Annotated in this window: 99 protein-coding genes, 2 tRNA genes and 1 pseudogene (1 of these 102 running past the window's edge); 54 read left to right on the plus strand and 48 right to left on the minus strand. The window is 33.1% G+C overall.

The features are described from left to right. The coding region (locus tag VDP25_RS07570; protein ID WP_334468409.1) for an OmpA family protein at positions 1-954 on the plus strand (954 nt) is incomplete at its 5' end. A 54-nt stretch (positions 955-1,008) separates the two neighbouring features. On the opposite strand, the gene VDP25_RS07575 is transcribed toward VDP25_RS07570, so the two are convergent. After that, positions 1,009-1,476 carry a CYTH domain-containing protein gene (locus VDP25_RS07575; protein WP_334468864.1) on the minus strand — a complete coding sequence of 156 codons (468 nt, stop codon included), beginning with the start codon at positions 1,474-1,476 and terminating at the stop codon, positions 1,009-1,011. A 53-nt stretch (positions 1,477-1,529) separates the two neighbouring features. On the opposite strand from VDP25_RS07575, the gene dinB reads away from it, so the two are divergent. Then, entirely contained in the window at positions 1,530-2,633 is a 1,104-nt protein-coding gene (gene dinB, locus VDP25_RS07580; RefSeq protein WP_334468411.1) for a DNA polymerase IV, read from the plus strand. Between the two features lie 143 nt (positions 2,634-2,776). Here dinB and pyk read toward each other — a convergent pair whose 3' ends face one another. The 5 genes from pyk to VDP25_RS07605 form a co-directional block, all read right to left on the minus strand. After that, complete coding sequence (gene pyk / locus VDP25_RS07585; protein WP_215926111.1) at positions 2,777-4,219, minus strand: pyruvate kinase; 1,443 nt, start codon at positions 4,217-4,219, stop codon at positions 2,777-2,779. A 1-nt stretch (position 4,220) separates the two neighbouring features. Further along, the gene (locus VDP25_RS07590) at positions 4,221-4,700 is read right to left on the minus strand and encodes an IPExxxVDY family protein (RefSeq protein WP_334468415.1); all 480 of its coding nucleotides are present in this window, start codon (positions 4,698-4,700) and stop codon (positions 4,221-4,223) included. A 132-nt stretch (positions 4,701-4,832) separates the two neighbouring features. Then, positions 4,833-5,573 carry a ribonuclease III gene (gene rnc, locus VDP25_RS07595; RefSeq protein WP_215926115.1) on the minus strand — a complete coding sequence of 247 codons (741 nt, stop codon included), beginning with the start codon at positions 5,571-5,573 and terminating at the stop codon, positions 4,833-4,835. A gap of 7 nt (positions 5,574-5,580) precedes the next feature. Then, entirely contained in the window at positions 5,581-6,831 is a 1,251-nt protein-coding gene (fabF, locus tag VDP25_RS07600; RefSeq protein ID WP_334468420.1) for a beta-ketoacyl-ACP synthase II, read from the minus strand. A gap of 13 nt (positions 6,832-6,844) precedes the next feature. Further along, positions 6,845-7,078, minus strand: coding sequence for an acyl carrier protein (locus tag VDP25_RS07605; RefSeq protein ID WP_013750595.1), 234 nt, complete (start codon positions 7,076-7,078; stop codon positions 6,845-6,847). A gap of 185 nt (positions 7,079-7,263) precedes the next feature. On the opposite strand from VDP25_RS07605, the gene purN reads away from it, so the two are divergent. The 4 genes from purN (at position 7,264) to VDP25_RS07625 (ending at position 11,540) form a co-directional block, all read left to right on the plus strand. Further along, on the plus strand, positions 7,264-7,830 hold the full coding sequence (gene purN, locus VDP25_RS07610; protein WP_334468431.1) for a phosphoribosylglycinamide formyltransferase: 567 nt from the start codon (positions 7,264-7,266) through the stop codon (positions 7,828-7,830). A gap of 93 nt (positions 7,831-7,923) precedes the next feature. Beyond that, positions 7,924-8,565 carry a ribonuclease H family protein gene (locus VDP25_RS07615; protein WP_334468432.1) on the plus strand — a complete coding sequence of 214 codons (642 nt, stop codon included), beginning with the start codon at positions 7,924-7,926 and terminating at the stop codon, positions 8,563-8,565. 80 nt (positions 8,566-8,645) lie between these two features. Beyond that, positions 8,646-9,572, plus strand: coding sequence for a PfkB family carbohydrate kinase (locus VDP25_RS07620; RefSeq protein ID WP_334468433.1), 927 nt, complete (start codon positions 8,646-8,648; stop codon positions 9,570-9,572). 69 nt (positions 9,573-9,641) lie between these two features. Next, positions 9,642-11,540 carry an amidophosphoribosyltransferase gene (locus tag VDP25_RS07625; RefSeq protein ID WP_215926125.1) on the plus strand — a complete coding sequence of 633 codons (1,899 nt, stop codon included), beginning with the start codon at positions 9,642-9,644 and terminating at the stop codon, positions 11,538-11,540. Positions 11,541-12,059: 519 nt separating this feature from the next. Here VDP25_RS07625 and VDP25_RS07630 read toward each other — a convergent pair. Further along, entirely contained in the window at positions 12,060-12,668 is a 609-nt protein-coding gene (locus VDP25_RS07630) for a superoxide dismutase (RefSeq protein ID WP_215926127.1), read from the minus strand. 115 nt (positions 12,669-12,783) lie between these two features. Between VDP25_RS07630 and VDP25_RS07635 the strand changes: the two genes are divergently transcribed. The 5 genes from VDP25_RS07635 (at position 12,784) to VDP25_RS07655 (ending at position 22,343) form a co-directional block, all read left to right on the plus strand. Next, on the plus strand, positions 12,784-15,915 hold the full coding sequence (locus VDP25_RS07635) for a UvrD-helicase domain-containing protein (protein ID WP_334468434.1): 3,132 nt from the start codon (positions 12,784-12,786) through the stop codon (positions 15,913-15,915). Positions 15,916-15,955: 40 nt separating this feature from the next. Then, positions 15,956-17,149: a glycine C-acetyltransferase gene (gene kbl, locus VDP25_RS07640; protein WP_215926131.1), complete on the plus strand. Its 1,194-nt coding sequence runs from the start codon at positions 15,956-15,958 to the stop codon at positions 17,147-17,149. A gap of 136 nt (positions 17,150-17,285) precedes the next feature. Next, positions 17,286-18,683, plus strand: coding sequence for an OmpA family protein (locus tag VDP25_RS07645; protein ID WP_215926133.1), 1,398 nt, complete (start codon positions 17,286-17,288; stop codon positions 18,681-18,683). A 61-nt stretch (positions 18,684-18,744) separates the two neighbouring features. After that, positions 18,745-21,504 (plus strand): PD-(D/E)XK nuclease family protein, encoded by a 2,760-nt coding sequence (locus tag VDP25_RS07650; protein WP_334468435.1) that lies wholly within the window; start codon positions 18,745-18,747, stop codon positions 21,502-21,504. Beyond that, positions 21,504-22,343: an alpha/beta hydrolase family protein gene (locus VDP25_RS07655; RefSeq protein ID WP_334468437.1), complete on the plus strand. Its 840-nt coding sequence runs from the start codon at positions 21,504-21,506 to the stop codon at positions 22,341-22,343. The genes VDP25_RS07650 and VDP25_RS07655 overlap by 1 nt, the downstream gene beginning before the upstream one ends. Before the next feature lie 29 nt (positions 22,344-22,372). Here VDP25_RS07655 and VDP25_RS07660 read toward each other — a convergent pair. Both VDP25_RS07660 and VDP25_RS07665 read right to left on the minus strand, forming a co-directional pair. Beyond that, positions 22,373-22,446 (minus strand) — tRNA-Ala (locus VDP25_RS07660). A gap of 13 nt (positions 22,447-22,459) precedes the next feature. Next, complete coding sequence (locus VDP25_RS07665) at positions 22,460-23,257, minus strand: universal stress protein (RefSeq protein WP_215926164.1); 798 nt, start codon at positions 23,255-23,257, stop codon at positions 22,460-22,462. A 46-nt stretch (positions 23,258-23,303) separates the two neighbouring features. Between VDP25_RS07665 and VDP25_RS07670 the strand changes: the two genes are divergently transcribed. Genes VDP25_RS07670 through VDP25_RS07680 form a run of 3 tightly spaced genes read left to right on the plus strand, consistent with a single transcriptional unit; the run spans position 23,304 to position 25,338 of the window. Continuing rightward, a complete protein-coding gene (locus VDP25_RS07670; RefSeq protein WP_334468440.1) occupies positions 23,304-23,804 on the plus strand; it encodes a GNAT family N-acetyltransferase in 501 nt (166 codons plus the stop codon). After that, positions 23,801-25,135: an MATE family efflux transporter gene (locus VDP25_RS07675; RefSeq protein ID WP_334468442.1), complete on the plus strand. Its 1,335-nt coding sequence runs from the start codon at positions 23,801-23,803 to the stop codon at positions 25,133-25,135. The genes VDP25_RS07670 and VDP25_RS07675 overlap by 4 nt, the downstream gene beginning before the upstream one ends. 26 nt (positions 25,136-25,161) lie before the next feature. Next, the gene (locus tag VDP25_RS07680) at positions 25,162-25,338 is read left to right on the plus strand and encodes a hypothetical protein (protein ID WP_175455539.1); all 177 of its coding nucleotides are present in this window, start codon (positions 25,162-25,164) and stop codon (positions 25,336-25,338) included. A 107-nt stretch (positions 25,339-25,445) separates the two neighbouring features. Here the strand turns inward: VDP25_RS07680 and VDP25_RS07685 are convergent, their stop codons facing one another. After that, a complete protein-coding gene (locus tag VDP25_RS07685; RefSeq protein ID WP_334468445.1) occupies positions 25,446-26,075 on the minus strand; it encodes a 2OG-Fe(II) oxygenase in 630 nt (209 codons plus the stop codon). Positions 26,076-26,200: 125 nt separating this feature from the next. Between VDP25_RS07685 and VDP25_RS07690 the strand changes: the two genes are divergently transcribed. Further along, positions 26,201-26,653 (plus strand): 6-pyruvoyl trahydropterin synthase family protein, encoded by a 453-nt coding sequence (locus VDP25_RS07690; RefSeq protein ID WP_334468446.1) that lies wholly within the window; start codon positions 26,201-26,203, stop codon positions 26,651-26,653. 10 nt (positions 26,654-26,663) lie between these two features. Next, positions 26,664-27,416 carry a UDP-2,3-diacylglucosamine diphosphatase gene (locus VDP25_RS07695; RefSeq protein WP_092466868.1) on the plus strand — a complete coding sequence of 251 codons (753 nt, stop codon included), beginning with the start codon at positions 26,664-26,666 and terminating at the stop codon, positions 27,414-27,416. Here VDP25_RS07695 and nrtS read toward each other — a convergent pair. The 6 genes from nrtS to VDP25_RS07725 form a co-directional block, all read right to left on the minus strand. Continuing rightward, complete coding sequence (gene nrtS, locus VDP25_RS07700) at positions 27,413-27,637, minus strand: nitrate/nitrite transporter NrtS (RefSeq protein ID WP_334468447.1); 225 nt, start codon at positions 27,635-27,637, stop codon at positions 27,413-27,415. The genes VDP25_RS07695 and nrtS overlap by 4 nt on opposite strands. Positions 27,638-27,703: 66 nt before the next feature. Beyond that, entirely contained in the window at positions 27,704-28,975 is a 1,272-nt protein-coding gene (locus VDP25_RS07705; protein WP_334468449.1) for an MFS transporter, read from the minus strand. Between the two features lie 130 nt (positions 28,976-29,105). Next, on the minus strand, positions 29,106-30,188 hold the full coding sequence (locus VDP25_RS07710) for a Fic family protein (protein ID WP_334468451.1): 1,083 nt from the start codon (positions 30,186-30,188) through the stop codon (positions 29,106-29,108). 9 nt (positions 30,189-30,197) lie between these two features. After that, positions 30,198-31,193 carry an OmpA family protein gene (locus tag VDP25_RS07715; protein WP_334468452.1) on the minus strand — a complete coding sequence of 332 codons (996 nt, stop codon included), beginning with the start codon at positions 31,191-31,193 and terminating at the stop codon, positions 30,198-30,200. 177 nt (positions 31,194-31,370) lie between these two features. After that, positions 31,371-33,062: a single-stranded-DNA-specific exonuclease RecJ gene (gene recJ / locus VDP25_RS07720; RefSeq protein ID WP_334468454.1), complete on the minus strand. Its 1,692-nt coding sequence runs from the start codon at positions 33,060-33,062 to the stop codon at positions 31,371-31,373. Positions 33,063-33,082: 20 nt separating this feature from the next. Beyond that, positions 33,083-33,511 carry an OsmC family protein gene (locus tag VDP25_RS07725; RefSeq protein WP_215926179.1) on the minus strand — a complete coding sequence of 143 codons (429 nt, stop codon included), beginning with the start codon at positions 33,509-33,511 and terminating at the stop codon, positions 33,083-33,085. Positions 33,512-33,575: 64 nt separating this feature from the next. Between VDP25_RS07725 and VDP25_RS07730 the strand changes: the two genes are divergently transcribed. Next, positions 33,576-34,178 (plus strand): carboxymuconolactone decarboxylase family protein, encoded by a 603-nt coding sequence (locus VDP25_RS07730; protein WP_334468457.1) that lies wholly within the window; start codon positions 33,576-33,578, stop codon positions 34,176-34,178. Positions 34,179-34,386: 208 nt separating this feature from the next. Next, on the plus strand, positions 34,387-34,563 hold the full coding sequence (locus VDP25_RS07735) for a hypothetical protein (protein WP_334468459.1): 177 nt from the start codon (positions 34,387-34,389) through the stop codon (positions 34,561-34,563). Here the strand turns inward: VDP25_RS07735 and VDP25_RS07740 are convergent. The 3 genes from VDP25_RS07740 to rsmI form a co-directional block, all read right to left on the minus strand. Continuing rightward, a complete protein-coding gene (locus VDP25_RS07740; protein WP_334468461.1) occupies positions 34,552-35,124 on the minus strand; it encodes a uracil-DNA glycosylase family protein in 573 nt (190 codons plus the stop codon). The two genes, VDP25_RS07735 and VDP25_RS07740, sit on opposite strands and share 12 nt — an antisense overlap. Positions 35,125-35,127: 3 nt before the next feature. Beyond that, the gene (locus tag VDP25_RS07745) at positions 35,128-36,489 is read right to left on the minus strand and encodes a dihydrolipoyl dehydrogenase family protein (RefSeq protein WP_334468463.1); all 1,362 of its coding nucleotides are present in this window, start codon (positions 36,487-36,489) and stop codon (positions 35,128-35,130) included. Between the two features lie 81 nt (positions 36,490-36,570). Continuing rightward, positions 36,571-37,242, minus strand: a complete 672-nt coding sequence (gene rsmI, locus VDP25_RS07750) for a 16S rRNA (cytidine(1402)-2'-O)-methyltransferase (RefSeq protein ID WP_215926188.1) — start codon at positions 37,240-37,242, stop codon at positions 36,571-36,573. Positions 37,243-37,414: 172 nt separating this feature from the next. On the opposite strand from rsmI, the gene VDP25_RS07755 reads away from it, so the two are divergent. Further along, entirely contained in the window at positions 37,415-40,810 is a 3,396-nt protein-coding gene (locus tag VDP25_RS07755; protein ID WP_334468466.1) for a DUF7933 domain-containing protein, read from the plus strand. Here the strand turns inward: VDP25_RS07755 and VDP25_RS07760 are convergent. Then, entirely contained in the window at positions 40,807-41,559 is a 753-nt protein-coding gene (locus tag VDP25_RS07760; RefSeq protein WP_334468468.1) for a hypothetical protein, read from the minus strand. The genes VDP25_RS07755 and VDP25_RS07760 overlap by 4 nt on opposite strands. Positions 41,560-41,651: 92 nt before the next feature. Between VDP25_RS07760 and VDP25_RS07765 the strand changes: the two genes are divergently transcribed. The 9 genes from VDP25_RS07765 (at position 41,652) to VDP25_RS07805 (ending at position 54,608) form a co-directional block, all read left to right on the plus strand. Then, a complete protein-coding gene (locus VDP25_RS07765) occupies positions 41,652-42,299 on the plus strand; it encodes a thymidine kinase (protein ID WP_215926194.1) in 648 nt (215 codons plus the stop codon). Next, the gene (gene alr / locus VDP25_RS07770) at positions 42,292-43,401 is read left to right on the plus strand and encodes an alanine racemase (protein ID WP_334468471.1); all 1,110 of its coding nucleotides are present in this window, start codon (positions 42,292-42,294) and stop codon (positions 43,399-43,401) included. The genes VDP25_RS07765 and alr overlap by 8 nt, the downstream gene beginning before the upstream one ends. An 82-nt stretch (positions 43,402-43,483) precedes the next feature. Then, positions 43,484-43,885 (plus strand): large conductance mechanosensitive channel protein MscL, encoded by a 402-nt coding sequence (gene mscL, locus VDP25_RS07775; protein WP_334468473.1) that lies wholly within the window; start codon positions 43,484-43,486, stop codon positions 43,883-43,885. Between the two features lie 286 nt (positions 43,886-44,171). After that, positions 44,172-45,161 carry an aspartate-semialdehyde dehydrogenase gene (locus tag VDP25_RS07780; protein WP_334468476.1) on the plus strand — a complete coding sequence of 330 codons (990 nt, stop codon included), beginning with the start codon at positions 44,172-44,174 and terminating at the stop codon, positions 45,159-45,161. A gap of 196 nt (positions 45,162-45,357) precedes the next feature. Then, positions 45,358-47,523, plus strand: a complete 2,166-nt coding sequence (locus tag VDP25_RS07785) for a prolyl oligopeptidase family serine peptidase (protein ID WP_215926202.1) — start codon at positions 45,358-45,360, stop codon at positions 47,521-47,523. A gap of 32 nt (positions 47,524-47,555) precedes the next feature. Further along, positions 47,556-49,625 carry an HAD family hydrolase gene (locus VDP25_RS07790; protein ID WP_334468478.1) on the plus strand — a complete coding sequence of 690 codons (2,070 nt, stop codon included), beginning with the start codon at positions 47,556-47,558 and terminating at the stop codon, positions 49,623-49,625. A 127-nt stretch (positions 49,626-49,752) separates the two neighbouring features. Then, positions 49,753-51,117 (plus strand): SO2930 family diheme c-type cytochrome, encoded by a 1,365-nt coding sequence (locus tag VDP25_RS07795; RefSeq protein ID WP_334468480.1) that lies wholly within the window; start codon positions 49,753-49,755, stop codon positions 51,115-51,117. Positions 51,118-51,127: 10 nt separating this feature from the next. Further along, entirely contained in the window at positions 51,128-53,605 is a 2,478-nt protein-coding gene (locus tag VDP25_RS07800) for an FG-GAP-like repeat-containing protein (protein ID WP_334468482.1), read from the plus strand. Positions 53,606-53,693: 88 nt separating this feature from the next. Next, positions 53,694-54,608, plus strand: a complete 915-nt coding sequence (locus VDP25_RS07805) for an ABC transporter ATP-binding protein (protein ID WP_334468484.1) — start codon at positions 53,694-53,696, stop codon at positions 54,606-54,608. A 36-nt stretch (positions 54,609-54,644) separates the two neighbouring features. On the opposite strand, the gene VDP25_RS07810 is transcribed toward VDP25_RS07805, so the two are convergent. The 10 genes from VDP25_RS07810 to pdxA all read right to left on the minus strand — a co-directional run bounded on the left by VDP25_RS07810 (position 54,645) and on the right by pdxA (position 64,770). Further along, the gene (locus VDP25_RS07810; RefSeq protein WP_334468486.1) at positions 54,645-55,094 is read right to left on the minus strand and encodes a 3-oxoacyl-ACP synthase; all 450 of its coding nucleotides are present in this window, start codon (positions 55,092-55,094) and stop codon (positions 54,645-54,647) included. Continuing rightward, complete coding sequence (gene mtgA, locus VDP25_RS07815; protein WP_334468488.1) at positions 55,091-55,771, minus strand: monofunctional biosynthetic peptidoglycan transglycosylase; 681 nt, start codon at positions 55,769-55,771, stop codon at positions 55,091-55,093. The genes VDP25_RS07810 and mtgA overlap by 4 nt, the downstream gene beginning before the upstream one ends. A gap of 3 nt (positions 55,772-55,774) precedes the next feature. Beyond that, positions 55,775-56,890 (minus strand): NAD(P)/FAD-dependent oxidoreductase, encoded by a 1,116-nt coding sequence (locus VDP25_RS07820; protein WP_334468490.1) that lies wholly within the window; start codon positions 56,888-56,890, stop codon positions 55,775-55,777. A gap of 52 nt (positions 56,891-56,942) precedes the next feature. Continuing rightward, positions 56,943-59,639, minus strand: a complete 2,697-nt coding sequence (locus tag VDP25_RS07825) for a zinc-dependent metalloprotease (RefSeq protein ID WP_334468492.1) — start codon at positions 59,637-59,639, stop codon at positions 56,943-56,945. A gap of 143 nt (positions 59,640-59,782) precedes the next feature. Then, on the minus strand, positions 59,783-61,135 hold the full coding sequence (gene accC / locus VDP25_RS07830; RefSeq protein ID WP_334468493.1) for an acetyl-CoA carboxylase biotin carboxylase subunit: 1,353 nt from the start codon (positions 61,133-61,135) through the stop codon (positions 59,783-59,785). A 75-nt stretch (positions 61,136-61,210) separates the two neighbouring features. After that, the gene (gene accB / locus VDP25_RS07835; protein WP_215926220.1) at positions 61,211-61,693 is read right to left on the minus strand and encodes an acetyl-CoA carboxylase biotin carboxyl carrier protein; all 483 of its coding nucleotides are present in this window, start codon (positions 61,691-61,693) and stop codon (positions 61,211-61,213) included. 32 nt (positions 61,694-61,725) lie between these two features. Further along, entirely contained in the window at positions 61,726-62,721 is a 996-nt protein-coding gene (locus tag VDP25_RS07840) for a beta-ketoacyl-ACP synthase III (protein ID WP_334468494.1), read from the minus strand. 177 nt (positions 62,722-62,898) lie between these two features. Further along, positions 62,899-63,102, minus strand: coding sequence for a 50S ribosomal protein L32 (gene rpmF, locus VDP25_RS07845; protein WP_215926224.1), 204 nt, complete (start codon positions 63,100-63,102; stop codon positions 62,899-62,901). Positions 63,103-63,110: 8 nt separating this feature from the next. Beyond that, positions 63,111-63,650, minus strand: a complete 540-nt coding sequence (locus VDP25_RS07850; RefSeq protein WP_215926226.1) for a YceD family protein — start codon at positions 63,648-63,650, stop codon at positions 63,111-63,113. A 79-nt stretch (positions 63,651-63,729) separates the two neighbouring features. Continuing rightward, on the minus strand, positions 63,730-64,770 hold the full coding sequence (pdxA, locus tag VDP25_RS07855; protein WP_334468498.1) for a 4-hydroxythreonine-4-phosphate dehydrogenase PdxA: 1,041 nt from the start codon (positions 64,768-64,770) through the stop codon (positions 63,730-63,732). Positions 64,771-64,821: 51 nt separating this feature from the next. On the opposite strand from pdxA, the gene VDP25_RS07860 reads away from it, so the two are divergent. Continuing rightward, on the plus strand, positions 64,822-65,412 hold the full coding sequence (locus VDP25_RS07860) for a riboflavin synthase (protein ID WP_334468500.1): 591 nt from the start codon (positions 64,822-64,824) through the stop codon (positions 65,410-65,412). Here VDP25_RS07860 and VDP25_RS07865 read toward each other — a convergent pair. From VDP25_RS07865 to VDP25_RS07880, 4 genes are all read right to left on the minus strand, one after another. Then, positions 65,409-65,612: a PID-CTERM protein-sorting domain-containing protein gene (locus tag VDP25_RS07865; RefSeq protein ID WP_334468503.1), complete on the minus strand. Its 204-nt coding sequence runs from the start codon at positions 65,610-65,612 to the stop codon at positions 65,409-65,411. The genes VDP25_RS07860 and VDP25_RS07865 overlap by 4 nt on opposite strands. A 253-nt stretch (positions 65,613-65,865) precedes the next feature. Next, positions 65,866-68,364, minus strand: coding sequence for a TonB-dependent receptor (locus tag VDP25_RS07870; RefSeq protein WP_334468505.1), 2,499 nt, complete (start codon positions 68,362-68,364; stop codon positions 65,866-65,868). Beyond that, the gene (locus VDP25_RS07875; RefSeq protein WP_282030136.1) at positions 68,351-69,256 is read right to left on the minus strand and encodes a FecR family protein; all 906 of its coding nucleotides are present in this window, start codon (positions 69,254-69,256) and stop codon (positions 68,351-68,353) included. Before VDP25_RS07875 ends, VDP25_RS07870 begins: the two co-directional genes overlap by 14 nt. A gap of 55 nt (positions 69,257-69,311) precedes the next feature. Continuing rightward, on the minus strand, positions 69,312-69,830 hold the full coding sequence (locus VDP25_RS07880; RefSeq protein ID WP_334468509.1) for an RNA polymerase sigma factor: 519 nt from the start codon (positions 69,828-69,830) through the stop codon (positions 69,312-69,314). A gap of 367 nt (positions 69,831-70,197) precedes the next feature. Here VDP25_RS07880 and VDP25_RS07885 point away from each other — a divergent pair, with 367 nt between their 5' ends. Continuing rightward, positions 70,198-71,295, plus strand: coding sequence for a hypothetical protein (locus VDP25_RS07885; protein WP_334468511.1), 1,098 nt, complete (start codon positions 70,198-70,200; stop codon positions 71,293-71,295). A gap of 105 nt (positions 71,296-71,400) precedes the next feature. Here the strand turns inward: VDP25_RS07885 and VDP25_RS07890 are convergent, their stop codons facing one another. After that, positions 71,401-72,258: an EcsC family protein gene (locus VDP25_RS07890; protein ID WP_334468513.1), complete on the minus strand. Its 858-nt coding sequence runs from the start codon at positions 72,256-72,258 to the stop codon at positions 71,401-71,403. A 156-nt stretch (positions 72,259-72,414) separates the two neighbouring features. On the opposite strand from VDP25_RS07890, the gene VDP25_RS07895 reads away from it, so the two are divergent. Then, complete coding sequence (locus VDP25_RS07895; RefSeq protein ID WP_215926242.1) at positions 72,415-73,185, plus strand: patatin-like phospholipase family protein; 771 nt, start codon at positions 72,415-72,417, stop codon at positions 73,183-73,185. Between the two features lie 144 nt (positions 73,186-73,329). Here VDP25_RS07895 and VDP25_RS07900 read toward each other — a convergent pair whose 3' ends face one another. The 4 genes from VDP25_RS07900 to VDP25_RS07915 form a co-directional block, all read right to left on the minus strand. Next, a complete protein-coding gene (locus VDP25_RS07900; RefSeq protein WP_334468516.1) occupies positions 73,330-74,226 on the minus strand; it encodes a 3-hydroxyacyl-CoA dehydrogenase in 897 nt (298 codons plus the stop codon). Positions 74,227-74,481: 255 nt separating this feature from the next. Continuing rightward, positions 74,482-75,228 carry a succinate dehydrogenase/fumarate reductase iron-sulfur subunit gene (locus VDP25_RS07905; RefSeq protein ID WP_334468518.1) on the minus strand — a complete coding sequence of 249 codons (747 nt, stop codon included), beginning with the start codon at positions 75,226-75,228 and terminating at the stop codon, positions 74,482-74,484. A 6-nt stretch (positions 75,229-75,234) separates the two neighbouring features. Beyond that, positions 75,235-77,157, minus strand: a complete 1,923-nt coding sequence (locus VDP25_RS07910; protein ID WP_334468520.1) for a fumarate reductase/succinate dehydrogenase flavoprotein subunit — start codon at positions 77,155-77,157, stop codon at positions 75,235-75,237. 3 nt (positions 77,158-77,160) lie between these two features. After that, positions 77,161-77,826 (minus strand): succinate dehydrogenase cytochrome b subunit, encoded by a 666-nt coding sequence (locus VDP25_RS07915; protein ID WP_334468522.1) that lies wholly within the window; start codon positions 77,824-77,826, stop codon positions 77,161-77,163. Between the two features lie 434 nt (positions 77,827-78,260). Between VDP25_RS07915 and VDP25_RS07920 the strand changes: the two are divergent. From VDP25_RS07920 to VDP25_RS07995, 16 genes and pseudogenes are all read left to right on the plus strand, one after another. Continuing rightward, positions 78,261-79,073 (plus strand): annotated as a pseudogene (locus VDP25_RS07920) (class II aldolase/adducin family protein); the annotation flags it as partial. 150 nt (positions 79,074-79,223) lie between these two features. Continuing rightward, positions 79,224-79,688: a T9SS type A sorting domain-containing protein gene (locus tag VDP25_RS07925; RefSeq protein WP_334468524.1), complete on the plus strand. Its 465-nt coding sequence runs from the start codon at positions 79,224-79,226 to the stop codon at positions 79,686-79,688. Between the two features lie 121 nt (positions 79,689-79,809). Beyond that, the gene (locus VDP25_RS07930; RefSeq protein ID WP_334468526.1) at positions 79,810-83,655 is read left to right on the plus strand and encodes a hybrid sensor histidine kinase/response regulator transcription factor; all 3,846 of its coding nucleotides are present in this window, start codon (positions 79,810-79,812) and stop codon (positions 83,653-83,655) included. Between the two features lie 373 nt (positions 83,656-84,028). After that, positions 84,029-85,585, plus strand: a complete 1,557-nt coding sequence (locus tag VDP25_RS07935; RefSeq protein WP_334468528.1) for a tail fiber domain-containing protein — start codon at positions 84,029-84,031, stop codon at positions 85,583-85,585. Between the two features lies 1 nt (position 85,586). After that, complete coding sequence (locus VDP25_RS07940; RefSeq protein ID WP_334468529.1) at positions 85,587-87,389, plus strand: tail fiber domain-containing protein; 1,803 nt, start codon at positions 85,587-85,589, stop codon at positions 87,387-87,389. A 6-nt stretch (positions 87,390-87,395) separates the two neighbouring features. Then, positions 87,396-88,964, plus strand: coding sequence for a T9SS type A sorting domain-containing protein (locus tag VDP25_RS07945; RefSeq protein ID WP_334468530.1), 1,569 nt, complete (start codon positions 87,396-87,398; stop codon positions 88,962-88,964). 39 nt (positions 88,965-89,003) lie between these two features. Beyond that, positions 89,004-91,070: a tail fiber domain-containing protein gene (locus tag VDP25_RS07950; protein ID WP_334468532.1), complete on the plus strand. Its 2,067-nt coding sequence runs from the start codon at positions 89,004-89,006 to the stop codon at positions 91,068-91,070. A gap of 5 nt (positions 91,071-91,075) precedes the next feature. Beyond that, the gene (locus VDP25_RS07955; protein WP_334468534.1) at positions 91,076-92,728 is read left to right on the plus strand and encodes a tail fiber domain-containing protein; all 1,653 of its coding nucleotides are present in this window, start codon (positions 91,076-91,078) and stop codon (positions 92,726-92,728) included. A 9-nt stretch (positions 92,729-92,737) separates the two neighbouring features. Further along, positions 92,738-93,151 (plus strand): hypothetical protein, encoded by a 414-nt coding sequence (locus VDP25_RS07960; protein ID WP_334468536.1) that lies wholly within the window; start codon positions 92,738-92,740, stop codon positions 93,149-93,151. 22 nt (positions 93,152-93,173) lie between these two features. Continuing rightward, entirely contained in the window at positions 93,174-93,710 is a 537-nt protein-coding gene (locus tag VDP25_RS07965; protein ID WP_334468538.1) for a dihydrofolate reductase family protein, read from the plus strand. Between the two features lie 182 nt (positions 93,711-93,892). Next, positions 93,893-94,786 carry a helix-turn-helix domain-containing protein gene (locus tag VDP25_RS07970; RefSeq protein ID WP_334468540.1) on the plus strand — a complete coding sequence of 298 codons (894 nt, stop codon included), beginning with the start codon at positions 93,893-93,895 and terminating at the stop codon, positions 94,784-94,786. 295 nt (positions 94,787-95,081) lie between these two features. Continuing rightward, positions 95,082-95,672 (plus strand): hypothetical protein, encoded by a 591-nt coding sequence (locus tag VDP25_RS07975; protein WP_334468542.1) that lies wholly within the window; start codon positions 95,082-95,084, stop codon positions 95,670-95,672. 56 nt (positions 95,673-95,728) lie between these two features. After that, positions 95,729-96,310 carry a hypothetical protein gene (locus tag VDP25_RS07980; RefSeq protein ID WP_334468544.1) on the plus strand — a complete coding sequence of 194 codons (582 nt, stop codon included), beginning with the start codon at positions 95,729-95,731 and terminating at the stop codon, positions 96,308-96,310. Between the two features lie 66 nt (positions 96,311-96,376). Next, the gene (locus VDP25_RS07985) at positions 96,377-97,000 is read left to right on the plus strand and encodes an SIMPL domain-containing protein (protein ID WP_334468546.1); all 624 of its coding nucleotides are present in this window, start codon (positions 96,377-96,379) and stop codon (positions 96,998-97,000) included. A gap of 50 nt (positions 97,001-97,050) precedes the next feature. Continuing rightward, positions 97,051-97,524: a hypothetical protein gene (locus VDP25_RS07990; RefSeq protein WP_334468548.1), complete on the plus strand. Its 474-nt coding sequence runs from the start codon at positions 97,051-97,053 to the stop codon at positions 97,522-97,524. A gap of 85 nt (positions 97,525-97,609) precedes the next feature. Next, positions 97,610-98,047 (plus strand): hypothetical protein, encoded by a 438-nt coding sequence (locus VDP25_RS07995; protein ID WP_334468550.1) that lies wholly within the window; start codon positions 97,610-97,612, stop codon positions 98,045-98,047. A 637-nt stretch (positions 98,048-98,684) separates the two neighbouring features. Here VDP25_RS07995 and VDP25_RS08000 read toward each other — a convergent pair. Together VDP25_RS08000 and mce are read right to left on the minus strand one after the other, a co-directional pair. Then, a tRNA-Ile gene (locus VDP25_RS08000) sits at positions 98,685-98,758 on the minus strand. Positions 98,759-98,839: 81 nt separating this feature from the next. Continuing rightward, a complete protein-coding gene (mce, locus tag VDP25_RS08005; protein WP_334468552.1) occupies positions 98,840-99,244 on the minus strand; it encodes a methylmalonyl-CoA epimerase in 405 nt (134 codons plus the stop codon). Positions 99,245-99,361: 117 nt separating this feature from the next. Between mce and rbfA the strand changes: the two genes are divergently transcribed. Together rbfA and VDP25_RS08015 are read left to right on the plus strand one after the other, a co-directional pair. Next, positions 99,362-99,760, plus strand: coding sequence for a 30S ribosome-binding factor RbfA (rbfA, locus tag VDP25_RS08010; RefSeq protein WP_215926308.1), 399 nt, complete (start codon positions 99,362-99,364; stop codon positions 99,758-99,760). Continuing rightward, positions 99,761-100,963 (plus strand): ABC transporter permease, encoded by a 1,203-nt coding sequence (locus tag VDP25_RS08015; RefSeq protein WP_334468557.1) that lies wholly within the window; start codon positions 99,761-99,763, stop codon positions 100,961-100,963. It abuts the gene before it with no gap. An 89-nt stretch (positions 100,964-101,052) separates the two neighbouring features. Here the strand turns inward: VDP25_RS08015 and dusB are convergent, their stop codons facing one another. Then, positions 101,053-102,045 carry a tRNA dihydrouridine synthase DusB gene (dusB, locus tag VDP25_RS08020; RefSeq protein WP_215927399.1) on the minus strand — a complete coding sequence of 331 codons (993 nt, stop codon included), beginning with the start codon at positions 102,043-102,045 and terminating at the stop codon, positions 101,053-101,055. A gap of 77 nt (positions 102,046-102,122) precedes the next feature. Between dusB and VDP25_RS08025 the strand changes: the two genes are divergently transcribed. Beyond that, a complete protein-coding gene (locus VDP25_RS08025) occupies positions 102,123-102,656 on the plus strand; it encodes a hypothetical protein (protein WP_334468559.1) in 534 nt (177 codons plus the stop codon). Between the two features lie 92 nt (positions 102,657-102,748). Here the strand turns inward: VDP25_RS08025 and VDP25_RS08030 are convergent, their stop codons facing one another. Then, entirely contained in the window at positions 102,749-103,432 is a 684-nt protein-coding gene (locus VDP25_RS08030; protein ID WP_215926314.1) for a hypothetical protein, read from the minus strand. Positions 103,433-103,609: 177 nt separating this feature from the next. Further along, positions 103,610-104,854: a M28 family peptidase gene (locus VDP25_RS08035; RefSeq protein WP_334468561.1), complete on the minus strand. Its 1,245-nt coding sequence runs from the start codon at positions 104,852-104,854 to the stop codon at positions 103,610-103,612. Between the two features lie 151 nt (positions 104,855-105,005). Between VDP25_RS08035 and VDP25_RS08040 the strand changes: the two genes are divergently transcribed. Then, positions 105,006-106,109, plus strand: a complete 1,104-nt coding sequence (locus tag VDP25_RS08040; RefSeq protein ID WP_215926318.1) for a TolB family protein — start codon at positions 105,006-105,008, stop codon at positions 106,107-106,109. Here the strand turns inward: VDP25_RS08040 and VDP25_RS08045 are convergent. Next, positions 106,106-108,532 (minus strand): outer membrane beta-barrel family protein, encoded by a 2,427-nt coding sequence (locus tag VDP25_RS08045; protein ID WP_334468564.1) that lies wholly within the window; start codon positions 108,530-108,532, stop codon positions 106,106-106,108. The two genes, VDP25_RS08040 and VDP25_RS08045, sit on opposite strands and share 4 nt — an antisense overlap. Before the next feature lie 308 nt (positions 108,533-108,840). Here VDP25_RS08045 and lepA point away from each other — a divergent pair, with 308 nt between their 5' ends. Next, positions 108,841-110,637: a translation elongation factor 4 gene (lepA, locus tag VDP25_RS08050; protein ID WP_215926322.1), complete on the plus strand. Its 1,797-nt coding sequence runs from the start codon at positions 108,841-108,843 to the stop codon at positions 110,635-110,637. 61 nt (positions 110,638-110,698) lie between these two features. Here lepA and VDP25_RS08055 read toward each other — a convergent pair whose 3' ends face one another. The 3 genes from VDP25_RS08055 to VDP25_RS08065 form a co-directional block, all read right to left on the minus strand. Beyond that, positions 110,699-110,953 carry a hypothetical protein gene (locus VDP25_RS08055; RefSeq protein ID WP_334468566.1) on the minus strand — a complete coding sequence of 85 codons (255 nt, stop codon included), beginning with the start codon at positions 110,951-110,953 and terminating at the stop codon, positions 110,699-110,701. A gap of 352 nt (positions 110,954-111,305) precedes the next feature. Continuing rightward, positions 111,306-113,156 carry a cation:proton antiporter gene (locus tag VDP25_RS08060; protein ID WP_334468568.1) on the minus strand — a complete coding sequence of 617 codons (1,851 nt, stop codon included), beginning with the start codon at positions 113,154-113,156 and terminating at the stop codon, positions 111,306-111,308. Between the two features lie 82 nt (positions 113,157-113,238). Further along, positions 113,239-113,559: a DUF202 domain-containing protein gene (locus VDP25_RS08065; protein ID WP_215927401.1), complete on the minus strand. Its 321-nt coding sequence runs from the start codon at positions 113,557-113,559 to the stop codon at positions 113,239-113,241. Positions 113,560-113,754: 195 nt separating this feature from the next. Here VDP25_RS08065 and VDP25_RS08070 point away from each other — a divergent pair, with 195 nt between their 5' ends. Then, a complete protein-coding gene (locus VDP25_RS08070; protein WP_334468572.1) occupies positions 113,755-114,615 on the plus strand; it encodes an MBL fold metallo-hydrolase in 861 nt (286 codons plus the stop codon). A gap of 100 nt (positions 114,616-114,715) precedes the next feature. Continuing rightward, positions 114,716-115,343, plus strand: partial view of a S8 family peptidase gene (locus VDP25_RS08075; RefSeq protein ID WP_334468574.1) — the start only. Its footprint extends 977 nt past the window's final position; 628 of the gene's 1,605 nt are visible here — the first part of the coding sequence; its start codon is at positions 114,716-114,718; its stop codon lies beyond the right edge, outside the window.

Raw genomic sequence — 115,343 nt, forward strand, 5'->3', positions numbered from 1 at the left:
GAACCTGAAAACTTAGGTCAAAAAATAAATACTGAAGGGCAAGAAATGTTTCCTTACATCAGTAGTAATAATACTCTATACTTTTCTTCTAATGGTCATTTAGGTCTTGGTGGATTAGACGTGTTTTACACTAAAGAAATTGATGGTAAACTAGCTCCTGCTCGTAATGTAGGTATTCCTATTAACAGTAACGCTGATGATTTTGCTTTCATTATTGATGAAGAAAACGGTGATGGTTTTGTTTCTTCAAACAGAGAAGGTGGAAAAGGAAGTGACGATATTTACGAATTCAAAAAATTACAACCACTTTGCGATGTATTAATAAGCGCTACCGTTTTAGATGACAAAACACGTGAGCCTATTAGTGGTGCTGCTGTTACATTGTATGATAGCGAAGGCAATAAAGTAGTTTCTAAAATGACAAACACTCAAGGTATTGCTGAGTTTATAGTAGAATGTGATGAGGATAGCGAATTAGAAGTTGTAATGGATGGTTTTGACAGTAAAAAAGTTCCTGTTAAAGGCACTAACGAAGAAGAAAATAACATCCAAATTTCTTTAGATCCTATTGAAAAATTAATTACACCTGTGAAAATTGATTTAGCACCTATTTTCTTTGAATTTGATAAGTCTAACATTACAGCTCAAGCTGCTTTTGAATTAGATAAATTAGTTCAGATTATGAAAAAATATCCTGAAATGGTTATTAGTGCAACATCACACACAGATGAAAGAGGTCCTGAAGCTTACAACACAGGCCTTTCTGATCGTAGAGCAAAAACAACAGTACAATACGTAATATCTAAAGGTATTGATGCCTCTCGTATTTCTGGTGTTGGTAAAGGTGAATCTGAACCTAAAATAGATTGTTCTGCGGGTTGTACTAAAGAACAACATGCCGAAAACAGACGTTCAGAGTTCCTTATTGTAAGTGGTGCTCCTGTAGCTGAATAAAAAAACAACTAATTATAAAAAAAGCCTACTCTGTAAAATGAATAGGCTTTTTTTTTACCAAGTCGTAAAAGGATTTTTACTCAACTGCGAATTATAATACTTTAGTTCACCTGTAACTTCTTTGCCCAACCATATTGGATATTCAATAACTTCATCTTCGGAATTTAATTCTACTTCAGCTATAATTAAACCTTTGTTAGCTCCAAAAAACTCGTCGATTTCAAAAATATGATTGCCAAGCCTTACTTCATAGCGTGTTTTCTCAATCATACCAGCTTCACATAATTCTAAAAGACTTTCAGCCTCAATTATAGAAATTTCTTTTTCCCATTCAAAACGAGATAAACCATTAGCCGTAGATTTCCCTTTAATGGTTAAATAACCCAATTCTTTTTTTAATCTTACACGTACAGTTCGCTCTTTGTGACTATTTAAAAAGCCTTGTTTAATGGCATAACTATTAAAGGCTTCTGACTTGAAAGCTTTAGAGTTTACTAAAAATTTTCTTTCTATTTCTATCATCATACATAATAACAATTACCTTTTAAAAGGCATTTAATGCCTAAATTTACACTATGCTTAACGATTTACCAATAAGAAAGATAATTCATGTAGACATGGATGCATTTTATGCCTCTGTAGCACAAATGGATAATCCTGAACTTAGAGGCAAACCTATTGCTGTTGGAGGTGGTGGAACACGCGGAGTGGTAAGTGCCGCTAGTTACGAAGCTCGAAAATTTGGAGTAAAGAGTGCCATGTCTGGACGCTTAGCTATAAAACTGTGTCCCGAATTAATTTTTGTAAAAACTGATTTTGCACGCTATACTGAAATATCTAAACGTATTCGTAAAATCTTTTTTGAATATACTGATTTAGTTGAACCCTTATCTTTAGATGAAGCATACTTAGATGTCACAGATAACAAAATAGGATTGCCTAGCGCTACTTTGTTGGCTCAGAATATAAGAGCAAGGATTTATGACGAAGTAGGCTTAACAGCTTCCGCAGGCATCTCTATTAATAAGTTTATCGCTAAGGTCGCTAGCGATTATAATAAACCTAATGGACAAAAAACAGTAAACCCAGAAGATGTTCTCAAATTTTTAGAAGACTTAGACATTCGAAAATTCTATGGTGTTGGAAAAGTGACTGCAGAAAAAATGTATCAAAAAGGCATTTTTACAGGAAAAGACTTGAAATCGAAGACACTTGAGTATTTAGATGAACATTTTGGAAAATCTGGCCGCTATTATTATGATGTCGTTAGAGGTATTCACTATAGTGAAGTAAAACCCAACCGCATAAGAAAATCTTTGGCTGCAGAACGCACATTTAGTGAAAATTTATCCTCTGAAATCTATATGTTTGAAAAATTAGAACATATTGCAGAAGAAGTCTCAAAACGACTATTAAAAAGTAAAGTTGCAGGAAAAACCATAACCTTAAAAATAAAATACAGCGATTTTTCACTACAAACACGAAGCAAAACCTTACCCTATTTTGTAAGTGAAAAAGCAATAATATTAGACACCGCTAAAGATTTATTATATCAGGATACCCTGAACAACTCCGTTAGACTTTTAGGTATTTCTTTATCTAATTTGAATACAGATGATAAAAAAATTAAAAAGGAAGAAGAAACGGCTGTTAGCGTGCAGTTAAAATTTGAATTTTAAATGAAGTCGTGAGAAGTTTTTTTGCAAATAATAACAACTCAGCTTTATTCTTTAATTTGCTTCAGCACCAAAATAATGATATAAAAAAATAGCGATTGAATTTAAAATTCAATCGCTATTTCTATAATAATTAAAGTCTGTTTTTAAAAACTACAACTTTCTATCTCAGTAACTCTTAGTGTATTTACCATACCTTTTTCTTGTATTGGCATTGCTGCTAAACTAATTAACATATCACCAACATCTAAATAACCTTTTTTACAAGCTATAGCATTTACATCTTCAATAGTTTCATCTGTACTTACAAATTTATCGTAATAAAATGCTGTAACTCCCCAAAGAAGGTTTAGCTGTGTTAATATACGCTTGTTTGAGGTAAACACTAAAATATGAGCAGAAGGTCTCCATGCCGAAATTTGAAATGCCGTATAACCACTATTTGTTAATGTAGAAATGGCTTTCGCATTAATTTCGTTTGCCATGTTTGCTGCATGATAGCAAATTGCTTTTGTAATATATCTTTTAGTACGAATATGAGGAGGAGATTGAGGCACTTCAATTAAAGGTGAATCTTCTACGCTACGTATAATATTTGCCATTTGACGAATAACTTGCACAGGATATTGCCCAACAGAAGTTTCTCCGGATAACATTACAGCATCTGCACCATCCATAACAGAATTGGCTACATCATTTACCTCTGCACGTGTCGGAGTTAAACTTGTAATCATGGTTTCCATCATTTGAGTTGCAATAATTACTGGAATTCTAGCGCGTTTAGCTCTAAGCACTAATTGTTTTTGAATTAATGGCACTTCTTCAGCAGGAATCTCAACTCCTAAATCACCACGAGCTACCATTAAACCATCACAATACGCGACAATTTTATCAATATTTTCTACTGCTTCTGGCTTTTCAATTTTAGCAATAATTGGAATTTTATGATCACTATGTTCAGAAATTAAACGTTCTAATTCCATTAAATCTTCTGCATGACGCACAAATGATAAAGCGATCCAATCTACTTTTTGCCCAATAGCAAAGATAGCATCTTCAATATCCTTCTCTGTTAACGCTGGTTGCGAAATATTGGTATTTGGAAGGTTTACTCCTTTCTTAGATTTTAAAGGTCCTCCTTGTATTACTCTTGCTTTAACTTCAGATTTTTTATCTGTAGAAACAACTTCAAAAATTAATTTTCCATCGTCTAATAAAATGCGTTCACCTGGTTTTGCATCTTGAGGAAACTTATCATAAGTCATGTAAACACGTTCCTTTGTTCCTTCAAAACGCTTTCCTGTTGCAAAAATGATTTCGTCTCCTTCATTGACTATTACTTCACCTTTCATGGTGCCAACACGCAATTTAGGACCTTGTAAATCTCCTAAAATTGAGGCATTGTAGCCAAACTCTTCGTTGAGCTCTCTAATCATTTTTATACGTTCCTCGACGTCTTTATAATCGGCGTGAGAAAAATTAATTCTAAATACATTACAGCCTTCATCCAACATTGCTTTTAATACTTCTTTTGTACTTGTTGCTGGACCTAATGTGGCTACTATTTTTGTTTTCTTGTTTGACATCAATTCAAAAAATTAAATGGTCTTTCGACTTTATTTTTAACGGATCTACCGCATAACTTGTTATAATTTGTGGAATAGCTTGTAATTTAAATAAGATCTCTTTTTCATCTACATTTTCTATTTCGTCTGAAATTTTTAGAAAAAAATCGACCTTTTTAAACTCCGAAATTAGATGAAATGTTTTAAGTACTTTTTCACTACCATTAAATAATGTTCCTGTACTACTTAAACCATCTTCTTCCTTTTTACAAGTATTAGAAATTAAATTCCAAAAGACGTATTCCTTTTCGTTATCCCATTCAAAAATACTGTATGAGGACTCTAAATACTTAAAGTCTATATCTTTATCCTTACGTTCTAACTTAAGCTCTAAATGCTTGTTGAGCAAATAAGCCAATCGATAATCTTCTAATCTACAATGAATAGCAATTAGTTTATATGAATCATCATAGAAATCATCTACCTGAAGTTTGTGTAAAGCCATACAATTATAACTTTGAACGGTAAATATAGTGTATTAAAAGATTTATTTTAATAAGAATAAGTTAAGATTAATCCAAAAAATCTACGAAAACGTTATCGTAGGATTAATTTAATTTAATAAAGAGGGTTTAATCTAGTGAAGTTTTGAAATTTGGTTTTGAAATGCAAAAAAAGCGCGTTTGGAAGCTTTTTCTTCTGCTTTCTTCTTTGATGTTGCTCTTGCTTTTGAAACTACTTTATCATTAATAATAAGCTTTACAGAAAAATGCTTTAATTCATCATTGCCTGTATCTTCATAAATTTCATAGTTAAATGTGTTTTTCTCTTTTTGGCACCACTCTATCAATAAACTTTTATAACTAATGACTTTACCTTCTAAAGACTCAATGTCTACATGTGGATTAATAACACGTTTATAAACGAATTTCTCACAAAAGCTATAACCTTTATCTAAATAAATGGCCCCAACTAAAGCTTCAAAAAGATTGCCGTGAATATTGTCACCAAAATTAGACTTAGGTATTTTACTTTCTACAAAATCTATAAGTCGTAATTCCTCTCCCAGTTTATTAAGGTGCTCTCTACTAACTACTTTAGAGCGCATTTTGGTGAGGTAGCCTTCATCGCCATGAGGTACTTTTTCAAATAAGTAGGCTGCAATTACAGAGCCAAGGATAGCATCACCTACAAACTCTAATCGTTCGTAGTTAATAGGGTTTCCTTGATCGTCCTTAATATTCATGGACCGATGGGTAAACGCTGTTAAATAAATTGATTTTGTTTTTGGCTTAAAGCCAATAATATCCTTGAGTTGTAAAAAAAAATTCCCGTTCTCGTGAGAGCGGGAATTTAATATGTTACGAATGAAGCTCATTCGGGATTTAATCTAATTTTTTGAATACTACACAAGCGTTGTGACCGCCAAATCCAAATGTATTACTCATCGCGACTTTAATGTCTCGTTTCTGAGCTTTATTGAGCGTTAAATTTAATTCTGGATCTATGTTTTCATCTACCGTTTCATGGTTAATTGTTGGTGGTACAATACCGTGCTCCATCGCTAATATAGAAGCAATAGCTTCAATAGCGCCAGCAGCACCCAACAAGTGACCTGTCATAGATTTTGTCGAATTAATATTTATGTTTTTTGCATGACTTCCAAATACTTCAGATATAGCTTTTAACTCGGCAACATCACCTAAAGGTGTTGATGTACCGTGTGTATTTATATGATCTACATCTTCAGGACTTAAACCTGCATTTTCTAAACAATTTTTCATTACCGCAACAACACCAATACCTTCTGGATGTGGGGCTGTCATATGATACGCATCTGAAGATAAACCTCCACCTACAACTTCTGCGTAGATTTTAGCTCCTCTTGCTTTAGCGTGTTCGTACTCTTCTAAAACAATAGCTCCTGCACCTTCACCTAATACAAAACCGTCTCGGTTAGCATCAAATGGTCTCGAAGCTGTTTGAGGATCATCGTTACGCGTACTCATGGCGTGCATAGCATTAAAACCTCCCATACCAGCAATTGTAACTGCTGCTTCACTTCCTCCTGTAATAATCACGTCACAAGACCCTAAACGAATAGTGTTTAAAGCATCGATCATTGAATTTGCAGAAGACGCACATGCAGATACAGTGGTATAATTAGGTCCCATGAAACCATACTTTATAGATATGTTTCCAGGTGCTATATCAGCAATCATTTTTGGTATGAAGAAAGGGTTAAATCGAGGTGTACCATCACCGGCAGCAAAGTTTAACACTTCTTCTTGAAATGTTTCTAATCCGCCGATACCAGCTCCCCAAATAACTCCAACTCTTAATTTGTTTAGGGCGTCTAAATCTAGTTTTGAGTCTGCAATTGCTTCATCTGAAGCCACCATTGCATACTGCGAAAACTTATCCATTCGCTTTGCTAACTTTCTATCAATAAAGTCAGTAACTTCAAAGTTTTTTATTTCACAAGCGAATTTTGTTTTGAACTTTTCAGGATCAAAATGTGTTACACGTGCGGCACCACTTTTACCACTAATAAGAGCTTCCCAATATTCATCCTTGGTGTTTCCTATTGGTGTAAGTGCACCTAAACCCGTTACTACGACTCGCTTTAATTCCATAAAAATTGAGTTATTATTTTGCTTCTTCTATATAAGAAACCGCTTGACCAACTGTTGCTATATTCTCAGCTTGATCGTCTGGTATTTGAATATCGAATTCTTTTTCGAATTCCATTATTAATTCTACAGTATCTAATGAATCCGCTCCTAAATCGTTTGTGAAGCTTGCTTCAGTTACAACTTCGTTTTCATCAACACCTAATTTATCTACGATAATCGCTTTTACTCGTGATGCAATGTCTGACATAATTTTTTAATTTTAAGTTTTAATTAGATGGCAAAAATAAAAAACTTTATTTGAATATTCATCTTTACCGATAAAATGTGTTTTTAATTTAGTAAAAATAAAGATAAAGTATTTAGTATTTACTCCTAATTGTTAATTATTATTCTTTTTTTTGTTTGAATAATAAAGAAGAAATATACCTGTAAATGAAACGTATTGTAATTTTTGCGTCCGGAAGTGGCTCTAATGCTGAAAATTTAATTAAGTTTTTTCACAACAGCGATACTGCGTCTGTTATTCAAGTACTAACTAACAATCCTCATGCCAAAGTGCTTGACCGTTGTAAAAAACTAAATGTTAGCGCCTTATCTTTTAACAGAATAGCATTTTCTAAATCTGAAGATGTCTTAAACATATTAGAAGTATCTCAACCAGACCTGATAGTGTTAGCTGGTTTTCTTTGGAAATTTCCTGATTTTATTTTAGAAAAATTTGAAAATAAAGTCATTAATATTCATCCTGCATTATTACCAAAGTATGGTGGAAAAGGCATGTACGGCATGCATGTGCATGACGCTGTTGTTAAAAATAAAGAAACAGAAACTGGCATTACCATTCACTATGTAAATGAAAATTATGATGAAGGAGCTATTATTTTTCAGGAAAAATGTAAGGTTTTACCTACCGACTCTGCCGAAGATGTTGCTAAAAAGATTCATTTGTTAGAAATGGAACATTTCCCAAAGGTGGTTGAGAAAATATTAAATAGATAGATGTCATACTGAGCTTGTCGAAGTATCTTTTCTAGATGCTTCATTTCATTTTAAAATGACATAAAAAGATTTCCGTTTTCACGGGAAGTAAACATGAGTAAAAAGAAAAAAAAATATTATACTGTTTGGAAAGGCCACAAAAAAGGAGTCTATAATACTTGGAATGCCTGTAAAGCTCAAATTAAAGACTACCAAGGTGCACAATACAAATCTTTTCCTACACTTGAAGAAGCCGAAAAAGCATTAGAAGGAGATTACTTTAATTATATAGGGAAAAATAAAACGTTTTCTAGTGGACTCACAGAAGCTGAGCTAAAAAAAATAGGACAACCCAATTACCATTCTATTTCTGTAGATGCAGCGTCAAGTGGAAATCCTGGGATTATGGAATATAGAGGAGTCGATACCAAGACAAAAAAACAGCTCTTTATTCAAGGCCCTTTTGAACAAGGCACTAATAATATTGGCGAATTTTTAGCCTTAGTTCATGGGTTAGCCTTTTTAAAAAAGCACAATAGCGACCGTATAATGTACACGGATTCTAGAACCGCTATGAGTTGGGTACGCAAAAAAACCTGTAATTCTAAACTTCCTCGTAATGCCAAGAACAAACCCGTTTACGACTTAGTAGATCGTGCTGTAGAATGGCTAAAGACTAATGAGTATTCTACAACTATTGTGAAATGGGAGACTAAGGCTTGGGGAGAAATTCCAGCAGATTTTGGAAGGAAATAAATCTATTTTGCATTGCGTTAATTGATGTTTCACAAGGAATTATTTTTACGTAAATTTGCACTTTAATTCAAACTTCTTTTATGAGTAAATTAGTAATTGTTGGCACTGTAGCCTTTGATGCCATTGAAACACCTTTTGGTAAAACCGATAAGATCCTAGGTGGTGCAGCAACATATATAGGTTTATCCGCTTCAAATTTCCATGTAGATTCTGCAGCAGTTTCTGTTGTTGGCGGCGATTTTCCTCAAGAATATTTAGATCTTTTAAAAAATAGAAATGTAAATATCGATGGTGTAGAAATTGTAAAAGACGGTAAAACGTTCTTTTGGAGTGGAAAATATCATAACGATATGAACTCTCGTGATACCTTAGCTACAGAGCTCAATGTATTGGAGCATTTTAATCCAATTGTTCCTGAAGATTATAAAGATTCAGAAGTTGTTATGCTAGGTAACTTACACCCTCTTGTACAGCAAGGTGTATTAGACCAAATGACTACAAAACCTAAACTAGCCATTCTAGACACTATGAATTTCTGGATGGACATCGCTTTAGATGATTTACTGTCTGTAATTAAAAACGTAGACGTTATTACTATTAATGATGAAGAAGCAAGACAATTAACAGGAGAATACTCTTTAGTCGTTGCAGCGAGAAAGATTCATGACATGGGACCAAAATATGTAGTGATTAAAAAAGGAGAACACGGAGCCTTATTGTTTCATAATGATAATGTATTCTATGCTCCTGCTTTACCTTTAGAAGAAGTCTTTGATCCAACAGGTGCTGGAGATACATTTGCTGGTGGTTTTGCTGGTTATTTAGCTAAAACAGGCGACTTCTCTTTTGAGAATATGAAAACAGCTGTCATCTACGGCTCAACGTTAGCTTCTTTCTGTGTTGAAAAATTTGGCACGGAGCGCATGCAAAATTTAACAGATAAAGAAATTTATAAACGTCTAGACCAATTTAAGAGTCTGACACAATTTGATATAGAATTAGCATAAACTAACGCGCTCATAAATTGAGCGCGTTTTTTATTTCACAAAAAAAATAAATAGCGGAAAAAATTAATCATGAGTGATGCGTTAAAACATGAGTGCGGAATTGCACTTATTAGACTTTTAAAACCATTAGAATATTATAAAGAAAAGTATGGCAGTGCTTTTTATGGTGTTAACAAAATGTATTTAATGATGGAAAAACAGCACAACCGTGGACAAGACGGAGCTGGTTTTGCAAGTATTAAATTAGACGTAAAACCAGGAGAACGCTACATTAGTCGTGTGCGATCTATTGCCCAACAACCCATACAGGATATTTTTGCTCAAATTAACGAACGTATTAACCACGAGCTTACAAGCCACCCGGAATATCAAGACGATGTTGATTTACAGAAAAAGCACATTCCGTACATAGGCGAGGTATTACTAGGCCATGTTAGATATGGTACATTTGGTAAAAACAGTGTAGAAAGTGTTCATCCATTTTTAAGACAAAACAACTGGATGCACAGAAACCTGATTGTCGCAGGAAACTTTAACATGACCAATGTTAATGAACTTTTCGATAATCTTATTGAAATTGGTCAGCATCCAAAAGAAAAAGCAGACACCATTACTGTAATGGAAAAGATTGGTCACTTTTTAGATGATGCTGTTTCAAAAATTTATAAAGATCTCAAAAAAGAAGGCTACAATAAAAATGAATGTTCTCCTTTAATCGCAGAACGTTTAAAAGTTGGAAAAATTTTAAAGCGTGCTGCCAAAAACTGGGATGGTGGTTATGCCATGGCTGGTTTATTAGGCCATGGAGATTCTTTTGTATTAAGAGATCCGTCCGGCATAAGACCAACTTACTACTATGAAGATGATGAAATTGTTGTCGTAGCATCAGAACGCCCTGTAATTCAAACCGTGTTTAACGTGCCTTTTGAAGCCGTAAAAGAATTAGAACCAGGACATGCTATTATTACCAAAAAATCTGGTGAAACAAAAATCAAAAAAATATTAGAACCTTTAGAACGCAAAGCTTGTTCTTTTGAACGTGTCTATTTTTCTCGTGGTAGTGATGCTGAAATATATCAAGAACGTAAAATGCTTGGGCGTTTATTAATGCCTAAAGTTCTTGAAGCTATTAATAACGACACCAAAAATAGCGTGTTTTCGTACATTCCTAATACAGCGGAAACCTCATTTTATGGCATGATTGAAACCGTTGAAGATCATCTCAACGAACAGAAAACAGCCTCTATATTAAATGGTAACGGTCAATTATCAGCAGAAAAGGTCACCGAAATCTTATCGGAACGCCCAAGAATTGAAAAAATAGCTATTAAAGACGTAAAACTAAGAACCTTTATTACTGAAGATAGTAGCAGAGATGATTTAGTAGCACACGTCTATGACGTTACTTATGGTGTTATAAAACCAACCGACAACTTAGTGATTATTGATGATAGTATTGTTAGAGGTACAACTCTAAAAAAGAGTATTATTAAAATGATGGACCGATTAAACCCTAAGAAAATTGTGGTGGTTTCTTCAGCGCCTCAAATTCGCTACATTGATTGTTATGGTATAGACATGGCCAACTTAGAAACTTTAATTGCTTTTAGAGCGGCTTTAGAATTATTAAAAGACACTAATCAATATCATATTGTAGAAGAGGTCTATCACAAATGTCTTAAGCAAGTAAACATTAAAGATAAAAATGTTGTCAACCATGTAAAAGAGATTTACGATAATTTTACAGACGAACAGATTTCTGATAAAATTTCAGAATTATTAAGTGATGAAAATGTTAATGCCGAAGTGAAAATTATTTTCCAACCTGTTGAAAATCTGCATAAAGCCTGTCCTAAAAATTTAGGTGATTGGTACTTTACTGGAGATTATCCTACACCAGGTGGAAACAGAGTTGTAAACAGAGCTTTTATTAACTTCTATGAAGGAAATAAAGAGCGCGCATACTAAACAACGACTCTAAACGACTTTTAATCCGATAAATTATGTATTTTATCTAGGAAAAATGCATTTCGTCGGATTCATGCATTCGCTTTAACAAATTAAATATACATTGGTATCACCATAACATAAGTAGGTTAAGTTCATGGTAGATTTGGGGCAAAAAAAGGTGAACTTCGTTCACCTTTTTTTATACACTTAATTTAAAGTGTTACTTTAAGTCAGATCTTCATTTAAGATACAAATTCATCTCTCAAACAAGTCCGAAACATAGTAGTTTCCACTCTTAGACTAATATATAGGTCGTTTGTCCAAAAAATTGATTAGAGAAACAATGTCCTCTTATATTTGACTCACCATAACATAAGTAGGTTAAGTTTATGGTAGATTTGGGGCAAAAAGGATGAACAACTGTTCATCCTTTTTCATGCCCAATTCCCAAACAAAAGAATCAAAAATTTAACCATAAAAAAATCCGAGTCTATATATAAAGACTCGGATTTTTTTTAATTTAAAATACTTTTAAGCTTATTTAGCTTCAGCATATCGTCTTTCAACTTCATTCCAATTAATTACGTTAAAGAATGCTTCAATATAATCTGGTCTTCTGTTTTGGTAATTTAAATAATAAGCATGTTCCCATACATCTAAACCTAAAATTGGTGTACCTCCACAACCAACTCCTGGCATTAATGGATTATCTTGATTTGGTGTAGAACAAACTTCAACTTTTCCACCTTCATGCACGCACAACCAAGCCCAACCAGAACCAAATTGTGTTGCCGCTGCCTTAGAAAATTCGTCTTTAAATACATCAAAAGAACCGTATTTTGCTTCAATAGCATCTTTTAATTCTCCAGATAATCGTCCTTTTCCTTCAGGATTCATAATGTCCCAAAATAATGAATGGTTATAAAACCCACCTCCATTATTTCTAACAGCTTTATTCTCTTTATCTAGATTGATAAGGATATTCTCAATAGTCTTTCCTTCTAAATCTGTTCCTTCAATTGCTGCATTTAATTTATTTGTGTAGCCTTGATGATGTTTAGTATGATGTATCTCCATAGTACGAGCATCAATATTTGGTTCTAAAGCATCATAAGCATATTTTAATTTCGGTAATTCGAAAGCCATAATATTATTGTTTTTAATTAGTTAATATTTTGTTTGCACTCAAATTTACAATTTTGTCTGAGATTTTTTCTTAATAAACTATTAAGATTCCCTATTTTGGTATAAAAATTATCTCTTGCAAAATTCAGCCTTCAAAATATATAATGCATCAGCTGGTAGTGGTAAAACATTTACACTAGCCAAAGCTTATCTCAAAATATTAATTCAATCTAAAAGTTACGATCAATTTAAATCTATTTTAGCTATTACATTTACTAACAAAGCGGTAGGTGAAATGAAAGAGCGAATTGTTGATATGCTAAAATCTTTTTCGTCGGAAGAAAGTCTAACAAAACCACATCCAATGTTTGAAGCTATTTGTGGAGAATTAGACATTAAGCCCGAAATTCTTCACAACAAATCTAAACACATTCTAAAACACATAATCCATAACTATGGTGCGTTTGACATTTCTACAATTGACGGCTTTACGCATAGAGTTATTAGAACTTTTGCGCACGATTTAAAATTGCCTGTAAATTTTGAAGTTGAACTAGACCAAGAACGCCTTTTAAATGAAGCTGTTGACAGTCTTATTTCTAAAGCTGGTAGTGACAAAACCTTAACCAAAGTCTTGGTCGATTTTGCAATAGAAAAAGCAGACGAAGACAAAAGTTGGGACATCAGTTTTGATTTTAATAAGATTTCAAAATTATTAGTTAACGAAAATGATCTTTTTGCCATTAATACTTTAAAAGAAAAGACACTTGATGATTTTAAAGTTTTAAAACAACAATTAGCCAAAGAAATTATTCTGCTTGAAGAAAAAATTGAAACTATAGCACTTAACGCTTTAACTCTAATTGAAGCATCTGGTTTACAATTTAATGACTTCAATAGAAGTTCGCTTCCAAAACATTTTGAAAAATTAGCTGCCAAGCAATTTTCGGTTGGCTTTGATTCTGCTTGGCAAAACGATTTAATTGAAGGCAATACACTTTACCCTAAACGTGTTTCTGATGATGTTGCATCAACTATTGAAAGTATTCAACCAAAATTATCGGAATATTTTGTGGCTTCAAAAACGTCAATTTTCAACATAAAGCTAAAAAAAGGATTTTACAGGAATGTCACTCCCCTTTCGGTTTTAAATGCCATTAAAAATGAATTAGACACTTTAAAGGCTGACCAAAACAAGATGTTGATTTCAGAATTCAATACCATTATTGCTAAAGAGATTAAAAACCAACCAACACCTTTTATCTACGAACGTTTGGGTGAAAAATTCAAACATTATTTTATAGATGAATTTCAAGACACCTCTAAAATGCAGTGGGAAAATTTAGTTCCCTTGCTAGAAAACGCTCTTTCTGCCGCCAATGGTTCGGCAATGCTCGTTGGAGATGCCAAACAAGCCATTTACAGATGGAGAGGTGGCGAAGCAGAACAGTTTATTAAACTTTATAATACTATTGACAATCCATTTCAGATTGAAGCCGAAGTATTACCATTAGACACCAATTACAGAAGCTCAAAAGCTGTTATTGAGTTTAATAATTCGTTTTTTGAATTTTTAAGTGAAACTACTTTTAGTGAAGCCGCTTATGCAGATCTTTACAAAAAGGCGAAACAAAATACACATAACAAATCTGAGGGTTATGTGAACCTTAATTTTTTAGACATTCAAAAGGAAGACGATATCCACGAGTTATATGCCAACGAGGTTTTAGAAACTATAAAAGCATGTCAAGCTAATGGATTTCCATTAGATGATATTTGTGTTTTGGTAAGAAAACGAAAAGAAGGAGTCGCTATTGCTAATTACCTCAATGAAAATGGGATTAAGATTACATCCTCGGAAACCTTGCTTTTAAAAAATTCGGATAAAGTTAATTTTATTAATTCGTTTTTAAAGTTACTTATTCAACCGAATAACGACAGTTTAAAAGTTGATGTCCTCTCCTATTTGGCAGCACAAAATCAAATTGAAGATACACATCTATTTTTTGTCTCTTATCTCAGAAAAAACATTGATGAGATGTTTTCAGAATTAAAACAGCTTAACATTTATATAGACAAAAACCAATGCCTTCAATTACCATTATACGAATTGGTAGAACATGTGGTTAGACTTTTTAATCTAAATGAAACCTCAGACGCATACCTTCAGTTTTATTTAGATGTTGTTTTAGAATTTACACAAAAGCAAAATGCAGATGTTGCTGCTTTTATCAATTATTTTGAAAAGAAAGCAGATAAATTAAGCGTGGTAACTCCTGAGCATATGAGTGCGGTTCAAATTATGACCATCCATAAATCAAAAGGCTTAGAATTCCCTGTGGTAATATTTCCTTATGCAGATCTAGATATTTATAGAGAAATAGAACCAAAAGTATGGTTTCCTGTTAAAGCAGAAGATTATAATGGTTACGAAACGCTATTACTTAATTACAATAAAGATGTTGAACATTTTGGAGACATCGGAAATCAAATTTACAACACACACCAATCGCAATTAGAATTAGACAACATTAATTTGCTTTACGTAGTTTTAACTAGAGCTGTAGAGCAATTATATATTATTTCTAAAAAAGACATCAATTCAAAAGGAGAGATAAACACAAATACTTATGCAGGGCTATTTATTAATTTTTTGCAGCACGAAAATAAATGGAACGAAAATCAATTAACCTACAGCTATGGATTACTAAAACCAAATGAAAACATTTCGGAAAAAACACTAACTTCTAATCCTTTAAAATTAATTTCAGTTCCAAAAGAAGAGCACAATTTAAAAATTGTCACCAAATCCGGATTACTTTGGGACACACAACAAGAAGCCGCCATTGAACGTGGTAACTTGGTACATTTAATTTTATCGAAAATAAAAACTGTTGAAGATGTCGATTTTGCTTTTAATGATTTATTAATTTCAGGAGAAATAACAACAGAACATAGCCATACATTAAAATCTCTAGTTTTAAACGTTATAAAACATCCTAAATTAGAAAGGTACTTTCACAATGATTTCACCATTTACAATGAACGTGATATTATTACAAGCACAGGTTTAATTCTACGTCCAGACCGCCTGAACATTAATTCAAAAAATGAAGCTATTCTTATAGATTACAAAACCGGAGAGGCCAAAGAGTCTTATGCAAATCAGCTTAACAATTATGAGGTTATTTTAAATGAGATGAATTTAACTGTAACCCATAAATTACTGGTTTATATAAATGACACAATTGAAGTTCTTGAAGTCTAATTTTTCCTAGTATCTTTGCTTAAACAACAAAATTTAAATTATGTACGGAGATATAAAAAACCATTTACAACAAGAAATAGAGTCTATAAAAGAAGCTGGTCTTTTTAAGGAAGAGCGTATCATTACGTCTCCCCAAGGTGCAGAAATAACGCTTAATACAGGACAGAAGGTATTAAATTTCTGTGCTAACAATTATTTAGGTTTATCATCACATCCAGATGTAATCCAAGCGGCAAAAGACACTATGGACACACATGGTTTTGGGATGTCTTCAGTACGTTTTATTTGTGGTACTCAAGATATTCATAAAGAATTAGAACAAAAAATTGCCGATTTCTACGGAACAGAAGACACGATATTATACGCTGCAGCCTTTGATGCTAATGGAGGCGTTTTTGAACCTTTACTAACAAAAGAAGATGCTATAATATCAGACTCTTTAAATCACGCTTCTATTATAGATGGTGTAAGATTGTGTAAAGCAGCTAGATATCGCTACCAAAATAATGATATGGCAGATTTAGAAACACAATTAATTTCAGCCAATGCTAATGGAGCACGCTTCAAAATTATTGTAACTGATGGTGTGTTTTCTATGGATGGCCTTGTTGCTCCTTTAGATAAAATATGTGATTTAGCAGACAAGTATGATGCTATGGTAATGATTGACGAATGTCACGCCACAGGGTTTATTGGAGAAACAGGAATTGGAACATTAGAAGAAAAGGGTGTTTTAGGCAGAATTGATATTATTACAGGAACTTTAGGAAAAGCACTTGGTGGAGCTATGGGTGGTTATACCACAGCAAAAAAGGAAATCGTTGAGTTATTACGTCAACGCTCAAGACCTTACTTGTTTTCAAATTCTCTAGCTCCAGCAATTGTTGGTGCTTCTATTAAAGTATTTGACATGCTTAAAAATGACACTACATTAAGAGATAAAGTAGATTGGAACACCAAATACTTCAAGAAAGGAATGAAGGAAGCTGGTTTTGATATTGTAGATGGTGATTCTGCAATTGTCCCAGTAATGTTATATGATGCTAAATTATCTCAAAATATGGCAAATATGTTATTAAAAGAAGGCATCTATGTTATTGGTTTCTTTTATCCTGTAGTCCCAAAAGATAAAGCTAGAATTAGGGTACAACTCTCTGCTGCACATGATAAGAATCAGCTAGATAAGGCCATTTCAGCTTTCATTAAAGTGGGGAAATCATTAAATGTTATCTGATATACTACAAATCTTAACACAAACACTCTATATTAGGGCGATATCCCAATAATTTTATATATTTGTCTTTGTTAATAAAGTTTAACAACTTACTTTTGCTAACAATTAACACTTAAAAATTAAAATTAATTAGAATATGAAAAATCTTAGCAGATTATTTTTTGTAGCAGTGCTTATCGCAAGTTTTAGCACTTCTAATGCTCAAGACAAGAACAATCCATGGGCTATTACAATTGGAGCTAACGCAGTTGACTTTTACCCTGTAGGAGAAGACACACCTCAAGGTGACTATTTTGACGAGTACTTTAATGCGAAAGATCACTGGAACATTCTTCCTTCGCTATCTACAGTCTCTGTATCTAGATACCTTAGTGATGGTTTTACTTTTACTGCTAAAGGTTCTATAAATAGAATTGACAAATTTGGTTCAAACTTCGATCCTATTACAGGAGAAGAGTCTACAAACAAAATTGACGATTTAACTTACTATGGTTTAGATGGTGCTGTATCTTACAGTTTTATGGATCTTGTACAGTCTAAAACAATCGACCCTTATTTAGGTGTTGGTGGTGGTTACACTTGGCTTGATGAAATCGGAGCTGGAACTTTAAACGGAACTTTAGGTTTAAAATACTGGTTCTCTGAAAACTTAGGCTTAGATGTTCAATCTACTTATAAGCATGCTTTTGAAGATTATTTACCTACACATTTCCAACATTCAGTTGGTCTTACTTTCAAGTTTGGTGGTACTGATACTGATGGTGATGGTATTTATGATCAAGATGATGCATGTCCTGAAGAAGCTGGATTAGAAATCTTTAACGGTTGTCCTGATTCTGATAATGATGGTATTCAAGATTCTAAAGATGATTGTCCTTACGATGCTGGTTTAGCTGAGTTTAACGGTTGTCCTGATACTGATGGTGACGGTGTAATGGATAAAGATGATAACTGTCCTGAAGTTGCTGGTTTAAAATCTTTAGCTGGTTGTCCAGATGCTGATGCTGATGGTGTTGCTGATGGTGATGACAAATGTCCTAACCAAGCTGGTCCTGCTGCAAACAACGGATGTCCTTGGCCAGATACTGATGGTGACGGTGTTTTAGATAAAGACGATAAATGTCCTAACGAAGCTGGTACAGTGGCAAACAACGGTTGTCCTGAAGTTAAGCCAACTGAAGAAGTAATGGATACTTTAAATGAATATTCAAGATCTATCTTATTTAACTCTGGTAAAGCAACTTTCCAGAAACAAACTGACAAAGTATTACAGTCAATGGTAGCTATCTTTAAAGAATACCCACAAGCTAACTTCTCTTTAGAAGGTCATACTGATTCTGATGGATCTAAATCAATGAACCAAGCTTTATCTGAAAGAAGAGCTAATGCAGTTAGAGATTACTTAATCGCTAATGGTATTAGTGCTGACAGATTAACTGCTGCTGGTTTCGGTGAGTCTAATCCTATCGCTAGCAACAAAACAAGAGCTGGTAAAAAAGAAAACAGACGTGTAGAGGTGAAGTTGAAAAACTAATCACATCTAAAATATATTAAAAAAACGCTCCGATATTCGGGGCGTTTTTTATTTTTATAAAATGATAAGTTTTATAAAATCGGTTCTCATAGATCTTCAAAAGAAAGGCCTAAAACTAGAAGACCTCTATTTCATTCTACCAAGTAAACGTGCTGGTGTTTTTCTTAAGCACCACCTTTCTACATTAATAGATCAACCTATATTTGCTCCTCAAATACTTAGCAGTGAAGAATTTGTAGAAGAGTTATCTGGTTTACAAAACCTACCTAATACAGATTTATTATTTAGGCTCTACGAATCCTATAAAGCGCTAACTGACGAAGAAGAACAAGAGTCTTTTGAATCGTTTTCTAAATGGGCTCAAATCTTATTACAAGATTTTAACGAGATTGATCGTTATCTCATCCCACAAGAACACATCTTTGATTACTTAAATGCTATAAAAGAGCTTCACCATTGGTCTTTAGAAGTGAACCAAACCAATCTTATTAAAAATCATTTAAAGTTCTGGAAACGACTTAAAATGTATTACACCGCTTTTACGGAAAACCTATTACAGTCCAAACAAGGTTATCAAGGTCTAATTTATAGAGAAGCCGTTGAAAACTTAGAATCGTATATTGAAAATTCTACCCATAAAACACATATTTTTTTAGGTTTTAATGCCTTAAACACTGCTGAATCTCAAATTATACAAGGCTTACTTAAAAATGATTTAGCTGAAATTTATTGGGATATTGACACTTCTTTTATTGATGACACTATACATGATGCTGGGTGGTTTACAAGACAACACAGAAAACAATGGAGTTATTTTAAAACGCATCCTTTTAACTGGGTCACGTCGCATTACAAAGAAGAAAAGAATATTAAAGCCATTGGCATCCCCAAACTTGTTGGACAAGCAAAATATATTGGTCAAATATTATCAGAACTAACAGAAACCAAAACTAACTTTTCTAATATTGCAGTCGTTTTAGGAGAAGAACAATTATTACTTCCTGTATTAAATTCTATTCCTAAAAACATAACCAAACTCAATGTTACTATGGGTTTACCGTTACAGTTTGTTCCCTTAGCCTCGTTTTTTGAGCAACTATTTAATGTTCATAAAAACAATCCGAAGCAATTCTATTACAAAGATGTTATAGGTTTACTATCGCACCCTTCCGTTTATCCTTTATTTGAAACTACAACAACAAATGTTTCAAGTGCTATAGTCGCAGATATTCAAAAAAATAATACGGTTTATATTACTGTACAGGAACTTAAACAACTTGCTAACTCACATAAAGAACTTATAGCATTATTATTTCAGTCTTGGAACGACAATCCAGAAACCGCTTTAAAAAATTGTTCTGAATTGATTTTAAAAATGAAAGCCAATTTTGATAGCAATAAACAACATCACAGTTTAGAATTAGAATATCTATATCGCTTTAACACCCTATTTAATCAATTATCAAAATTAGATACAACCTATAAATACCTTGAGTCAATAATTGCATTACAGTCTATTTACAAAGAACTCCTAAGCTCAGAAACCCTAGATTTCAAAGGAGAACCATTAGAAGGACTTCAAATTATGGGAATGCTAGAATCACGTGTTTTAGATTTTGAAACGGTGATTATAAGCTCTGTAAATGAAGGGATTCTTCCTTCAGGAAAAACGAACAATTCCTTTATTCCTTTCGACGTAAAAATTGAAAATAACCTACCCACTTTTAAAGAAAAAGACGCTGTTTACACCTATCACTTTTATAGACTTTTGCAACGCGCTAAAAACGTCTATATTTTATACAACACCGAAATTGATGCTCTAAAAGGTGGTGAAAAAAGTAGATTCTTAACACAGCTAGAAGTTGAAGGGATTCATGAAATAAAAAATAGCATAGTATCTCCAGATGTTCCCATTGTAGAACAAAAACTGACCGAAATAACAAAAACACCATCGGTTATGGAACAAATAAAAGTATTATCTGAAAAAGGCTATTCACCTTCGTCCTTAACCAATTATATCAGAAATCCGATAGATTTTTATTATGAAAAAATACTCGGAATAAAAGAGTTTGAAGACGTCGAAGAAAATATTGCAGCCAACACTTTAGGTTCCGTTATTCACAATTCACTTGAAGATTTTTATAAACCCTTAGAAGGTTCTATTTTAACTATTGAGCATCTTAAAGATTTTAAAAGTCGTACTAAGAAAATGGTAACTAAACATTTTGAAGAACTCTACAACAAAGGTGGTTTTTCTCAAGGTAAAAACCTTATCATTTTTGAAATTGCCCAACGTTACATTTCAAATTTTTTAAATTTAGAATTAGAGAGCCTTAAACAAGGAAATGAAATTAAAATCCTTTCGATTGAAGCTGATGAAGCCATTGATATTAAAATTGAAGGTTTAGATTTCCCTATTAAGTTAAAAGGGAAAGTGGATAGAATTGATAGCTTTAATGGTATAACTAGAGTTATCGATTATAAATCGGGTAAGGTGGAACAAAATAAAGTAGAAATCGTTAATTGGGAAGACTTAACTACAGATTACACAAAGTACAGTAAATCGTTTCAAATTTTATGCTACGCTTATATGATGCGTCAACAAAATCTAATAGCGCTACCAATTGAAGCAGGCATTATTTCGTTTAAAAATTTAAGTGAAGGTTTATTGAAATTCGGAAAAAAGGCGTCATCTCATGCGAGAACAAAAGACCAATTAATTACGAATGAAACCTTAGATAATTTTGAAATAGAGCTCAAAAAACTCATTACAGAAATCTCTAATCCAAAGCTTAATTTTACTGAAAAAGAACTGGACTAATGACAATTGATAAACATATAATTTTAGAAAGAGATGGTAAAAAACCCATCTTAATTGATACCTTTTATTCTGAAGAAAAATCAAATCAACCTATAGTCATTTTTTGTCATGGCTATAAAGGGTTTAAAGATTGGGGAGCATGGGACCTTATGGCAGAAGCATTTGCCAATGCTGGATTTTGTTTTATAAAATTCAATTTTTCACATAATGGCGGCACGATGGAAAATCCTATTGATTTTCCTGATTTGGAAGCTTTCGGAAATAACAATTACACGAAAGAGCTAGACGATTTAGATGCGGTTATAACTTGGTCTCAAAATCATTTCAAATCGAATTCAAAAATAGACACCAACACTATTTGCTTAATTGGTCATAGTCGCGGCGGAGGTATTGCGCTACTAAAATCTTCGGAAGATCAACGAATCACTAAACTGATTACTTTGGCTAGTGTAAGTGATTTTGCGAGTCGGTTTGGCTCTGAAGAAGCACTTAAAACATGGAAAGAAGACGGTGTTAAATACGTAGAGAATGGTAGAACGAAACAACAAATGCCGCATTATTACCAATTCTTTGAAGATTTTGAAACTCATAAAGCGAAGCTTGATATCAAAGCCGCGACAACACAAATAGACATCCCAATGCTCATTATTCATGGTGATAACGATACTTCTGTAAATATCAGTGAAGCAGAAGCGTTACAGCAATGGAATCCTAAGAGTCAACTAAAGGTTATTGAAAATGCAGATCATGTGTTTAATACGAAACATCCTTGGAGTAAAAGAGAACTTTCTGAGGAATTAAAAACTGTTGTCGAAACGGCTATTCAGTTTATAATATAAAAAAAAGCATGCCTTAAGCATGCTTTTTGTGGAGAAGATCGGGCTCGAACCGACGACCTCTTGACTGCCAGTCAAGCGCTCTAGCCAACTGAGCTACATCCCCAAATTATTCGATATTATTTTAGTCCACTTAAAACCAAAACCGGCAATGTGGAACTGTGAAAATCTTTTTTCAAGATTGTATCCTTTTCCCATAATTTATTGAAAAACCCTCGCTTTCGACGCACGACACATAATAAATCTGGGTCATTCTCTTTATAATGTTCTAAAAGCGCTAAAAATGTATTAGGACTTTCAACGTTTATTGTTGTTGTAATCATTGATTTTAACTCGTCATTAATTTCAAAGTCACGCTTTTTATGATGAGGAGTCTTTACTAAAAGTAAGGTTAATGCAGATTCAAATTGTGTTTTTAAATACTTTAAAGGAAGCAAGACCTTATCTTTTTTTACAGTCGCAGATTTAACGGCCATAAATATTTTTGAATAAGGCTTAAACACGCAATTTTCAGGAACAATTAATGCAGGTATTTGTGTTTGTTTAATAATCTTACCAGACGTTTTTCCTAAATACACTTCGTCCTTAATAGAATTGGTACGCGGCTCTATAAGGATTAAATCAACATTTAATTTTTTACAGATTTTTTCTAAGGTCTTTACCAACTTCCCTTTATACGTTTTGGTAATGACTTCAACACCTTTAGTATCTATGGATGCTACATGTTTTTCTAAAAATGATTTAGACTCGGCTTCTAAAATATCATCTATCTTAATCATGGTGCCTGCTTTACTATAAACATCATATATTTGAACCACATAAACCTTAGCACCAAAAGCTTGCGCAAAATCTATAGCATACTGTAAATGCGACTTTGCGTTTTTTGAGGAACCAACAGGAACTAATAGCGTTTTCATCTTTAGAAAATTAAGATTAACATTAAGACAAAAGTAAACATTATAAATGATTCGAATAGCAGAAGAAAAAGATATTCAACCCATTTTAGAAATCACAAAAGCTTGTGCTAAATCTATGATTTCTAGCGGTATTTATCAGTGGAATGAGCACTATCCTAATACATCTGCATTTCGCAAAGACATTAAACGCGAAGAACTTTATGTTTTAGAAATTAATCATGCAATTAAAGCTTGTATTGTGATTTCTACATTTATGGATTCGGAATATGAGCCTATCAAATGGTTAACACCTAATGTTAATAACATTTATATTCATCGTTTAGCTGTTCATCCTCAATTACAAGGCAAAGGTTATGCACAACAATTGATGCATTTTGCAGAGCAATTTGCTATTGATAACAACTATAGTTCTATTCGATTAGATACCTTTTCGCAGAACAAAAGAAACCAAAAGTTTTACGAACTTCGCGGTTATAAACGATTAGGAGATATTTACTTTCCAAAGCAAAGTAAATTTCCTTTTTACTGTTACGAATTGGTATTGTGAGCACAGCTATAACTTTAAAACAAATTAATAAATTGGCGATTCCTGCTTTAATTGCAGGAGTGTCTGAGCCTATTTTATCTTTAACTGATGCGGCAATCATTGGTAATATGGAACAGAATGCTACAACATCTTTGGCAGCAGTTGGTATTGTAACAACATTTTTATCCATGCTAATTTGGGTCTTAGGCCAAACTAGAAGTGCCATTTCTTCAATTATTTCGCAATACTTAGGTGCCGGAAATGTGGAATCCGTGAAGAATTTACCAGCCCAAGCTATTTTTGTAATTACAACACTCAGTCTTGTAATTATAGCTATTACCTATCCCTTAGCTTCGCCTATTTTTAAACTTTACAATGCCTCGGGCGACATTCTAAATTATAGTGTAGACTATTATCAAATTCGGGTTTTTGGATTTCCCTTTACCTTGTTTACCATCGCTGTTTTTGGAACCTTTAGAGGACTTCAAAACACCTATTTCCCTATGCTAATTGCTATTTCTGGTGCATTGGCCAATATTATTCTCGATGTTGTGCTTGTCTATGGTATTAACGGTTTTATTCCTGCCATGCATATCAAAGGTGCTGCATATGCCAGTGTTATTGCGCAATTAATTATGGCTTTACTTTCGGCTTATTACTTACTTAAAAAAACAGATATTCCGTTAATCGCAAAATTACCTTTTAATCCTGAAATGAAACGTTTCGCGTTAATGATTCTCAATTTATTCATAAGAACGATTGCCTTAAATATTGCCTTGTATTTTGGAACGAGTTTTGCCACAAAATATGGTGAAAGCTACATTGCGGCTTATACCATTGCTATTAATTTATGGTTTTTAGGGGCTTTTCTTATTGATGGCTACGCAAGTGCGGGTAATATTTTATCAGGAAAATTATTTGGAGCAAAAGATTATAAAAACCTTTTAGAATTAAGTAATAAACTGATTAAATATGGCATTGTCGTCGGGCTTTTAATTGGCGTCATTGGTGCTGTATTCTATTATCCTTTAGGCAATCTATTTAGTAATGACGAAGCAGTATTATCGGAATTCTACAACGTGTTTTGGATTGTTTTAGCCATGCAACCTGTATGTGCTCTAGCTTTTATTTTTGATGGTGTTTTTAAAGGACTAGGCAAAATGAAGTATCTTAGAAACGTTTTGTTATTTTCTACAATTGTAATTTTTGTTCCAGTTATATTTTGGGTAGATAGCCTAAATTATAAACTCTATGGTATTTTTATCGCCTTTACATTGTGGATGATTGCTCGAGGCTTACCATTAATTATAAAATTTAGAAAAACATTTATTCCTCTAGCGCAAAACACTTAAATTTGATTATTAATTTTATTTCTATAATGAGCTTATTAATAACAATACTACAAGACGGCAATATAGACGAAAAACTTAAAAATGCACCAGACAGCAGTTATGGTGTTGGCGTGTTTATTGGTACACTCTTACCTTTTGTGGTTTTGGTTCTCATCGCTTTTGCGATTTATAGATATAACAAAAATAGATATAAAGACGAATAGTATGGATATTCTTGGCTTTTTAGGTGGAAACGGCTTATTCCTTATATTAGGATTAGTACTTATAATTGTATTTTTCTACAACAAATATAAAAGACGTTAATATAGATTTACCGCGTTTTTAACCAACCTGTAATACTCAATCGCTGTGTATTTACGGGTTTTACTTCATGCTCTAATTCTTGGCTTTCAAAAATAACAACTTTGCCAGGAAGTGGATAAATAACCTTGTCTTCACCGTCTAAATAAAGGACTAATTCACCTCCGTTTTCGGGTTTCCAATCTTCACTATTTAAATAACAAACAAAAGATAATTTACGTCTATCATCATTCTGAAATGTATCTAAATGTCGTTTGTAATAGGTGTCCTTAGGATAAATGGCATAATGGAATTCCTTCTGATTAATACCAAGAAAACAGGTGCGATTGAGGTAATCTTTTAAGTCATTGATTTTATTAAAGAATAATTGCTCTGCAGAATTGATAACGTTTTCATCTATCCAAAGAATAATATCTCCGCGCACTGCTTTTTTAACAAGCGCATTGGTTTTATTCCCAATAGCCGATTTTTTAAACGCATCTTCTTCATACTTTAAAAGCAATGAATGCCGTAGAGCAACAACCTCATCTTCTGAAAAAAAATCATCAACAATACTATATTTTTGCGATGAAATGTCTGAAATAACACGCTCATAAAGCGGATTTTCAACAAACGGAATAGCTTCGAAAAGGCTACTCACCGTGACTTTTAAAGAAATTTAATCCTTTCATTATTTTTTAAAAATTTAAAAAAAGTGCGCAAATGTAATCTAAAAAGCCATTCCTTTTACATTTATAATATCTTTGCACTATAATTTAAAATCGCATGAGTAAAATTCGCATTACAAAACAATTTTCTTTTGAAACAGGTCACGCCCTATACGGTTACGACGGAAAGTGTAAAAATGTCCACGGTCATAGTTACCATCTTTTTGTTACCGTAATAGGCACACCAATAGCCGATTCCAACAATGTAAAATTTGGAATGGTCATCGATTTTGGTGACTTAAAGAAAATAGTAAAAGAAGAAATTGTAGATGTTTTTGACCATGCTACGGTTTTTAATAAAAACACACCACATGTGGAATTGGCCAAGGAACTAGAAGCAAGAGAGCATAATGTGTTGCTTGTAGATTATCAGCCAACAAGTGAAATGATGGTGATTGATTTTGCGGAAAAAATAAAACAGCGTTTACCAGAAACTATAAAATTACATTCTTTAAGGCTTTCAGAAACCACTTCTTCTTTTGCTGAATGGTATGCTAGTGATAATGAGTAAACCGAACCACATACATATTGCCGACGGAAAAAAAATCTATTTTGCATCAGATAATCATTTAGGCGCACCAACGAGTGAAGCGTCTCGACCTCGTGAAAAAAAATTCGTCGCTTGGTTAGATGAAATTAAGCATGATGCTGCTGCTATTTTTTTGATGGGAGATCTCTTCGATTTTTGGTTCGAATATAAAACCGTAGTACCTAAAGGCTTTACAAGAACTTTGGGGAAACTAGCAGAAATTAGTGATTCCGGAATTCCGATTCATTATTTTGTGGGTAACCACGATTTATGGATGAATGGCTATTTTGAAGAAGAATTAGGTATTCCTGTTTATCATAAGCCTGAAGAATTCACGTTTAATGACACCTCTGTCTTTATTGGTCATGGTGATGGTTTAGGACCTGGAGATAAAGGCTATAAACGCATGAAAAAAGTGTTTACGAGTCCATTTTTTCAATGGTTATTCAAATGGATGCATCCTGATATTGGAGTTAAAATCGGACAATATATGTCTGTAAAAAACAAAATGATTTCAGGCGATGATGATGCAAAATTTTTAGGAGAAGACAATGAATGGTTAGCGGTATATTGCAAACGTAAACTCGAAGATAAACATCGAGATTATTTTGTGTTTGGACACCGACACTTACCTTTAGAAATTGACTTAAATGAAACGTCTAAGTACATTAATTTAGGCGACTGGATTCAGTATTATACCTACGGAGTTTTTGACGGTGAAAATTTTGAACTGAAAACCTATTAATGTCGTCCTGTTTTTACTTTAACAGAAGCGTAAGTAGATACAGAATAAGGCACCACAAAGCACAAGCCAAGCTTTAACCAATTTACCTTTTCAAAATTCAAATGATATAAAAGGTCTCCTTGGTTGATAATATTTAAAATACAACCAACCACTATAGCGACTTTAATTGAAGAGATGACGATGTCTTTTTCTAAAGCTATTTTAAGCAGTTTTAGAATCATACTAAATGAAATGTTTAAATATTTTGCTGGCAAAAGTAATAAAAATGATAAGCCTTAAAAGTGATTTTATACTCCATCTTTTTCGTGTTCTTCAATATCTTTAGTGAGATCTAGTTCACGTAATGATTTGTTTTTAAAATGCATTGTTGTCACCGTAATAAGTGTTACGGTACCTCCAAGTATTACAGCCAATGGCGCTCCAAATAGTTTTGCAGCGACTCCACTTTCAAGCGCTCCAAGCTCATTAGAAGACCCAACAAACATAGAGTTAACGGCACCAACTCTTCCTCTCATATCATCTGGAGTCTTAAGCTGAAGAATGGTTTGACGAATTACCATAGACACACCATCAAACACACCAGATAAAAATAAAGCAACCAGACTTAGCCATAACAACTTAGAAGCTCCAAAAATAATCATACATATTCCAAAGCCAAAGACTGAAATTAGTAGTTTTTTTCCAGTGTTTTTTGTGATTGGTAAATAGGTGGTTGCCACCATAGTAATAATACTTCCAGAAGACAACGCTGCATTTAGAAAACCGAAGCCTCTTGGGCCTGCATCTAAAACATCTTTTGCAAATACAGCAAATATGGCCACAGCGCCACCAAATAAAACAGCAATCATATCTAGGGTTAGTGCTCCTAAAATAACCTTATCGTTAAACACAAATCGTAGTCCAACTTTTAAACTGTCCATCACCGATTCATTCGTTTTTTTATTTAAAACAGGTTTCTTTTTTATACCAAAGACTAATATTAATGCTAACATCACGAGTGAAAATATAATTCCAAGCGTATAATGCACACCAATCCATGCGATTAAAAATCCGCCACATAGTGCACCAAATACATTAGCCCCTTTCCAGGTACTACTACTCCATGTGGCTGCATTTGGGTATATTTTTTTAGGTACAATTAAGGCTATAAGCGAGAAAATAGTAGGTCCAAAAAAAGCTCTTAAAACACCACCAAAAAACACTAAACTATATATGCCATATAGAATATAGTTGACTGTCCAAGAACTTTCAATAGCTTCTGAAGTGAGCCAAAACAAGCCAAAACTGATTAATGAGAATAAGGCAATGCAAAGTGTAAACAAGTTTCGTTTTTCTTTTTTGTCAACAATATGACCTGCAAAAGGGGCGAATAAAAACGCGGGTAAAAATTCACAAAGCCCAATAATGCCTAGACTTAATTTATCATTAGTTAAAGCATACACTTGCCATTCGATGACAATAAATTGCATAGACCAACCAAAAACCAATGCAAAACGCACCAATAAAAAGATGTTGAATTCCCTGATTCTTAATGCTGCATATGGATCGTTTTTCGCCAATTTGGTTTAATAAATAGGGTTTTAGATGATATGTAAACAAAATAGCTATTTATTAACATGTTTTGAGAATGTGTTAATGAAATTCGTTTTTGTTAACATGTTTCACGTAAATGTTAATGAAATCTAGAAATCATAACTTATAGTCATATTCAGAAAATAGTTTTAGTAAACTATTATTTACAAAGTAATTGTCTCTTCCTATTATAACTTTAGTCAAAATATTACCATCGCTATTTGCTAACTCATTCAAATATTTTGAAGCCGTCTGTCTACTGACTTTTAAATCTTTTTGTAAAAATTCAATTTTTGTATAAGGATGTTTAAATAAGTTATTTATTAAATCTTGGCTATAGAATTTAAAGTTATCTCGAATGAAAAACTTATAATTTTGCATTTCTCTTTTCATATCTGTTATAAGCTTTATAGCCTGAATTGAGACAGATTCAACTGCATCCAAAATAAAACAAATCCAACTTTCCCAATTATTTGAGTCTCGAACATCCTGCAGCAATGAATAGTAAGTAGCTTTATTTTGAATAATATACCTACTTAAATATAAAGAAGGATATTCTAATAAATTTCTTCTTACTAAATAAAGAATGTTAATTATCCTTCCTAACCTCCCATTTCCATCGTAAAAAGGATGAATACTTTCAAATTGATGATGTATTATAGCCATTTTTATCAAAGGATCTAAGTCGTCTAACTCATCATTATTAATATAATCAACAAGATTACTCATTAAATCTTTTACGACTAACTTAGATTGAGGTGGAGTATATACTATTTCTTTTGTTTTATCATTTTTTAAATCTGTACCAGGTAAGGTTCTATAACCTGCGTTATTTTGTTCTAACTCTTTATGTATCGTCAAAATACTACTATTAGTAATAAGTCGGTTTTTGTATACAAATTCATAGCCTATTTTTAGTGCAGAAGCGTAATTCTGAACTTCTTTGGCCGCAATATTCTTCACTAAATTCATATTAAGCTCTGCCTTAAAAAGCTCATCATGTGTAGTAATAATATTTTCTACAGCAGAACTATCCTTGGCTTCCTGAAGAGCGAGCGTATTAATTAAAATTGATGGATTTGGCATTGTAGCTGCAACACCTTTTAGTTCTGCTAAAGCAGCTCTAGCGTTAGGTAGTTTTTTTAAAACTCTTTTTGTCTCAAAATCTGTTTTTAACGGTAAATTTTCTAAAATATACATGCCCTAAAGTTATCTAATTTCAATCAATTTAAAAGCAACACGTCTATTTAATTGGCGTCCTTCTTCTGTGTCATTATCTGAAATAGGTTGCGTACTTCCAAAACCAAATGATTTAATCCTAGTTGCATTCAATCCTTTTTCAATTAAATAATCTAAAACCGCTTTGGCACGTTGTTCTGATAATTCTTGGTTTATGGCTTCTAATCCAACATTATCTGTATGACCATAGATTTCAACTTTTAATGTAAAATTAGTTTCTAAATGTTTGTAAAGTTGATTCAATTCTTCTTTAGAAATAGCTAACAATTCGGCTTTATCAAAATCGAATAATACATTTTTGAAGGTGTAAATCTCATTAGTTTTAATGATAGGTTCTTCAAGCGTTTTAAGGGTTTCTTTTTTGATGTTCTCTTCTTCTTTTTCTAAGGGTTCAATGGAAACGTCATCGATATAGTAATAGGAAAACGATTCATATTTAGTTGGTCTAGCTTTACTTCTTTTAGTGTCGGTATTTGTATTAAAATTTCCTATAGCAAAGTAATTTTCAAAACCATTTGCGGTATATAGAAAGGAAACCTCCATCCAGTCTTTATCATTATCGTAAAATTCTTTTCTGAACGTTGGTCGAAATGTTAAATTAGGAATTCGTTTTGCAAAGTTTTTTGCGTTGATATTCACTTTGCTTTTGGATGCATTGAATTTCTCAGACGTCATCATAATCCCCAATTCTTTGAGGGCATATCTTGAGTTTTCCGCTAAACTGATATAGAATTTAACTTGATATTTCTTCCCTCGCTCTAAGGTAGTTTTTAATGTACCTTGAACATATTCTCTATAGTCTTTCTTGAAATACGCATATATACCAGCATAACCATTTCCGGTTCTGGCTTTTTGATAACCATTGAAGTTTTGGAAACTCATTTTCTCGCTACACGAATTAAAATAATCCGTTGTGCCATTATTGGGAATCGTCCAGTCTTTTACATTCCTATGAAATAAGCTCATATCTCTAGGGCAATCATAGAAGTGTTCAAAGCTTGGATTTAAAACTAGGTTTTGACTATTTGAAATAAAGCCACAAAAAAAGAAGAGAAATAGGATTGGTTGTTTCATACACAATCAACGGAAAGATAATCAATTATATTTTATACATACAAGGTTTTGTAAACCTTGCAGGATTTATCATTCTTTTATATCCTTCAATTTCAACTGTAAACTCACATTGCCATTCCAATGGTTTTCATCTATGGAATACGCTGCGCTAAACGGTCTTTTACTTTTTATGATATCAATTTTATCGCCTAAGCCAAAACCAATACAGACAATTTTATCATTGAAGGATTGCGTCACTGTTAATCTAATGTGCTTATCATCTTCACCAACACATTTTCCCCAGCCAGTATCTTTTAGGTTTTGGGACATAAAGGTGGGTGACATATTCCCAGGGCCAAATGGTGCAAATTGTTTTAGGATTCGCATGAGTTTATCATTGATTTGTCCAAGTTCTATTTCTAAATCAACTTTAAGCTCTGGTGTTAACAATTTTGGGTCAATGGTTTCCTTAACCACACTTTCAAATTTAGCTTTAAAGGCGTCGTAATTTTTGGGATCTAAAGTTAAGCCTGCGGCATATTTATGACCTCCAAATTGTTCAATATGTTCGCTACAGGCTTCTAATGCATTATACACATCAAAACCAGAAACGGAACGTGCCGATGCCGCTAATTTATCTCCACTTTTGGTAAAAACAAGTGTGGGTCTGTAATAGGTTTCTATTAAACGTGATGCTACAATACCAATCACTCCTTTGTGCCATGATTCATCATAAACAACTGTTGTAAAACGGTCTTGCTCGTTATTCTCTTCAATTTGATCTAAGGCTTCTTCTGTAATACGTTTATCGGTTTCACGACGATCGGTATTAAACTCATCAATATCTACGGCATATTTTGCAGCAAGGTTAAAATCGGTTTCGGTTAAAAGCGTTACGGCGTGGTTGCCGTGTTTCATTCGCCCGGCGGCATTAATTCGAGGTGCGATAATAAAAACCACATCTGTTATGGTAAGAATGTCCTTTTTAACCTCAGCGATAATCGCTTTCATTCCTGGTCTTGGGTTGGTATTTATAATGTTTAAACCCATATAAGCCAAGGCTCTGTTTTCATCTACAATCGGGACAATATCTGCACCAATGGCAGTTGCCACCAAATCTAGATATTCGGTTAAATCTTCTACCGTTTGCCCTTGGTTAGATGCTAGAGCAGTAATTAGTTTAAAGCCCACACCACAACCACAAAGTTCTTTAAATGGATAATCACAATCGTCGCGTTTAGGATCCAAAACAGCTACCGCATCTGGAACTTCAGCTCCTGGCCTATGGTGGTCGCAGATTATAAAATCGACCCCTTTTTCTTTAGCATAAGCCACTTTATCTATGGCTTTTATACCACAATCGAGCGCTATAATTAGTGAAATATCATTATCGTCTGCAAAGTCTATTCCTTTATACGATATACCATAGCCTTCAGCATAACGATCTGGAATGTACGTGGCAACAGCATCTGTTCTTGTTTTTAAATAGGATGACATTAAAGCCACAGATGTTGTGCCATCAACATCATAATCGCCATAAACCATAATGTTTTCGCCTTGCTCAATCGCTTTTTCGATTCTAGCAACCGCTTTATCCATATCTTTCATTAAGAATGGATCATGAAGCTCGCTAAAACTTGGCCTGAAAAATGTTTTGGCAGCATCATAAGTATCGATGCCTCTTTGCAATAATAATGTGGCAACAATATCGTCTACTTGAAGTGCTTTTTTTAGTTCTTCAACTTTTGATGGTTCTGGTTTTGGTTTTAATGTCCAACGCATAATGTCTTATATCGCGATTATTACTTTGTGCTTTCGTGAAAATAAATATTAGTTTTAACAGTTGCAAAACGACGAAACATTTCCATGACTCCACAATATTTATCAACAGATAAATTTACAGCACGTTCGCATTTTTTTTGATTTAAGTCTGCACCATAAAAATGATAATCTACTACTACAGTGTGGTAATATTTAGGATGTTCATCCGTTAATTCACCTGTAACATCCATTTTAAAATCATCTATTTCTACTTTCATTTTATCTAACGTAGAAATAACATCTAAGCCAGAACAACCAGCTAGTGACGATAACATCATGGCTTTTGGTGATAGACCATTACGTTTATCTGTACCTTCAATATTGGTATCCATTATTACAGTTTTTCCACTTGGATTATCAGATTCAAAGGTTAAGCCACCTTTCCATTGGGTTGTGATTTTATTTGTCATTTTTTAAGTTTAAAAGTTAGAAGTACTATCTTGTTAGCTCAAAAATACTACTAAAAAAATAACTATGGCACTAGTAACACCTTTGTCTGCAGACCACGATTTGGAAACCAAAGAATTAGCAGAATTCTTTAATGAAACCCTTGGATTTTGTCCAAATTCGGTTCTAACCATGCAACGCCGACCAGCAATTAGCAAAGCATTTATTAATTTGAATAAAGCGGTTATGGCCAATGAAGGCAAAGTAACCTCAGCTTTAAAACGTATGATTGCTTGGGTGAGTAGTAATGCTACAGGTTGTCGTTATTGCCAAGCACACGCCATTAGAGCAGCAGAACGCTATGGTGCAGAACAAGAACAATTAGATAATATTTGGGAATATAAAACGCACCCTGCTTTTTCTGAAGCAGAACGTGCAGCTCTCGACTTTAGTTTAGCAGCTTCAATGGTACCAAATGCTGTGAATGCGGAGATAAAAGAACGCTTATATCAACATTGGGACGAAGGTGAAATTGTTGAAATGCTAGGTGTAATTTCATTATTTGGTTACCTAAACCGTTGGAATGATTCTATGGGTACTGATATTGAAGAAGGCGCTGTAGAAAGTGGAAATAAGTATTTAGGGAAACACGGTTATGAAGTTGGTAAGCATGATGGGTCACAATATTAGATTGTAAGATTTTTAGAGCACTTAACTTTTAGATAAATTAGATTGAAACCTTACTAGAGATAGTGAGGTTTTTTTATGTCCTATTTTATTTCAAACGTAGATTATAGCTTTGTTTCAGATTGAAGCAGAAATGAAATTATTCCAGCTTCAAACCATGTCACAGCAGATAGTAAACAAGTGATTTACTTTTGCTTAAAATTTAAAACGGATGGAACTATATTTAGAGTTAATAGCAATATCAGCGATTGCAAACGCACTGGGAATTGGAAAATTATTACAAATTCTTTTTTTAAGAATTATTTACCCTAAAGCAGGTATTAAGGATTTGGAATGTTTTATTAAGAATACTAAAACAAAAATTACTTTTCCAAAATTATGGAAGTAATGAGTTTACTTTCCTACGTAACTCAGGCACCACCAATTCCTCAAACCAAGGATTCTTACTTCTCCAAAACCGATTCGTTGGTGATGGATGTGGAATTGGAAAATAGGTTGGTAAATACTCTTTATAATCTCCTACAGTTTCTGTTAACGTTTGTTTAGCTTTATCTTTTAAATAATGCTTTTGAGCGTAAGCACCTATTAAAATAATCAATTCTACATTAGGCATTTTGTCTAATAATTGCTGATGCCATTGTGGTGCACATTCTGGTCTTGGTGGTAAATCGCCTGTTTTTGCTTTTCCAGGATAGCAAAATCCCATTGGTATAATAGCAAAATTCTCAGTGTTATAAAATTGTTCTTCTGTAACATTAAGCCACTGCCTAAGTTTCTTTCCGCTTTGGTCGTCCCACGGAATTCCAGATTGATGCACTTTTGTTCCTGGTGCCTGACCGATAATTACAATTTTAGATTTTATGTTTGCAGTTGCTACAGGTCTCGGCCCTAATGGTAAATGTGCTTTACAAATGGTGCATTGACTGATATTATGGAGTAATTCTTTCATTTTTTAATCTTCATCCTTCAACATACTCTTTAAATCATTCGTATAAGATGGATATGTAAATATTTGCTTTTTTAAATCACGAATTGTTAAACCTTCATTCATGGCTAGAGTCAAAATATTAATTGTTTCATTCGCTTGAGAACTTAATAAATTAGCACCCACAATTTTTTGAGTACGCTCATTAACAATAATTTTATAAGCGTAAGCATCGGCATTTTCTTTTTTAGAACTGTACCAATCAGAAGTATCTCCTTTATAAACAATTACATTTTTATATCTACTTTTAGCTTCTTCTTCAGAATAACCTACACTCGCCAATTGCGGTTTAGTAAAAACAACGGAAGGTACTAATGGGTTTTCAAACTCCTTAGAATTACCATTTATAATGTTATGGCCTGCAATATAACCTTGTAATCCTGATAAGGGTGTTAATGGTAAAGATTTACTAGAAACGTCTCCACAAGCGTACACATTTTCGTTGCTCGTACTTTGCATAAAATCATTAACTAAAACCCCAGATTCATCAGCTTTTATACCAGCGTTTTCTAAATCTAATTTTTCTACGGCTGGCACACGACCTGCTGTATTAAATATCTTTCTGGCCTTTATTGTTTTTGTTTTACCGCCTTTTTCATACGTCAGTTTTAAGTTTTTCTTCAATTTTTCTATGGAGATCGGTGTTGTATTAAACATAAATTTTACTCCATTCTTTTCTAAAACCTTGGTTAATTTTTCAACCAAAAACGAATCAAACTGTGTTAACGGACTATCTCCAACTTCAATCATAGTAACGTCACATCCCAACGTTGAAAGCATATAGCAAAACTCCATTCCAACATAACCTGAACCAATAAATATAGCTGATTTGGGAATTTTTTTCAAATTGAGAATGTCATCACTGGTTTTTAATAAATCTGAACCTTCAAGTTTTAAAGTTCTTGGAACGTAACCTGTTGCGATTACAAATTTATCCGCAGAAATAGTTTTACCTTCAACTGTAATTTCATTTTTACTGATAAATTTTGGAGATTGATGGTATAAATCTATACCTAAATCCGTAAGGTCATTTTCGGTTGAAGATGGCACAGGTTTAGTAAAAGACGTTTTAAATTTCTGAACAGCTTTCCAATTAATTTTAGGGGACTTTTTAATTCCGAAACCTTTGAGTTGGTTAGAGTGTTGTACTAAATCTGCAAATTGCATTAGTATTTTTTTAGGATCACAACCTCGTGTTGCACAAGTGCCCCCAAATTCGCGTTTATCTGAAATAGCCACTGATAATCCTGAGGCTATACAAGCTTTTGCTGCTGTTTGACCTGCAATACCACTACCAATGACAAATACATTATAATGTTTAGTCTCCATAATTTTAGATTGAAAGTTGAAATTATGAAATCTAATTGGCAAAGACTGATGCGGTAGGTTTAAAACTTAACTCGTTTACAATTATTTTTTACCATCAACAACAATCACAATTTCCCCTTTAGGAGGCTTATTTGTGTAGTATTCTAAAACTTCTTTTGCTGTTCCTCTAATAGTTTCTTCGTACAATTTTGTTATTTCTCTTGATACAGAGACCAAACGATCTTCGCCAAAGTATTCGCAAAAATGCCCAAGAGTTTTTATAAGCTTATGTGGACTTTCATAAAAAATGATGGTTCTAGTTTCTTCAGCTAAGAGTAATAATCGTGTTTGTCTGCCCTTTTTTACAGGCAAAAAACCTTCAAACACAAATTTATCATTTGGCAAACCACTATTGACTAATGCTGGTACAAATGCTGTTGCACCTGGTAAACAATCGACTTCAATATTATTTTCTACACAGGCTCTTACCAATAGAAAACCAGGGTCTGAAATTGCGGGAGTTCCTGCATCACTAATGACAGCGATAGTCATTCCTGCTTTTAATTTTTCGATTAAATGATTCACCGTTTTATGCTCGTTATGCATATGGTGACTTTGCATTTGCGTGGTAATTTCAAAATGCTTTAACAATTTTCCTGAAGTTCTGGTGTCTTCAGCCAAGATTAAATCTACTTCTTTTAAAACATCTATCGCTCTAAATGTGATATCTTTTAGGTTTCCTATAGGCGTTGGTACGAGATAAAGTTTACTCATTTTAGGCGGTTTCTTTTCAAATTTACATTGTTTTTAATGATATCAACACAAGCCTTTATGATATTTGGCATCTTTCTTATAAATTAAGGCTTTGGTAGGGAAATTCCTCCTATGCTTGTTATATTATTGAGATTATTTATTTTCTCACTGCATTAATCAAAACTACTATTTTATGGTTGGAAAACAATTCCGCTTATTGTTTTTATTTCTATTCTGTATGCAAGCATATAGCCAAACTACAGATTTGTCTATTGCTATTGAAGCACAAAACTTAAGTGGTACTGCGATATCTCAAGTGGATATTTATGAAGACTTTCAGTATGTAGTAACCGTTTTAAACTCAGGAAACACTGTTGATAATGCAAGTATTTCCATAAATTTTGATACTGACCTTTCAATCATTTCCTATAATTCTCAGAACAATAATGCTGGAGCTTCGGATTTTTCTAACATTGATATTACAGATAATGTTTTAACAGCCTCCATTGCGACAATGCCCAATAACGCCAGTGTAGAATTACTTGTTTTGGTAACAGCACCAACTAATTTGGGTGGTATTACTGCAAATGGTACTGTGAGCCCGCCCACAAATACTCAAGACATTAACACAAGTAATAATCAAGCCATAATATCTATTGATGTATTAGATGTTATAATTGATTTTTCGATAACACACACGCAAATCAATCCTTTGGAAGGCACAGCAATTAATGCTTGGGGAGATTCAGTAACCTATCAATTTACCATTACTAACAATAGTGATATTGACTTTCCTGTTTCTACTATTATTGGCAACTTAAACCTAAGTTCTCCTTCTATTAACGGACAGCCTTTTGCAGAGTTTATCTCGCTAGCTTGTATTAACTCTACAAACGGAACACTATGTCCAGATTTAACTGATGTTGCAGGAAGTTCAAGTGTTATTCAATCTGCTAACTCATTATTTACTTTTAATAATGCAATTAATATCACATCAGGAGGCAGTATAACCTTTGAAATGATTTACAGATATACAAATCTATCTTGTTCACCAAATCCAATGCCTATTACTGTTGACAGCAATATTACGATTCTATTAAATTCGGCTAATACTGCTGTTGTTAACTCAAACGACGTAACCACAGAACTCCTTTTGGCAGAACTTTGCCCAGAAACAGATCTTTGTATTGAAACAACACAAACAAATCCAGATATTTCTGAAAGTTTAGATTATGGGCAAGACATTACTTTTATAACAACGGTCTGCAATAACGGTCCTGCAGCTACACCTATGCGTTTCTTTTTTCAAAACTTATCTCCTTTAGATTGGAGTATAAGTTCGCTTACTTGCTTAGGGACAACCGGACCTGTTACCTGCAATGACTTCTCATTAAATATAGGTAATCAAATATGGGTGAGTAATGATTTTGTTTTGCAACCCAATACGACGATAACTATTGAAACAGTTTTGAGTTATTTAGAACCCGAATGTAACGATAGTACCACCGGAATTGTAGCCGTAATACGAAGCGCAACTAATATTTTAGATAATCAATTGGTAGACTCTAATCCTAATAATAATTTTTTCTCTAACCAACTACTTTTGCCTTCTGTAGAACCATGTGATAGTGAAGATTCAATAGATTTACATGTTACTAAAACACAAATAAGTCCAGAATTACCTATAGGAAGTTCTCCTCAAAACACAGCTGCTTGGGGTTTGGTAACCTATGAAATTACAGTTACAAATGCCAGTGAAGAAGATGCAATTATTGAATTACAAGATTATATGCCCACAATAGGTGATGACGATCCTGAAATATCTGCAATATTAACAAATGTAGAATGCGTTGCTACAACAGGAACAGCTTCTTGTTTTAACATTGAAAATGCTAATATCGGAATTCCTTTAGATGGTAGCTCTGAAAATGGAGAACTTATTATTTTTTGGGAAATTACGCCAGAAGAGAATTGGGCATTACCTCCAAATAGCTCGGTAAGCTTTAATGTAACCATAGATTGGATGTTAGAATGTTCGCCAGCCCCAATGATAGGAACCAATATGGTCAGCGTAAATTTTGCAAATGATTTAGAGGACACTAGCCCAGAGAATAATTCAGATTCTGTAAATACATATTTTGCAAAATGTTTAGATTTAATAGTGCAAACCTATCCTGAGTTTACTCAAGTCGACGTCAATCAAACCTTTAATTGGATTGTAGATATTAGTAATAGTACTACAAGTGCTGATGCTATAGATGTTATTTTCGAAAACACTGTTAATCCTATTTTTACTATTGTCGGAAACCCAACCTGTACAGTTACCTCTGGAAATGCAACTTGCATTACTAACTTTAATACTGTTGGTAATTTTATATCAGGAACCATTCCTACAATGGAAGCGGGCTCTACCGTTAGAGTTAGTATTCCTGTCACTGCGCCTAGTGTTGGTGGCGCTTTTAATAATATTGCAGAAGCCATTCCTGACCCTACAAACAACCAAGAATTAACACCAGAATCTAATATTTCTATTAATAGCGTTCTAGTCATTGCGCCTGTTTTACAAAAATCATTTACGCCAGAGGTGATTATCGAGGGAGGTGAAAGCGAATTAACATTTACTGTTTTTAATGTAGCGAATAACCCTACACAAAGTCATATTTCATTTACCGATAATTTACCAAATGGAGTAACACTTTTAAGTGCGCCTAATTGGATTCAAGCTAACGGTTGTACAGCAACATTTATAGGAACCACTAATGATACATTTGTTGGTATAGAAAATTTGGTCTTTCCAGAAGGCGTTGTGAGTTGCACATTCTCAGTTTTAGTGACTTCTGAAATTGCAGGTACTTATCTTAATAATTTTCTGAATTTCACAAACAACAATAACATAGATACATCTCAAACCAATGCGACACTTAATGTTATTATTGACACCTCTGATATTGATATTGAAATCATTAAAACCGCGTTACCTACCGAAGCTGTTTTGGGGCAACATGTTGATTTCTCCATTACAGCGACAAACTTAGGAACTACAACCGCCACTTTAATTGAAGTCATTGATACCTTACCGCAAGGTTATGAATTTGTTTCTGCAATCACTAGTTCTGGTGTTTTTGATGACACAACTTTTATATGGAATATCCCCAACCTTGATGCCAATAATTTTGAAACGTTAACCTTAACGGCTAAAGTGGTCTCTTCAGAAAATTTAACTAATGTTGCAAGATTAAATAGCGTTAATGAACCCGATAGAGATCTTACAAATAATGAAGATAATGCTACTGTAGAAATTTCTAATTGTTTATCAATTTCTGAAGGTATTTCCCCTAATAACGATGGAAAAAATGATGTGTTTTTTATTCCTTGCATAGAGAATTATCCCGAAAACACTCTTAAAATATTCAACCGTTACGGCACGCAAATTTACGAAGCCAAAAACTATTTGAATACTTGGAGTGGTAAAGCTAATATGGGACTCTTACAAAGTTCAAAATTACTACCCGTTGGTACGTATTTCTATATTTTAGAAATTAATGGTTTTGATGATGCTTTTGTGGGCTATGTTTATTTAAATTATTAATTAAAACGGCCTTCTACAAGCTCTATAAAACGCTCTTCGTATTCTTCTTTACCTTCCCAATTATTATAATCTGGCTTTACCATTTCTAAAATTAGCGTTCGTGCTTCACTCAAAGAATTTGTTGTATTTATTTGAGAAATTACACGATCGTAATCTTCGTTTCTACCCTCAAATAAATGTTTAATAAAGGCTAATTTATCATTGAGACCTATATTTAAACGCTTTCCTTTAAGTTTATCATTAAGGGATTTTTTTTCTGATTCGGCTTCACGTTTTTGAGCCTCTTCAATAGGTTCAAATTCTGGAATATCTTCAAAACCAGATGTAATAGATTCAAATTCTGTTGACGATGAAGTTTCTATATCTTCTGGTAAAGCATTCTTTAATAAGGTATCTACCGGCTCAGTTTCTTTAGGCATATGTTCAAACATATCCTTTATTTTTGTCATCACAGGTTCCATAATACCATCATCTTCAACCTCATCTAAATTAATGTAAGTTCTATCTTCAACTTCAACATTGTCACTCACCTTATTATTAAAAGCTGTATCCAACATATCAAAGAATGAAGAGTCGTGACCAATAGTTGGCATTTTATCCTCAAAATTTTCTTGAGCAAATTTTAAAACAGTCAATTTTTCGTAAAGTACAGAGACTTCCTTGTGTAATTGATCTATATCTTCTCTACCTGTCAGTTTCAGAATCCTATGTGCAATACTAACTAATTCTGATTCTAATTTCTTTTTCATCTTTTCCTGAGTTTTACTTTTGATTTTTAATAAATTTGCGAGACCTTTATAAAAAAACGAAGTCCGACTTCATTTAGTGCTAAAATTACAAAATGTTTCTCGAAAATACAGTAAATCAGAAAGAACAATTTGGGTGGATTGAAGTCATCTGCGGATCCATGTTCTCAGGTAAGACCGAAGAATTAATCCGACGCTTAAAACGTGCGCAATTTGCAAAACAAAAAGTAGAAATTTTTAAGCCTGCTGTAGATGTACGTTACGATGAAGAAATGGTAGTTTCTCACGATGCTAATGAAATCCGCTCTACTCCTGTACCTGCTGCTGCTAATATTCCAATTTTAGCAGATGGCTGCGATGTGGTTGGCATTGACGAAGCACAATTCTTTGATGATGAAATTGTAAGAATTTGTAACGATTTAGCCAACAAAGGTATTCGTGTTATTGTGGCTGGTTTAGATATGGATTTTAAAGGTAATCCGTTTGGACCAATGCCAAACTTAATGGCAACGGCAGAGTATGTTACTAAAGTACATGCCGTTTGTACAAAAACAGGAAATTTAGCACAATACAGTTACAGAAAAGCTCTAAGTGACGATCTCGTTTTACTTGGTGAGGTTGATGAATATGAACCTTTAAGCAGAGCGGCCTATTATAAGAGTATGCAACGCGATAAAGTAAGATTATTAAAGGTAAACGATGCTGAAGAAATAGACTCTAAAGACCAAAATCGGAATGCCTAAAGCTCTAGAAACCGTTCTTGAAATTGATTTAAGTGCACTTACTCATAATTTCAACTACTTAAAATCAAAATTACAACCACAAACTAAATTTTTAGCCGTGGTTAAAGCCTTTGCTTATGGAAGTGATTCTGTAGAAATTGCAAAGCATCTTCAAAAATTAAACATAGATTATTTTGCTGTCGCTTATATAAATGAAGGTATTGCCTTAAGAGATGCAGGAATAACAACACCCATTTTAGTCCTTCATCCACAATCTATAAATTTCAAAATACTTATAGAGCACTGTTTAGAACCAAGTATTTATAGTCCTCATGTTTTAAATGAATTTATAAAAACTGCCGAAGCACTATCTCAAAACAACTATCCTGTTCATATAAAATTTAATACAGGTTTAAATCGACTTGGCTTTAAAGAAAATGATATTGAAACTATTGTTTCAACACTTCAAAAGACCTCAGTTGTAAAAGTAAAATCTATATTCTCTCATTTAGTAGCGAGTGAAGACGCTAATGAATTAGATTTTTCTAAGCTACAAATCGAAAGATTTAAAACTATTGCTAAAATATTTGAAGAAAAATCAGGTATTAAACCTTGGCTACATCTTTGTAATACTTCTGGTGTTATCAATTACCCTGAAGCTCATTTTAACATGGTACGCTCCGGCATTGGACTCTATGGTTTTGGAAATTCTGCTGAAGAAGACAAAAACCTTAAACCCATTGCGAGTTTAAAATCAGTAATTTCTCAAATTCATGAGATTGAAAAAGGAGAAACCGTAGGTTATAATAGAGCATACACGTCTAAAGGACACGAAAAAACAGCAACCATACCCATTGGTCATGCAGATGGTATAAGCCGTATTTATGGAAATGAAAATGGTTATGTTTTTATAAATGGTAAAAAAGCACCAATAATTGGTAATGTTTGTATGGATATGATTATGGTAAACATTACAGACATTAATTGTAAAGAAGGAGATGAGGTTATTATTTTCGATGCTACCTATACTGCAAGTAACTTAGCAGAATCAGCACATACAATTTCTTATGAAATTTTAACTGCCATATCACAACGTGTAAAACGGGTTTTTCTGCCTGAATAACTTTTTTTTTAACATAATGTGACTTTTTTAACTAACTTAGGGTCTTATCAACATATTAACTAACTATTAAAAAACACGAATTATGTTAAAAGAATTTAAAGAATTTGCAATGAAGGGCAACCTTATAGACATTGCCGTTGGTTTTGTAATGGGTGCTGCTTTTAAAGAGGTGGTTACTGCATTTACAGGAGGTATTGTTTCTCCATTAATTGGTATGATTTTCGACTCAGACTTTAAAGCATTAAGATACCAGTTAAAAGAAGGCACATTAAATGATGCTGGTGAAATAGTTGGAGACGTTTTCTTAGAATACGGTACATTTTTAACTAATGTTATTGACTTTATCATTGTCGCATTTGTAATGTTCCTTGTAGTAAAAGGAGTAAATAAAATGAAGAAGAAAGAAGAACCTGCACCTGAGGCACCTGCAGGACCATCTGAAGTTGATTTATTAATAGAAATCAGAGATTCATTAAAAAAATAAAACACGTATAGCGTCATCGCTACACTATTATTTTTAACTAAACCCAGGCTAAAAAGCCTGGGTTTTTCTTTTTATATAAACCTTAGTTATTGCAAAATCAATAAAATATAAGCGCAATTTTTATCACATATTTAAGACTAAATTGACTGATTTAATTAAACAAAAGCTATAATTTTGATATTATAAATTTAAACTCACGAAATGAGCATGTTAAAAACGCTATTACCTAAGGGAATAATATATAGCGAGTAACGTGTGACCTTTGGAAAACAATAAATTCAGACACATGAAAGTAGCAATTGTAGGTGCAACAGGTTTGGTAGGTAATGTAATGCTCAAAGTATTAGAAGAGCGTAATTTTCCTTTAGATGAATTATTATTAGTAGCATCGGAACGTTCTGTTGGCAAAAAAATTACATTCAAAGGAAAAGATATCTCTGTGATAAGTATTCCAACAGCTATTGAAGCAAAACCAGATATTGCACTTTTTTCTGCAGGAGGTTCTACGTCTTTAGAATGGGCTCCAAAATTTGCAGAAGTTGGAACAACAGTTATCGATAATTCTTCAGCTTGGAGAATGGATCAAACAAAGAAATTAGTTGTTCCTGAAATAAATGCTAAAGAGCTAACTAAAACAGATAAGATTATTGCCAACCCTAATTGTTCTACCATACAAATGGTTATGGCATTAGCTCCACTTCATAAAAACTATAAAATTAAGCGTATTGTTGTTTCTACGTATCAATCCGTTTCTGGTACAGGCGTTAAAGCCGTAGAACAGATGGAAAATGAAATCTCAGGTAAAAAAGGAGACATGGCTTATCCTTACCCAATTCATAAAAACGCCATTCCACATTGCGATGTTTTTGAAGATAACGGCTACACTAAAGAAGAAATGAAGCTGGTTAATGAGACTCAAAAAATATTAAATGACCGTACAATTGCCGTAACTGCAACTGCTGTAAGAATCCCAACTGCAGGAGGACATAGTGAATCTATAAATGTAGAGTTTCAAAATGATTTTGATATTGCAGAAGTAAGACAACTTCTCAATGCTACAGATGGCATTACAATTCAAGATAATTTAGAAACTAATTCATACCCTATGCCAATGTATGCTAACGGTAAAGATGATGTTTTTGTTGGTCGTTTAAGAAGAGACGGGTCACAACCTAATACTTTAAATATGTGGGTTGTAAGTGACAACCTTAGAAAAGGTGCGGCCACCAATACTGTACAAATAGCAGAATTTCTTATCGATAATGCTTTAGTATAAAGCGACTTAGCACAGTTGTAGATTTTTCAAAATGGCGATTAATTTGTGTATTTCAACTAATTAATTATTTAGTTAGTTGTTATAGTCTCTATATTGCCCTCCATTTCATCCTTAAGTTTTTAGTTTTTTGACATCAGTCAAATAACGAAAGTCTTATATTTGAAGTAAATGCTGTTTATTTCAAAAAAAACTAATTATGAAAAAATTACTTCTCGTTGCTTTAGTACTGAGTATTTTTGTTTCATGTAAAAACGAAACCGAAGCTTTGAAAACAATTACTGTAGATTATCCTAAAACTAATAAAATTGTCGTTACAGACACTATTTTTGGCGAAACTGTATCAGACCCTTATCGTTGGCTAGAAGATGACAGAAGCAAAGAAACTGAAGCTTGGGTAAAATCTCAAAATGAAACTACGTTTGGGTATTTAGACAACATTCCCTACAGGGAAGAATTAAAAGAACGCCTCACTAAACTTTGGAATTACGAAAAAATTGGATCTCCATTTAAAGAAGGTGATTATACCTATTTTTATAAAAATGACGGTTTACAAAACCAATATGTCATTTATAGATATAAAACGGATGCAGACCCAAGTACTGCTGAAGTATTCTTAGATCCCAACACATTTAAAGAAGATGGTACAATTTCTTTAGGAGGTACTAGTTTTTCAAAAGATGGCAAGACACTAGCTTATGCTATTTCTGAAGGAGGAAGTGATTGGAGAAAGATTTTAGTAATGAATACAGAAACTAAGGAAATTGTAGAAGACACTTTAGTAGATATAAAATTTAGTGGGATGTCTTGGTACAAAAACGAAGGCTTCTACTACTCTAGCTACGACAAACCAAAAGGTAGTGAGTTGTCTGCAAAAACAGATCAACATAAAGTTTATTATCACAAATTGGGCACAAAGCAATCTGAAGATCAACTTATTTATGGAGGAACTTCAGAGCAAAAACACCGTTATATATATGCCAATGTTACTGAAGACAATCAGTATTTAGTGATTACTCCTAGAGTTTCAACGTCAGGAAACAAACTTTATATCAAAAACCTATCGATTCCAAATGCACCATTAGTTGAAATATTAGGTCATACAAATTCAGATTCTAACATTATAGAAAATGTAGGTTCTAAATTATATATTATGACAAACTTGGATGCACCAAATCAAAAAATAGTAACTGTTGATGCTTCAAATCCAAGTCCTGAAAATTGGGTAGATTTTATTCCTGAAACTGATAATGTACTTAGTCCATCAACAGGAGGCGGTTACTTTTTCGCTAATTATATGGTAGATGCGGTATCTAAAGTATTTCAGTACGATTATGATGGCAAACTAATTAGAGAGATTGAATTACCTGGTGTAGGAACTGTTAGTGGCTTTAGCGCAAAGAAAGAAGACAAAGAATTATACTATTCATTTACTAATTATGTAACGCCAGGAAGCATCTATAAGTATGATATAGAAAATGGTACTTCAGAATTGTATAAAAAACCAAGTATCGATTTTAACCCAGAAGACTACCAAAGCAAACAAGTATTTTACACATCTAAAGATGGCACTAAAATACCAATGATTATTACGCACAAAAAAGGAATAAATCTCAATGGTAAAAATCCAACAATTCTTTATGGTTATGGCGGATTTAATATCAGCTTAACTCCTAGTTTTAGTATTGCAAACGCCGTATGGATGGAGCAAGGCGGAATTTATGCTGTGCCAAACTTAAGAGGTGGTGGCGAATACGGAAAAGCATGGCACGATGCAGGTACTAAACTTCAAAAACAAAATGTGTTTGATGATTTTATTGCTGCGGCAGAATATTTAATTTCAGAAAAATACACCTCTTCAGACTACTTAGCCATAAGAGGTGGCTCTAACGGAGGTTTATTAGTTGGAGCAACTATGACACAACGCCCAAAATTAATGAAAGTAGCACTACCTGCTGTTGGTGTTTTAGACATGTTACGTTACCATACATTTACTGCTGGTGCTGGTTGGGCTTACGATTACGGAACCGCAGAAGACAGTAAAGAAATGTTTAACTATCTTAAAGGGTATTCGCCAGTTCACAATGTAAAAGAAGGTGTAGAATATCCTGCAACAATGGTAACTACTGGAGATCATGATGATCGTGTGGTACCTGCACACAGTTTTAAATTTGCAGCCGAATTACAAAGCAAACAAACAGGTAACAATCCAACACTTATAAGAATAGAAACAGATGCTGGCCACGGAGCTGGTACACCTGTAAGCAAAACCATTGAACAATATGCCGATATTTTTGGTTTTACACTTTATAATATGGGATTTGAAGTCTTACCAACCAAAATTGAAGAAAAAATAAAAGGGTAACACGTTTTTAGATATTAACCAAATTAAATCATTTGTCACTTAACCAACTTCAAAGTCAACTTAAAGAAAAGCATATAAAATTTCTTTTTACTGACTATTACGATACTATTGTTCACAGAAAAGTGCACCCCAATTATACACAACGTATTTGGGCAAAACTTATGATTAGAGAATTGGGCTTATCCACTTCTATTGACGAGCTTTATTTTACAAGGCAAGCATCTGTTAACTATCTTATTGAAACCTTAGGCAAAGAAGATGTTGAAATTCCTTACGAAGCTTTAAAAGAAGAAATTTGTAAACGCCTTATAAATGCAGATATCGTCTCAATAGATACAAAAGACGATTTTCTGTCTCTTTTTGAAGCTGCTGATGCAAGAGCAGAAGCAAGTGTTCAGTATTTAAATCAAGAGGTATTAGATACGCTAAAAAACTTTAAAGCTAATGGAGGAAAAGTATATTTAGTTTCAGATTTTTATGGTTCAAAAACGCTTTTCGAAAAATTATTAACGCATCATGGCATCATAGATATCTTTGATGGTATTTATAGTTCTGCCGAATTAGAAAAAAGCAAACATAAAGGAACAATTTACGGTCCTATTCTTTCAGACTTAGCTATTGAAGCAAAGCATGTAATGATGATTGGAGATAATTTAAGAAGCGATTATACCAATGCCATAAAACAGGGACTTAATGCCTTCCAACTACCACATAAAAAATACTTAAAGCAAAATAAACGCAATAATTTTGGAAACGATAAAAAACACTTAAACAGCATCATTAATGATGTGTACAAAACCTGTAAAAAAGCGTCTGCAATCCCTTACACAGAGTATATTGTATTTTATCATACGTTTATTGAGCGCATGTATGAAACTGCAAAAAGAAAAGGTCTTAAAGATTTATTCTTTTTGTCTCGAGAAGGCCAATATTTAAAAAAACTATTTGATTCTTATCAAGAATTTGCCCTTATCGATAAGAGCAAAAAAATTAATACGCATTATTTAAAAATATCTCGACAAGCATCACTTCAAATTGCATTAAAGGATCTAGAATCTGAAGAATTTGGTTATCTAAGAAAAAAATACAGCAATCTTTCTGTTGCTGATTTTTTAACGGCTGTTAACTGCCCTGATGATTTAAAAACTCAAATCGTATCTGAACTAAACATAGAAAGTAAAACGACTATTGAAGGCTTTTTTACATCTTCTAATTTTCAAAAATTAAAAGAGAACACTACGTTTAAAACGTATTATGATACGCATAGACGTGCAAATCACGAGGCATTTAAAACTTATATAAACTCTTTTAATTCTGATATAGAAGCCAATGGTATTGCCCTTGTAGATATTGGTTGGGGAGGTACAATGCAAGAGGCTATTTACAAGTTTTTTGATTATAAAATTCCTGTTACAGGTTTTTATCTTGGACTAGGCGAAATCTATGATATTCAACCAAAAACACAGCGTTACGGGCTTAATTTTTCATTATTACCATATACAGATTATAATGACAGCATTATAATGGCAAATATGCAACTCTATGAGCAATTTTCTGCTGCAGACCATGGAAGCGCCTTGGGTTATAGTTTAGAGGCAAAAGACTATACCTTAGAATACCATAAACCCGAAGAAAAATGGTTGTATGATAACCATATAAAAGCACACCAAGAAGAAATGTTTGGTTTGCATAAAAAACTTTTAGAACGCTTAGACACGTTATGTTACTCTGAAGAGAATATGCAAAACTCAATGTCTAAAATGGCCCTTAAAGTTGGTTTGTTTCAAAACACAAAAAAATTAAAGTTTTTAGACACTTTAAGTCATGGGTTTTATCAAAATGTAGGAGATAACCAAGTTGGAATTACTTATAAAGCTCCAAAAATTGAAAATCCAATAAAATATGCCATTAGCTTTTTAATGACCCCAGAAAAGTACTTTAGGTATTTAGTAAAGTTAAAACCCGCGCTATACAAAAAGAATAAATTAGTCGCATTCTTTGTACCTATGTACCTTATTTACCTGTATTTTAAATTCAATAAATACGTTAGATTTAAAGTATTGAATCGGTTTTTTCTTTTAAAGTACAATGTTTTCAAATAAGTCATAAACGTTTTTTTAAATTATTAACGATTTGACTAAATAAATATTAGATTTAATCCTATTTTTTTATCTAAAAGGTAGGGTTTTAGCAAAGTTGATTGTCTTATTAATAATATAGGGTTAATACATGAAAAAAAACTACACTAAATTTTTCGGTTTATTTTCAATTCTTATCATGTTTTCATGTGGTACAGATGATAATCTAACGCCCTTAAGTATAGAAACAACTTCAGATGCCTTAACTATAGTTCAAAACTCAGAAGCAGAAATTTTTATTTTTTCAAATGATTCTAATATTCCCTCAAGTGGCCAACTAACAATAAGCAATCCCACAAGAGGAAATGCTGTTATAATTGACAACAATACTCCTAATAACCCAAGTGATGATATTGTAAAATACACAGCAAATCCTAATGAAATTGGTGTAGATAATTTTGAATATACGATATGTACTGTTTCGGGTGATTGTAAAACAGAAACCATAACTATAACTATCGTTTCTGAATCAAACATTACTTTAGATTTAGAAAATGTTCCATATCAAACACTTTCAGAATATAACTTTTTTCAAGGTGACCTTAAGGATTTAACCCCAAACTTTGGAGTTGTTCCATATAATTTAAACTCTGTTTTATTTACAGATTATGCAAAAAAGAAGCGATTTATATGGCTGCCAAACAATACAAAGGCAACATATATTAGCGATGATGTTTCTTTAGATTTCCCTGTTGGTGCCGTTTTAATTAAAAATTTCTATTATGATAATGTACTTCCAAATAACGAAACACAGCTCATTGAAACACGCTTAATGATTAGAAAAAACGAAGGTTGGGTATTTGCTAGTTATGTATGGAACGAAGCACAAAATGAAGCTGTTTTTGATCTTAATGGAAGCTATGTTGATTTACAATGGCAAGAAAATGGAGAAATAAATACCGTTCAATATAGAGTTCCTTCTGAAGCCAAATGTTTTACATGTCATAAAATATTAGAAACACCTGAACCTATAGGTCCAAAGCCAAGAAACTTAAATTTGGAATATGATTACAGTGATGGACCTGAAAATCAACTCAATAAATTAGTATCTTTGGGTTATCTAGACAATTCATTACCGGAAACAATTTCGCGTTTACCAAATTACAGTGATAACTCTGAATCATTAGAATCAAGAGTTAGAGCTTATTTAGATATTAATTGTGCACACTGCCATTCAGAAGAAACACATTGCTCATATAGACCTATGCGATTTGGATTTAATGACACTCAAGATTATAGTAACATTGGAGTCTGTGTAGATCCAGACACAGACCTTGGAGAAGATCTTGGTCATATTGTTGAGCCTGGCGATCCTAGAAACTCTGTTTTGCACTATAGACTAAACTCAATAGAACCCTCTACAAGAATGCCACTTCTTGGAAGAAGCTTAAGACATAATGAAGGAGTTAATCTCATCGAAGAATGGATAAACTCCCTAAATATAGATTGCAACTAAAAACTAATTAATGATGAAAAAAACTTTACTTATCACATTGCTTTGTACTTTGTTTTGTTTTACTGCTAAAGCACAAGTATTAAACCAATCGGCAAATTGGCCTAACGCTAATTGGAGTATTTCGGGTAGTTACGACGTAGCTTTCTTTTATGAAAATCCAACAGAGAACTCTTCTTCATTTTCTTTTGACGATGACGATGCCGGTGGTACATCAGATAATAATATCGCTGCTGAATCACCAATAATTGATATTTCTTCTGCATTTAACTCAGATGAAACTGAAATTATAGTCACATTTCAATATGTGTACAATATTTTTGGTACTGAAGAATTTAGATTACAATATTGGGATGCAGATAACAGTACATGGACAAATTGGGGTAATGCAATTGAAGACAACACGAATCAAGGTTCGAATTTTTGTAATAGACCACGTACAACTTTTACAAGTGAATTGTTAGATATTACTGCTTTTACAAATAATCAATTACAAAACTTTAGATACCGTATTTATTATAATGACAATACAACTTATGGCTGGGGTTTTTGTATGGATTCACCAACAATAATATCTTCTGAGCCTCCTGCATGTCCTAGTGTACTTAATTTAACAGCGAGCAATGTTAATGCTAGTAGCGCTCAAGCCAATTGGAATGTTGGAGATTCTGAAACATCATGGGAAGTAGTTGTACAATTAGCTTCAGACGCTCCTCCTACTTCTGGTACAACAACCACTAATGTATCTTACACTTTCTCTGGCTTAACACAAGAGACTGATTATATCATTTATGTTAGAGCCATTTGTGGCTCAGAAGGGTATAGCCTTTGGACAACCACAAGCTTTACAACTGGCACTGACTTATCTAGCTATCCTGTAACTTTCACAGCTAACACAATCAATACTACAGGATCGTATGATATTGCTTTAGTTGATCTTAACGGAGACTTTTTAGATGATGTTGTTTCTGTAAGCACAAATAACATCAATGTACACTACCAATTAACCACAGGAGGTTTTAATGCCGTAAATATCACAACACCTAACGCCAACTATTTGCCAACATGGAGTTTAGCTGCTGGAGATTTTGACCGCAACGGTTACAATGACCTTTTATACGGCTCTGGTAATGGAGTCACATTTATGAAAGCAAATGAAACGGGCACTGGATATACCGAAATTTCGGGACCTGAAGATATTTTCTCTCAACGTTCTAATTTTGTAGATATTAATAATGACGGTCATTTAGATGCATTTGTTTGTCACGATATACAAGCCAATGTCTACTATATTAACGATGGTTCTGGAAACTTAAACTACTACCAAGGACAAAGTACAGGAGTGGTACCTAATGGTCTAGGATTAACACCAGGAGGTGGAAATTATGGAACCGTTTGGATAGATTTTGATAATGATCGTGATATGGATTTATTTATCGCAAAATGTAGAGGTGGTTCTACAACAATTAGCACTAATGAGCTATGGAGAAACGACGGAAACGGTGTCTTTACAAATGTTGCTGATAGTAATGGTTGGTACAATACTAACTACCCAGGAGTTGGACATAATAATTCTTCTAATTTAGGAGACAACGTACAAACATGGTCTTCTGCTTGGGCCGATTTTGATAACGATGGTGATATGGATGTTTATGTTGGAGCAAGTAGTTCTACTAACGGATACTCTAAATTAATGCGTAATAATGGAGATGGTACATTTACAGATGTAACAGCGGGTTCTGGCGTTTTAGATGCACAAATGGGAATAGAAAATGCACCTGCAGATTTTGATAATGATGGCTATGTAGACATCTTAAGTAATGGTGATATTTTATTTAATAATGGTGATTTTACATTTACAAACTATGACTCTAATATGCCACCAAGTGGTGCCATAGGAGATGCAAATAATGATGGTTTTTTAGACGTTTTTCGCAGCGGTAATATTCACATTAATAACGCCAACGCTAATAATTGGATAAAAATCAATACCGTAGGTACAGAAAGCAATATTAATGGTATTGGTGCTAGAGTGGAAATACTAACACCATCAGGAAAACAAATTAGAGACGTAAGAAGCGGCGAAGGTTTTGAATTTATGAGTTCGTTAAATACTCATTTTGGTATTGGTACTGATACAACAATTAATAGCATTACAATTTACTGGCCGTCTGGAATTGTAGATTATATTGCTAACCCAGAAATAAATACAACACATACTATAGTAGAAGATTCTACTTTAAGTATTGAAGACGAAACTTTGTCTGATGTATCTATATATCCTAATCCTGTTAAAAATAAGCTTACAATTAAAACATCTGCAGATGTAATTAACAAAATAGCAACTGTTTTTGATATGAATGGGAAACGAGTTCTTAACATGAAACTTAAGTCAAACACCATAGATGTTTCAAATCTAACAAGTGGTATATACTTTTTAAGATTAGAATCTGAAGGAAAAACAATGAAACGAAAATTTATAAAAAACTAATTTAAGACTATAATTATTTTAAAACCGTTTGAGAAATCAAGCGGTTTTTTTATGCTAATTACTTTTTTGAAACCTATATCTTTGTATAATGCTTCAAGTAAAAAACGTCACTTTTGGATATACAAAAACTAAGGTTTTAAATGCTATTGACTTTAATGTTGAAGCGGGAGAAAACATTGCCATAATAGGAGAAAGCGGCTCCGGAAAAAGCACACTATTAAAATTAATCTATGGTGAATATGATTTAAAACATGGTCAGATATACTGGAAAGATGAAGAAATTTTAGGACCAAAGCACAACCTTGTTATAGGTTACGATTTTATGAAATACGTAACTCAAGAATTTGACTTAATGCCATTTACAACTGTTGAAGAAAACATCAGTAAATACCTCTCTAGATTTTACCCTGAAGAAAAGCAAAAACGTACTGAAGAATTAATAAAAGTTGTAGAACTCGAAGCCTTTGCCAAAACCAAAGTAAAACTATTAAGTGGCGGTCAAAAACAACGGGTTGCCATTGCTAGAGCATTAGCAAAAGAACCTGAAATTTTATTGTTAGATGAACCCTTTAGTCATATTGATAATTTTCAAAAACAAGGCTTACGACGTAATGTTTTTAATTATTTGAAAGTAAAGAACATAACCTGTATTGTTGCGACTCACGACAGGAATGATGCGCTTGGCTTTGCAGACCAAATTATAGTCCTTAATAATGCTGAAATAATTGCTAAAGACACTCCTCAAAATTTATACAAGAATCCAAAATTACCATTAATTGCATCTTTTTTTGGAGAATTTAATGTGATAGAACCCTATGGGATTGTTTACGCCAATCAAGTTAAAATTGTTCCAAAATCTCAATTAAAAGCAATTGTAAAAATGGCCTATTTTAATGGTAATTCTTGGTTAATTGAAGCAAAATATAATACTATATCTATATTTATTGAGCATGATTTTGAACTTAAAAAAGAAAAAATCATCTACATAGAGATTTCAAAATAACAGCTTGGATTTGAAGTAAAATAAGACGAATTCACATTACAAAATACTCAAAATTCTAAACCCATTACCTCTAAAAACAATCTCATCATCAACACTTTTAGACAATAATAATTGTGCCATTGGAGTTGCCGCAGAAATAGCAAAATAAACCGTATTATCTACAATTATTTCACCAGCACTGACCGCAATAAAATAATTAGCCTGTGTTGTTATTACCACAGAACCTAATGTTACCTTTTGGTGTTTAGTATAGATATTAATTTTTTGAAGAATGTGTTCTTGTTTTTCAATTTCGGCTAGTTGATGACCTGCTTTTTCGCGTTCTAATTGTAGCATTGCTCGTCCTGTTTCGTGCTTATCACCTGCACTACTTTTGGTTTCAGATTGAAGTGAATTTTGAATATCAGAAATGGTTTTATTTACGGTAATTAATCGTTCATCAATAAAGTTTAAGCAACGATTGTATAAGGTTTCTTTAATAATCATTTTTGAGTCTTCAAGTTAAATTCACCATAGAATTGCATTTGCTTTACAATCCATTGCTTTCGTTTTTGTATATAATTGGTAGCAGGATTAGCACGGTATGTTCTTGGATTAGGCAATATTGAAGCTATTGCAGCAGCTTCATAAGCACTTAAATTAGCTGCTGTTTTATTAAACCAATGTTGTGCGGCAGCATCAATACCATAAATATTTGGCCCCATTTCTATACTGTTTAAATATACTTCTAGGATACGCTCTTTACTCCATATGTTTTCGATTAAAAATGTAAAATAGGTTTCTAACCCTTTGCGTAACCAACTTCGCTCTGGCCATAAGAATACATTTTTAGCTGTTTGCTGACTAATAGTACTGCCTCCTCTAATCCGTTTTCCTTTTTTATTGTATTCATAAGCTTTTTCAATAGCTTCAATATCAAATCCATTATGGTCTAAAAACTTCTGGTCTTCACTACAAATTACGGCTAATTGTATGTGTTCTGACATATTTTCAATTGGCACCCAATTGTGTTCCCACATTTTAGATTCATTATCTTCAAAATAACGGATTGCCATTAAGGGTGTTCCCGGAATGGGTATATACTTATATAAAACCACTAAGCCAATGGATAAAATAATACTCCATAACAATAGTTTACCAAAAAAACGAAACAGTTTCTTCATGGTTTATTCTACTAAATCTGCTAATTCTCTACCTACTAAACTGCCAATAGCAACTCCCATTCCTCCTAAACGCACTCCACAAAACACATGGTTAGAAATTTGTTTTACGATTGCTTTTTTCTGTTTGCCAACTCCCATTATTCCGCTCCAACGATGGTCTATTTCAAAGGCAGTGTTTGGTAAAATAGTCATTTTTAAAAGCTCTTCAAGTTTATTCTGAATGATTGGTGTCTCTCCAAACGCAGTAGTTTCTTCAGTTCTAAAATCGAGATGGCGTCCACCTCCTAATAATATTCTATGGTCTATATTTCTGAAATAATAGTAACCTTCATCCAAATGAAACGTACCTTTAATATGTAAATTCTCTATAGGTTTTGTAATTAAAACTTGTGCTCTGGCTGGCTTAACTTCAGAAATCTTGAGTTGTTTTGCAAATCCGTTAGTAGCAATAAATAACTTTTGTGTTGAAAATTCAAAATGCTTCGTTTTGATTTTTACGGTACTTATATCTTCCGAAAAAGCTTCAATCGCAGTGTTATTTAATATTTTCACACCTAAAGATTGTACTTTATTAAGTAAAGCATCCATCATTTTACCGGTATCTATTTGTCCTTCAAATGGATTAAAACTATAGTCTGATTTTATATTCTTGAAACCAAAATTGTTCGTTTTAAAAGAAAATACATCTGTGTTAAATATGGGATATAAGAGTTGGTTAATCTTATCCTTTGTATTTAAACATGAATTGTATAGTGTATCATCAGATTCTAAAAACAATTCATAACCTCCTAAATTTTGATAGTTTATAGTTTTATCTCCTAGTATTTCACGAAGTATCTTTAGACCATTTATTCGCTTTCTAATCAATTCTAAAACCTCAGCTTCAGAATGTTGCTTCAAGTCATCAATAATCTCACTGAGACTTCCAAAACAGGCAAAACCAGCATTTTTTGTACTTGCTCCTTGAGGTAAAATCCCTTTCTCAAGAATTACAATTTTAGCCTTAGGAAAACGCTTTTTTAATTGTAATGCGCAATTTAGTCCCACAATACCACTTCCAATAATGGTGTAGTCTACGTTAGATAACCACGTTTGTATTTCCCAATAGGATAGATTCATAGCATAAAAAAAGCTCCTAAAGTTAGGAGCTTTTTTAAATATAATTTAATATTTATTCAACTATAATTTTCTTAGTTACTTTTTGAGAACCATCAGCTATAGTTAATAAATAAACACCCGATTGTGCATTATTAAGCTGAATAACTTCTTCAAATCGGTTTACACTACTATATATATTAGTGTAAATAGCTCTCCCTCTTATGTCATAAACTTCTACCGTAATAGCTTCTCCAGATTTTGGATTAAAACCAATATTGAACGTGCCATTATTTGGGTTTGGATATATGTTTAAGTTGTCTAATTCACTGTCTTTAACACTTAAAGATTCAGAACAGAATTCTAATGACCAGCTTTTTAATATCCCTGTATCTCCAGCAAAGAAATCTGCTATAAGAATTGTCCAATCTCCCTGAGAACTTAAACCTTCAAATGTAGATAATGGCTCAAATGGGCTATAAGTATTCCCATCTCCAGTAAAATCACAATCTATTGCAGGTGCACCATCTTCAAATTCTATAACTATATCATCACTACTTGCACAGTTTCCAGACCAAACATTAACTAATGTAGTTCCTCCATTAGGATGGATTAATCTTACTAATAAATCCCCAACAAAGGTATGTTCTATATCTACATTAAATTTAAGAGACTCAATAGTAAAATTATCAGGAACGTTAATCGTTCTTACCAATGGGGCCCCATTAGAAGGTGTTCCTCCTTCACCTAAACCATCGTCTATTGCAAGGTTGGCATTCTCATCACTATAAGTAGTACAATCTATACTAGCACCAATTAGGATATTATTACTATTGACATTAAAAAATATACCATTTGCTGCTTCAACCATAATTCTACAAGTACTAGAGGACACATTAGGCACTACAATATCATGTGAGCCATCGTTGGTTACATTAGAAGCTAAAACCGTATCAAAGTTTTCGCCGTCTGTAGATAATAATATATTAACATTAGCTTCATTTACTCCATTTCCAGTTGTTCCTGCAACATCCCAAGTAACGGTTTGTGTTGTACCTACATCCCAAGTTTGTCCAGGTACGTTTTGAGAAGTTACTATAAATGGTCCGGCCGCAGTAGTAACAGTTGCTGTCATCTGATCAGAATCTGTTTGCCCACCAACAGCATCGTTATCTCTAACAGTTAATTTGAAATTTATATTTCTGTTAACCATTGCTAATTTTTCCCATGTCGTTGATGTACCACCATTGTTTATTACATCTGAAAGTCTTGGTACATATCTAACAGGGCTTGAGGTGCCTTCAAAAGATCTTACTAATGGACCAGATATTGTAGTTTCTGTTGGTAATCCTGCCGACCCTAAATCGTATTGTTCCCAAGTGTATGTTAGTGTTGCTGTTCCATCTACATCTGTAGAATTACTACCATCTAATTTATAAGGTGTTCCTTGAGGAATGGTATAATTTGCTCCTGCGTCTGCTACTGGTTCTGTATTACCTGTAACAATTCTGTTTCCAGGACAAGAACCTGTACCTGTAACATGTGACCAAATACGATTTAAACTATTTTGATGAAAATAAGCATCACTATTTCCCTGTACGTTATCTGAACCACAAATACCTGCATAAGCCATTATAGTAGTTCCACTTCCTGGCTCGTACGCATTTGAAGCTGATCTGTTTGGGCCAGAACAATTACCAACCGTTCCATTAAACGTGTGTGGTGCACCAAATTGATGACCTAATTCATGTGCTACAAAATCTATATCATAAGCATCTCCTGTTGGTTGAGGCGAACCTGTAATGCCACTAGCTTTAGTATTAGCATTACAAGTAGAACCTAAAAGAGCTAGACCTCCACCTCCTGTGCTAAATGTATGTCCCACATCATAATTAAAAGGTAAAATAGTCGTATTAATTACACTTTGACTTTGATCTATTAAAATATTTGGATTAGTATTATTAAAAGGATCGGTTGCTGCATTTGTAAAAATTAGGCTATCATTATTTGCAACCAAGGTCATTGTTATTGATAGATCTCTCTCATAAATACCATTAACTCTATTAATTGTAACAACTATTGCTGCCATTGCGCCAGCAACAGTTCCTCCATGGAAAAACGCATACTCACCTGTACAAGCTACTGCAAGACGATAGTTTCTTAGCGTTCCGTCGTCTGCATCTCTTGCCGCAGCAACATCTTCATACGATCTTTCTAATAATTCTGAATCATCAATTACAGCACATTCAAAATCAAAATTTCTTGCTTCTAAATCTTTCTTAGCATAAACGGTATAGATGTTACCTTCAACTGAAAACGGATCTATAAATTGAGTGCCATTAGATGTTCCTAAAAACATCGCGTGCAAACCTTTTGGTGTGATACTAAATCTGATTATTTCTGTTGGGTTATCAATACCTTGACCAGCATATGTTCTCATATTAGGAAACTTAGCCTGAAGCTCTGGTTCCATTAACGACGCTTCAAATACTTTATACCTATTTAACTTGCCCTCTGAATTAGGAAAAGATATAACAGTGTTACCCGTATTTTCTCTGGTTCCAACGTTTTGTAAGGCATTCTTTAAGCCTTCAATATTGAGTTGAAAAAATTTCTCTGTTTTAAGTTCTATTTTTCTTAAAATTTGTTCTGTTTGTTTAGCCTTTACAGCATTAACATTTGTCCACAATTCATCTGAATTTTGTGAAGTAGCAGATAATGAGATAAATGCCATTACAATTGTCGCAATTTTTATTACGTAATTCTTATTCATAGTTAGTTTTTTTTATAATCCTTAAAGTTAAGGTATTTTTTTATAATTTTAAAAAAGTGTAATAATCAATTTCTATATTACATTTATTTAGATCCTAACGACAATCATATAAAAAAAACCAAGCTTATTAGCTTGGTTTTTTTTTATTCTTCAATCTCTTTTTGAATTACAAAGTCTTCCATAAATTTAGTAGTATAGTTACCTGCTAAATAATCTGGATGATCCATTAATTGTCTATGGAAAGGTATTGTTGTTTTAATTCCTTCAATAACAAATTCATCTAGAGCACGCTTCATTTTATTAATAGCTTCTTCTCTTGTTTGAGCTGTGGTAATAAGCTTTGCTATCATAGAATCGTAATTAGGCGGAATGCTATAACCGGCATAAACATGCGTATCTAATCGCACACCGTGTCCACCTGGTGCATGAAGTGTAGTGATTTTTCCTGGTGAAGGTCTAAAATCATTAAATGGGTCTTCAGCATTAATTCTACACTCAATAGAGTGTAAATTTGGTGTATAATTTTTACCAGAAATTGGCACACCTGCGGCCACTAAAATTTGTTCACGAATTAAATCGAAATCAATAACCTGTTCTGTAATAGGATGTTCTACTTGGATACGTGTATTCATTTCCATAAAGTAGAAGTTTCTATGTTTATCTACCAAGAATTCTACAGTACCAGCACCTTCATACTTAATGAACTCAGCCGCTTTTACTGCAGCTTTACCCATTTTGGCTCTCAATTTATCTGTCATAAACGGAGAAGGCACTTCTTCTGTTAGTTTTTGATGACGTCTTTGTATAGAGCAATCACGTTCTGAAAGGTGACAAGCTTTTCCGCGAGAATCACCAACAATTTGTATTTCGATATGACGAGGCTCTTCAATAAGCTTCTCCATATACATATCATCGTTTCCAAAAGCAGCTTTAGATTCTGCACGTGCAGATTCCCAAGCATTTTGAAGGTCTTCAGGTTTCCAAACGGCACGCATTCCTTTTCCACCACCACCAGCAGAAGCTTTAAGCATTACTGGGTAACCTGTTTCTTTGGCTACTTTTTTACAATCTTCAAACGTTTCAATTACTCCTTCACTTCCTGGTACACATGGAACTCCTGCTGCTTTCATGGTCGCTTTAGCATTTGCCTTGTCTCCCATTCTATCAATCATCTCTTCAGAAGCACCAATAAATTTGATACCATGTTCTTCACAAATTTTTGAGAATTTTGCATTTTCAGATAAGAATCCATAACCTGGATGTATCGCATCTGCATTTGTTATCTCAGCAGCAGCAATAATATTAGCAACCTTAAGATAAGATTCACTACTTGCTGGTGGGCCAATACAAACAGCTTCATCTGCAAACTTAACATGAAGACTTTCTGCATCTGCTGTAGAGTATACCGCTACGGTTTTAATGCCCATTTCTTTACAGGTTCTAATAACTCTAAGCGCTATTTCTCCCCTGTTGGCAATTAATATTTTTTTAAACATAACTTTTAAGTATTTAAAATTTCAAATTCCAAATTCCAACGTATTGGGATTTATGTTTTGGAATTTTAAATTTGGTTATGATGGATCAACTAAAAATAGTGGCTGATCAAACTCTACTGGTGACGCATCATCCACCAATACTTTTACAATTTTACCAGAAATTTCTGATTCAATCTCGTTAAATAGCTTCATTGCTTCAATAACGCAAAGCACATCGCCTTCTTTAATATCTGTACCAACCTCAACAAAAACTGGTTTGTCTGGAGAAGGCTTTCTATAAAAGGTACCAATTATTGGTGATTTTATAGTAATGTATTTTGAATCTTCTGTTGCTGCTGGTGCCGCAGGACTTTCTGCTGCTGGCGCTACTGCTTGATGTGCTGGCATATGCTGTTGCATTACAGGAGCTGCTTGCATTGGCACTTGCTGTACTATTGTCGTCTCACTTTCTGAACCCGTTCTAATGGTAATTTTAACGTCATTCATTTCTAACTTAACCTCACTTGCGCCAGATTTAGCTACAAATTTTATTAAGTTCTGAATTTCTTTTAAATCCATAATGTTTAGATATTTGTTAGTTAGTTTTTTATTTAGGAATTATAAGCCCATTTAAAATAAATTGAGCCCCAAGTAAATCCACCACCAAAAGCGGCAAATATTATTTTATCACCTTTTTTAAGTTGTGATTCGTAATCATGTAATAATAAAGGTAAAGTTGCAGATGTTGTATTACCATACTTTTGTATGTTCATCATTACTTTATCTTCTTTTAAATTAATTCTATTTGCAGTTGCATCAATAATACGTTTGTTAGCTTGGTGTGCTGCTAACCATGCAATATCATTGTTAACAAGATCATTCCTGCTCATTATCTTCTCTGCGACATCTGCCATATTAAAAACGGCATTTTTAAATACTGTTTTTCCATCTTGAAACACATAATGTTTTCCTTCGTCAAATGTATCTTTTGTGATTGGATACGATGAACCACCATAAGTAGCTTGAAGAAATTCTCTACCTTCTCCATTACTTCTTAATAATTCATCTTGCAATCCTAAACCTTCTTCATTAGGTTCAAAAAGTACAGCTCCTGCTCCATCACCAAAGATGATACATGTTGCTCTATCTTTATAATTAATGAATGATGAATTTTTATCTGCTCCAATTAATAGAATCTTTTTATAACGGCCAGACTCTATATAAGCAGATGCTGTTGACATTCCAAAAAGAAAACTAGAACACGCAGCTTCTAAATCATAAGAAAAAGCATTTACTGCACCTATTTGGCTCGCTGTGTAAGCGGCCGTTGAAGCAGCTTTCATATCTGGGGAAGCGGTACAAACAATAACTAAATCAATTTCTTTTGGATCTAATCCTGTTTTTTGAATTAATTCTTCTGCCGCTTTTATCGCTAAAAACGATGTTCCTTTTCCTTCTTCTTTAAGAATTCTACGTTCTTTAATACCTGTTCTTGAAGTGATCCACTCATCATTGGTATCAACCATAGTTTCGAGGATTTTGTTTGTTAAAACATAATCAGGAACATAGCCTCCTACAGCTGTAATTGCTGCTGTGATTTTACTCATTATTAAGATTTAGATAATTAAAAGTATGCAAAATTGGTAAAAACTGAGGTGTTTTATTCAATTTTCATCATTTTTTGGCAAATATTAACGCAAAGTAAGTGGTTTTTGCGCTATTGAAAAAATAATAACAAAAAAAACGCTCACAATGGAGCGTTTTCTTGTATGCATGCATAATACTTATGCTACATTTTCTTCTTCTACAGAGTTGTCAATTAGTATTTGACCTCTGTAATATAATTTACCTTCGTGCCAATGTGCTCTATGGTATAAGTGTGGCTCACCAGTTGTAGGGCAAGTTGCTATTTGAGGTACAGAAGCTTTATAATGTGTTCTTCTTTTATCTCTTCTTGTTTTCGATATTTTACGCTTTGGATGTGCCATTTTAAATGTTATTTATCCGTTAATAGTTTTTTTAAATTATTCCAACGAGGATCAATATCCTCTGATGATTTTGTTTTATGATCCTCACTAGGACTTAATTCTTCTAATTTTGAAAGTATATCTGACTCTAATGAACCGTCTTCAATACCTGGATGAACTCTTTTAATAGGAACGGCTAAAATAATAAGCTCATATATATATTGTGCTACATTAATTTCATATTCTCCATGTGGTACAATTAAGATATCATCATTATCGTCATTATACTCGTTACCAAACTTAACTACCAATTTAAAATTGTCGTTAATAGCTTGGTTATAAGGTTCATTTGAAATATCACAATTCACATTTACTGAGCCTTCTGCCGAAAAATTCAACTCTAAAAGTGTTGATTTTTTTTCGAATTCTAGATCAATTTTAACGTCAATTGCATTAAATTCATCATATTCAAAATGCTGAAAGAACGTATTATCAATTTGAAAATCAAAATGGTGCATTCCTTCTTTTAATCCTACAAAAGGGATAGTATAAGATTTTAATGCCTTCATTATCACATTCAATTTGAGCGTGCAAATATATAAATTTTTCCTTACTTAAAGCCTAGATATCAACAAATTTTGTTTATAACTATCGAGATCCTTTCTTTAAGGGGTTTTTACTGTAGTAATTATAGCTCTCTCTCTGTCTAAATATTTCGATTGCCGTATAGATTGCTTGCTTCATTGAGCTTTCATCTGCAATCCCTTTTCCTGCGATTTCATATGCTGTACCATGATCTGGAGAAGTTCTTACTTTATCTAAACCAGCTGTGTAATTTACTCCTTTTCCAAAAGCAATAGTTTTAAAAGGAATTAAACCTTGATCATGATAAGAAGCAATTATGGCATCAAAATTTTTATAGGTATTAGAACCAAAAAAGCTATCTGCTGAATAGGGACCATAAACCAACGTACCATCTGCCTTAATTTTTTCTAAGGTAGGTTTTAATATCGTGTCGTCCTCATTACCAATAACTCCATTATCTCCTGCATGTGGATTTATGGCTAAAACTGCAATTTTTGGTTTTCTTATGCCAAAATCTTGTATTAACGATTTTGTTACTGTTGTTATTTTTTCTTTAACAAGACCTTCTGTAATCGCATTACTAGCATCTTTAAGCGGAACATGATCTGTTAGAAGGCCAACTCGCAATTCATCTGAGACCATAAACATTAAACTTTTTCCGTTTAAGGCTTTTGCCAGGTAATCTGTATGACCTGGGAAATTAAATTTTTCAGATTGAATGTTGTGTTTATTAATTGGAGCTGTTACCAATACATCAATAGCACCTTCTTTTAAAGCTTCAGTCGCTGCTTCAAGAGATTTTATAGCATATTCTCCTATTTTTTTATCTTCAATGCCAAATTGAATTTTTACAGGTTCGCTCCAAACCTCAACCACATTAACTTTTCCATGAGCTACTTTCTCAACTGAATCAATATTGAAAAAATTAATTTTACTACTAAAATGATTTTTAAAAAATTGCATGGTTTTAGCCGAAGCAAAAATAACAGGTGTATTCAATTCTAACGACCTTGGATCCTCATAGGTTTTAATGATAATTTCTGCACCAATACCATTGAGGTCACCAATAGAAATCCCTACAATTATCTTTTCGTCTTTTTTCATTTTTTGTCTTTAACTTTGTAACTGCAAATTTAACTAAATAAAGTACAAATTATGTTTACAGGTATTATAGAAGATTTAGGTACAATTGAAAAATTAGATAGGGATGGCGGAAATCTTCATATTACGATGCATACCTCTATAACAAATGAATTAAAAATAGATCAAAGCGTTGCTCACAATGGTGTCTGTTTAACCGTTGTTAGTATTGAAGGAAACACATATACTGTTACTGCTATCCAAGAGACTCTTGATAAAACCAACATAGACTCTCTAAAAGAAAACGAATTAGTAAATATAGAACGTGCGATGAAGCTTGGAGACCGACTAGATGGCCATATTGTTCAAGGGCATGTCGATCAAACAGCGAATTGTATTGATATTATTGTCGAAGATGGTAGTTGGGTTTTTACTTTTGAATATGACAAAAACCTTAATAATATTACAATTGAAAAAGGTTCTATTACTGTAAACGGAGTTAGTTTAACCGTTGTAAACTCAAAGTTAAATCAGTTTTCGGTAGCAATAATACCGTATACATATAACCATACCACTTTTAAAAATTTAAAAATTGGAGATACAGTAAATTTAGAATTTGATGTAATTGGAAAATACGTTAAGAGACTAAATGAGCTCAGACATTAAGCCCTTTGCTTGGCAGATAATTTGTAAGCTTTGTAAATACCATAGATTAGAGCAACAACAAACAATGCAATAATTCCGCCATCTATTGGAAGACCAGGTGGTGGTGGCGGTAATGGCGGAGGAGGTGTATTACTCTGCGCCATAGAAACGAAACCTACTAAAAAAACTGATATTGAGGCTAATATATACTTGTTCTGCATTCTGCTAAATAAGGTGTAAAAGTATAAAAAAAACTGAGCTAACAAAATTTATTCGATTAAAAAACATCCTTAAACGGTAAATTTATCCGACGAAATGCTAAAAATGAACTTTATTTAGGGAAGTTAGCTACATTTTTAACCCATTTCAGCGACAAATATAATACATATTTTTAATAATTATTAACAGCAACGAATCTAATCCTAGATTTAACCTAAAATTCACAAACAATCGTAATAAATTCCGAATAACTATCTAAAAATAAACACGTAAAACCGCATTAGTCGTAATTCCTAATGAATATCTGGAAAACCTTATCGCATTATCATCTGCATCAATTCTGTAATAGTTGTTGATTGGGTTTTTAACATCAGAGATGTTCCAAGCAGACATACCTACTTCTGAACGGAATACCTTATTTATCTTAAATTTATAAAGCGCTGAAGCATCAATTCTTAAATAATCTTGTAACCTTTCGTTATTAGCCCTATCAAAATTAATAGCATTAGCTGTAACTTCATTTTCTACTAATGGTATCGATGTTGGTTTCCCTAGCCTGTAATTTAATCCAGCAGAAATGCTCCACGACTCATCACTATAGGTTGTACCCAATGTAAAGGCATGCGTAATATCAAAATTGCTAGGAAACTCAATTTCTTCAAGCGTTTTAAAGGTATAATCGTTTTTTATATATGAATAACTCAACCACGTATTTAGATGATTGAAATTTTTTCGGACTAAAAATTCGGCTCCTAAAACATCGTAGCTTCCTTTTTCTTTTTCAAATTCATACTTGGTGGTAAATCCTTGGCTTTGTGTGGTGATACCATCAACTTTTTTGTAATACACTTTGGCATCTATTAACCAACCTTTGTTTTTATAAAGCAATCCTAATGAGGCTTGTTTACTTTTAATTATTGGGATACTATCATTATCTGTGAGTTGCCATCGACGTTTTTCTACTCCTAAAAAATCATTTTGGAAATTGATAATTTGCGAGGTGTTTTGATGTTTAAACTCACCTAATGCTTCTAATTCAACATGATTTCCTAAAGCTTTTCGAATACTTAAACGCGGTTCTACAATCAATTCATCAAACTTTTCTAGATAATTCGCTCTAACTCCTAATTTAACGCTAAGATCTTTCGTGTCATTTTCAAACTGTGTCTGAGCAAAAACCGCTTGTTCTCTTAAAACTTCAGAATCACGTCGTACAAATCTTGGCACATCGATATCATTTAGGTTTGTAATTTCCGATTCAATAAAATTATAGCCCAAATTGAATTGCCATAAGTTTTGAGTGTAAAACCCTTCTAGTTTTGCTGAAGTTTCAGACACTATATTTTCTTGTAAAAAACGTTGTTCTGCCATAACGTTAGCATTTACTGCTTGTAATGTATAATCTGTATTATAAACATTGAGCACAGTACTTAATTTATCATTCCATTGTCGTCTATAATTTAAGCCTACCGAAATACTATTTTGAGAAATGCTACTTTCTCGAGTTTCTTCTACTCCATTAAAAAGGGCCGATTCATCAAAGGTTAAATCGTTATGAACTAGCATTAAATTTAATCGTAAAAAATCCTTATCCGATGGCTTATAAAGCCACCTTAAAGACGCATCATAAAAATCGAAAGCTTGATTTGAGTTACTAACATTAGAGGTGTTTTCTGCGACCTCTGTATCTTGTGTCACACGTTCAAAATACGTTTTATAAGTTGGTGTTCTTACCAATTCATCAATAGATTTACGTCCTGCAATTTGAACTGAAGACTTTTTACCAATTGGTGCATTTAAAAATAAATCGGCATTAAGAAGATTAATTCCAAAGGAACCTTTAAAATTGGATTCGATAGTTTTATTAGAATGCATATCAATAGTTCCTGAAACACCATCGGTATAAGACGCATCAGTTCCATTATTAATTACGGTTGCGGTTTGCGTGATTTGCGGATTAAAACTTGAAATAAGTCCGAAAAAATGGCTGGATTGATACATTTTTATCCCATCCCAAAGCATTAGATTTTGGTCGTGAGACCCTCCTCTTATATTAATATTGGAAACGGTTTCGTCAACGCTTAATACTCCAGGCAATGCCTGAACCGTATGTAACACATCAGACTCTATAAGTCCTGGCAATAAGGTAAACTTGCTATAATCAATAACTATACTTCCGTCTTGTTGCTTGTCTATACCTTTAACAATATAGCCGTTGAGCACTACAGAACTAAACACCTCAGCTTCTTCAATTAAAGTAATAGCGTCACAACTATTTAATTTAAAAAATTTGGCTTGGCGATCTATGGTTTTAAAACCTATAAATCGGATGGTAAGAAGCGTCGCTAATGATGGGACTTTAATTTCAAAATAGCCATCATCATTAGTTACTGTATAATTGTGTTTAGTATTGATGGTTGCTCCATAAAGCGGATTTTCCATGTTGTCTCGCAAATAACCACAAATTGTAATGGGTTTAGTGATACTAAAGACCACGTCGCTAATTTTGGTGAAAATTAAATTGGTCTGTTGTTCTAAGGTTTCAATTTTTGTATTTAGACTTAGATCGTCAGCTAAAGGAATGACATAGATCTCTTTAAGAAGGTCACTTTTATAATTGAAATTAACATTATGACTTTTAGAAATCTCATTAAGCATTTGTATGATAGACATTTTTCCATCATTAGCTTGTGCTTTTACTGAAAAGCAAATTAATACACTTATTAAAAAAGTTATATACTTAATCTTTAGCATTGTGTATGACGACCTCTTTATTATTTATAATTTCATAGGTCAAACCAAGCGGCTGTGTAATTGCTTTTAAAGCATTATTAAGGTTATCGTGCTCAAATGCGCCTGTAAATCTCAACGTATTTGCAGTAATGGAATCGGTAATTGTGATATTATATTGACTTTCGAGTTCTAAAAGCACTGCTTGTACAGACGCATCTTTAAATACACTCATATTTTTAAGCCAATACGGTTCTGCTATAGCAATGTTAGATTTTTTAGCAGTTCCTGATTTTAAAATAAACTCTGAACCGGCTGGTACTTTTGTAACCGCATCGTTATAACTGACTTGCACCAAACCTTCATAACAGGTTACTTTAAAAATGCTATCCTTTGTAAACACATTAAACTCGGTTCCTAAAACGGTTACTTTTCCAAATTCAGTATTGACATCGAATTGCTTTCCTTTTTCGACATCAAAAAAAGCTTCTCCTTTTAAATTTAAGGTTCTTTCGTTTTCCCAATTTGAAGGACTATATGTAAGCTGAGACAACTCATTAAGTTCTACTCTAGAATTATCAGGAAGTGTAATGGTTTCTTTTTGTGCTAAATCGGTTGCAATTGTATTGGTATTATCTCTATTTAAAAACAAAAATAAGGTTAAACCAATAACAAAAACAGCTGCAAATCGTGATGCTATATTCATCCAATTAATTGACGAAGCCTTTTTATTTTGCAACTGGCTTTCTAAAGCTTCAAACGCAGGCACTTTTGCATGATGATGACCACTAAAGCGCTGTGCTTCTTCTGCTATTTCATTATACAGCTTCGCATCATCTAAAGCATTAAAAGCTTCCGCCTCTGCTTCAGATAAGTTGTTGTCCAACCATTTTTTTAGTAAATATTCTTTGTCCATAACTTGATGCTATACTTTTAAAACAACTCAACTTTCAATTGTCCCAAAATTATTTTCAATTCAGTTCTTCCAATTGATCTTTCAACTTATTTAAGGCGGCGTAAATTCTGTGTTCAGCTACTTTTTTGGTAATATTTAATAGCTCTGCTATTTCTTTGTGGGTTTTTCCATCGACTTTACTTAAAAGAAAAGCCACACGTTCTTCTTCTTTTAATGTTGACAAGGCTGTTTCGTAACGCTTTAAAAATTCCTTTTTACGCAGCATGAATTCTGGCGTCTCATTAGTGTAATCCTTAGGCTTTACTTCTTGATGCTTAAAAACAATCTTTTGGTGTTTCACCTCGTTAAGCATCATATTATTTGCAACCGTATATAAATAAGATTTTGCAGCTTCAGGTGCCACTTTAGCACAATTTTCCCATAATTTAATAAAGGCATCTTGCACTTTATCTGAAGGGTTTAATAAATCACCATATTTGTAATATAAAATCGTACTCATGCTTTGCGCATACTTTTCGTAAAGTTTAGAAAAGCGCAATTTATCACAGATATCTTTGTGGAGCGACTTAGGCAATTAAAAGTGGGTTTTGAAATTTGAACACCAAAAGTATGCTTTTTTTTAAAGACCGTACAAAAGATAATGTTACTAAAACATCAAATTTATATTTTAAAAATTGCCATAAAAATCAATAAAATAATTGAGGCTATTTTAACATGTAATTGTTTTAAAACTATAAGCCCAGTTTAAAACTACACAACATATAAATCCATCTAATGAAAATAAAAAAACAATGATTCACACCTATAAACAACTCAAATTGCAATTAAATAAATAAAAAAATAATACATTTCTTGGGACATTTAATTAGTGAGTTGTTCTAAGTATAAAGACGGTAATTAAAACGCCTTATTAATTGAAAAACTAAAAAAACAAATTAATTATGAAAACTATCAAACCTTATCTTTTTGCCTTATTAGGTTTATTCTTAACCATGACATCCTGTAGAACTGAGGATGATTTAAGTATTGACCCTCCGGCAGAATCTACCTTACAAGCTAATTCTACTTTGACAAATCAAATTCAAAGAGTTGCTATGAACGATGGTTCTGTTGATAATATAGTTTACAATGCCAATTGTTTTACCATTCAACTGCCTATAACCGTAACTATTAACGGAACAGAATTAACCATTACCAACATTAATGATTATGATGATCTTGAAGATATTTTAGATGAATTTGACGACGATGACGACAATGTTGTTATCGATTTTCCTATCACTATTATTTTTGCAGATTACTCCGAAGTTCAAATTAACAGCTTAGATCAGCTAGAAGATTATGCTGATGATTGTAATGATGAAAATGAATTTGATGATGATATTGAATGTTTAGATTTTGTATATCCAATTACAGCTTCTATTTTTAATACCAACAACGAAGTTATTGAAACACTCACATTTACTAACGATTATGATCTTTATGAATTTATAGACGACATAGATGAAGATGATTTAATTGGTTTTGAATTTCCTATAAGTATTGTAATTGCTAATGGTAACGTAATTGTAATTAATAATTTTAATGAGCTTGATGATGCTATTGATGATTTTGGTGATGACTGTGATGAAGACGATGATTACGACTATGATGATGACGATTGCACAAACTGCACACCAAGCCAATTAGAATCTATTTTAACAGGTTGTTCAGATTGGTATATAGACGAATTAGAACGCAACGACAATGATTTAGAAGACAACTATACAGGTTATCTTTTTAATTTCTTTGCAGATAATACAGTTACAGTGTCTTGGACTGGAAACACTGCCAATGGAACATGGACAACTAGCGAAACAGGAAACAATATCACAGTAACTTTTGATATTCCAGGGTTTGACGATATCAATGATACTTGGATTTTACATGAAATCGATAACGATGATGATGATGATGATGATGATGATAACGAAACTGAAGTAAGCTTTGAAATAGGAGAAGACGACGAACTAGAATTTAAAAACAACAATTGTAACTAAATAGTTGGTCAAATTAGTGGCCTATACTTAAGGTCCTTATTTTATTTTATTAATAGCAGAACCAGCCATGAAGCAATTCATGGTTGGTTTTTTTATATTGTAGACTTAATTTTTTTTAACCTCTGTGTTTATTGCCTCATAAACCAATTTAACCTCAGCTTCTCCATACTTTCGTTCTAAACGCCTTATGGTAAAATGTGCCGTTGCCATCTTTTGAAAATGATCTACAAATACATAATTTAAACCACCTCCACCAATTGCTCCTACAATAGGTACCGCTTGTGCTAAAAATTTCTCACTAATAAGAAGACTTAATCTCGTGGCAATTTTAGACAGAAAATTACCTATAGCATTAGACCCCAAAGCACTTGCTCCTTTAACTAAACTATCTAAACTCATTTTTATACCAGCTGCCGATATGTTATTTAAAGCTGAATTTAATGCCATACGCGTCGTGTAGTAACTGGCCTCCATACCGTCATCGTCAAGAGAATCTCCACCAAGTGCAAAAACTTGCAGACATGCCATTTGCCCTTCTAAAGTATAAATATCTTCACCTTCACTACGCGCAATATCCATAATAGTACGCATTAAAAACTTCGTCGTAAGCGTTACTTCTGAAGCAAAAATAGCAGTACCAAAACCTGTAGAAGACCCGAAAAAGCCACTTAATGCACCTGTACCTGTTACAATACTTTTATAGGTGTTTTTTGAAGGCTTTTTAAATGTTTTGTTCTTTTGAATGGTTAATAAATTCGCTTTTATAATTTTTAATAATACAGATTCGGTAATCTTCTGCACTTTAACTAACACTTTTTCTGGCACATAATTAATTCCTGTTTCTACAGTATTACCTATTTTATTGACATTGCGTATGGCCCAACCTAAATTTTGCATGCTCATTTTCGCATGTTTTAAAGCTTGTTTATCTTCTGCTGATATCGTGTTTGTTGTTAGATTCAAGATTTGAGATTTTATTACTATTGGTCGATAAAACTTAGCAATTGTTACAAAGTCAATAGAATAGCGATACAATTCTTAAAAACATGTTTTCCCTAGTTTTATACTAAAATGACAAAAATCATTATACATTTATAATCATCATTGTACATTTGTAATATGAATATAGGCTTAGTACTTTCTGGTGGAGGTGCTCGCGGAGCAGCACATATCGGTGTCATTAAGGCATTAGAAGAACACGGTATCTTTCCTACACATATATCTGGTGTAAGCGCAGGAGCTATTGTAGGCGCTTTGTATGCAGCAGGTGTTTCTTGGTCCGAAATACTAACTTTCTTTAAGACTATACCTCTTTTTCATACTAAAAGATTTGCCCGTAATAAACCTGGATTTTTAAATTCTGAAAATTTTTATGATGATCTTAAAACTTATTTTCCAAAAGATAATTTTGAAGATTTAAAGAAACCTTTATTCATTCCCGCAGCAAATATCGTTGATGGGACTTCAAAGATTTTTAGCAAAGGACAACTTATAAAACCAATTATAGCTTCAGCTTCTTTTCCTGGTGTTTTTACACCTACCGAAATTAATGGAAAATACTATGTTGATGGCGGCACATTAAATAATTTCCCTGTTGAACCTCTTAAAAAAGAATGCGATATAATTATAGGTGTGTATGTTAATCCTCTAAAAGCAGTGACTATAAAAGATTTAAAACATTCTTTCTCTGTTGTAGAACGCGCTTATAAGATTAAAGTAGCCGCAGAATCCATGAACAAGTTTCCAGATTGTGATTTGGTCATCTGTCCACAAGAACTGGTGAGTTTTGGCACTTTTGGAATGAGTAATGTAGATGCTATTTTTAATTTAGGATACACATCTACACTAGCTGCTCTTAAAGAAAATAAAATGTTATTTATGTCTAAATAATTTCAACTAGAGCATACACCTTACATAAGGAATAACAGAATTAAACATTTTAAAGCCCTAATAAAATTATTGAAAGAGACTAATACCACTTCAATCTTACTTTTTATTAGGGTTCTAAAAATTAAGTCTTATTCCTAATTCAAATTATTTTAAAAAATCAGCTTCTTTATACGTTGGATTTGGGTATTTGTAAAACCCTTCACCAGTTACAACTCCTAATTTGTTTTTATCTATATAGTTTTCTTTTAAAAAGGCCACAGTTTTTAGTTTTAAGTCATCTTTAGTTTTCTCTGCCGCTATTTTATCAATATTATATGCTGTAGTAATGCCTACAATATCGAGAATACCAAAAGGGCCAACAGGTGCTCCTGTTGCTTTCATCCATGTTTTATCTATGGTTTCTGGGTCTGAAACCTCACTAACTAATAAACTAGTGGCAGCGCTTAGCAAGGGTACCAATAATGAATTTAATATATATCCAGGCTGCTCTTTATATAAGGGCAATGCCAACATACCAATCGCTTTTGCAAAATCAACAACATCATTAAAAACTTTAGGGTCAGTTGCACTGTGTCCCATAATTTCGGCTGTATTATGAATCCAAATTGAATTCGCAAAATGTAAGGCTAAGAATTTTGAAGGTCGTCCAGTGGCTTCTGCAAAGTGACTCGGCAATAGCGTTGAAGAGTTCGTAGCAAAAACCGTTTTTTCAGGAGCAACTTTTGCTAGCATGTTGTAAAATTCAATTTTAATTTTTGGATTTTCTGGCACAGCCTCGATTAGTAAATCAGCATCTTTAACAGCTTCGGTTAAATTTGACGTATAACTTAAGTTTTCAAATGTTTTATCTAATTGTTTTTGGGTTGCATTTAGGTCTTTTTTAAATGCATCACTCATGATGCTAAATTTTGCCTTTGCTTTTTCCAAGACTGCATCATTAATATCATAAACGGTGACTTGAAATCCGTGAAATGCGGTTTGAAATGCTATTTGATACCCTAGCACGCCGCTTCCTGCTATAGTTACATTTTTAAAGGTCATTTTGTTATAAATTTTAGAGTATTTTACTTCCGTGAGATTGAAACCTTGCGCCTATTCTATTAGGAAATTGTTTCAAATTATATACATAAGTAATACAAAAATACACCTCTCTACAATGATAAGTTATGACTTAAGTCAGTTCTATAAAAAAAAGAGCTTATCAATTTCTAGCTCCTGTTATCTATGAAAAAATTGGTAATGAAATATTGTAAATTATTACTGAGTTTTAAACACCTCACCCCGTATTACACTATACTATTTATTTAAAATTTTCGCTTTGTTGTATTCGTAATTCATCCGAGCGATATTTAAAACCGAAATATCTTCAGGACATTCCACTTGGCATGCTTCGGTATTAGTACAATGCCCAAATCCTTCTTCTTCCATCTGCTTTACCATATTAATAACCCTTTTACTCGTTTCTGTTTGTCCTTGTGGTAACAATTCTAATTGTGTAATCTTAGCACTCGTAAACAATGCTGCACTCGCATTTTTACAACTAGCTACACAAGCGCCGCAACCAATACATGCCGCAGCATCAAATGCTGCTTCTGCCACGTCATGAGCAATAGGAATACTGTTTGCTTCTGGTGCTTGACCTGTATCTACAGACACATAGCCACCCGAAGTAATAATATGGTCTAAGGAAGAACGGTTCACTTTTAAATCTCTAACAACAGGAAATGCCGCGGCTTTAAAAGGTTCTATATAAATGGTGTCTCCATCTTTAAACGAACGCATGTGAAGCTGACAAGTTGTGGTGTTTTTTAAAGGACCATGCGCAATACCATTAATCATCATGCCACATTGCCCACAAATACCTTCACGACAATCGTGATCAAACTCTACTGGATATTCTCCTTTTTTGACCAATTTTAAATTCAAAGTATCTAACATTTCTAAAAAAGATAATTCTTGATGTACATCATCTAATGTATAATCTTTGAATTCCCCCTTACTTTGGCTATCCTTTTGCCTCCATATTTTTAAGTGTATTTTCATAGTCTCTTATTTATAGCTTCGTACAGAAGGCGTTACAGTTTCAAATATCAACTTCTCTTTATTCAATATTGGGTTTGAAGGATTATTATTCCATTCCCAAGCCGAAGAATAACTAAAATTAGTGTCGTCTCGTTTGGCCTCACCTTCTGCCGTTTGATATTCTGTTCTAAAATGTGCTCCACAAGACTCTTCTCTTTGTAAAGCATCAATACACATTAGTTCGGCTAACTCCATATAATCTGCTACGCGTCCAGCTTTTTCTAATTCACTATTGACTTCTGAAGCCTCACCAGGAACAATCAGATCTGTCTTAAATGCTTTTCGTAAGTCTTGGATGTTTTTAATGGCTTGTTCTAAGCCTTCTTTAGAACGCGACAAGCCACACTTATCATACAATTCGCTACCTAATAATTTATTGAATTCCTCAGCTGTTTTAGTGCCTTTGGTGGTAAGGAATCCTTCTATTTGTTTTTTAACAGCTTGTTCCGCCTTATCAAATTCAGGGTGGTTAATATCTGTTTTTGGTTGCTTTATCTCATCAGCCAAAAAGTTTTGTAATGTATAAGGCAACACAAAATACCCATCGACACAAGCCTGTAATAATGAATTGGCACCTAATCTATTTGCACCATGATCTGAAAAATTAGCTTCACCAATAGCAAAAAGCCCAGGAATAGTTGTTTTTAATTCATAATCTACCCAAAGTCCTCCCATAGAAAAATGGGCTGCAGGCGAAATTTTCATCGGTTCCAAATAAGCATCTATTCCCGTAATTTTCTTATACATGTTGAATAAATTGCCGTAACGTTCTTTAATAATATCTTTTCCGTATTCTTTTATAGCTTTTGAAAAATCGAGGTAAACTGCATTTTTTAATGTGCCAATACCTTTACCGGCATCTATTTGTTCTTTTGCTGAACGAGACGCAATATCGCGAGGTGCAAGATTTCCAAAGGCTGGATATTTACGTTCTAAATAATAATCGCGTTCTTCTTCTGGAATATCGTTGGCTTTCCGAGTGTCATTTTTATCTTTTGGCACCCAAATTCGACCATCATTTCGAAGGGATTCAGACATTAACGTTAGCTTGGATTGGTATTCGCCACTTTGTGGTAAACAGGTGGGATGAATTTGTGTCCAACTCGGGTTTGCCATAAAAGCTCCTTTTTTATGTGCACGCCAAATAGCAGACGCATTACAACCCATAGCTAGTGTAGATAAATAATATATTTTCCCATAACCTCCTGTAGCAAGCACTACAGCGTGTGCACCGTGACGCTCTACCTTTCCGGTATCTAAATTTCTAGCAATAATGCCTTTAGCCTTACCTTCAATAAGTACCAAATCTAACATTTCATGTCTTGCGTATAAGCTCACTTTTCCGGTATTAACTTGTCGCATTAAAGCTTGATAGGAACCTAATAATAATTGCTGTCCTGTTTGACCTCTAGCATAAAAGGTTCTAGAGACCTGTACTCCACCAAAAGAACGGTTTCTAAGGTAACCTCCATACTCTCTTCCAAAAGGCACACCCTGAGCTGTAGCTTGATCTATTAAACTGGCCGAACATTCCGCCAAACGATAGGTGTTGGCTTCTCTAGAACGAAAATCACCTCCTTTTAAAGTATCGTAAAACATACGATAAACACTATCTCCATCGTTTTTATAGTTTTTTGCAGCATTTACACCTCCTTGTGCAGCAACAGAATGGGCTCTTCTAGGGGAATCTTGAAAACAGAAACTCTTTACATTATACCCCATTTCTGCAAGGGAAGCCGCAGCAGAAGCACCTGCTAAACCTGTCCCAACCACAATAACCTCTAATTTTTTTCGGTTATTTGGACTTACCAGTTTGGCTGTTTTTTTATAATTACTCCACTTCTCGCTAAGTGGTCCTTCTGGTATTTCAGATTTTAAAACGTTTTCCATGATCTAACGATTTAGATAAATAAAAATGGGAATAATGATATAGCCTATAGTCATAATTATAGTATATGCCATACCTAAATACTTCACGATTTTAGAATATATCGGATGATAAAGCCCTAATGTTCTATGTGCACTAAAAACACCATGCAACAAATGATAACCAAGCGCAATAATGGCAATGACATATACAATAACATACCACAATTGATCGAAAGCTTTAATAACCAAAGTGTATAAATCTTTGTTTCCGTTAGCATCCAAAGGTAATTCTCCAAATTTGAATTGGTACCAAAAATCTTTAAAGTGAATGACTAAAAAGAGGAAAACAATGCTTCCTAAAAACATCATATTTCGAGAATACCATTTGCTTGCACGCCCTCTTCTATCCTTAACATAGCCTGGTCCTTTTACTTTTTTACCTTTTACAGTAAGATATATAGCATCTAAAGTGTGTAATAAAATACAGAGATAAAGCACCATGGCTATTATCTTAATTAAGATATTATCTGCCAATAAATCACTATACCAATTGTACTGTAATTTAGCTTCGGCTTCAGGCAATAAAAGTTGAAGATTTCCAAATAAATGAATGATGAGGAAAAAGGAAAGAAAAAGACCTGTTAATGCCATTAAATTCTTTCGGGTTAATGCATTTTTAACGTACCACATGTTTGCTTTTTGTTTATAATTCTATGGCTTTAACATAAACCTCTAAGATAAAAAAAACTGATGAGCTAGAAGGTGGATCTGCCAAAGACATTTTAAACTTTTGTGGAGATAAAGTTGTATTAGATTAAAGATTCGTTTCAATGCTAAATCGTACACTAAACGGAACACATATTTAAACTTAAAAAATGATCATTAATCACGTGAGTCATCATTAGTATAAACAATTTAAGCCTCATAAGCCCTTCCTCACTACACTATTTTTAGTATATCAAATTTTATATAATCTGATTAATTACTTGTTTTATTTGTCTTTTATGATAGGACAGGCTCTGTTTCCCCTAGAATTAGTGGGCTATTTATGTACTTTTGAGAAGAGCCGAAGTTTTTTAAACCTGTAAAAAACGACGCTTTTCTAATATATAAAACCCACAAATATGTCAATAAAAAATTACCGTTATGTAGATTATCTATGGGACGACACCAAAGTAGAAAAAATAAAAAATGATGAAGTCGCACAATTCTTATATCGCTCTAACATCTTAGGTCGTGATCTAAGAATTACCAATTACGGAGGAGGAAATACAAGCTGCAAAACTATTGAGAAAGACCCTTTAACAAATAAAGATGTTGAAGTTATGTGGGTAAAAGGATCTGGAGGAGATATTGGCACTCTGACAAGAAGCGGAATCGCAGGCTTGTACACCGATCGCTTAAGAGATTAAAAAAAAGTATACAGAGGTGTTGCCTATGAAGATGAAATGGTGGCGCTTTTCAATCACTGTATTTTTGATCTAGATAGTAAAGCACCATCAATAGATACTCCACTTCACGGATTACTACCCTTTAAGCATATCGACCATTTACACCCTGATGCTTTAATTGCCGTAGCTGCTGCAAAAGACAGTGAAAAGGTTACCAAAGAAATTTGGAGTGACACCATGGGTTGGGTGCCTTGGAAAAAACCAGGTTTTGAATTGGGTTTAATGCTTGAACAATGTTTAGCTGATAATCTAGGAATTCGCGGAATTGTATTAGGCTCTCATGGTTTATTCACTTGGGGAGATACCTCATACGAATGCTATATCAACAGTTTAGAAGTCATAGAGATGGCATCTGCTTATATCGAAAACAAAATTTCTGAAAATGGAGAGGTTTTTGGCAGCCAAACAGTTGAAAGTCTTCCAAAAGAAGAACGGCTAGAAAAAGCTGCGATTTTAGCACCGATACTAAGAGCTTTAAATACTTCTGTTAATCAAGATGTTGTTAGAAAGCGAAAAAAAATATAATTAAATATTTAACAACAATATGTTACATATGTCATACTATTTGAAACATATGTTAGACACATTCACGAATAAAAAATAGAATTTTGAAACTAATTAATAAAATGTTTCAATATGACAAGATCTTTTACAATTTTAATGCTTTTATTAGCATTACCAATAGCGTCACAATCCATAAAGAAATCCAGTATTGATTCAGGAGGAGCTTCTACTGTTGTAAATAATATTCAAATATTATACACTATCGGAGAAGTTGTTGTTCGAGAAACAAGCACACCTACAATTTCGGTTTCAGAAGGCTTTATTAACCCTGAGTTTAATTCCACTTTAAGCACTTATGATCATCAAATCTCACATTTGAATATATCTATATACCCTAATCCTACAAATCAATTTATCAATATTGCTACAGACAGACCCCTTACTAAAGTAGAGCTTTATGATGTTTTGGGAAGAAGCATATTTCAATCTACAACTATTGGTGATCCCATTGAAGTTTCAACATTAAAAGCAGGCGTTTATCTGCTAAGGCTTTATGAGAATGCTAAATCCATAACCAAACAGGTTGTTATTGAGTAAATTACATAAATTTATAACAATTAATTAAAAGCATTCTATAACTTTACTACAAAAGCAATATTAAATTAAACACTTCATAATCTGTATTTGTTTTAATTATATTGAAATGTGTATCCAAATCATGTTCAAAAGAGCCTTAGTGTTTTCTTTCCTTTTAAATTTAGCACATTTATTTGCTCAAGAAAACACGCAATCAAACCCGTTAAAATTTAATGACATAAAATTAATTCTTGAAGATCAATGGATTTCTAATATCACACAAGACAAAAATGGCTTTATTTGGGTCGCAACACAAGATGGTTTATATAAATATAATGGTAAGAATTTTAAAACTTACAGATACAATCCGTTAGAAAAAAGTAGCCTTCCTGGTGGTTGGGTTAGAGATATAAAACAAGACCAAGACGATATCTTTTGGATTGGCACTTATGGTGCTGGCTTGGTAAAATTTGATGAAAAAAAAGGCGTATTTGAAAAAGTTCAAATCAATACCAACAACACAGGCCTTAATCCACTAGTAGTCTATAGAATATTCGTTAGTTCTTCATCTGCAGTTTGGGTAGCAACTGATGATGGGCTATACCGAAAATCTAAATCGAGCCCAGATTTTGTAAAAATAAAAGAATCCTTTACTTCTATAAAAATTTTAGAAATTGAGAATGGTACGGAACTCATCTCATCAAACCATACTTTATTTAAATATAGTAACAAGGCCGAACGGTTTGAACCAATGCTTCATCACACTGCTATAGATGAAATAGAAAGCATAGGCAACAATAAAATAATATATAAATCCGACGGTAAATTGTACCATTATGATTTTATTAATGATCCTGAGAAAATAGATTTACCCAATGACGATGCTGCCCTTTTTATATCTAATGTAAAAGACCATAAATGCATTATAATTGGATCTAGCGGAAATTATTTCTTCAATACAAAAACCAAAAAATTTCAACCTTACAATTATAATTTAGATAAATTTAAAAAAATAGGCATCAGCAAACTCTTAATAGATAAACAAAATCTATTATGGGTAGGTACACACAAAGGTTTGTTTAAGGAAAGTGCTCTAAAGAAAGTATTTACAGGACACTTCAGTACACATGCCAGACGGATTTTTGTAGATGCAACTGATATATACATTGTTGGAGACCAAGGCTTTTTTAAAGTTTCAAAAACTAACCATTCTAATTATAAACAATTCTTAAAAAGAACAAGGATTACTTCAATATGTAAGACAGAAAACGGATTCTGGTTGGGGGATATGACCGGAAATATTTTTTTCATTGATAATGATTTCAATATTAATAAGATAGAACTAAATCAAGATAAAAGCGAAACCTTAAAAGTTTTTGGAATTGTTGAAGATTTAAACGGTTTTTTATGGGTTAGTACATGGCAAGGAATTTACGTGTTAGATAAAAAAGGTAACATTATAAACACCTACCAACTAGACGAAGTCAAAGAGATTAAGATAATGGAGTTAATTATTGACCAGCAGGACAATCTATGGGTAATAACGGTTGGAGAAGGCGTATATAAAATACCTAACATATCGAAGATCGATAAAAATAAAAAACATATTAACTTCAAAAAATATGTGCATATTAAAGACAATTTAAATTCATTAAATTCTGATGTTGTCATAGATATTCATAAAAGTCAAAATGGAATGATTTCGATTGGGTCAGATTTTGGCTTGAATTTTTATGACAAGGAAAAGGATCTTTTCTACCCTCTTGAAATCAATGGTGATTTTTTTGATAAAAAGGTAATGGCTATTGAAACCGACGAAAATAATCTCTGGTGGATTAGCACAATAAATAATGGTATTTATGTATATAACAACGAAAACAAAACACTTTTTAATCTAAAAGAAGAAGATGGTTTGATTTCTAATGCATGTTTATATACCTCTAGTGCAATCTATAAGGACGAACTTTACTTTGGCACAGATGAAGGGGTTCAAGTTATAAATACTTCTAAGTTTACCTATCCCAATATTACTAAAGCTCCCAGTATTTCAAAAATAACAATTCAGGGAAAAAACGCTACAACTTTTCAAGATGTAGTGAATTTAAAAAAGCCCATTAAGCTTCATCATCATCAGAATAATTTTAAAATAAATTTAGAAATTGCAGATTATAGGTTTCCAGAAAAGATAGCTTATTATTATAAGCTAGGAGAAGCCACAATTTTTTGGACCAAAGCAGAAGGAAACACCATTTTCTTCAACAACCTAAATTATGGTGAATATAAACTTTTGGCAAAAGCAGCATATCAGGCAAATGACAACGCACCAATTACCACATTAACTTTAAAAATAAGCCCCCCTTGGTACAAATCTATTTTGGCTTATACGTTACTTTTTATAGGTTTGGCGGTAGCACTTTTTTCATTTTTTCAATTACGCTACAAACAAAAATTGGCATCTAACAAGTTAAAGGCCATCAAGGAATTAGACCTTATAAAATCAAATCTATTTACCAATATATCTCACGAACTCAGAACACCATTGACTTTAATTTCTGGTCCCGTAGAAAATCAATTATCTAAAAATAATTTAAAAACAGAAGTTAAGGAAGACCTCAACTTAATAAAGCAAAACGCCGATAGACTTCTCAATTTAGTAAATCAACTTACAGATTTATCCTTAATCGATGCAGGACAAATAAAGCTAAACATAGAACAAGGCAACTTAGCAATTATACTTAAGCAGCTCATATCGGCATTTCAATTTAAAGCGAATGATAAAAGTATAGACATTCAATCTACCATTACCCAATTAGACAACTGTTGGTTCGACAGAGATATTATTGAAAAAATAGGCTCTAACCTACTCTCTAATGCTATAAAATATTCGCCTCAAGAATCCATAATCTATTTTACCGCTCAGCAACAAAATGAACAACTTCAACTATCTATTATTAATAAAAACAATCAAATTAGAGCCGAAAAACTAGGCCATATATTTCAACGATTTTATCAAAATAATGAAGCTTCAGAAGGCATTGGTGTTGGCTTAGCGTTGGTTAAGGAATTAGTCTCATTATCAAAAGGCACTATTTTAGCAAATACCTTAGATAATGATAACATACAATTTAGTGTCACATTACCTATCACAAAAGATGCCTTTGAGAAATTTGAAATTATAGAGCATCCTAAAATAATTATTGAATCAGAAATCAGCACAGAGATTAAAAAAAACCAAGCTACTATTGTTATTATTGATGACGAAATAGATATTCTAAACTTTGTAACTTCAATTTTTAAAGAGAATTACAATGTTATAAAAACAACCAACTCCAATAATGGACTAGAACTCATTAGAAAGCAACTGCCAGATTTAGTCATTAGTGATATAATGATGCCAGAACTGAATGGTATTGAATTATGTAATAAACTCAAAAACGACCAACTAACAAGTCATATTCCTATTATTTTGTTAACAGCAAAAGTCACTCAAAACCAAAAACAAGAAGGTTTTGAAACAGGTGCAGACGCCTATGTTACAAAACCTTTTAATACTGAAACATTAAAAATCCGAGTCTCCAAACTCATTGAAACCAGAGCAAAACTAAAACAACGTTTTAATGAACAACCTATTCTTACAAAAACACTCGAAGTTACATCTGTTGAAGCAGAATTCATGCAGCGCTTAAAAAATGTCTTAGACACACATTTAGTAGATCCAGAGTTCACTACAGATGCCTTTGGTAAATACATGCATATGAGCAGAACGCAATTACATAGAAAATTGAAAGCCATAGTTGGTATGACCACTTCCGAATTTATGCGATCACAACGTATCCTTTTAGCTAGAAATATTTTAAAAAACCAAGACATGAGTGTTTCTGAAGCCGCTTACATGGTTGGCTTTAATTCTGTAAGTTACTTCATCAAGTGTTTCAAAAAAATTTATAGTGAAACACCATCTCAATATATAGAAAAGCATAAGCCTTAATGTCCTTCCATCTATTTACGCATTGCTTATTAGTTTCCGTTAAGATTCATTATATATTTGGTACTACCGCACTTCGATAACAACTTCAATTGAAATAACCCTCAGTTTTAAAGGCTTTTCCAATGATGTAACATATCTGTTACATCTTGAAACATATGTAATATTTTTTTTAATACATCTCAGATAGCTTTGTAAATGCAAGATCTTTAATTGCTAACAAATGACAAAATTTAAAACACGGGAGGAGAAAGAAAACGCATTACCATCTCAACTTTACATTGCTATAGATCATCTTAAAAAAGGTAGATACCAATTAAATATTATAAATGAGAATAAAATTGTCTCTTTTATAGAATTTAAAAAATAAAATGCTATGAAAACATTACACACACTTTTAGCACTAATTATGCCAATAGTATTATTTTCTCAAAATGGCATTAATTATAAAGCACTTATAAAGGATAACTCAGGCAACATAATTGCAGATAATGTCATTCAAGTTAAATTCAAAATTTTAGAAAGCGACTTACAAACTAGTCTTTACGAAGAAAGCCATACAACGACTACTGATAGTAACGGTATAATAGTTTTAAATATTGGTGAAGGCACCGTTTTAAATGGAAATTTCAATACAATTAATTGGGGTGAAAATGAGCATTTTTTAAATGTAAAAATAGATCTAGGAACAGAGTTTATAGATATGGGAAGCACTCAATTTTCTGCTGTGCCTTATGCTTATCATGCTAAAAAAGCAACAAATGTATCTGGTTTAGAATCTATTGACGAAGGTAATGGAATTGGCTGGAGATTAATTGGTCGTGATCCAACTATGCACAGTACTTTAGGCTTTAATGCTATTGATTTGAGTTATTCTAATTTTTCGCCAATAAACAATGGTGAAATGGGAAGTTATTCTACAACAATAGGTTATGGAACTGCGGCTGAATCTTATGCGTCTACAGCCATTGGAAGCTTTAATGTTGGTGGTGGTGACCCAAATACCTGGGTTGATAATAGTCCCTTGTTTGAAATCGGAAATGGTACTTCAGATTTAAATAGAAGAAATGCATTGACTGTTTTAAAGACTGGTGAGCATATTATTAACAGTCAAAGTAATGGTTTGCGTATTACAGGTGCAAACAATGCTATAAACATCTCCAATTCTCTCGCAAATTCAATCAATATTACAGATGCAGGCTTTACAGGCATCTATATTGCTGATCCTCAAAATTATGGTCTTTATATTTCAAATGCTCTTAACGACGGAGTTTTTGCATCATCTTTAGATAGAGGTGCATCCTTTATTGGTGGTACAACTGGGATATATACACAAAGTTCAAACAGTAATAATCCAGATATTGTTTTAGGAGGTAACTCTGGTACTAATAGTGAAGATGACGGTATCATTGCATCAGACCCTTTTTATTCAGGAAGCGACATTTATTTAAGAAGTAATGATGCTGTTGTTATACAATTGGATCATGATGATAATGGAGCCGGTAATTTTATGGTTCATAACAGTGACGGAAATATTGTTTTTTCCATTACTGAAGCAGGAACTATTAGCCAAAATGGTTCTACAATCCATGCCTCAGACAGACGCTTAAAACGGGACATTACCGATTTACCTTATGGTCTAAAAGAAATTTTACAATTACAACCAAAAGCATACTTCTGGAAAAAAAACACACAAAACAAAAAGTCTTTGGGGCTTATCGCTCAAGATGTTCAACCAATTATAAACGAAGTTGTCAATACTCAGAATAATGAGTTAAAAACGTTAGGAATAAACTATACAGAATTGATTCCTGTACTTATAAAAGCAATACAAGAACAGCAAAAAATTATTATCAATCAACACGCAGACTACACAAATCTATTAGAACGTGTTGAAACTTTAGAAGCAAATACATCAATTAAAAACAAATAAAATGAAAACGAAACTTTTTCTGATAGCACTTTTAATTTCAATTATTTCCGTAGCTCAAAACGGCATTAATTACAAAGCACTTATAAAAGATGCTAATAATAACGTTGTAAACAATCAAATTATTGATATGGTGTTTAACATTGAATTAGAAAACACAACTATTTACAGCGAATCACAACAAATTACTACCGACGATAACGGAATTGCTATTGCAGTCATTGGATCTGGCACAATAATCAGTGGAGATTTCAATACTATTGATTGGAAAAGTGGTAATGCAGAACTCAATGTACAAATTGATTTAGGAGATGGTTTTATAGATTTTGGAAACTCAGATTTTAATGCCGTGCCTTATGCAATACAAGCATTAAATATGGAAGGTCTAGAAACTCTTGATGAAGGAAATGGCTTAGGATGGAGATTGGCTGGTAGCAATCCATATCATTATGGTGACATAGGGTTAAACGCCGTTGATTTAAGTTATAGTTTTACACCTTCATCTGTAAGAGGTGCAACCGGAGCATATTCCATTGCATTAGGAAGTTTAACAGAAGCTTCAGGAACGTATTCCACAGCTCTAGGACGGAACACCATAGCATCAGAATCCTCTTCTACAGCAATGGGAAATAACACAACAGCATCTGGTATTTCTTCCTTGGCATCAGGAAATTTTAGTGAAGCAACTGGAAATTTTTCCACAGCAATGGGGGGTCAGACCACAGCAATAGGGGATTATACTGTCGCCATGGGAAGTCAAACAACAGCAGTAGGAGATTTTTCCGTAGCGCTAGGTAAAAGTACAATAGCACATAATAATGGCACGGCAATGGGAAATGGAACCGAAGCCTCAGGATCATATTCTACAGCTATGGGGATTGATACCGAAGCCTCGGGAATTAGATCTACTGCAATGGGAAATGCAACCGAAGCTTCAGGAGGTTCTTCTACTGCAATGGGAAATAACACCATAGCTTCTGGGAGTTTTTCCTTAGCCACTGGAAGCTATACATCTGCAACAGGTTTAAACTCTACTGCTATGGGAAATGGAACAACAGCCTATTCATATTTAGAAACAGTAATTGGAAGGTATAATACATCTTATACGCCCAATAGTGTTAACGGATGGAATAACAATGATCGCTTATTTGTAATTGGAAATGGCGAAAGTGGTGCACCATCTAACGCTATGGTAGTTTTAAAAAACGGAAATACAGGTGTTGGTACAGATGCCCCTCAAGAACTATTTCATATTTCTGGTGGCCGTTTACGCATTGGATCAGAGATTATTGAAGATGGAGGAAGTGATATTTTAGCGTTTAGTTCTAGTTTAGTTCCTACAGAAGATGAAGCAGATCGTCTTGGGGGCCCAAACAGAAAGTGGTTAGATGTTTATGCTGCAAATGGAACTATCCAAACCTCAGATAGACGCAGTAAAACTAACATCATTGAATTAAAATATGGATTAGAAGAAGTTCTAAAAATGCAACCTGTAAGCTTTAATTGGAAAAACAAAAACAATCCAGACACTAAATTAGGACTTATTGCACAAGACCTCCAAATTTTAATCCCTGAAGTGATCCATTCTCATATCTGGGAAAAAGATAAAGCATCTGGAGTATTAACTAAAAAAGAGTTAGACCGCTTAGGGGTTTATTATTCCGATTTAGTACCTGTTTTAATCAAAGCCATTCAAGAGCAGAACAAAATAATTGAAACTCAAGGTGCGGAAATAAAAGCTTCAAAAACGGATTATGAAGCCTTGTTATCTCGTATCGAAATTATTGAATCTAAATCCTCAAATTAAAAGATAATGAACTATTTAAACAAAACCCGTGGCTTGTCTCGAGAATTCAGAAAACAGCTTTCAACCCTAAAAATAATAGTGAATAAATCAACATTTGTATTTTTAATTTTAACATGCTGTCCATTACTTTTATTAGCCCAATGGACGCAAATCGGTGACGATATTGATGGTGAATCTGCAAACGAACAATCGGGTTACGCTACATGTTTAAGTGCAGATGGAAATACGATTGTGATTGGAGCGCCTTTTAATGCAGATAATGGTTCTGCTTCAGGACAAGTTAGAGTCTATGAAAACGTTGCAAATACATGGCTACAAAAAGGAACAGCTATTAATGGCATTGCGATAAGCGATAAATTCGGTTTTTCTGTGAATATAAGTGGAGATGGTAATATCATAGCTGTTGGTGCGCCAGACAGTAATGCCAATGGATTTGAATCTGGAGAAGTTCGTATTTTTCAGTTTCAAGGTGCTAATTGGGTTCCACTAGGCGCAAGTATTATTGGAGATGCATGGGGAGATCATTCTGGGTATGCTATTAGTCTTAGCAAGGATGGAAATCGACTTGCTATTGGAGCGCCAGATAACCATGTAGTAGAAGGTGAAGGTAGTAATCATGGTCAAGTACGTATTTATGAAAATCAAAATGACAACTGGGTACAATTAGGCAATGATATTATTGGTGAAAACCCTGAAGACAATTCGGGATTTGCCGTAAGCCTTAACGAAGATGGAAGTATTGTTTCTATAGGTGCACCAAACAACACCAATACCATACAAGGTGCTGGCCACGTAAGAGTTTATAATTATGATGCTAACAATTGGGTACAGATAGGAGAAGATATTGACGGTACAACATTGAACGATAAATTTGGAGGAGCTGTAAGTTTAAACAACCAAGGTAATATTCTCGCTGTTGGTGCACATGATCATAACGGAATTGGTCAGGTTCGTATTTTTGAAAATATAACCAATACATGGGTGCAAATAGGTAATGATATTGATGGTGAAGCTGTAGGTGATGAGTTTGGTATATCGGTAAGTCTTAACGCCAATGGAAATATTCTTGCTGTTGGAGCGCGATATAATAGTGAACTTGCTTCAGATGCTGGTCATACTAAAATCTATAGAAACGCATCTGGTAATTGGCAACAAATAGGTGAAAACATTGATGGAGAGGCCATTCAAGATCGATCTGGTGTATCAGTTAGTCTTAATGCAAATGGTTCTATTGTAGCCATTGGAGCTTATCTTAATGATGATAATGGCAATAATTCTGGACACGTACGTCTATTTTCAAATACTAATATTCTAAATATTGATACTGTTAGTACTAAAAGCCAACTCATTGCTTTTCCTAATCCTACTTCTACCCAATTAAACATTAAATTAGAAAAAACAATCAACCAATCTATAGTACAACTCTTCAATGTTGAAGGCAAATTATTGTATTCAAAAGCGTATGCCAATACAGAAAATATTGCTATTAACATGGCTTCTTTTTCAAATGGCATCTATATTCTAAAAATACATCTAAACGACTCACAAAAAATTTTAAAAGTAATCAAGCAATAAAATGCTACGATTAAGGTAGAACGATAAAAAAATTAAAAGATGAAAAGACATATACTTTTTGTAGTCCTTTTACTTTCAGCACTAGGATATACACAGAACGGGATTAATTATAAAGCACTCATTAAGGATGACCAAGGAAACGTTGTTGCAAACAGTTCTATTGAGATAAAATTCAAAATTTTAGAAAGTGATGCATTAACCAGTGTATATGAAGAAAGCCACACACCAACTACAGATATAAACGGAATTATAATTGTAAACATTGGAGAGGGTTCAATAATCAGCGGAATTTTTGACGATATAAATTGGGGAAGTGATGAGCATTTTTTAAACGTTAAAATGAACACAGGTTCAGGATTTGTAGATATGGGAACGACGCAGTTCTCTGTTGTTCCTTATGCTTTTCATGCAAAAAAGGCAGCAAACGTTAAGGGACTTGAACCAATTGATGAAGGTAATGGTGTTGGTTGGAGGTTAATAGGCAGAAACAGTAGTAATTACGACAGCATAGGCTATAACGCCATAGACTTAAGCTTTGTAGATGATCAAAATCTAGGATTAGGAGCAACAGGAAATTACGCTTTTAGTTTGGGACACAATGGCACAGCATCAGGCGAGCACGCTTTAACTTTTGGCAACCAAAATTATGCCTTAAACGATTATACAATCGCTTTAGGAAATAATAATGTAGTTTCTGGTTTAAATAGTACAGCTATTGGAGGTATTAACCAAGTGAGTGGTGATTATGCATTTGCTGCTGGTTTGCAAAATGTAGCTTCAGAAAATGGCGCAGTCGCTATGGGTATAAATGCATTTGCTACAGCGGAAAATGCCATAGCTATTGGGTTAAATGCTTCTGCTACTTCTGCAGGAGCTATAGCCATAGGTAGAGGGGTTGTGTCATCTGGAGATGCGTCTACTGCACTAGGATATATTACGGAATCATCTGGACAAGGATCTACTGCATTAGGATTTGACACAGAAGCATTTGGGTTTTCTTCACTGGCTGTAGGATTTCGTTCTATAGCTTCTTCAAGTTATTCTACAGCTATGGGAAATGAAACTAAAGCCTCAGGAAGTGCCTCAATAGCCATTGGAAGTAAAACTGAAGCTTCTGATTTTGCTTGCTTAGCGGCAGGAAATAATACTATTGCCTCTGGAAGCAATGCTACAGCAATGGGATCTTGGACTAGAGCTCTAGGTCAAAGATCCACAACATTGGGTTCTTTCACTGAAGCTTCTGATTTTGCATCTTTAGCAATGGGCAACCAAACACTTGCCTCTGGAGATAGTTCGGTAGCAATGGGTTATTTTTCTATAGCTTCAGGAGATTACTCTACTGCTATTGGAATTAATACAATAGCGCAATCATATGCACAAACAGTTCTTGGACGTCATAATATTCCATTTGGTGATTCTGAGAACTGGGTAGATACTAACCCATTGTTTACAATTGGTAATGGAACAGAAGCAAATAAACGGAATGCACTAACTGTTTTAAAAAATGGAAATGTAGGTATAGGCACACATACGCCACAAGAACTATTACATATCTCTGGTGGTCGTTTACGGATTGGCGACGAAATCATCGAAGACGGAGGAAACGATGTTTTGGCATTTGGTTCTAGTTTAGTACCCACTGTTGATGAAGGAGACCGTTTAGGAGGTCCAAATCGAAGATGGTTTGATGTCTATGCAGCAAATGGAATGATTCAAACTTCAGACAGAAGAAGTAAAACCAACATCGCAAATTTAAACTATGGTTTAGCCGAAGTCTTAAAAATGCAACCTGTAAGCTTTAATTGGAAAAACAAGAACAATCCAGACACCAAGTTAGGACTCATTGCTCAAGACCTTCAGGTATTAGTCCCAGAAGTCGTTCACGCACATATTTGGGAAAAAGATAAAGAGTCTGGAACATTAATTAAAAAAGAACTAGATCGATTAGGCGTGTATTATTCAGATTTAGTTCCTGTTCTTATTAACGCTATTAAAGAACTGAAACGGGAAAATGATACTCTTAAGAAAAATATCCAACAAAAAGATACGTCTCTCAATGATTTAACCGAAAGAGTAAAAAGCATAGAACAACTACTTAAATCGTAATTACCATGAAAACGAAACTCGCACTATTAACACTATTAATTTCAATAGTTGCTGTAGCACAAAACGGCATAAATTATAAAGCATTGATCAAGGATGATTCAGGAAACATAATTGCGAATAGTTCTATTAATATTCAATTCTCAATTTTAGAAAGCGATACGCAAACCAATGTGTACGAAGAAACACATGCAGCAACTACAGACGCTAACGGAATCATTATTGTAAATATCGGAGAAGGCAACATTATAAGCGGAATTTTTAATGACATAAATTGGGGAGAATACACTCATTTTTTAAACGTTAAGATTAATACAGGTATAGGATTTGTAGATATGGGCACCACACAATTTTCTGCTGTACCTTATGCTTTTCATGCACAAGTTGCAGAAAACATCAATGGACTTGAAACTATTGATGAAGGTAATGGTATAGGCTGGAGATTGGTTGGTAAAAACCCAGACAACTATGGCGATGTTGGTTTAAATGCTGTCGATTTAAGTGGTAATCCTACAGCATCAACAGTAAGAGGTGCAACTGGGCCATATTCCACAGCGTTAGGGTTTGGTACAACTGCATCTGCAATTTATTCCACAGCAATAGGTCGTCAATCAACAGCATCCGGAAGTTCTTCCACAGCAATGGGAGGTCAAACAACGGCATCGGGACCTTATTCTACAGCGATGGGAAATGGGTCTGAAGCATCAGGATCTTCTTCTACTGCATTGGGAAATAGCACAACAGCCTCAGGGAATTTTTCCACGGCGATGGGATTTAATACAACAGCATCAAGCACATATTCCACAGCAATGGGCCATTATACTTCAGCAATGGGCTTAATTTCCACAGCAATGGGAAATAATACAACAGCACCTTCTTTTGCAGAAACCGTAATTGGTACGTATAATACAAATTATACGCCTAATGCTTCTCTTACATGGAATTCTGCCGATCGCTTATTTGTAATTGGTAATGGAGAATCTGGTTCGCGGTCTAACGCCATGGTAGTTTTAAAAAATGGTAACACAGGTATTGGAGCAAGTAACCCTCAAGAACTTTTGCATATTAATGGTGGTCGTTTACGTATTGGCAACGAAACCATTGAAGACGGAGGAAGCGATATTTTAGGGTTTAGTTCTAGTTTAGTTCCAACCGAAGATGAAGTAGATCGTCTTGGTGGCCCAAACAGAAGGTGGTTAGATGTATATGCAGCAAATGGAATGATTCAAACTTCAGACAGAAGAAGTAAAACCAACATCGCAAATTTAAACTATGGTTTAGCCGAAGTCTTAAAAATGCAACCTGTAAGCTTTAACTGGAAAAACAAGAACAATCCAGACACCAAGTTAGGACTCATTGCTCAAGACCTTAAGGTATTGGTCCCAGAGGTCGTTCAGGCACATATCTGGGAAAAAGATGAAGTCTCTGGAGTATTATCCAAAAAAGAACTAGATCGATTAGGCGTGTATTATTCAGATTTAGTACCTGTACTTATCAATGCTATAAAAGAACAACAAGCACTAATTAATGCTTTAAAATTAAGCTTAGACCAACAAAAAAGTACAATAACTAACCAAGAAAACATCGGTTTGGATCAAGCTAAGGCGTTAGAATCTCTTTTAAATAGAGTCAATATTTTAGAACAAACAAATAATCAATAAGCAGAAATTATGAAAACATTAAAAATAGTTGCCATTGCTTTCCTTTCAATACTATCCTTCTCTTGTAGTAATGATGATGATTCTTCAAATAATACATTACCTACAACTTTAAACTTACTCACTTCTGGTACATGGTACTTCGAGTCAAAATCGCAGGAAAGTTATACAACATGTGAAACAGAAAGCACTAATAATTTTATGGTTGATGGAAGTACCATCATTGAAGACATTGAAGAAAGTATGGATGGTTGTGAGTTAGATGAAACCATCAACACCAATTATATATTAGACGCATCAACAATTACTATTAACTTCACTGATGATAATATTTTTGGTATTGTTACCTGCGATGCCTCCTTACAAACATTAATCATAAGAGAAAATGGAGTGCGTTTTATTATGCAGAATAAAGCACAAGGATAAATAGAACAAAGAAAAAGATTTTATGCAAAAAATTATTTACTACGTGGCAAGTTCACTTGACGGATTCATTGCTGGAAAAAATGACGATATAAGTCAGTTTATATTAAAAGGAAAAGGTGTTGAAAAATATAGAGCAGATCTTTTAAATTTTGAAACCGTCATTATGGGAAGAAGGACTTATGAGTTTGGTTTTCAATACGGACTTCAACCAGGGCAACCTGCCTATCCCCATATGGAACATTTTATTTTTTCAGATACATTGAAAATCGAAAATTTAGCTGACTCTGTTCATATTGAAAAAAGATCCTTAGACCGAGTTAAAGACATCAAAGCAAATTCTAAAACAGATATTTACCTGTGTGGAGGCGGTGAATTTGCAGGTTGGTTACTCAACCATGGACTAATTGACCAACTTAAACTGAAACTAAATCCCATAATTTTAGAAGATGGCATCAAACTATTTGGTAACTCAAGCAATAACACAAAATGGAATTTAATCAAAAACGAATCTTTTGAAGATGGACTTAAAATATTGACTTATAATAAGCAAAAGCACTAACCGCTATCAGCTCTTTAGTTAATAGAGCTTTATAAACTGTTTTGCTAAAAGCATACTTTCCTACTAAGCTATTATCTCTTAAGAATTAAAAATTCACTTCTTTATTACAAACCAAAAAGTGTTTGTTCTATTAAAGTGACAAGTGACCATACAAATTATTTAAAATTAAAAAGCCCAAAATCATGAATAATAAGCAAAATTCACCGAACACATTAGATGAAATTAAAGCCATAAGTTTTTTTTCAACATCACTTTATCATAAAAATTCGGTAGAAGAAGTCCTTTGGGACATTACCAAAAACGTCATCCAGCAATTAGGGTTTGTAGATTGCGTTATCTATGTTTTTGATAAAGAAAAAGGTGTATTACACCAAAAAGCGGCATACGGACAAAAAAACCCTTATGAAGAGGTCATTTATAATCAATTAGAAATCCTTCTGGGTAACGGTATTGTAGGCAGTGTCGCTAAAACTAAAAAGCCCGAACTTATTCCAAATACAAAATATGATAGACGCTATATTATAGACGACGAGGAACGATCTTCTGAAATCTGCATCCCAATAGTAATGGACGATACGCTTTTTGGAGTTATTGATTCTGAACATCCTGAAGCGAATTTCTTTAATCAAAAACACTTACATCTGCTTACCATAATTGCCACTTTATGTGCACAAAAAATAAAAGAAATTCAGACTAAAACACGTAAGCCTTTTACACGCGCTAATCACTATTTTAAAAAATTGGAAAGCCTAATGCAATTCAGAAAGATCTATAGAAATCCGTGTTTAACACTTTCTTCAACTGCTGAAGATTTAGGGATTTCGGCTTGCTATCTTTCCAGTATGATAAACAATTTATTGAATAAGAGTTTTATCGATTTTATAAACGAATACCGCATAGAGGATGTAAAAAACAATCTTCATTCCGAAGAATTTTCGGGTTACACCATCGTTTCTGTAGGTTTAGAAGCCGGATTTAACTCAAAATCCGCTTTTTATTCGGCTTTTAAAAAACATACAGGTCTAACACCAATGGCTTATAAAAGTCAATCGGTTTTAAGGTGTCGTCATTCATAATGTACTTAATGGTTCTAACCAAAGCGTGTTGAATATGAGTTGTTCGATTCAAATTTTTATCGTTTAACGGAATTCCTTCACATAGTGTTCGCTATTTACTTGACCACCAATGGGTTGATTATTAAACCTATGTGTATAGATTATAGTTTTCAATGAAGTGAGAAGTGAGGGGTAAAAGGTTAAAACTAAATAACATAAAAAGGTTGTCCTAATTCTTTAAGACTCAAATATTCAGGACATTACTCTTTTAATTAGGTACTAAGTTTGGATTATTAATCATATAAAATTAAATGTTATGAAATTTAAAACAAATTTAATAAGACCTATTTTACGTATGTTGTTCATATCCCTTCTTTTTTTCAGCTGCTCGCCTGAAGATGGAAACGATGGAATAGATGGAATTGACGGCATTGATGGTACAGATGGTGCTGATGGTGCTGATGGTGCTGATGGCGAAACCGGAACTGCCAATGTTATTTACTCAGATTGGATCGCTTCAGATTTTCCGGATACTATCAATAACAATTTTGATCAATGGGAAATGTATGCACCAGAGCTTACGCAAGAAATTCACGATACAGGTGCCATACTAGTTTACGCCCGAGTTGGTACTTTTATATATTCAATTCCAACTTCATTTTTTGGCACAACTCAAGAGAAGTGGAGTTTTAGGCTATTGGATATTAATGATACGCTTATCGCTATTCGGGTGCAATCAATTGACGAAAGTAACATTGGAACACCTTTTTTGAATGGCGATTTTAGATATGTCATCATTCCTGGAGGAACTTCCGCAAGTGCCAGACCTGCAAATGGCTCATCTCAAGTGGACTATTCTAGCATGTCCTATGAAGAAATCACATCCCTTTTTAACATCCCTGATTAATCGTTATAGTCCTAACCTTTTTTTCACACTAAAGTCAAAACTTAAAAAACAATCTTATGAAAACAATGAATTTTAAAACCAATTTAACGAAACACCTTCTAGGTATGCTATTTATCTCTATTCTCTTTATGGGATGTTCACCCGAAGATGGTAGAAATGGCACAGATGGTATTGATGGTGCTAATGGCGAAACCGGAACTGCCAATGTTATATATTCTGATTGGATTGATTCCGAATTTGATGACAACATAATTGCCACAGGCGGAGGTTTTTATGTGGATGCGCCCAATGTAACACAAGCCATTATAGACACTGGTATTGTTTTAGGATTTGCTAAAAACATTCCACTTGCGGGTACCCCAAGCATTTTTCAACTACCATTAATCAATGACCAAAATCAATATTCTGTTATTGTTCAGAACCCTGGCACATTAAGATTTAATGCCTCATCCATAGATGGTACATCTGTAGGAACCACTGTATATGAAGCGTATAGGTATGTTATTATTCCTGGTGGAAATCCTATCAGTAGTAATCGCAGTAGTAATTCGGCAACTACAGATTCAAAATCTGCAACATTAGATTATACAAAAATGTCCTACAAAGAGATTAAAGCTCTTTTTAATATCCCTGATTAATAGCTGTAGCCCTTAATATTTTTTATTAATGTTAGGGCTACTTTTTTTTAATAAACAAAACTCGTTATGAAGAAAACCATATTGTTAATAACAATTCTGTTGCTACCATTACTACTAATTGCACAACAACAGACAACTACAATAAAAGTAAGTGCTCGTTCTGTTCTTATAGATTCTTCCCCAGAGTTTAAAGCTACGGTAGCATTAAGTAGTAGTTACTCAAGCCTTCCTGCTGAAATGACAACTCTTGAAATTCTGAAAAAAAAGTATAAAAGTGCACTTAAAGCCAATGATATTTCTTGGAGCAACCTGAAAAAAGATTCCAATGGTTTTGGATATGAAAGTATGGGATATGGTAAAGATGGTATTATATATGAATACCGAACCAAATCAGTGGAAAAAATGAAAAAATTCCTCAAAACTAAATCATTAGGAATGCAGATGATAAACTACTCCTCTATTATTACTATTGACGAAGAAGAAGTTGCGAAATTATCTGAAACAGCTTTGGCAAGTGCTAAAGCAAGGGCCATAATTATTGCAGCAGCTATGGGTAAAGAGCTCGGAGATATAAAGGAAATAGAAGATTTAAATAATCGTTATGGTGAAGAAGTTGAAAGCTCAATATACTACGATAGACCTATCGGTGAGTATTTTTATATGATTAATGTGATATTTACGGTAAAGTGATATACCATAAAAACTTATTAAAACGTCAGCCTTATAAAAAACACTTATAAATGAAGAAATTAACACTCATAACCTCACTAATATATCTTGGGTTCTGTAGTTGTTCTGATTCTCATAACTCAAATCTGTTGGACAGTGATAATTTTAATACTAGAGAAGAAAGAATTGAGTGTCTAAAATATGAAATTAAAGCAAAAAGTGATTTTGATAATGCAGAATTTGAATTGTTTAATATAAACGGTTTTACTAATAGTAGGCCAACATCTATTCCAGGAGCATCTTCTTGGGATTATAAATTTGTTATTAGAGTTAAATCTTCTGACATAGACAAATGGACTGAAGGAATGCTAAAAACACAACCGACGAATTATGATATTAGTTGGACGAAAGCCATTGTTGAAAAAAGAGCTAGTGTTTGGCAAACAATTAGTCAACCTGAGTTTTTTAAACGTAAAACGGCTAATGTAATGGTAATTATATTTAGAAATGAAGGCATTATCTATAAACGTGTGATTGCTAATTAAAAAACTGGCTTTGTTAATCTAAAAAATTAGCGTCAGGAACTACTACTCTTTAAACACAAACCGTTTAACTATTAAAAAAGGAATTATGACACATAAAACAATTATCTTTATTTTAGTAACAACTTTCACTTCATTAATAAATATAAATGCACAAAATTCTGTAGATGACATACCTCACGAGTTTTTTCACATTTTTAAAACAGAGCCTATGGAAGCATTGGACTATGCCTATTCCACTAATCGTTGGATGTTAAAACAAGTAAACAGAATTGAAATTTTAAAAAATGAATTAAAAGAAATATTACTACTTGTCGGAGATTATCATGGTTTTGAAATTATAACGAAAAAAAGTATAGGAAAGAATTTAAAACTCCTTAGTTATATGGTAAGGTACGACCGTCAGCCAGTGAGATTTACATTTGTCTTATATAAATTAAAAGATACTTGGCGAATTCAAGATATAGTTTATAATCTTGATTTAACGGGTGAAATCATAGAATCAGCAAAAATAGACCGAAATTGAAACATCGCATTACGTTTTATAATAATGTAAAGTAGATCTTTTCACGTAATGCTTATAGATACGCAAATCGTTGTGTCAAGACACGAAAAAACGTTTATTTACGAAATTAGGATCAGTGGCAATCAATGATCTTAAATTACTACCGTATTTAATTAGCATGAATAAACGCGAAATAGTGATTACCAGATTAAAGCAAGAGCCATTAAAATCTATTTTAATAACAAAATGGTGGATACAATTAGAGATGGATAAACTAAATTTTTTAAAGTCGATTCTGATAAAAATAAAATTTACGCAAAAATAGATTGGTGTAAAACAACACCTCTAAAAAGCATTACTAAAGAAAACGAAACAACACTATTAGAATTGGGCTCAAATGTATCTGGGTGGAAACTATTATTAGGAATTTATTCTTCTGAATATTTATATTTAAGAGAGAAAAAAGGATAGTATCTCTTTCTTAAAAAATTCAATAAAGAAGACTATTCAAATTTTCGGCTATCTAAAGCGAATTTAGCCAAACTCAATAATACCAATTAGTAATTGAATGATTTCTAACAGATAAAAAACATTACTTTTTTAATTGATTACAAAAAAAGCTTCAAAGAGGGTAAACTCTATGAAGCTTTTTTATTTGTGGTCCCACTTGGGCTCGAACCAAGGACCACCTGATTATGAGTCAGGTGCTCTAACCAACTGAGCTATGGGACCCATTAACATTGCTGTTAATTTTATCTCTTATTTAAAAGAGTCTGCAATATTACTACATATTTTAAAACTGTCAAAGAATTTTTAACCCTTTATATCTTGACATAGCTCAATTAAAACTCCATTCGTCGATTTTGGATGTAAAAAAGCAATCAACTTATTGTCGGCTCCTTGCTTTGGTTTTTTATGAATCATGGTAAAACCTTCTGCCGTTAAGCGTTGTATTTCCGCTTCAATATCATCAACGGCAAAGGCAATATGATGCATGCCTTCTCCCTTTTTTTCAATGAATTTGGCTATTGGACTCGCTTCATTAGTAGCCTGAAGCAATTCAATTTTATTAGGGCCGCATTTAAAAAAGGAGGTTTTTACACCTTCACTTTCTACATCTTCAATCTTATAATGGTCTTCACCAAATAAGGCTTTAAAAAGCGTATTAGATTTTTCTATATCCTTTACAGCAATGCCTATATGTTCTATTTTTTTCATCTAAAAATTTGATTCAGTTTCCGCAAAAGCAGAAATCTCATTAATAATTTACACTCAAAAATAAGATAATCCTTAAATAACCTCTACTTTTGCAGATGATTAGTTATAATAATCATCATGGAAGAATTTACACAAAGACAAAAAAAAATAGGAGGCATCCTACAGCAGGACTTAGCAGAAGTATTACAAAAAGCAGCTACTGATGGCGGTTTACGTGGTGTTATCATCTCTGTTAGTAAAGTAAATGTAACTACAGATCTGTCTATGGCTAAGGTATATCTTAGTATTTTTCCGAATAAGGAAGCAGAAGCATTATTAGAAGGAATTAAGTCTAATAAACCGCTTATTAGACACGAATTATCTCAGCGTACACGTCATCAATTAAGACGTATGCCACAATTAGAATTTTTTATAGACGATTCTTTAGAATATATTGATGGCATTGAACGTTCTCTAAAAGGAGAAGATAACCCATTAGAAAATCCAGATTTACTAGGTAAGCGTAAAAAATCTTAAGTGAATTTCCCTTTATATATAGCAAAACGATATCTGTTTTCTAAAAGCAGTAATAATGCTATTAATATAATGACTTTAATTGCTTCTGGTGGAGTTATTGTTGCTTCAGCAGCACTTTTTATTGTACTCTCAGTTTTTTCAGGATTAAAAGATTTTAGTCTTAAATTCTCTTCTTTCGTAGATCCAGATTTAAAATTAATACCCTCTGAAGGTAAATCTTTCATATGGACAGAAAATGATAAAGCAACCCTTTTAAAAATTGAAGGCGTCGCCAATTATTCTGAAATTATAGAAGAACGTATTATTATTAGATCCGAAAATAAAAATCTTATTGCGACCCTAAAAGGAGTAGATAAAAACTACCTAAATGTTACCAACATTGAAGCAATGGTAACTAAAGGTAAATGGCTTACACCTGAAAGTAATGATGTGGTTTCTGGCTCGGGAATCTCTGACAATTTATCTTTTGGTGTTTTTGATTTCTTAAAACCATTGTCTTTATATGTACCAAAAGTAGGAAAGGGACAAGCTAGCTCTATAAAAGGGTATTACAATTCTGTTTTTGTAAATAATGTTGGCTTATTTACAATTAACGAAGAGTTAAGTAATAATTATATATTTTCAAATATTGAACTCGCTAAGCAATTGTTGAGTTATAACGAAGGACAATTGAGTGCTTTAGAACTTAAATTAAAACCTGATGCCGATGAAGATGCTATTAGAGATCAACTTGAAGCATCCTATGGAAATAAGTTTAACATTAAAAATAGAGCAGAACTCAATGATGCATTATTTAAAATGTTGAATACTGAAAACCTTGCGATCTACCTCATCTTCACTTTAGTAATTATCATTTCACTATTCAATGTTATTGGTGCTATTATTATGATGGTTTTAGATAAAAAGAAATCAATTAATACCTTATTTTATTTAGGAACAGAAACCAAAGCCATAAAATCCATTTTCTTTTTACAAGGCAGTTTAATGACAATTGTAAGCGGTATAATTGGTATAGTGATAGGATTAGCTGTTGTATTTATTCAGCAATCTTTTGAATTAATAATGCTTACTCCAGATTTAGCCTACCCTGTTAAGTTTAACTTTTTTAATGTGTTAATTGTCTTTGCAACGATTTTTGCTTTAGGAATTATAGCCTCTAGAATTGCGTCACAACGTATCACTCCTAGTTTAATTAAAAGTTAGGTAAAACTCGTATATAAAAGACCAAAAAAACAGAGTAATAATTACGGCTACTTTTTTAAAGTTAGCTTTTCGTTAGTAGCACTTCTACTCTACTCAAACTGATAATCTGGGAAAGCAGCTAACACTTCATCAAAGGCTGCAAATACAGCTGCAGAATCATCACTAGTTACCATTTTCATTCGGTATTCTTTAAAGTGTGGAATGCCTTTAAAGTAATTGGTATAATGCCGTCTCGTTTCAAAAACACCTAGAGTTTCACCTTTCCAATCTATTGCCATTTGAAGATGTCTTCTGGCTGCATCAACACGTTCAGCCAAAGAAATTGGTGCTAAGTGTTCTCCCGTTTCAAAAAAGTGTTTTACCTGTTTAAAAAACCAAGGATTTCCAATAGTTGCTCGTCCTATCATTGCTCCATCTAAACCATAAGAATCTCTCATTTCCATTGCTTTTTCAGGAGAGGTAATATCTCCATTTCCAAACACAGGAATATGCATTCTAGGGTTATTCTTAACTTCAGCAATAGGTTTCCAATCGGCTTCACCTTTATACATTTGCGCTCTAGTTCTACCGTGTATTGCAATAGCTTTACAACCTACATCTTGCAAACGCTCTGCTACCTCAACAATTTTTATAGAGTCATGATCCCAACCTAATCTGGTTTTTACAGTAACTGGTAAATTGGTGCGTTTTACCATTTCGGCGGTCAGTTGTTCCATTAAGCAGATATCCTTTAAAATACCAGCTCCTGCACCTTTTGAGACTACCTTTTTAACCGGACAACCAAAATTAATGTCAATAATATCTGGATTCGATTTTTCGACAATATCAATAGTCTGTAACATGCTTTCCATATTGGCTCCAAAAATTTGAATACCAACAGGACGTTCCTTTTCATAGATATCTAATTTCATAACGCTTTTTGCTGCATTACGAATTAATCCTTCACTAGACACAAACTCGGTATACACCACATCTGCTCCTTGTTCTTTACAAAGTGCCCTAAACGGTGGATCGCTTACATCTTCCATAGGTGCTAAAAGCAATGGAAAATCTGGTAATTCTATGTCGCCTATTTTAACCAAGAGTTCTAATTTTGGTGCAAAATTAAGGTTTTTATTCATTAGTTTCTTAAAATGTATATTTACACCAAAATCTTAATATGAAAAAGAGCCTGCTTTTACCTTTTATAGCTTTTATATTACTTTCAAACTGTAGTGTTATAGACGAGTTAACTAAATTTGATTTAGATTATCAAACTAATTTTTCTGTTGCTTCAACAACATTAATAAACACTCCTTTTAATCTTTTTACTCCAGATATTACAACGGATTCTGAATCTTCATTTGAAATTAACAACACACATAAAGACTTAATTGAAAGTATTAAACTAAAGCGAATAAAACTTACAATTAATTCTCCAGACGATGGTAATTTTAATTTTTTGAAGGAAATTCATGTATATATTGAGGCAGAAGATATTGATGAAGTTGAAATTGCAAATATCTATGATTTAGAAAACACAAATTCAAGCACTCTAGAATTGGATATTCTAGGCGAAGAATTAAAAGCATACATTAAAAAAGATAATTTTACTCTGCGTGTTAGAACTGTTACAGATGAAACCATTAACGAAACACACGATATTACAATAGACACAACATTTAGAGTAGATGCCGAAATATTAGGTGTTTAATGCTTTATGATTTTAGAACGATCTAACGTTTTATAAGACAAAAAAAGCCTTTACAAATTGTAAAGGCTTTTTTTATTATTTTATGATGTAACTTAATCGAATGTCATAGGTAATTTAAACTGTCCTTCAGTGATTTCTATAACATCAGTTGGATTTTCTGTATTATATAATTTTAAAGAGAAGTTTCCTTCTAGCAACTGACTTATTTCTATGGTTTGTGCACCAAAAGTTACGTTAGTATTTGTAGAGCTTGTAATTTCAAAATTACTTCCGCTTTGATCTCCACCTAAGGTTGAGTACCATTCTTCTACTGTAGAATCTGGAGAATAAGACACACTTACATCTCCTGTAGAACCATTTACTACATTATCGCTTATAGCATAATCATAAGAACTTACAGGAAAAGCATCGTTGAACATTTGTGCTGCAGAATCTTCTGATCCACATAAATACATACGAATGAAATCAAAACTCATATTTGGTCTTGCTTCATTATCAAAATTAGGATAAACACCTATAGCGTAATTTAACCCACCATTATCTGGATAGTAAGCACAAGTTGTTGTAATTGAGTTTCCAGAGAACAACAATGAGTAATCTAATGTTGTTGCCGTTTCTTTTTGTCCGTATACAAATGGTTCACCATTTATCTTTCCAGAAATAAAATATAAATAATCATCATTATTTACATCTGATTCTGAACTCGAATCGTCACTGCTACAAGCAGAAAACATAATAGTAGCTAATAAAAGTGTTAAAATTGATAGTTTTTTCAAAGTAGAATTGTTTTTAGGTTGGGAGTAAAAGTACGCTATCTTTATTAAAAACCTAATTTATACTAAATTAACTAATATTATACTCTCCTTTACTTTTGTGTATAATTTACAATTCTATCAATGCTGTATATATGGCATGGTTAGAGTTATTAGTAAAACAAATGCTTCGTAGGCCTCCTAAAACTGTACTTTAGTATCAATTGTTTCCTCTCCACGTTTTACCGTAATAGCAGCTTCATCTCCATTATCAAAAACAGATAAAGCACGCATATAACTCATCATATCAGTAATAGTACTATCTCCTAGTTTAAGGACGACATCACCTTTTTGTAAACCAGCAGCAAATGCAGGTGTATCCTCTCGAGTACCATCTATTCGCATCCCTTTGCCGTCGTATAGGTAATCTGGTACAACTCCTAAACCTACTTTAAAACGCGGTGTTTCTTCACTTTCATTCTTTGTTTTTCGGAACGCCAATTCTCCGTTATCATCTAAATCTGCTATAATATTGTAGATATAATCAGAAATTAAATTCATGCCTTCATAATTCAACTTTTCGGCATCATCACCTGGTTTGTGATAATCTTCATGTTGTCCTGTAAAGAAATGTAATACAGGAATATCAATTAAATAGAAAGACGTATGATCACTTGGACCTACTCCACTTTCGTTTTCAACCAATTTAAATTTATCATTATTAGATTTTAATGTTTGTTTAAACATAGGAGACGTTCCTGTACCGTAAACAGCCAAAGTACTATCGGCTTTCATTCTGCCAACCATGTCCATATTTATCATGTAATTGATAGATGCTGCATCAATAGTTGGGTTTTTGGAAAAATAATTAGAGCCTAATAATCCCATTTCTTCACCCGAAAATGCTAGAAACAAGTAGTTGTTTTTATCTTTAATTTTAGACTGGTCATTTTTTACTTTTAATCTACTCGCTAAATTTAGCATCACTGCTACTCCACTCGCATTATCATCTGCTCCATTATGTACGGCTTTATCTTCACCTCGATATAAAGAGCCTTCTCCTCCAAAACCTAGGTGGTCGTAATGCGCACCAATAACCACTGTTGTTTTCGCATTGTTATCTATAAAGCCAACGACGTTGTGGCCCGTTATTGTACTGTCTGCATTTGTTGTAAATTCTACTTCGCTATGTGGATCTGTTTTAGGCTTAAAAGAAAACGATTGTAAAAAACCATCTGTTCCTTTTGGTTGCACTCCAATTTCTTTAAAACGCTTAATAAGATATTCTGATGCTAAAACTTCTCCTTCTGTGCCTGTTTGACGACCTTCTAATTTATCGTCAGCTAAAAATGTAACATCGTCTTTAATATTATTTTCAGCAACCTTAGGTTCGTTTTTACAGGATATAAATCCCGCTAATGCTAATAAAATTAGTGCTTTTTTCATTTCGAAATATCGTTTTAATTTTCTTTAAAAATGTGTTTTATCATAAAATACAGGATTTATTAATCCGCAATATTTCGTGCTTTATTTCATCTTTAAATCTTACTTTTGCACAAAATTAGGCATTAAAAGTCACTTATTATAATTCTTTATTATGAACAGAATCGTCACAATTTTAATTCTACTCCTTACTCTTTCTTCTTGTAAAAATGAGACCAATACAACAACCGAAGCGACTTCTGGTGCTACTAAAACATACGATTCTTTAATCTATCCTGAAGAAACCCATTTTAAGTCTTTAAGACAGGTGACTTATGGTGGAGATAATGCTGAAGCGTATTGGAGTTTTGACGATAAACAACTCGTGTTTCAATCTAATAATACCAAATGGGGAGTTGAATGTGACCAAATGTTTATCATGGATGCCAACCAAACATTTACAGATAGTATTGCTCCTCCTATGGTAAGTACAGGAAAAGGAAGAACTACTTGTTCTTATTTTATGCCAGATAACAAACATATTATTTATGCTTCTACGCATCTTGGAGATGAAGCATGTCCTGAAACTCCACTAAGAAAAAATGGAAAATACATTTGGCCTATTTACGATAGCTACGATATTTTTGTAGCCGACTTAGAAGGTAATATTGTAAAACAATTAACTAACGAAGTAGGTTACGATGCAGAACCAACCGTGTCTCCAAAAGGTGATAAAATTGTGTTTACGTCTACACGAAGTGGCGATTTAGAATTATATACCATGAATATTGATGGTAGCGATGTAAAACAAATTACTAACGAATTAGGTTACGATGGTGGAGCCTTCTTTTCTCCAGATGGTACAAAATTAATCTTCCGTTCTTCGCGTCCTAAAACGGAAGAAGAAATTAAAAACTATAAAGATTTATTGGCTGAAGGTTTAGTTGAACCAACCGATATGGAATTGTATATCTGTAATGCAGATGGCTCTGATTTACGCCAATTAACAGATTTAGGTAACGCCAATTGGAGTCCGTTTTTTCACCCTTCTGGTGAGAAAGTATTGTTCTCTTCTAATTTTGAATCTGAACGTGGATTTCCTTTCAATTTGTATTTAATTGATATTGATGGCAAGAATTTAAAGCGTGTTACACACAGTGAAACCTTTGATGCATTTCCAGTATTTTCTAATGATGGGAAATACTTAGTCTTTTCTTCTAATAGAAATAATGGAGGTGGTAGAGACACCAACTTGTTTATTGCAGAATGGCAAGATTAATTTAAATCTTTAAGTCGCTTACGTTCGTCTAGTTCTTCTTGATCTGGATCTGGTTCATTGGTCTTTAATTTCGTATTTCCAAAATTATAACGGAAACCTAATTTAATATACCTATTATCATAATCTACAAAGCTAGAGTTTAATTGGTTGAGATAATCTGTTGACGTTTCTTGGTCTTGTAGATTGAAAAAATCTTCTACAGACAATGAGATAACTCCCCTTTTCTTTAAAATAGATTTTGAAACACTTAACTCAGAAACTAAACGATCTTCAACAGATTGAAATTGTTGCAAGTTTTTACCCACCCAAGTAAAGGTTAAACTCGCATTTAAACTCTGGTCTTTTAAAAAAGAGAAACTATTGTGTAAAATACTGTAGTTAGACCATTGATCTTGTTTTACAAAATCGTCTCCAAAATTTGCTTCTTCAGAAATATTATAAAAAGAGGTTACAAAATAGAGGTTCCAAGTACTGGTTGGATAATAGTCAAAAACAAAATCAAATCCATATTCTACTTTTTTATCTAGGTTTATGGGAGTAAAAGCAATTTCATTGGTTTGGTTATTTTGACGAGGTAGCTCTACAATATCACCATCGTAATTCATATAATAAGCTTCAACAGTAAAATGCTCTAAAAAATTAGTCCCTATTTTATAATGATCTCTATAGGTTGGTACTAAATTAGGATTACCCAATACAACGGTATTCTCGTTTAAGAAAAATGTAAACGGGTTTAAATCTGTATAACTTGGTCTTGTTATACTGCGTTTGTACGTTGCATATACACTAGTTTCTTCTAAAATTTGATGAGATAAACTTACGTTAGGAAACCAATCTAAATAATCTTGCGTATTGGTTTCTCCCAATGTAAGCGACTCGCCTTCAATATAACTTTGTTCTACTCTAAGACCAAGACTTAATTCCCATTTATTCCAAGATTTAATATAATTGGAATAGGCAGCAAACACTTTTTCATCATATATAAAGGCATCTGTATTATTAACATCTATGACTTCTGAATTTCCAACTATATCCAATTTTGTAATGTCGCTGTCTGTATTTACATTAGAATATTTTACTCCTGCATCAAAACTAGAAGTCTCATTAATTGGTAAACTATAATCTATTTTTCCTGTTATAATATTGGTGTTTTGATTGGCTATTGAATTAAACTCCGAAGTACCTTCAAATATATTATTAACATCAAACTTATTAGTGAGTACATTTTGGTCGCGCTCATAATCGTAAATGGTATAATGCGCATTAAATGTTAAGTAAGCACTATTTTCAAAAGCGTGGCTAAAGATTACATCTGTACCAATGTTATACTTATTATCTCTAGATAAATTATCTGAGGTAAAGCGTTTTTTATAAACAAAGTCTTCGTCTGTAATATTTGTCTTATTTCTTATTTGATATTTAAAATACGGTGTATATAAACCTGTACTTGTAAGACTCAAGGTGTTTTTATCGTCTATGTAATAATCGAAATTAAGGTTAAGGTTATGTGTTTGAGACCATGTGTTTCTATTAATATTAGATGTCCAGATTTCTTCAATTTCATTTAAATTATCTAAAAAATTAACCGTATCATCTTGATTTCTATTGATTTTGTTTTGAGAATAACTATAGTTTAAATTAAGATTGATTTTGTTGTTTTTAAAATAATGACTCGTTCCTGCGTTATACCGAGGAAAAACACCTTGTGTATAATTTGCTAACACACTTCCTCTGTAGCCTGTTGCCAAGTTTTTACTCATTATAATATTAATTACAGAACCAGAATCTGCATCGTAACTTGCTGGCGGATTTGTAATAACCTCAACTGACTTTATACTATTTGCTGGTGCACTTTCAAGCAACTGTATTAACTCTTCTGAAGTCAATTGTACTTTACGGTTGTTTATATAAACTGTTGCAGGAGAACTTTTAATATTAATACTACCTTCAGATACAATTATTCCTGGCGTACTTTTTAAAACACCAAGCGTAGAACCTTCACTTAATGCGGTGTTTTCGACATTAAAAATTAAGCGGTCTGGTTTGCGTGTAATCGTTGGTTTTTTAGCAATTATGGTAACTTCATCTAAATTTTCGGGAATTTCGATAAGTTGAATTTTCTTTAAATCTAAATGGCCTCTTAAAATGATTCGTTGTGTAAAATCTTCAAAACCAATAAAGCTAATTTTAATGACATATGTGTCTGAAACAAGGTTTTCAATCTTAAAATGTCCAATATCGTCAGTTGATGTTCCTTTTAAAAAAGTGCTGCCATCTTCAGCTAAAACAATCATATTTGCTAGGGCAATAGGATTACTATTTAAATCCATAACCTGTCCCGAAATTGAAAAATCTTGTGCATAAGCCATAAAACATAGTGTATAAAGAAATACACTTAAATAATAACGTAGGCGAACAATCATGAAATAGGTTTATCTTGCAATATATAAATTGTTTTTCACTTTTGATTGCGGTTTTTCCGCAATAGAGCAACCTTTTCTCTTATTTTACAACTGTTTTTATTCTGGTTTTTGATCTCGCAAAGCGCAAGAAATCGATTATATTTTTTCAGTAAAATCTTAATTTTTTAAACTTAAAAAGTATAAAATTCAGCTTCACTTCAGTAATCACTTCGCTAGCCCATAGAATTTATTTAATTTGAAAACTTACAAAATTCAAATGAAAAAATTCATGTACTTTTGCCAATTAGTTATTGCCTTAGAAAAGAGACATGAAAAACATTCGTAATTTTTGCATTATTGCACATATTGACCACGGAAAAAGTACACTAGCAGATCGCTTACTTGATGTTACAGGTTCTGTAACCGCTCGAGAACAACAAGCCCAACTTTTAGATAGTATGGACTTGGAGCGCGAACGCGGTATTACTATCAAATCACACGCCATACAAATGGATTACGTGTATGAAGGAGAAAAATATGTACTCAATCTTATTGATACTCCTGGCCATGTAGATTTTTCTTACGAAGTTTCTAGATCTATTGCTGCATGTGAAGGTGCTTTGTTAATTGTAGATGCTGCGCAAAGCATACAAGCACAAACTATTTCTAATTTATATTTGGCTTTAGAGAATGATTTAGAAATTATTCCAGTCTTAAATAAAGTAGATTTACCAAGTGCAAATCCTGAAGAAGTTACTGATGATATTGTTGATCTTTTAGGTTGTGATCCGGAAGAAGTTATTCATGCTAGTGGAAAAACAGGTTTTGGTGTCGAAAATATTTTAAAAGCAATTATAGAACGTATTCCTGCTCCAAAAGGCAATGTAGATGAACCGCTTCAAGCCTTAATTTTTGATTCCGTTTACAACACATTTAGAGGTATTGAAACCTATTTTAGAGTGTTTAATGGTGAAATTAAAAAAGGACAAAAAATTAAATTCGTTGCCACAGATAAAGAATATTATGCAGATGAAGTTGGTACTTTAAAATTAAACCAAGTCCCAAAACAAAGTGTAAAAGCGGGCGATGTTGGCTATTTAATTACAGGAATAAAAACCGCAAAAGAAGTAAAAGTTGGTGATACTATTACGGATTTTAATAATCCAACAACCAATATTATTGAAGGTTTTGAAGACGTAAAACCAATGGTTTTTGCAGGTATATATCCTGTAGATACAGAAGATTACGAAGAGTTGAGAAACTCTATGGAAAAACTACAGCTTAATGATGCTTCCTTAGTGTTTCAACCAGAAAGTTCTGCTGCTTTAGGTTTTGGTTTCCGTTGTGGATTTTTAGGCATGTTACACATGGAAATTATACAAGAACGTTTAGAGCGTGAATTTGATATGACTGTAATTACTACAGTTCCTAACGTATCTTATCATGCCTATACAAACAAAAATCCTGATGAGGCTTTTATTGTTAACAATCCTAGTGACTTACCAGAACCAACAACTGTAAATCGTGTTGAAGAACCTTTTATTAAGGCAACAATTATTACTAAATCTGATTTTGTTGGTAACGTAATGAGCTTGTGTATTGAAAAACGTGGTATGATTATTAACCAAACGTACTTAACTACAGAACGTGTTGAGTTAATTTTTGAAATGCCATTAGCAGAGATTGTTTTCGATTTTTATGATCGTTTAAAAACTGTTTCTAAAGGTTATGCTTCTTTTGATTACCATCCAATTGGTATGAAAGTTTCTAAATTAGTAAGATTAGACGTCTTATTAAATGCACAACCTGTTGATGCCCTTTCGGCTTTGATACATGCAGATAACGCGCATAACATTGGTAAAAAGATGTGTGAAAAGTTAAAAGAATTAATACCAAGACAACAATTTGATATTCCTATACAAGCTGCTATTGGTGCAAAGATTATTGCTAGAGAAACTGTAAAAGCATTGCGTAAAGATGTTACCGCAAAATGTTATGGTGGTGATATTTCTCGTAAACGTAAGCTGTTAGAAAAGCAGAAAAAAGGTAAGAAACGTATGAGACAAGTAGGTAATGTAGAAATACCTCAGCAAGCATTTATGGCTGTTTTAAAGCTGAATGATTAAAAATAAAAAGCCGTAATGACATGTCATTACGGCTTTTTATATATTATTAACTGATTAAGAATTAATCACAAGTAGTAATAAGTTCTAATCCTGCAATAAATTCATCAAAAGCTGTTTCAGTGTCTTCACCTTGAACAAAAGCGTTTCCGTTTTCGCCTTCACAAACTTCCATAGCAGGAACTGACTGTCCTAAAATTTCGTAACCATCACAAGTTACACACCCATTATCGTCATTACCTCCATTATCATCATCACTAGAACATGATGTGAATCCGATAGCAGCAATTACAGCAAAAGATAAAATAAATTTTTTCATAATTAAGATTTGATTTTTGTTAAAAATTTTAACAAATATGCACTATTTAAAACATAAACAAAAGTAATTGACAAGTATTTTCAGACCTTTTATGATTGCAATTCCCTATATACTATAAAGTTACACCTACTAAAGCCGTGGAAAACAACTATATAAAGGCTTTATCGCGTTTTAAAAAATTCAAAAAAAATGTTAAAAAACAAATATAATTTTAATAAATACGATCTATTACAGATGAAAATACAAAATAGATTCTGCCTGAACAACCAATACAGCTGGTATACTAAAATATCTAAATCGCTTTTAAAAACGCTATTAGCAGGCTATCTTAATTTATCTATAAGAGCCTTAATTAAGCTTCTTCATTAGCCACTTTTTCTACATCAAAGGGTTTTCCCAGATACACCAACTTAAAATCTTGGCCTATTTCTGGCACTTCCATATTATGAACTGAAATAATATGAAGTTCTCCTTCGTCATCTTTTAAAAACAACGGAATCATATATTTATCCTTACTCGCCATTTCCATAAGGCTTACATAATGTTCCTTATTATCTATTTCTATTTCTTGAATAGCTGGATATTTACGAGTTACCTCAGTTAAATTAATATAATCATCTGTTGGAGAAAACAAACCTTCTTTTGGACTATTCTCTGGACTATTCATTTCGTCAGATGTCACCAACCTATACGATCCATTTTCTCCAAATTCTTTACCAAATTTTTCAATCACATAGGCATTTATATCTGAATTTCCAGTCATTGCCATAATGTAACCAACGTCATTTAATTCAATATTATCCGAAAGCGTATCAGAGTATATATTAGTATTTAAAGCTTCTAGACCTAATTCGTGAGCCTTATCTATATTATTTTGATTGCTATCAATCAATACCACATGTCTTCCGTTAGATTCTAAATAATGCCCTAGTAATCGTGATAATTTTGAAGCTCCAACAATTAAAATACCATTAGATTTTGTTAAGAACACACCAACTAATCGTGCAAATAAACGCGCAGTTGTGGCATTTAATAAAACCGTTCCTAAAACAATCATAAATACTAAAGGTGTAATATATTCTGCACCCTCAACACCTTGTCTCATTAATTTACTTCCAAAAAGTGACGCAATACCTGCGGCAACTATACCACGTGGTCCTACCCAACTTATAAACAGTTTTTCATTAAGATTAAGTTTAGAACCCTGAGTACTTACAAAAACAGCTAAAGGTCTAATTATAAAGACAACAGCAGCAAAAAGAATCGCCGTTTTCCATGTATAAAGCAACAATAAATCATCAATATCAATATTTGCAGCTAAGAGGATAAATAATATAGAAATTAATAATACACTTAGTGATTCTTTAAAATAAAGTAATTCTTTTAAGTTTTCTAACTTACTATTTCCTAACACCATTCCCATAACTACAACAGCTAATAAACCAGACTCGTGTGCAAATAATTCAGATTCTACAAAAACGAGTAATACAGTTGAAAGCGATACGACATTTAACAAATAATGAGGAATCAATTTTTTATTAATTGCAAAAGCCAAGGCATGGGCAAACGTAAAACCAAATGTGGTACCAAATAAAACAATTTTACCAAACTCCATTAAAGCTGTTTTAGTAAAACCACTATCACCACCAACGCTTATAAATTCAAATACCAAAACGGCTACTAAGGCTCCAATAGGATCTATAAGAATACCTTCCCACTTTAAAACGGTAGATACATCTTTTTTAAGAGGAATATTACGTAAAATAGGTGTAATTACTGTTGGTCCTGTGACTATAATAAGGCCTGCAAATAGGAAAGATAAATCCCAACTTAGATTAAAAGTATAACGCGCTACTATACCAGCACCAAAAAACGTAATGGCAGAACCAACGGTAATTAACTTAGTAATTACAGGGCCTACATTCTTTATTTCGGCGCGTTTTAAGGTTAAACCTCCTTCAAATAAAATAATACTTATAGCAAGTGATACAAAATAATAAAGACTATCACCAGGAAATAAACCTTTGGTACCATTCCAAATGGGTTCTATCCATTTAGAACCATCTTCACTTAAAAATTCAGCAGCAATTGGTCCTACTAAAAGTCCGATTAAAATTAAGGGTAAAATTGCTGGTATTTTAAATTTCCAAGCAACCCATTGGGCTAATATTCCAAGAATTATTATTCCGGCTAGTTCTAACATTTATTCTCTTTTTGTGTGAAAATACAAATTCTATTTTTATAGAAAGCTTATCATGAAATTATGAAAGGATTCTATACGAGAATTATTGGTCGTTATCTTCTTGTTTTTCTTCCGATTTATAATACACACGTTTCAAACTCTTTTTTAATAACGTAAACCTATAAACACCTATAATAAAAAAGACCACACTAAATATTATAGCCGTGAGTGCTAAGTATTTAAAATTGGCAAATTCTTTTAATTGATAAAGTGCAATAGCACCCAATAACAAGTATAATGAAGAACGAATATAAGATAAAAGTGTACGCTCATTAGCTAAACGTGTGCGTTCAATAGCTAAATAATCTCGTAAAATAACTTTTTGGTCTGGTTCAAAATCGCGTCCAAATCGTAAAAGTTTAATATTCTTAATTTTTAAAGGTGATTTTGATGTGCGTTTCATTAAAACTTCTTTTTCTCAATCTAAATGTAATTATTTTTTAGAACAGCCAAAAGCCACATTCTTCTTATTTGTTAAATATCCTCTAATTTATTAAGACTAACAACAATTAGTTTTAAAGCTTTTAGTAATTTGCAAGACTATATAAAAATTTCGCAAATGCAATTATATCCAATTCAATCCGGAAATTTTAAACTCGATGGAGGAGCCATGTTTGGTGTTGTACCAAAATCCTTATGGCAACGTACCAATCCTGCTGATAATAACAATATGATAGATATTGCTGCACGTTGCTTGTTAATTGAAGATGGCAATCGCCTTATTTTAATAGATACAGGAATGGGCAACAAACAGAGTGATAAATTCTACGGTTATTATTTTCTTTATGGAGATGATAGTATAGATAAATCATTAGCTGCTCATGGATTTCATCGTGATGATATTACTGATGTTTTTATGACCCACCTTCATTTTGATCATTGTGGAGGCAGTATTCAATGGAATAAGGACCGAACAGGTTATGAACCCGCTTTTAAAAATGCGCACTTTTGGAGTAATGCAGACCATTGGAAATGGGCAACAGAACCTAACAGACGTGAAGTTGCTTCGTTTTTAAAAGAAAACATTTTACCAATGGAACAAAGTGGTCAATTAAAATTTACATCTGTCCCAGACAATCCTATTTTAAAAAATTCCGAATTAGGCTTTGATATTTTCTTTGCCAATGGACATACCGATAAACAAATGATTCCGATGATACAATACAAAGGAAAAACCATTTGTTTTATGGCAGATTTATTGCCAACAGTAGGTCATTTACCATTACCTTTTGTAATGGGTTATGATACCAGACCTTTATTAACTCTTGACGAAAAAGAATTGTTTTTAAATATGGCTGCAGACAACAACTTCTACTTGTTTTTAGAACACGATGCACATAACGAAATTATAACCGTAAAACATACTGAAAAAGGAGTAAGACTAAACGAAACTTTTACAACAAACACACTATTTAACTAAAACACACATGCAATAAGCACCTCATAAACATTACCACCTAAAGGAATGTTTATGAATTGTAAATGGTATGTGACAAATCAATAACAATAAACAAGAACACATGAAATTTAATTACAGATTAATAGCCTATTTAGGATTTTCCGCAACACTTTTTTTAGGATGTGGTAGTACAGGAGAAATTCTTTCTACACCAATCGAAAACATAGACACCTCACCTTTAAAAGTTACAGCATTAACTGATGCAGAGAAAAAAAATTGGGGACACCTAGACCTTGTAAAAGATACTATTCCTGGTATGAGTGTTGACAAAGCTTATGCTGAAATCATTAAAAATAAAAAAGGAAAAAAAGTTATCGTTGCTGTTATAGATTCAGGTATTGATATTGATCACGAAGATTTAAGAAACGTACTTTGGACCAATGAAGATGAAATACCAAATAATGGAAAAGACGATGATAATAATGGCTATATAGATGATGTACACGGTTGGAATTTCTTAGGAGATGCTTACGATGAACAATTAGAATATGTACGTATTTTAGCCTCTGGAGATACTTCAAACCCAAGTTACGAAGCAGCAAAAGCTAAATATGAAGAAGATTACCAATTGTGGTTAGGACGTAAAACACAATACGATCAATTTGCACAAGCTATAAATGGTGCTGACGAAACTTTAACTAAGCACTTAGGGAAAAGTGATTACACAATTGATGAAATTAATGCTATTA

It is taken from the genome of Winogradskyella sp. ECml5-4, assembly GCF_036903175.1.
GTDB lineage: Bacteria > Bacteroidota > Bacteroidia > Flavobacteriales > Flavobacteriaceae > Winogradskyella > Winogradskyella damuponensis.

What these genes read in the sequence shown, in the direction of transcription:
- rpmF (WP_215926224.1), bottom strand. Translation starts at nt 63,102, where the DNA reads ATGGCACATCCAAAGCGTAAAATATCGAAAACAAGAAGAGATAAAAGA.
- VDP25_RS07785 (WP_215926202.1), top strand. Translation starts at nt 45,358, where the DNA reads ATGAAAAAATTACTTCTCGTTGCTTTAGTACTGAGTATTTTTGTTTCA.
- fabF (WP_334468420.1), bottom strand. Translation starts at nt 6,831, where the DNA reads ATGGAATTAAAGCGAGTCGTAGTAACGGGTTTAGGTGCACTTACACCA.
- VDP25_RS07960 (WP_334468536.1), top strand. Translation starts at nt 92,738, where the DNA reads ATGAAAACATTAAAAATAGTTGCCATTGCTTTCCTTTCAATACTATCC.
- VDP25_RS07865 (WP_334468503.1), bottom strand. Translation starts at nt 65,612, where the DNA reads ATGCAGAACAAGTATATATTAGCCTCAATATCAGTTTTTTTAGTAGGT.
- VDP25_RS07990 (WP_334468548.1), top strand. Translation starts at nt 97,051, where the DNA reads ATGAAGAAATTAACACTCATAACCTCACTAATATATCTTGGGTTCTGT.
- recJ (WP_334468454.1), bottom strand. Translation starts at nt 33,062, where the DNA reads ATGCGTTGGACATTAAAACCAAAACCAGAACCATCAAAAGTTGAAGAA.
- VDP25_RS07980 (WP_334468544.1), top strand. Translation starts at nt 95,729, where the DNA reads ATGAAAACAATGAATTTTAAAACCAATTTAACGAAACACCTTCTAGGT.
- lepA (WP_215926322.1), top strand. Translation starts at nt 108,841, where the DNA reads ATGAAAAACATTCGTAATTTTTGCATTATTGCACATATTGACCACGGA.
- mce (WP_334468552.1), bottom strand. Translation starts at nt 99,244, where the DNA reads ATGAAAAAAATAGAACATATAGGCATTGCTGTAAAGGATATAGAAAAA.
- rsmI (WP_215926188.1), bottom strand. Translation starts at nt 37,242, where the DNA reads ATGAGTAAACTTTATCTCGTACCAACGCCTATAGGAAACCTAAAAGAT.
- VDP25_RS07795 (WP_334468480.1), top strand. Translation starts at nt 49,753, where the DNA reads ATGAAAAAAAACTACACTAAATTTTTCGGTTTATTTTCAATTCTTATC.
- rnc (WP_215926115.1), bottom strand. Translation starts at nt 5,573, where the DNA reads ATGAGCTTCATTCGTAACATATTAAATTCCCGCTCTCACGAGAACGGG.
- VDP25_RS07955 (WP_334468534.1), top strand. Translation starts at nt 91,076, where the DNA reads ATGAAAACGAAACTCGCACTATTAACACTATTAATTTCAATAGTTGCT.
- accC (WP_334468493.1), bottom strand. Translation starts at nt 61,135, where the DNA reads ATGTTTAAAAAAATATTAATTGCCAACAGGGGAGAAATAGCGCTTAGA.
- VDP25_RS07735 (WP_334468459.1), top strand. Translation starts at nt 34,387, where the DNA reads ATGGAACTATATTTAGAGTTAATAGCAATATCAGCGATTGCAAACGCA.
- VDP25_RS07910 (WP_334468520.1), bottom strand. Translation starts at nt 77,157, where the DNA reads ATGGAAAACGTTTTAAAATCTGAAATACCAGAAGGACCACTTAGCGAG.
- mscL (WP_334468473.1), top strand. Translation starts at nt 43,484, where the DNA reads ATGTTAAAAGAATTTAAAGAATTTGCAATGAAGGGCAACCTTATAGAC.
- VDP25_RS07645 (WP_215926133.1), top strand. Translation starts at nt 17,286, where the DNA reads ATGAAAAATCTTAGCAGATTATTTTTTGTAGCAGTGCTTATCGCAAGT.
- VDP25_RS07655 (WP_334468437.1), top strand. Translation starts at nt 21,504, where the DNA reads ATGACAATTGATAAACATATAATTTTAGAAAGAGATGGTAAAAAACCC.
- VDP25_RS07710 (WP_334468451.1), bottom strand. Translation starts at nt 30,188, where the DNA reads ATGTATATTTTAGAAAATTTACCGTTAAAAACAGATTTTGAGACAAAA.
- VDP25_RS07885 (WP_334468511.1), top strand. Translation starts at nt 70,198, where the DNA reads ATGAAAACTATCAAACCTTATCTTTTTGCCTTATTAGGTTTATTCTTA.
- VDP25_RS07590 (WP_334468415.1), bottom strand. Translation starts at nt 4,700, where the DNA reads ATGGCTTTACACAAACTTCAGGTAGATGATTTCTATGATGATTCATAT.
- VDP25_RS07805 (WP_334468484.1), top strand. Translation starts at nt 53,694, where the DNA reads ATGCTTCAAGTAAAAAACGTCACTTTTGGATATACAAAAACTAAGGTT.
- VDP25_RS07615 (WP_334468432.1), top strand. Translation starts at nt 7,924, where the DNA reads ATGAGTAAAAAGAAAAAAAAATATTATACTGTTTGGAAAGGCCACAAA.
- VDP25_RS07740 (WP_334468461.1), bottom strand. Translation starts at nt 35,124, where the DNA reads ATGAAAGAATTACTCCATAATATCAGTCAATGCACCATTTGTAAAGCA.
- VDP25_RS07820 (WP_334468490.1), bottom strand. Translation starts at nt 56,890, where the DNA reads ATGAATCTATCCTATTGGGAAATACAAACGTGGTTATCTAACGTAGAC.
- VDP25_RS07630 (WP_215926127.1), bottom strand. Translation starts at nt 12,668, where the DNA reads ATGGCTTTCGAATTACCGAAATTAAAATATGCTTATGATGCTTTAGAA.
- VDP25_RS07870 (WP_334468505.1), bottom strand. Translation starts at nt 68,364, where the DNA reads ATGCTAAAGATTAAGTATATAACTTTTTTAATAAGTGTATTAATTTGC.
- VDP25_RS07975 (WP_334468542.1), top strand. Translation starts at nt 95,082, where the DNA reads ATGAAATTTAAAACAAATTTAATAAGACCTATTTTACGTATGTTGTTC.
- VDP25_RS07650 (WP_334468435.1), top strand. Translation starts at nt 18,745, where the DNA reads ATGATAAGTTTTATAAAATCGGTTCTCATAGATCTTCAAAAGAAAGGC.
- VDP25_RS07945 (WP_334468530.1), top strand. Translation starts at nt 87,396, where the DNA reads ATGAACTATTTAAACAAAACCCGTGGCTTGTCTCGAGAATTCAGAAAA.
- purN (WP_334468431.1), top strand. Translation starts at nt 7,264, where the DNA reads ATGAAACGTATTGTAATTTTTGCGTCCGGAAGTGGCTCTAATGCTGAA.
- VDP25_RS07985 (WP_334468546.1), top strand. Translation starts at nt 96,377, where the DNA reads ATGAAGAAAACCATATTGTTAATAACAATTCTGTTGCTACCATTACTA.
- VDP25_RS07575 (WP_334468864.1), bottom strand. Translation starts at nt 1,476, where the DNA reads ATGATAGAAATAGAAAGAAAATTTTTAGTAAACTCTAAAGCTTTCAAG.
- VDP25_RS07875 (WP_282030136.1), bottom strand. Translation starts at nt 69,256, where the DNA reads ATGGACAAAGAATATTTACTAAAAAAATGGTTGGACAACAACTTATCT.
- VDP25_RS07970 (WP_334468540.1), top strand. Translation starts at nt 93,893, where the DNA reads ATGAATAATAAGCAAAATTCACCGAACACATTAGATGAAATTAAAGCC.
- VDP25_RS07915 (WP_334468522.1), bottom strand. Translation starts at nt 77,826, where the DNA reads ATGTGGTACGTTAAAAATGCATTAACCCGAAAGAATTTAATGGCATTA.
- VDP25_RS07780 (WP_334468476.1), top strand. Translation starts at nt 44,172, where the DNA reads ATGAAAGTAGCAATTGTAGGTGCAACAGGTTTGGTAGGTAATGTAATG.
- VDP25_RS07825 (WP_334468492.1), bottom strand. Translation starts at nt 59,639, where the DNA reads ATGAATAAGAATTACGTAATAAAAATTGCGACAATTGTAATGGCATTT.
- dinB (WP_334468411.1), top strand. Translation starts at nt 1,530, where the DNA reads ATGCTTAACGATTTACCAATAAGAAAGATAATTCATGTAGACATGGAT.
- VDP25_RS07690 (WP_334468446.1), top strand. Translation starts at nt 26,201, where the DNA reads ATGAGTAAAATTCGCATTACAAAACAATTTTCTTTTGAAACAGGTCAC.
- VDP25_RS07905 (WP_334468518.1), bottom strand. Translation starts at nt 75,228, where the DNA reads ATGAAAATACACTTAAAAATATGGAGGCAAAAGGATAGCCAAAGTAAG.
- VDP25_RS07930 (WP_334468526.1), top strand. Translation starts at nt 79,810, where the DNA reads ATGTTCAAAAGAGCCTTAGTGTTTTCTTTCCTTTTAAATTTAGCACAT.
- VDP25_RS07900 (WP_334468516.1), bottom strand. Translation starts at nt 74,226, where the DNA reads ATGACCTTTAAAAATGTAACTATAGCAGGAAGCGGCGTGCTAGGGTAT.
- kbl (WP_215926131.1), top strand. Translation starts at nt 15,956, where the DNA reads ATGTACGGAGATATAAAAAACCATTTACAACAAGAAATAGAGTCTATA.
- alr (WP_334468471.1), top strand. Translation starts at nt 42,292, where the DNA reads ATGCCTAAAGCTCTAGAAACCGTTCTTGAAATTGATTTAAGTGCACTT.
- VDP25_RS08060 (WP_334468568.1), bottom strand. Translation starts at nt 113,156, where the DNA reads ATGTTAGAACTAGCCGGAATAATAATTCTTGGAATATTAGCCCAATGG.
- VDP25_RS07950 (WP_334468532.1), top strand. Translation starts at nt 89,004, where the DNA reads ATGAAAAGACATATACTTTTTGTAGTCCTTTTACTTTCAGCACTAGGA.
- VDP25_RS08035 (WP_334468561.1), bottom strand. Translation starts at nt 104,854, where the DNA reads ATGAAAAAAGCACTAATTTTATTAGCATTAGCGGGATTTATATCCTGT.
- VDP25_RS07995 (WP_334468550.1), top strand. Translation starts at nt 97,610, where the DNA reads ATGACACATAAAACAATTATCTTTATTTTAGTAACAACTTTCACTTCA.
- VDP25_RS08025 (WP_334468559.1), top strand. Translation starts at nt 102,123, where the DNA reads ATGAAAAAGAGCCTGCTTTTACCTTTTATAGCTTTTATATTACTTTCA.
- VDP25_RS07620 (WP_334468433.1), top strand. Translation starts at nt 8,646, where the DNA reads ATGAGTAAATTAGTAATTGTTGGCACTGTAGCCTTTGATGCCATTGAA.
- VDP25_RS07895 (WP_215926242.1), top strand. Translation starts at nt 72,415, where the DNA reads ATGAATATAGGCTTAGTACTTTCTGGTGGAGGTGCTCGCGGAGCAGCA.
- accB (WP_215926220.1), bottom strand. Translation starts at nt 61,693, where the DNA reads ATGGATTTAAAAGAAATTCAGAACTTAATAAAATTTGTAGCTAAATCT.
- VDP25_RS08040 (WP_215926318.1), top strand. Translation starts at nt 105,006, where the DNA reads ATGAACAGAATCGTCACAATTTTAATTCTACTCCTTACTCTTTCTTCT.
- VDP25_RS07850 (WP_215926226.1), bottom strand. Translation starts at nt 63,650, where the DNA reads ATGAAGGCATTAAAATCTTATACTATCCCTTTTGTAGGATTAAAAGAA.
- VDP25_RS07765 (WP_215926194.1), top strand. Translation starts at nt 41,652, where the DNA reads ATGTTTCTCGAAAATACAGTAAATCAGAAAGAACAATTTGGGTGGATT.
- VDP25_RS07860 (WP_334468500.1), top strand. Translation starts at nt 64,822, where the DNA reads ATGTTTACAGGTATTATAGAAGATTTAGGTACAATTGAAAAATTAGAT.
- VDP25_RS07840 (WP_334468494.1), bottom strand. Translation starts at nt 62,721, where the DNA reads ATGAGTAAAATCACAGCAGCAATTACAGCTGTAGGAGGCTATGTTCCT.
- pdxA (WP_334468498.1), bottom strand. Translation starts at nt 64,770, where the DNA reads ATGAAAAAAGACGAAAAGATAATTGTAGGGATTTCTATTGGTGACCTC.
- nrtS (WP_334468447.1), bottom strand. Translation starts at nt 27,637, where the DNA reads ATGATTCTAAAACTGCTTAAAATAGCTTTAGAAAAAGACATCGTCATC.
- VDP25_RS08070 (WP_334468572.1), top strand. Translation starts at nt 113,755, where the DNA reads ATGCAATTATATCCAATTCAATCCGGAAATTTTAAACTCGATGGAGGA.
- VDP25_RS07745 (WP_334468463.1), bottom strand. Translation starts at nt 36,489, where the DNA reads ATGGAGACTAAACATTATAATGTATTTGTCATTGGTAGTGGTATTGCA.
- VDP25_RS07725 (WP_215926179.1), bottom strand. Translation starts at nt 33,511, where the DNA reads ATGACAAATAAAATCACAACCCAATGGAAAGGTGGCTTAACCTTTGAA.
- VDP25_RS07940 (WP_334468529.1), top strand. Translation starts at nt 85,587, where the DNA reads ATGAAAACGAAACTTTTTCTGATAGCACTTTTAATTTCAATTATTTCC.
- VDP25_RS07625 (WP_215926125.1), top strand. Translation starts at nt 9,642, where the DNA reads ATGAGTGATGCGTTAAAACATGAGTGCGGAATTGCACTTATTAGACTT.
- VDP25_RS08055 (WP_334468566.1), bottom strand. Translation starts at nt 110,953, where the DNA reads ATGAAAAAATTTATTTTATCTTTTGCTGTAATTGCTGCTATCGGATTC.
- VDP25_RS07680 (WP_175455539.1), top strand. Translation starts at nt 25,162, where the DNA reads ATGAGCTTATTAATAACAATACTACAAGACGGCAATATAGACGAAAAA.
- VDP25_RS07935 (WP_334468528.1), top strand. Translation starts at nt 84,029, where the DNA reads ATGAAAACATTACACACACTTTTAGCACTAATTATGCCAATAGTATTA.
- VDP25_RS07605 (WP_013750595.1), bottom strand. Translation starts at nt 7,078, where the DNA reads ATGTCAGACATTGCATCACGAGTAAAAGCGATTATCGTAGATAAATTA.
- VDP25_RS07670 (WP_334468440.1), top strand. Translation starts at nt 23,304, where the DNA reads ATGATTCGAATAGCAGAAGAAAAAGATATTCAACCCATTTTAGAAATC.
- VDP25_RS07965 (WP_334468538.1), top strand. Translation starts at nt 93,174, where the DNA reads ATGCAAAAAATTATTTACTACGTGGCAAGTTCACTTGACGGATTCATT.
- VDP25_RS07715 (WP_334468452.1), bottom strand. Translation starts at nt 31,193, where the DNA reads ATGAGCTTATTTCATAGGAATGTAAAAGACTGGACGATTCCCAATAAT.
- rbfA (WP_215926308.1), top strand. Translation starts at nt 99,362, where the DNA reads ATGGAAGAATTTACACAAAGACAAAAAAAAATAGGAGGCATCCTACAG.
- VDP25_RS07800 (WP_334468482.1), top strand. Translation starts at nt 51,128, where the DNA reads ATGATGAAAAAAACTTTACTTATCACATTGCTTTGTACTTTGTTTTGT.
- VDP25_RS07925 (WP_334468524.1), top strand. Translation starts at nt 79,224, where the DNA reads ATGACAAGATCTTTTACAATTTTAATGCTTTTATTAGCATTACCAATA.
- VDP25_RS07810 (WP_334468486.1), bottom strand. Translation starts at nt 55,094, where the DNA reads ATGATTATTAAAGAAACCTTATACAATCGTTGCTTAAACTTTATTGAT.
- VDP25_RS07760 (WP_334468468.1), bottom strand. Translation starts at nt 41,559, where the DNA reads ATGAAAAAGAAATTAGAATCAGAATTAGTTAGTATTGCACATAGGATT.
- VDP25_RS07755 (WP_334468466.1), top strand. Translation starts at nt 37,415, where the DNA reads ATGGTTGGAAAACAATTCCGCTTATTGTTTTTATTTCTATTCTGTATG.
- VDP25_RS07665 (WP_215926164.1), bottom strand. Translation starts at nt 23,257, where the DNA reads ATGAAAACGCTATTAGTTCCTGTTGGTTCCTCAAAAAACGCAAAGTCG.
- mtgA (WP_334468488.1), bottom strand. Translation starts at nt 55,771, where the DNA reads ATGAAGAAACTGTTTCGTTTTTTTGGTAAACTATTGTTATGGAGTATT.
- VDP25_RS07730 (WP_334468457.1), top strand. Translation starts at nt 33,576, where the DNA reads ATGGCACTAGTAACACCTTTGTCTGCAGACCACGATTTGGAAACCAAA.
- VDP25_RS08045 (WP_334468564.1), bottom strand. Translation starts at nt 108,532, where the DNA reads ATGATTGTTCGCCTACGTTATTATTTAAGTGTATTTCTTTATACACTA.